At 71.0% G+C, this 115,343-nt stretch carries 92 protein-coding genes, 2 tRNA genes and 3 pseudogenes (1 of these 97 running past the window's edge); 48 read left to right on the top strand and 49 right to left on the bottom strand.

Annotated elements, in window-relative coordinates; genetic code table 11:
- The 3 genes in view from AB0J10_RS01565 to AB0J10_RS01555 are tightly spaced (at most 8 nt apart) and all read right to left on the bottom strand, a layout consistent with a single transcriptional unit that may run on beyond the window.
- Positions 1–227: the 5' end (the start) of an enoyl-CoA hydratase/isomerase family protein gene (locus tag AB0J10_RS01565; protein ID WP_363056603.1), read on the bottom strand. It extends 553 nt beyond the left edge of the window; only the first 227 of its 780 coding nucleotides appear in the window; the start codon lies at positions 225–227; the stop codon falls past the left edge of the window.
- Entirely contained in the window at positions 227–673 is a 447-nt protein-coding gene (locus tag AB0J10_RS01560) for an OB-fold domain-containing protein (protein WP_363056601.1), read from the bottom strand. Before AB0J10_RS01560 ends, AB0J10_RS01565 begins: the two co-directional genes overlap by 1 nt.
- A gap of 8 nt (positions 674–681) precedes the next feature.
- Positions 682–1,830, bottom strand: a complete 1,149-nt coding sequence (locus AB0J10_RS01555) for a lipid-transfer protein (protein WP_363056599.1) — start codon at positions 1,828–1,830, stop codon at positions 682–684.
- 72 nt (positions 1,831–1,902) lie between these two features.
- On the opposite strand from AB0J10_RS01555, the gene AB0J10_RS01550 reads away from it, so the two are divergent.
- Positions 1,903–3,474, top strand: a complete 1,572-nt coding sequence (locus AB0J10_RS01550; protein ID WP_363056597.1) for a FadD3 family acyl-CoA ligase — start codon at positions 1,903–1,905, stop codon at positions 3,472–3,474.
- Between the two features lie 64 nt (positions 3,475–3,538).
- On the opposite strand, the gene AB0J10_RS01545 is transcribed toward AB0J10_RS01550, so the two are convergent.
- Positions 3,539–3,778 carry a hypothetical protein gene (locus AB0J10_RS01545; protein WP_363056595.1) on the bottom strand — a complete coding sequence of 80 codons (240 nt, stop codon included), beginning with the start codon at positions 3,776–3,778 and terminating at the stop codon, positions 3,539–3,541.
- A gap of 199 nt (positions 3,779–3,977) precedes the next feature.
- Positions 3,978–6,938, bottom strand: coding sequence for a BTAD domain-containing putative transcriptional regulator (locus tag AB0J10_RS01540; protein ID WP_363056593.1), 2,961 nt, complete (start codon positions 6,936–6,938; stop codon positions 3,978–3,980).
- Between the two features lie 182 nt (positions 6,939–7,120).
- Here AB0J10_RS01540 and AB0J10_RS01535 point away from each other — a divergent pair, with 182 nt between their 5' ends.
- The 8 genes from AB0J10_RS01535 to AB0J10_RS01500 all read left to right on the top strand — a co-directional run bounded on the left by AB0J10_RS01535 (position 7,121) and on the right by AB0J10_RS01500 (position 17,747).
- A complete protein-coding gene (locus tag AB0J10_RS01535; protein ID WP_363056591.1) occupies positions 7,121–8,341 on the top strand; it encodes an amidohydrolase family protein in 1,221 nt (406 codons plus the stop codon).
- Between the two features lie 76 nt (positions 8,342–8,417).
- Complete coding sequence (locus tag AB0J10_RS01530; protein WP_269729846.1) at positions 8,418–8,831, top strand: PaaI family thioesterase; 414 nt, start codon at positions 8,418–8,420, stop codon at positions 8,829–8,831.
- A gap of 411 nt (positions 8,832–9,242) precedes the next feature.
- Positions 9,243–10,166, top strand: a complete 924-nt coding sequence (locus AB0J10_RS01525) for an LLM class F420-dependent oxidoreductase (protein WP_363056588.1) — start codon at positions 9,243–9,245, stop codon at positions 10,164–10,166.
- 9 nt (positions 10,167–10,175) lie between these two features.
- Entirely contained in the window at positions 10,176–10,928 is a 753-nt protein-coding gene (locus AB0J10_RS01520; protein WP_363056586.1) for an SDR family NAD(P)-dependent oxidoreductase, read from the top strand.
- 116 nt (positions 10,929–11,044) lie between these two features.
- The gene (locus AB0J10_RS01515) at positions 11,045–12,163 is read left to right on the top strand and encodes an LLM class flavin-dependent oxidoreductase (protein ID WP_363056584.1); all 1,119 of its coding nucleotides are present in this window, start codon (positions 11,045–11,047) and stop codon (positions 12,161–12,163) included.
- Between the two features lie 496 nt (positions 12,164–12,659).
- Complete coding sequence (locus AB0J10_RS01510; RefSeq protein ID WP_363056582.1) at positions 12,660–14,399, top strand: D-aminoacylase; 1,740 nt, start codon at positions 12,660–12,662, stop codon at positions 14,397–14,399.
- 98 nt (positions 14,400–14,497) lie between these two features.
- On the top strand, positions 14,498–15,955 hold the full coding sequence (locus AB0J10_RS01505; RefSeq protein WP_363056839.1) for an aldehyde dehydrogenase family protein: 1,458 nt from the start codon (positions 14,498–14,500) through the stop codon (positions 15,953–15,955).
- A 232-nt stretch (positions 15,956–16,187) separates the two neighbouring features.
- A complete protein-coding gene (locus AB0J10_RS01500; RefSeq protein ID WP_363056580.1) occupies positions 16,188–17,747 on the top strand; it encodes an APC family permease in 1,560 nt (519 codons plus the stop codon).
- Positions 17,748–17,914: 167 nt separating this feature from the next.
- Here AB0J10_RS01500 and AB0J10_RS01495 read toward each other — a convergent pair whose 3' ends face one another.
- Both AB0J10_RS01495 and AB0J10_RS01490 read right to left on the bottom strand, forming a co-directional pair.
- The gene (locus AB0J10_RS01495; RefSeq protein ID WP_363056578.1) at positions 17,915–18,931 is read right to left on the bottom strand and encodes an alpha/beta hydrolase; all 1,017 of its coding nucleotides are present in this window, start codon (positions 18,929–18,931) and stop codon (positions 17,915–17,917) included.
- Between the two features lie 240 nt (positions 18,932–19,171).
- Entirely contained in the window at positions 19,172–19,633 is a 462-nt protein-coding gene (locus AB0J10_RS01490) for a MarR family transcriptional regulator (protein WP_363056576.1), read from the bottom strand.
- Between the two features lie 104 nt (positions 19,634–19,737).
- On the opposite strand from AB0J10_RS01490, the gene AB0J10_RS01485 reads away from it, so the two are divergent.
- Entirely contained in the window at positions 19,738–20,601 is an 864-nt protein-coding gene (locus AB0J10_RS01485) for an SDR family NAD(P)-dependent oxidoreductase (RefSeq protein ID WP_363056574.1), read from the top strand.
- Positions 20,602–20,653: 52 nt separating this feature from the next.
- Here AB0J10_RS01485 and AB0J10_RS01480 read toward each other — a convergent pair whose 3' ends face one another.
- The 3 genes and pseudogenes from AB0J10_RS01480 to AB0J10_RS01470 all read right to left on the bottom strand — a co-directional run bounded on the left by AB0J10_RS01480 (position 20,654) and on the right by AB0J10_RS01470 (position 24,474).
- A complete protein-coding gene (locus AB0J10_RS01480) occupies positions 20,654–22,279 on the bottom strand; it encodes an IS200/IS605 family accessory protein TnpB-related protein (RefSeq protein WP_363056572.1) in 1,626 nt (541 codons plus the stop codon).
- A pseudogene (locus AB0J10_RS01475) lies at positions 22,272–22,885 on the bottom strand (IS607 family transposase). The gene AB0J10_RS01480 and the pseudogene AB0J10_RS01475 overlap by 8 nt, the downstream one beginning before the upstream one ends.
- 20 nt (positions 22,886–22,905) lie before the next feature.
- On the bottom strand, positions 22,906–24,474 hold the full coding sequence (locus tag AB0J10_RS01470; protein ID WP_363056570.1) for a CehA/McbA family metallohydrolase: 1,569 nt from the start codon (positions 24,472–24,474) through the stop codon (positions 22,906–22,908).
- A 252-nt stretch (positions 24,475–24,726) separates the two neighbouring features.
- Between AB0J10_RS01470 and AB0J10_RS01465 the strand changes: the two genes are divergently transcribed.
- A complete protein-coding gene (locus tag AB0J10_RS01465) occupies positions 24,727–25,557 on the top strand; it encodes an LLM class F420-dependent oxidoreductase (protein ID WP_363056568.1) in 831 nt (276 codons plus the stop codon).
- 86 nt (positions 25,558–25,643) lie between these two features.
- Here AB0J10_RS01465 and AB0J10_RS01460 read toward each other — a convergent pair whose 3' ends face one another.
- The gene (locus tag AB0J10_RS01460) at positions 25,644–25,886 is read right to left on the bottom strand and encodes a DUF397 domain-containing protein (RefSeq protein WP_363056566.1); all 243 of its coding nucleotides are present in this window, start codon (positions 25,884–25,886) and stop codon (positions 25,644–25,646) included.
- Positions 25,883–26,752: a helix-turn-helix transcriptional regulator gene (locus AB0J10_RS01455; RefSeq protein WP_363056564.1), complete on the bottom strand. Its 870-nt coding sequence runs from the start codon at positions 26,750–26,752 to the stop codon at positions 25,883–25,885. Before AB0J10_RS01455 ends, AB0J10_RS01460 begins: the two co-directional genes overlap by 4 nt.
- 135 nt (positions 26,753–26,887) lie before the next feature.
- Here AB0J10_RS01455 and AB0J10_RS01450 point away from each other — a divergent pair, with 135 nt between their 5' ends.
- Entirely contained in the window at positions 26,888–27,400 is a 513-nt protein-coding gene (locus AB0J10_RS01450) for an ATP-binding protein (protein WP_363056562.1), read from the top strand.
- Here AB0J10_RS01450 and AB0J10_RS01445 read toward each other — a convergent pair.
- Genes AB0J10_RS01445 through AB0J10_RS01430 form a run of 4 tightly spaced genes read right to left on the bottom strand, consistent with a single transcriptional unit; the run spans position 27,347 to position 33,736 of the window.
- Complete coding sequence (locus tag AB0J10_RS01445) at positions 27,347–27,763, bottom strand: contact-dependent growth inhibition system immunity protein (protein ID WP_363056560.1); 417 nt, start codon at positions 27,761–27,763, stop codon at positions 27,347–27,349. The two genes, AB0J10_RS01450 and AB0J10_RS01445, sit on opposite strands and share 54 nt — an antisense overlap.
- A gap of 51 nt (positions 27,764–27,814) precedes the next feature.
- Positions 27,815–32,524: a putative T7SS-secreted protein gene (locus AB0J10_RS01440; RefSeq protein WP_363056558.1), complete on the bottom strand. Its 4,710-nt coding sequence runs from the start codon at positions 32,522–32,524 to the stop codon at positions 27,815–27,817.
- Positions 32,524–33,171: a hypothetical protein gene (locus tag AB0J10_RS01435; protein WP_363056556.1), complete on the bottom strand. Its 648-nt coding sequence runs from the start codon at positions 33,169–33,171 to the stop codon at positions 32,524–32,526. The genes AB0J10_RS01440 and AB0J10_RS01435 overlap by 1 nt, the downstream gene beginning before the upstream one ends.
- Complete coding sequence (locus AB0J10_RS01430; protein WP_363056554.1) at positions 33,152–33,736, bottom strand: SseB family protein; 585 nt, start codon at positions 33,734–33,736, stop codon at positions 33,152–33,154. Before AB0J10_RS01430 ends, AB0J10_RS01435 begins: the two co-directional genes overlap by 20 nt.
- Positions 33,737–34,352: 616 nt before the next feature.
- Here AB0J10_RS01430 and AB0J10_RS01425 point away from each other — a divergent pair.
- Both AB0J10_RS01425 and AB0J10_RS01420 read left to right on the top strand, forming a co-directional pair.
- A complete protein-coding gene (locus AB0J10_RS01425; RefSeq protein ID WP_363056837.1) occupies positions 34,353–36,899 on the top strand; it encodes a bifunctional FO biosynthesis protein CofGH in 2,547 nt (848 codons plus the stop codon).
- A 260-nt stretch (positions 36,900–37,159) separates the two neighbouring features.
- The gene (locus AB0J10_RS01420; RefSeq protein ID WP_363056552.1) at positions 37,160–38,275 is read left to right on the top strand and encodes an ADP-ribosylglycohydrolase family protein; all 1,116 of its coding nucleotides are present in this window, start codon (positions 37,160–37,162) and stop codon (positions 38,273–38,275) included.
- A gap of 248 nt (positions 38,276–38,523) precedes the next feature.
- Here AB0J10_RS01420 and AB0J10_RS01415 read toward each other — a convergent pair whose 3' ends face one another.
- Positions 38,524–39,306, bottom strand: a complete 783-nt coding sequence (locus AB0J10_RS01415) for an SDR family oxidoreductase (protein WP_363056550.1) — start codon at positions 39,304–39,306, stop codon at positions 38,524–38,526.
- A gap of 101 nt (positions 39,307–39,407) precedes the next feature.
- On the opposite strand from AB0J10_RS01415, the gene AB0J10_RS01410 reads away from it, so the two are divergent.
- On the top strand, positions 39,408–40,250 hold the full coding sequence (locus AB0J10_RS01410; RefSeq protein WP_363056548.1) for a hypothetical protein: 843 nt from the start codon (positions 39,408–39,410) through the stop codon (positions 40,248–40,250).
- Between the two features lie 207 nt (positions 40,251–40,457).
- On the opposite strand, the gene AB0J10_RS01405 is transcribed toward AB0J10_RS01410, so the two are convergent.
- The 3 genes from AB0J10_RS01405 to AB0J10_RS01395 form a co-directional block, all read right to left on the bottom strand.
- A complete protein-coding gene (locus AB0J10_RS01405; RefSeq protein ID WP_363056546.1) occupies positions 40,458–40,658 on the bottom strand; it encodes a DUF397 domain-containing protein in 201 nt (66 codons plus the stop codon).
- A 239-nt stretch (positions 40,659–40,897) separates the two neighbouring features.
- A complete protein-coding gene (locus AB0J10_RS01400) occupies positions 40,898–41,755 on the bottom strand; it encodes a helix-turn-helix transcriptional regulator (RefSeq protein ID WP_363056544.1) in 858 nt (285 codons plus the stop codon).
- Between the two features lie 609 nt (positions 41,756–42,364).
- On the bottom strand, positions 42,365–43,084 hold the full coding sequence (locus tag AB0J10_RS01395; RefSeq protein WP_363056542.1) for a GPP34 family phosphoprotein: 720 nt from the start codon (positions 43,082–43,084) through the stop codon (positions 42,365–42,367).
- Between the two features lie 215 nt (positions 43,085–43,299).
- On the opposite strand from AB0J10_RS01395, the gene AB0J10_RS01390 reads away from it, so the two are divergent.
- A complete protein-coding gene (locus AB0J10_RS01390; RefSeq protein ID WP_363056540.1) occupies positions 43,300–46,218 on the top strand; it encodes a hypothetical protein in 2,919 nt (972 codons plus the stop codon).
- 784 nt (positions 46,219–47,002) lie between these two features.
- The gene (locus tag AB0J10_RS01385) at positions 47,003–48,715 is read left to right on the top strand and encodes an MFS transporter (protein ID WP_363056538.1); all 1,713 of its coding nucleotides are present in this window, start codon (positions 47,003–47,005) and stop codon (positions 48,713–48,715) included.
- 519 nt (positions 48,716–49,234) lie between these two features.
- Here the strand turns inward: AB0J10_RS01385 and AB0J10_RS01380 are convergent.
- Positions 49,235–50,071, bottom strand: a complete 837-nt coding sequence (locus AB0J10_RS01380) for a MerR family transcriptional regulator (protein WP_363056536.1) — start codon at positions 50,069–50,071, stop codon at positions 49,235–49,237.
- 486 nt (positions 50,072–50,557) lie between these two features.
- Here AB0J10_RS01380 and AB0J10_RS01375 point away from each other — a divergent pair, with 486 nt between their 5' ends.
- The 8 genes from AB0J10_RS01375 (at position 50,558) to AB0J10_RS01340 (ending at position 59,060) form a co-directional block, all read left to right on the top strand.
- Positions 50,558–51,505: an adhesin gene (locus AB0J10_RS01375; RefSeq protein WP_363056534.1), complete on the top strand. Its 948-nt coding sequence runs from the start codon at positions 50,558–50,560 to the stop codon at positions 51,503–51,505.
- A gap of 256 nt (positions 51,506–51,761) precedes the next feature.
- Positions 51,762–52,568, top strand: a complete 807-nt coding sequence (locus tag AB0J10_RS01370; RefSeq protein ID WP_363056532.1) for an adhesin — start codon at positions 51,762–51,764, stop codon at positions 52,566–52,568.
- 173 nt (positions 52,569–52,741) lie between these two features.
- Positions 52,742–53,356, top strand: coding sequence for a TetR/AcrR family transcriptional regulator (locus AB0J10_RS01365; RefSeq protein ID WP_363056530.1), 615 nt, complete (start codon positions 52,742–52,744; stop codon positions 53,354–53,356).
- On the top strand, positions 53,353–54,891 hold the full coding sequence (locus tag AB0J10_RS01360; RefSeq protein WP_363056528.1) for an MFS transporter: 1,539 nt from the start codon (positions 53,353–53,355) through the stop codon (positions 54,889–54,891). The genes AB0J10_RS01365 and AB0J10_RS01360 overlap by 4 nt, the downstream gene beginning before the upstream one ends.
- Positions 54,892–55,268: 377 nt before the next feature.
- Entirely contained in the window at positions 55,269–56,549 is a 1,281-nt protein-coding gene (locus AB0J10_RS01355) for a hypothetical protein (RefSeq protein WP_363056526.1), read from the top strand.
- 153 nt (positions 56,550–56,702) lie between these two features.
- Entirely contained in the window at positions 56,703–57,335 is a 633-nt protein-coding gene (locus AB0J10_RS01350; RefSeq protein WP_363056524.1) for a MarC family protein, read from the top strand.
- A 981-nt stretch (positions 57,336–58,316) separates the two neighbouring features.
- Positions 58,317–58,586 carry a hypothetical protein gene (locus tag AB0J10_RS01345; RefSeq protein WP_363056522.1) on the top strand — a complete coding sequence of 90 codons (270 nt, stop codon included), beginning with the start codon at positions 58,317–58,319 and terminating at the stop codon, positions 58,584–58,586.
- Between the two features lie 84 nt (positions 58,587–58,670).
- Positions 58,671–59,060, top strand: a complete 390-nt coding sequence (locus AB0J10_RS01340; protein WP_363056520.1) for a hypothetical protein — start codon at positions 58,671–58,673, stop codon at positions 59,058–59,060.
- 28 nt (positions 59,061–59,088) lie between these two features.
- Here the strand turns inward: AB0J10_RS01340 and AB0J10_RS01335 are convergent, their stop codons facing one another.
- Together AB0J10_RS01335 and AB0J10_RS01330 are read right to left on the bottom strand one after the other, a co-directional pair.
- Positions 59,089–59,631: a hypothetical protein gene (locus tag AB0J10_RS01335; RefSeq protein ID WP_363056518.1), complete on the bottom strand. Its 543-nt coding sequence runs from the start codon at positions 59,629–59,631 to the stop codon at positions 59,089–59,091.
- Positions 59,632–59,855: 224 nt separating this feature from the next.
- Positions 59,856–60,299 (bottom strand): annotated as a pseudogene (locus AB0J10_RS01330) (RHS repeat-associated core domain-containing protein); the annotation flags it as partial.
- 56 nt (positions 60,300–60,355) lie between these two features.
- On the opposite strand from AB0J10_RS01330, the pseudogene AB0J10_RS01325 reads away from it, so the two are divergent.
- Positions 60,356–60,595 (top strand): annotated as a pseudogene (locus AB0J10_RS01325) (IS1380 family transposase); the annotation flags it as partial.
- Positions 60,596–60,620: 25 nt separating this feature from the next.
- On the opposite strand, the gene AB0J10_RS01320 reads toward AB0J10_RS01325, so the two are convergent.
- The 4 genes from AB0J10_RS01320 to AB0J10_RS01305 form a co-directional block, all read right to left on the bottom strand.
- A complete protein-coding gene (locus AB0J10_RS01320) occupies positions 60,621–61,295 on the bottom strand; it encodes an SUMF1/EgtB/PvdO family nonheme iron enzyme (RefSeq protein ID WP_363056516.1) in 675 nt (224 codons plus the stop codon).
- Positions 61,296–62,132: 837 nt separating this feature from the next.
- Positions 62,133–63,788 (bottom strand): tyrosine-type recombinase/integrase, encoded by a 1,656-nt coding sequence (locus AB0J10_RS01315; protein WP_363056514.1) that lies wholly within the window; start codon positions 63,786–63,788, stop codon positions 62,133–62,135.
- 87 nt (positions 63,789–63,875) lie between these two features.
- A tRNA-Arg gene (locus AB0J10_RS01310) sits at positions 63,876–63,948 on the bottom strand.
- A gap of 234 nt (positions 63,949–64,182) precedes the next feature.
- Positions 64,183–64,722, bottom strand: coding sequence for an SAM-dependent methyltransferase (locus AB0J10_RS01305; RefSeq protein ID WP_363056512.1), 540 nt, complete (start codon positions 64,720–64,722; stop codon positions 64,183–64,185).
- 79 nt (positions 64,723–64,801) lie between these two features.
- Here AB0J10_RS01305 and AB0J10_RS01300 point away from each other — a divergent pair, with 79 nt between their 5' ends.
- Entirely contained in the window at positions 64,802–66,538 is a 1,737-nt protein-coding gene (locus AB0J10_RS01300) for a class I adenylate-forming enzyme family protein (RefSeq protein WP_363056510.1), read from the top strand.
- A 191-nt stretch (positions 66,539–66,729) separates the two neighbouring features.
- Here AB0J10_RS01300 and AB0J10_RS01295 read toward each other — a convergent pair whose 3' ends face one another.
- Positions 66,730–67,998: a M6 family metalloprotease domain-containing protein gene (locus tag AB0J10_RS01295; RefSeq protein ID WP_363056508.1), complete on the bottom strand. Its 1,269-nt coding sequence runs from the start codon at positions 67,996–67,998 to the stop codon at positions 66,730–66,732.
- A gap of 300 nt (positions 67,999–68,298) precedes the next feature.
- Here AB0J10_RS01295 and AB0J10_RS01290 point away from each other — a divergent pair, with 300 nt between their 5' ends.
- Positions 68,299–68,949 carry a helix-turn-helix domain-containing protein gene (locus AB0J10_RS01290; RefSeq protein WP_363056506.1) on the top strand — a complete coding sequence of 217 codons (651 nt, stop codon included), beginning with the start codon at positions 68,299–68,301 and terminating at the stop codon, positions 68,947–68,949.
- A 170-nt stretch (positions 68,950–69,119) separates the two neighbouring features.
- Positions 69,120–70,670 carry an MFS transporter gene (locus AB0J10_RS01285; protein WP_363056504.1) on the top strand — a complete coding sequence of 517 codons (1,551 nt, stop codon included), beginning with the start codon at positions 69,120–69,122 and terminating at the stop codon, positions 70,668–70,670.
- A 261-nt stretch (positions 70,671–70,931) separates the two neighbouring features.
- Here AB0J10_RS01285 and AB0J10_RS01280 read toward each other — a convergent pair whose 3' ends face one another.
- A complete protein-coding gene (locus AB0J10_RS01280) occupies positions 70,932–71,438 on the bottom strand; it encodes a MarR family transcriptional regulator (RefSeq protein ID WP_363056502.1) in 507 nt (168 codons plus the stop codon).
- Between the two features lie 164 nt (positions 71,439–71,602).
- Between AB0J10_RS01280 and AB0J10_RS01275 the strand changes: the two genes are divergently transcribed.
- Positions 71,603–72,358, top strand: a complete 756-nt coding sequence (locus AB0J10_RS01275; RefSeq protein ID WP_363056835.1) for a class III extradiol ring-cleavage dioxygenase — start codon at positions 71,603–71,605, stop codon at positions 72,356–72,358.
- Positions 72,359–72,985: 627 nt separating this feature from the next.
- On the top strand, positions 72,986–73,987 hold the full coding sequence (locus AB0J10_RS01270; RefSeq protein ID WP_363056500.1) for a sigma-70 family RNA polymerase sigma factor: 1,002 nt from the start codon (positions 72,986–72,988) through the stop codon (positions 73,985–73,987).
- Between the two features lie 381 nt (positions 73,988–74,368).
- On the opposite strand, the gene AB0J10_RS01265 is transcribed toward AB0J10_RS01270, so the two are convergent.
- Positions 74,369–75,331: a transcriptional regulator gene (locus tag AB0J10_RS01265; protein WP_363056498.1), complete on the bottom strand. Its 963-nt coding sequence runs from the start codon at positions 75,329–75,331 to the stop codon at positions 74,369–74,371.
- A 62-nt stretch (positions 75,332–75,393) separates the two neighbouring features.
- Between AB0J10_RS01265 and AB0J10_RS01260 the strand changes: the two genes are divergently transcribed.
- The 4 genes from AB0J10_RS01260 to AB0J10_RS01245 all read left to right on the top strand — a co-directional run bounded on the left by AB0J10_RS01260 (position 75,394) and on the right by AB0J10_RS01245 (position 81,708).
- Complete coding sequence (locus AB0J10_RS01260) at positions 75,394–77,043, top strand: MFS transporter (protein WP_363056496.1); 1,650 nt, start codon at positions 75,394–75,396, stop codon at positions 77,041–77,043.
- A gap of 626 nt (positions 77,044–77,669) precedes the next feature.
- Positions 77,670–78,431: a DeoR/GlpR family DNA-binding transcription regulator gene (locus AB0J10_RS01255; RefSeq protein ID WP_363056494.1), complete on the top strand. Its 762-nt coding sequence runs from the start codon at positions 77,670–77,672 to the stop codon at positions 78,429–78,431.
- Positions 78,428–79,381: a 1-phosphofructokinase gene (pfkB, locus tag AB0J10_RS01250; protein ID WP_363056492.1), complete on the top strand. Its 954-nt coding sequence runs from the start codon at positions 78,428–78,430 to the stop codon at positions 79,379–79,381. Before AB0J10_RS01255 ends, pfkB begins: the two co-directional genes overlap by 4 nt.
- Positions 79,378–81,708 (top strand): fructose-specific PTS transporter subunit EIIC, encoded by a 2,331-nt coding sequence (locus AB0J10_RS01245; RefSeq protein WP_363056491.1) that lies wholly within the window; start codon positions 79,378–79,380, stop codon positions 81,706–81,708. Before pfkB ends, AB0J10_RS01245 begins: the two co-directional genes overlap by 4 nt.
- Positions 81,709–82,000: 292 nt before the next feature.
- On the opposite strand, the gene AB0J10_RS01240 is transcribed toward AB0J10_RS01245, so the two are convergent.
- From AB0J10_RS01240 to AB0J10_RS01230, 3 genes are all read right to left on the bottom strand, one after another.
- Positions 82,001–82,831, bottom strand: a complete 831-nt coding sequence (locus AB0J10_RS01240) for a DUF6227 family protein (protein ID WP_363056489.1) — start codon at positions 82,829–82,831, stop codon at positions 82,001–82,003.
- Between the two features lie 162 nt (positions 82,832–82,993).
- Positions 82,994–84,073 (bottom strand): P1 family peptidase, encoded by a 1,080-nt coding sequence (locus AB0J10_RS01235; RefSeq protein ID WP_363056487.1) that lies wholly within the window; start codon positions 84,071–84,073, stop codon positions 82,994–82,996.
- 158 nt (positions 84,074–84,231) lie between these two features.
- Positions 84,232–85,467 carry a low temperature requirement protein A gene (locus AB0J10_RS01230; RefSeq protein ID WP_363056485.1) on the bottom strand — a complete coding sequence of 412 codons (1,236 nt, stop codon included), beginning with the start codon at positions 85,465–85,467 and terminating at the stop codon, positions 84,232–84,234.
- A gap of 260 nt (positions 85,468–85,727) precedes the next feature.
- Here AB0J10_RS01230 and AB0J10_RS01225 point away from each other — a divergent pair, with 260 nt between their 5' ends.
- Positions 85,728–85,937 (top strand): hypothetical protein, encoded by a 210-nt coding sequence (locus AB0J10_RS01225; protein WP_363056483.1) that lies wholly within the window; start codon positions 85,728–85,730, stop codon positions 85,935–85,937.
- A 52-nt stretch (positions 85,938–85,989) separates the two neighbouring features.
- Here AB0J10_RS01225 and AB0J10_RS01220 read toward each other — a convergent pair whose 3' ends face one another.
- The 5 genes from AB0J10_RS01220 to AB0J10_RS01200 all read right to left on the bottom strand — a co-directional run bounded on the left by AB0J10_RS01220 (position 85,990) and on the right by AB0J10_RS01200 (position 92,117).
- On the bottom strand, positions 85,990–86,304 hold the full coding sequence (locus tag AB0J10_RS01220) for a hypothetical protein (protein ID WP_363056481.1): 315 nt from the start codon (positions 86,302–86,304) through the stop codon (positions 85,990–85,992).
- A 713-nt stretch (positions 86,305–87,017) separates the two neighbouring features.
- Positions 87,018–87,869 (bottom strand): S-methyl-5'-thioadenosine phosphorylase, encoded by an 852-nt coding sequence (locus AB0J10_RS01215; RefSeq protein ID WP_363056479.1) that lies wholly within the window; start codon positions 87,867–87,869, stop codon positions 87,018–87,020.
- 301 nt (positions 87,870–88,170) lie between these two features.
- Complete coding sequence (locus tag AB0J10_RS01210; protein ID WP_363056477.1) at positions 88,171–88,512, bottom strand: FmdB family zinc ribbon protein; 342 nt, start codon at positions 88,510–88,512, stop codon at positions 88,171–88,173.
- Between the two features lie 68 nt (positions 88,513–88,580).
- Positions 88,581–89,807, bottom strand: coding sequence for an MFS transporter (locus AB0J10_RS01205; protein WP_363056833.1), 1,227 nt, complete (start codon positions 89,805–89,807; stop codon positions 88,581–88,583).
- 771 nt (positions 89,808–90,578) lie between these two features.
- Positions 90,579–92,117: a potassium/proton antiporter gene (locus tag AB0J10_RS01200; protein ID WP_363056475.1), complete on the bottom strand. Its 1,539-nt coding sequence runs from the start codon at positions 92,115–92,117 to the stop codon at positions 90,579–90,581.
- Between the two features lie 195 nt (positions 92,118–92,312).
- Between AB0J10_RS01200 and AB0J10_RS01195 the strand changes: the two genes are divergently transcribed.
- Complete coding sequence (locus AB0J10_RS01195) at positions 92,313–95,111, top strand: penicillin acylase family protein (RefSeq protein ID WP_363056473.1); 2,799 nt, start codon at positions 92,313–92,315, stop codon at positions 95,109–95,111.
- On the opposite strand, the gene AB0J10_RS01190 is transcribed toward AB0J10_RS01195, so the two are convergent.
- A complete protein-coding gene (locus AB0J10_RS01190; RefSeq protein WP_363056471.1) occupies positions 95,101–95,694 on the bottom strand; it encodes a 5-formyltetrahydrofolate cyclo-ligase in 594 nt (197 codons plus the stop codon). The two genes, AB0J10_RS01195 and AB0J10_RS01190, sit on opposite strands and share 11 nt — an antisense overlap.
- A gap of 106 nt (positions 95,695–95,800) precedes the next feature.
- Here AB0J10_RS01190 and galU point away from each other — a divergent pair, with 106 nt between their 5' ends.
- The 7 genes from galU to AB0J10_RS01155 all read left to right on the top strand — a co-directional run bounded on the left by galU (position 95,801) and on the right by AB0J10_RS01155 (position 101,232).
- Positions 95,801–96,703, top strand: a complete 903-nt coding sequence (gene galU, locus AB0J10_RS01185) for a UTP--glucose-1-phosphate uridylyltransferase GalU (protein ID WP_363056469.1) — start codon at positions 95,801–95,803, stop codon at positions 96,701–96,703.
- 90 nt (positions 96,704–96,793) lie between these two features.
- Entirely contained in the window at positions 96,794–98,083 is a 1,290-nt protein-coding gene (gene glp / locus AB0J10_RS01180; RefSeq protein ID WP_363056831.1) for a gephyrin-like molybdotransferase Glp, read from the top strand.
- A 55-nt stretch (positions 98,084–98,138) separates the two neighbouring features.
- Positions 98,139–98,630, top strand: coding sequence for a cyclic pyranopterin monophosphate synthase MoaC (gene moaC, locus AB0J10_RS01175; RefSeq protein WP_283298706.1), 492 nt, complete (start codon positions 98,139–98,141; stop codon positions 98,628–98,630).
- A complete protein-coding gene (locus AB0J10_RS01170) occupies positions 98,627–99,229 on the top strand; it encodes a MogA/MoaB family molybdenum cofactor biosynthesis protein (RefSeq protein WP_363056466.1) in 603 nt (200 codons plus the stop codon). The genes moaC and AB0J10_RS01170 overlap by 4 nt, the downstream gene beginning before the upstream one ends.
- Before the next feature lie 17 nt (positions 99,230–99,246).
- The gene (locus tag AB0J10_RS01165; RefSeq protein WP_363056464.1) at positions 99,247–99,852 is read left to right on the top strand and encodes a GNAT family protein; all 606 of its coding nucleotides are present in this window, start codon (positions 99,247–99,249) and stop codon (positions 99,850–99,852) included.
- A gap of 142 nt (positions 99,853–99,994) precedes the next feature.
- Positions 99,995–101,050, top strand: a complete 1,056-nt coding sequence (locus tag AB0J10_RS01160) for a hypothetical protein (protein ID WP_363056462.1) — start codon at positions 99,995–99,997, stop codon at positions 101,048–101,050.
- Positions 101,051–101,158: 108 nt separating this feature from the next.
- Positions 101,159–101,232 (top strand) — tRNA-Ala (locus AB0J10_RS01155).
- Between the two features lie 236 nt (positions 101,233–101,468).
- Here AB0J10_RS01155 and AB0J10_RS01150 read toward each other — a convergent pair.
- Genes AB0J10_RS01150 through AB0J10_RS01140 form a run of 3 tightly spaced genes read right to left on the bottom strand, consistent with a single transcriptional unit; the run spans position 101,469 to position 102,767 of the window.
- Complete coding sequence (locus AB0J10_RS01150; RefSeq protein WP_363056460.1) at positions 101,469–101,984, bottom strand: hypothetical protein; 516 nt, start codon at positions 101,982–101,984, stop codon at positions 101,469–101,471.
- Complete coding sequence (locus tag AB0J10_RS01145; RefSeq protein WP_363056829.1) at positions 101,914–102,330, bottom strand: transposase; 417 nt, start codon at positions 102,328–102,330, stop codon at positions 101,914–101,916. The genes AB0J10_RS01150 and AB0J10_RS01145 overlap by 71 nt, the downstream gene beginning before the upstream one ends.
- A gap of 59 nt (positions 102,331–102,389) precedes the next feature.
- Positions 102,390–102,767, bottom strand: coding sequence for a DUF4265 domain-containing protein (locus AB0J10_RS01140; protein WP_363056458.1), 378 nt, complete (start codon positions 102,765–102,767; stop codon positions 102,390–102,392).
- Positions 102,768–102,982: 215 nt separating this feature from the next.
- Between AB0J10_RS01140 and AB0J10_RS01135 the strand changes: the two genes are divergently transcribed.
- From AB0J10_RS01135 to AB0J10_RS01125, 3 genes are read left to right on the top strand one after another with little or no spacing between them, the layout of a single operon-like run.
- Entirely contained in the window at positions 102,983–103,408 is a 426-nt protein-coding gene (locus AB0J10_RS01135; RefSeq protein ID WP_363056456.1) for a DUF4259 domain-containing protein, read from the top strand.
- Between the two features lie 36 nt (positions 103,409–103,444).
- Entirely contained in the window at positions 103,445–103,849 is a 405-nt protein-coding gene (locus tag AB0J10_RS01130; RefSeq protein WP_363056454.1) for a hypothetical protein, read from the top strand.
- Positions 103,850–103,881: 32 nt separating this feature from the next.
- Complete coding sequence (locus AB0J10_RS01125) at positions 103,882–104,682, top strand: DUF4253 domain-containing protein (protein WP_363056452.1); 801 nt, start codon at positions 103,882–103,884, stop codon at positions 104,680–104,682.
- Between the two features lie 59 nt (positions 104,683–104,741).
- Here the strand turns inward: AB0J10_RS01125 and AB0J10_RS01120 are convergent, their stop codons facing one another.
- The 7 genes from AB0J10_RS01120 to AB0J10_RS01090 all read right to left on the bottom strand — a co-directional run bounded on the left by AB0J10_RS01120 (position 104,742) and on the right by AB0J10_RS01090 (position 110,301).
- A complete protein-coding gene (locus tag AB0J10_RS01120) occupies positions 104,742–105,140 on the bottom strand; it encodes a DUF5958 family protein (RefSeq protein ID WP_363056450.1) in 399 nt (132 codons plus the stop codon).
- Positions 105,137–105,793 (bottom strand): Fic family protein, encoded by a 657-nt coding sequence (locus tag AB0J10_RS01115; protein ID WP_363056448.1) that lies wholly within the window; start codon positions 105,791–105,793, stop codon positions 105,137–105,139. Before AB0J10_RS01115 ends, AB0J10_RS01120 begins: the two co-directional genes overlap by 4 nt.
- Positions 105,790–106,461 (bottom strand): hypothetical protein, encoded by a 672-nt coding sequence (locus AB0J10_RS01110; RefSeq protein ID WP_363056446.1) that lies wholly within the window; start codon positions 106,459–106,461, stop codon positions 105,790–105,792. Before AB0J10_RS01110 ends, AB0J10_RS01115 begins: the two co-directional genes overlap by 4 nt.
- A gap of 69 nt (positions 106,462–106,530) precedes the next feature.
- Complete coding sequence (locus AB0J10_RS01105; protein ID WP_363056444.1) at positions 106,531–107,256, bottom strand: hypothetical protein; 726 nt, start codon at positions 107,254–107,256, stop codon at positions 106,531–106,533.
- A gap of 233 nt (positions 107,257–107,489) precedes the next feature.
- Positions 107,490–109,058 carry a S1 RNA-binding domain-containing protein gene (locus tag AB0J10_RS01100; RefSeq protein WP_363056442.1) on the bottom strand — a complete coding sequence of 523 codons (1,569 nt, stop codon included), beginning with the start codon at positions 109,056–109,058 and terminating at the stop codon, positions 107,490–107,492.
- A gap of 22 nt (positions 109,059–109,080) precedes the next feature.
- Positions 109,081–109,440 (bottom strand): hypothetical protein, encoded by a 360-nt coding sequence (locus AB0J10_RS01095; RefSeq protein ID WP_363056440.1) that lies wholly within the window; start codon positions 109,438–109,440, stop codon positions 109,081–109,083.
- 78 nt (positions 109,441–109,518) lie between these two features.
- A complete protein-coding gene (locus AB0J10_RS01090; protein WP_363056438.1) occupies positions 109,519–110,301 on the bottom strand; it encodes a hypothetical protein in 783 nt (260 codons plus the stop codon).
- Positions 110,302–111,669: 1,368 nt separating this feature from the next.
- Here AB0J10_RS01090 and AB0J10_RS01085 point away from each other — a divergent pair.
- Positions 111,670–115,221 carry a LamG-like jellyroll fold domain-containing protein gene (locus AB0J10_RS01085; protein ID WP_363056827.1) on the top strand — a complete coding sequence of 1,184 codons (3,552 nt, stop codon included), beginning with the start codon at positions 111,670–111,672 and terminating at the stop codon, positions 115,219–115,221.
- Positions 115,222–115,343 lie beyond the last annotated feature (122 nt).

Here is a 115,343-nt window from a genome sequence, read left to right as displayed (position 1 = left end):
TGGGGCACGACGGCGGAGCGGTCCACCCCGCTGCAGAACGCCTTCCCACCGGCGCCGGTGACCACCACCGCGCGCACCGAGTCGTCGAAGCGGAACCCACGCCAGACACAGGACAGCTCCTCCGCCATGGCCAGGTCCACGGCGTTGTGCCGACCCGGCCGGTCCAGGGTGACGACGGCGACCCCGGACTCCTCGTCCCGCTCCACCCGCACACCGGATCCAGGCATCACCGCTCCAGCAGCCAGCGCGGCACGGCCACCCCGCCACCCGCCACCGTGAACGCCACCCGCACCGGGGCCCCGACGCGCAGCCGCGCCGGGTCGACCGAGTTCAGCGGGGCGTCCGCGGCGGCCACGACGTTCCCGACCAGCCGGATGTGGGGAGCGTCCGCGAGCTCGACGACGACCGCGTTGTACGGGGCCTGCTCGGCGTAGCCGGGGAGCAGCGGAGGGTGCGGCAGGACGTACGACCAGATCCGGCCGCGGCCGCTCATGCGCCGCCAGGTGCTGTCGAAGGACTGGCAGCGGGGGCAGCAGGGGCGGGGAGGGAAGCGCAGCTCGCCGCAGGAGGCGCAGGCCTGGACGCGGAGTTGTCCTCGCGCGGCGTAATCCCAGAAGGGAGCGCCGTCCTCGTCGATGACGGGTGTCAGATACCCGGTATCAGAATCTGTCATCTGTCAGCTCAACTCCTCAGAAGCAACGCCGAAGTCGGGACACCCTCGCCCGCCGTCACCAGACACGTCGACGCGTCCGGCACCTGCGCCGTGGAGACACCGCGCAACTGCTTCACGCCCTCGTTGATCAGATTGAAGCCGTGGACGTACGCCTCGCTGAGCCCGCCGCCACCGGTGTTGAGCGGCAGCCGCCCGCCGATCTCCAGGGCGCCTCCCTCGGTGAACGGCCCGCCCTCCCCGCGCCCGCAGAAGCCGTACCCCTCCAGCGACAGCGGGATCAGCGGGGTGAACGCGTCGTAGATCTGGGCGACGTCGACGTCCTGTGGCCCGAGGTCGGCGGTCTTCCACAGCTGCCGGGCCGCGGTCCAGGCGGGTCCGGTCAGCGGGTCGTCGTTCCAGTAGTTGACCATGCCGTGGTGCTGGGCAGGCAGGCCCTGGGCGACGGAGTGGATGTAGACGGGCCGGTGGCGGCAGTCGCGGGCGCGCTCGGCGCTGACGACGACGCAGGCGAGCGCGCCGTCCGTCTCGAGGCAGTTGTCGAAGAGGCACAGGGGATCGCTGATCCAGCGCGCCGTCATGTACATCTCCCGGGTCAGCGGCCGGTCGTACATGACCGCGGCCGGGTTCTGGTTGGCGCGGTTGCGGCAGGCGAGGGCGACGTTGAAGAGGTGGTCGCGGGTGGCGCCGTACTCGTGCATGTAGCGCCGGGTGAGCATGCCGATCTCGTCCGCCGGCCGCAGCAGTCCGAAGGGCCGGGTCCACTGCCCGGGGGTGGGCAGCTGTACGGAGGTGTTCTTCCAGGGGCGGGGTCCGGAGCCGCGCTTCCGGGAGCGCCAGGCGACGCCGACGCCGGCCTGCCCGGTGGCGATGGCCGCGGCGAGATGGGCGACGGTCGCGCAGGAACCGCCGCCGCCGTATCCGGCCTTGCTGAAGAAGGTGACGTCTCCCGCGCCGATCGCCTTGGCGATCTCGACCTCGTCGGTCTCCTCCATGGTGTAGGAGGCGAAGGCGTCGACCTCGGCGGGGCTCACGCCGGCGTCGTCGAGGGCGGCGAGGATGGCCCTGCAGGCCAGGGTCCTCTCGGATTCGGGGAGGTGTCCGGCGAAGGCGGTCTGCCCGATTCCGGCTATCGCGGTCGCGTCCTTGAGGGTCGCCATGCGGGGGAGCGTACAGCTAATCTGACGGATAGTCAGCTAATGGGACGCAGTCGACGGCGGGAGGTTCGGGCTATGCGCGGCGACCTGGAGTGGGGCTCCATACCGAGGCTGGTGCGGAGCGCCGCGGAGCGCCACGGCGACCGGGAGGCGGTGGTCGAGGGCCGTACCCGGGTGAGCTACGCCGAGCTGGGCGAACGCGTGGAACGTGCCGCCGCCGCCTGTCTGGCCGCGGGCGTGGAACCGGGCGACCGGGTGGCCGTCTGGGCGCCGAACACGCTGGAGTGGATCGTCTCCGCGCTGGGTGCGGTGTCGGCCGGCGCGGTGCTCGTGCCGCTCAACACCCGTTTCAAGGGCGCGGAGGCGGCGTACGTACTGGCCCGCTCCAGAGCGAGGCTGCTGTTCGTCACCGGCACGTTCCTCGGCACCTCGTACGTCGCCTCGCTGCGGCGCGCCGAGGTCGAACTACCGCACCTGGAGCAGGTGGTGGTGTTCGCGGACAGTGCGCCGGAGGACTACCGCACCTGGAAGGACTTCCTCGCGGGCGGCGACGCGGTGCCGGTGTCCCGGGTGCGCGCCCGGGCGGACGCGGTCGACCCGTCCGCCCCGTCGGACATCGTCTTCACCTCGGGCACGACGGGGGCGCCCAAGGGCGCCGTGATCACTCATGCGCAGACGCTGCGCTGCTATGCGGTCTGGGCGGAGCTGGCGGGCCTGCGGCGGGAGGACCGCTATCTGATCGTGAACCCGTTCTTCCACACCTTCGGATACAAGGCGGGGATCGTGGCGTGTCTGATGCGGGGTTCGACGATGGTGCCGCAGCCGGTGTTCGGCGTGGACACGGTGCTGGCGAACATCGCGTCCGAGCGGATCTCGGTCCTGCCGGGCCCGCCGACGCTCCACCAGTCCCTGCTGGACCATCCGGCCCGGGAGTCGTACGACCTGTCTGCGCTGCGGCTGGTGGTCACGGGGGCGGCCGTGGTGCCGCTGCGTCTGGTGGAGCGGTTGCGGGAGGAGCTGCGCATCGGCACGGTGCTCACCGCGTACGGGCTGTCGGAGGCGTCGGGCATCGTGACGATGTGCCGGCGCGGGGACGACCCGGCCACGATCGCGTCGACGTCGGGGCGGGCCATTCCGGGCACCGAGGTGCGCGTCGGGGCCGGCCCTGGGGAGCCGGGGGAGATCCTGGTGCGCGGGCACAACGTGATGCAGGGCTACTTCGAGGACCCGGTGGCCACGGCGGAGGCGGTCGACGCGGACGGCTGGCTGCACACGGGCGATGTGGGGGTCCTCGACGCGGCGGGGAACCTGCGGATCACCGACCGGATCAAGGACATGTTCGTCGTGGGCGGCTTCAACGCCTATCCGGCGGAGATCGAGCAACTGCTCGGCGTGCACCCGGACGTGGCGGACGTGGCGGTGATCGGCGTGCCGGACGGGCGGCTGGGCGAGGTGGGGAGGGCTTACGCGGTGCGCCGACCGGGTTCGACGCTGACGGCGGACGATCTGATCGCCTGGGCGCGGCGGGAGATGGCGAACTACAAGGTGCCGCGGTCGGTTGAGTTCGTGGCGGAGCTGCCGAGGAACGCGAGCGGGAAGGTGCTGAAGACGGAACTGCGGGCGCGCGCAGAGGCGCACGCCCGCTGAACGCACCGCGGCCGCGGCGGCTCCCCCTCCGCGCCGCCGCGGCCGCACCCCGTCGTGTGCGGTCTCAGGGCTTGGGGGGCGCCGGCAGATGGTTGTCCATGGTGGTGATGCCGCCGTCATTGGGCGGGGTGGGCAGGTGGTTGTCCAGGGTCGTCACGGTGCCGTTGTCCGGCCTGGCGGGCTTGCCGTCCTTGGGCGGGGTGGGCAGGTGGTTGTCCTGCGTGGTGGCGCCGCCGTCCTTGGGCGGAGCCGGCAGGTGGTTGTCCATCGTGACGATCTCTTCGATCTTCTTCTCGGCGCTCATGGTGCTCAGCTCCCCGTGTGTTCAAACCAGTTGCAACGCCCGTTCGGCGACTCCCCCGTGGGTCGCCGAACGGGCGTTCCGGGACCGCTCACCTTAGTGGTGAGCCTTTCGCGACCCGTCCGTCCCCCGATGCGACGGACCGTGGTTAGAGACTGCCGGACGGCCATAAACAAATGCTGAACGACCCTGTCCGCGCAGTTCAGGCTGCTGCTGGGGTCAGGAGGGCCTTGAGCCGTTCCGCGTCGCGGGCGCCGGTTTGCTCGTAGAAGGCGAGTGCCTCCTGCCAGCAGGCACGTGCGCGGTCGGTCTGCCCGAGAGCGTGGAGGGATTCGCCGAGAGTGGTGAGGATGCTGGCCCGCATGCGATCACCGCCCATGTAGCCGCTGGCGAGGGCTTGTTCGGCGTGCTGTGCGGCGTGGGAGGGGTTGCGGACGTTGAGGTGGGCCTGGGCGATGCGGAAGTGCGTCGTGCCCTCCCAGAGCCGCTGGCGGTCCTTGATGAAGATCTGCAGCGCCGCGGCGAGTTGTTCCAGTGCCTCGGCGGTGCGGTTCGCCTCGGTGAGGGCGACGCCGAGGGCGTAGCGGCCGTTGGCGAGGCGTACGGTGAGGCCGAGTCTGTCGTAGATCGCGACGCCTTGCCGGGCGAGGTCGATGGCCTCGGTGGTGCGTCCGAGGAAGAGGTGCACGCGGGAGAGGTTGCAGAGGGCGCTCGCCGCGCCGGGCAGGTGGCCGTCCGCGCGGGCGCGTTCTGCCGCGTTCACGAGGTGCTGTTCGGCTTCTTCGTAGCGGCCGGTGGCGGCGGCGGCGATGCCTTGGTCGTTGTCGGCCCAGTAGAGGGGGGCCGGGTCCTGGGCGAGGGTGGCCAGCTCTCGTGCGGTGCGCGCCTCTTCGTCGGCCTGTTCGTACCGTCCGGCGACGAGGTGCACGTTGGTCAGGGCGGTGCGTACGCGTCCCGCGGCGTGTGGGTCGTCCGCGGCGAGCGCCGCGTCGCGTGCGGCGAGCGCGGCGGATTCGTACTGTTTGCTGTTGGCGCCGGACTCGGCGAGGTCCTTGGCGGCCCACAGCAGGTCGACGGCGCGTCGCAGCCGGGTGCCGACGAAGGACTGGCGGGCGCAGGCGAGGAGGGAGTTGGCCTCGCGGTAGAGCCAGTCGAGGGCTTCGTGGCGGTCGGTGAAGGCGAGTCCGGCGTAGACCGTGGAGGCGAGGTGGTCGACGAGCCGGTCGCCGGGGCGTTCGAGGGCGAATACGCGGGCCGTGGTGGCGAGGTAGAAGTCCAGCAGCCGGGACAGGGCGGCTTCGCGCTCCGCGGGGGGTTGTTCGTCGCGTTCGGCGCAGGCTCGCGCGTAGAGGCGGACGAGGTCGTGGAAGCGGTAGCGGCCGGGGGCGGCGGATTCGAGGAGTGAGGTGTCGACGAGGGCTTCGAGGAGGTCCTCGGTGTCGTGTTCGGGGAGTCCGAGGGTGGCCGCGGCGGCGGTGAGGGAGATGTCGGGGCCGTCGGCGAGGCCGAGCAGGCGGAAGGCGCGGGCCTGGGCGGGTTCGAGCTGGCCGTAGCCGAGTTCGAAGGTGGCCTTGACGGCGAGGTCGCCGGCCTGGAGTTCGTCGAGTCGGCGGCGTTCGTCGGCGAGTTTGGCGGCGAGGACGGACACGGTCCAGGTGCGGCGGGCGGCGAGGCGGGACGCGGCGATGCGGATGGCGAGGGGGAGGAAGCCGCAGGCGGCGACGACGTCCAGGGCGGCTTCGCGTTCGGTTGTGACGCGTTCCTCGCCGACGATGCGGGTGAAGAGCTGGAGGGCTTCGTCGGGGGACATGACGTCGAGGTCGACGAGGTGGGCTCCGGCGAGGTCGACCATGCGGACGCGGCTGGTGACGAGGGCGGCGCAGCCGGCGGTGCCGGGCAGCAGGGGGCGGATCTGGGCGGCGTCGCGGGCGTTGTCGAGGAGGACGAGGACGCGGCGGCCGTCGAGGAGGGAGCGGAAGAGGGCGGCGCGTTCGTCGAGGGTGTCGGGGATGGCGGTGTCGGCCGTGCCGAGGGCGCGGAGGAAGGCGCCGAGGACGGTGTCGGGTTCGGCGGCGCGGGCGCCGGCGCCCTGGAGGTCGACGTAGAGCTGCCCGTCGGGGAAGTGGGGTTTGGCTTCGTGGGCGACGTGGACGGCGAGGGTGGTCTTGCCGACGCCGCCGATGCCGGCGAGGGCGGAGACGGCCATGACGGAGCCGTCGGCGGAGGCGAGGCGTCGGCCGAGTTCGCGGACGAAGGAGGTGCGGCCGGTGAAGTCGGGGACGGTGGCGGGGAGCTGCGCGGGCCGGGCTGGTTGGGGGTTGGTGGGGGCGGGCTGTTCGGCGGGGCGGGCGAGTTCGGCATCGGCCTGGAGGATGCGCTGCTGGAGGGTGGCGAGTTCGGGTCGGGGGTCGACGCCGAGTTCGTCGGCGAGGAGTCGCCGGGTGTCGGCGTAGACGGCGAGTGCCTCGGCCTGGCGTCCGCTGCGGTAGAGGGCGAGCATGAGGAGTTCGCGCAGGCGTTCGCGCAGCGGGTGTGCGGCGGTGAGGGCGGTGAGTTCGGAGACGGCTTCGGCGTGGCAGCCGACGTCGAGGTCGAGTTCGAGCCGGGTCTCGAGGAGTTGGAGGCGCCATTCCTCGAGCCGGGCGCGCTGGGTCTCGGCGTAGGGGCCGGGGACGGAGGCGAGGGGTTCGCCGTCCCAGAGGCCGAGGGATCTGTTGATGAGGGTGCGGGCGTGGCAGCGGTCGCCGCCGGCGCGTGACTTCTCGGCTTCGGCGACGAGTTCCTGGGCGATGTGGAGGTCGAGGGTGTCGGCGGGGATGCGGACGGCGTATCCGCCGGATTCGCTGACGAGGACGCCGGGGTCGAGGATCTTGCGCAGGCGTGAGGCGTAGGTGCGTACGGCTGCGAGGGCCTGGGAGGGCGGGTCCTCGCCCCAGATGGCGTCGATGAGTTCGGCGGCCGTGGCGGTGCGGCCCTCGCGGAGGAGGAGGGCGGCGAGGAGTGCGCGCTGCTGGGGTGAGCCGGGGGGCAGGGCCTGTCCGGATCGCCAGGCGCGGACGGGGCCGAGCACGCTGAAGCGCAGGTGCCGGTCGTCGTCCGACGGGTCCGGAGTCCGCGGCTCCGGAATGTGTGGCTGTGCGGAGGGCCCGTCCTCGCGGTGCATCGCTACCCCCTGCCGGTACCGCCTTCGTCCCGCTTGTCTCGCTCGTGTCGCGGGTTCGCCTCCGACAGTCTGCCTTGTGGGGGCCTGCCTCGTCAGCAAGGGGTGACGCTCTGCACAGGATCTGCAGCTTCCCGCCGACCAAGGAGCTGACGATCCGTCAGATCAGCGCTACCGTGGGAGCCATGGAGACCTTCCCGAAGATCATCTCGGTGGACGACCACACGGTGGAGCCTCCCGGCGTCTGGCGGGACAGACTCCCGTCGAAGTACCGGGACAGCGGCCCCCGTGTCGTCCGTGCGCCGCTGAAGGAGATGACGTTCCTCGGCGGCAGGTTCGCCCCCGTCATGGGCGCGCCGGGCGACGAGGGACCAGTGGGGGACTGGTGGGTGTACGAGGATCTGCACCGGCCGCTGACCAGGCTCGACACCGCCGTCGGCTACGACCGCGACGAGATCAGGCTCGAGGTCATCACCTACGAGCAGATGCGGCCCGGTTCGTACAGCGTGCCGGACCGGTTGGCAGACATGGACGTCAACCACGTCCAGTCCGCGCTGTGTTTCCCCACTTTCCCGCGCTTCTGCGGGCAGACGTTCACCGAGGCGAAGGACCGTGAGCTGGGACTCCTCGGGGTGCGCGCCTACAACGACTGGATGGTGGAGGAGTGGTGCGGGCCCGAGTCGGGGGGCCGGCTGATCCCGCTCACGCTGATCCCGCTGTGGGACGCGGAGCTCGCCGCCGCGGAGGTGCGGCGCAACGCGGCGCGCGGGGTGCGGGCGGTGGCGTTCTCCGAGATACCCCCCCACCTGGGCCTTCCGTCCGTCCACACCGACGAGTGGGACCCGTTCCTGGCGGCCTGCGACGAAACCGGAACGGTCGTGGCCATGCACATCGGCTCCTCCTCGAGGATGCCGTCGACGTCCGCCGACGCCCCACCCGCCGTCGGCTCCACGATCACCTTCGCCAACTGCTGCTTCTCGATGGTGGACTGGCTGATGAGCGGCAAGTTCGAACGCTTCCCCAATCTGCGGGTCATGTACGCGGAGGGCCAGATCGGCTGGATCCCGTACATCCTGGAGCGAGCGGACGTGGTGTGGGAGGAGAACCGCGGGTGGGGCGGTGTCGCGGACAAGGTGCTGCGTCCGCCGTCGGAGCTCTTCGCCGAGCATGTTCACGGCTGCTTCTTCGACGACGCCTTCGGTCTTCGGAACCTGGACGCGATCGGCGTCGGCAACGTCCTGTACGAGACGGACTACCCGCACTCGGACTCCACCTGGCCCGACTCCCGCGAGGTCGGCGAGGCGCAGATGGGGCATCTGGCGCCCGACGTGGTGGAGCGGATCGTGCGCGGCAACGCGATCGAGCTGCTGGGGCTGACGGAGGACGGGCTCTGGTCCGGTCCGTGATCGGCCGGGGCGGCCGGCGTGCGGCCCCGCGGTCGATGGCGTGGACATCGACCGTGACCGCCGCCACCATCGGGACATGACGCTCACTCCGGCCGAAGCCGACAAGATCCTCGCCGACAACTTCGCCCCCTGGGTGCTCGACCTCGGGCTGACCGTGGTCGGGACGGGCGAGCTGCACGCCGTTCTGCGCCTGCCCTGGACGGACCGGCTGGCCCGGGAGGGCGGCGCCCTGTCCGGCCAGGCGCTGATGGCTGCGGCCGACACCGCCACGGTGATCGCCGTGTCCTCGGCCCGCGGCGCTTTCGTCCCCATGACGACGGTCCAGCAGTCGACGACGTTCCAGCGGGCGGTGGCCGGCGCGGACGTCCTCGTCGACGCCCGGATCTCCAAGCTGGGACGGCGCATGGCGTTCGCCGACATCACGATGACGGCGCACGGCACGGAGGAGCCCGCAGCCCGCGCCTCGACCGTGTACGCGCTGCTCGGCTAGGGCCCGTCGTGCTCGGCTAGGGCCGTCGTGCTCGGGGCAGGGCCATCTGGCTGTGGGGTTCCGGGCCTGCCGGTCCGGCCCGCTGGTGAGGCCCGACGCCGTGGTGCGCGGTTCCACGGGGAGGCGGGCACCACCGGGAGCGGCAAGGCGGCGTTCCGGGCGGCCCGGCCCCGACCGGGCCCCGCCGGGCGCCTCCTGGCCCCGCCCCCTCGCGGCCCCTCCCGCCCCCTCCTCGGCGCCGCCCGTACGCGTACTGCCCCGGTCCGCCCCGTCCGAGCGTGACCCGCAGACCCCTTGCCCGATCAGGCCTCGGGCAAGACCATGGAGAGCCAAGCGACATGACGGGTCGTCAGATAATCCCATCGGGCGACCGCCGGATGACGTCGGATCCAGCGGCGAAGGGGCCGAACCATGGTGGTCTACGGGATGCAGCTCCCGGTTCAGTCGCAGAGCACCCTCTACGCCGAGTCCTGGGAGGCGGCCGCGGGTCCGGACGATCTCGTGGCGATCGCGCGCACCGCCGACCGTGCCGGGTTCGCGTACATCGCGGTCTGCGACCACGTCGCCGTCCCGCTGCGGCTCGCCGGGGCGATGTCCACGGTCTGGTACGACCCCGTCGCCACGCTGTCCTTCCTGGCCGCGGCCACGGAACGGGTGCGACTGCTCAGCCATGTCGCCGTCGTCGGGCTGCGCCATCCGCTGGTCACCGCCAAGCAGTACGCGACGCTCGACCACCTGTCCGGCGGCCGGCTGCTCCTCGGGGTCGGCGCGGGGCACGTGCGCGAGGAGTTCGAGGCGGTCGGCGCCGACTTCGAGGGGCGCGGCGCCCTGCTCGACGAGACGATCGACGCGCTCCGGGCTGCGCTCGGACCGGAGGAGTTCCCCAGCTTCGCGGGGGAGCGGTTCGCCTTCGAGGGGCTCGGCCAGAGGCCACGGCCCGTCCAGGCCCGGGTGCCGCTGTGGGTCGGCGGCTCCTCGCCCGCCGCCGTGCGCCGGGCCGCTCTCAAGGGAGACGGCTGGCTTCCGCAGGGCGATCCGCGCGACCGCCTCCCGCGGCAGATCGCCCGGCTCCGGACGCTGCGCGAGCAGGCCGGTGTCGAGAGCCCGCTCGTGATCGGCGCGATCACCGAGCCCCTGTACGTCGGCGACGCCGGCTGGGACACGGGCCGGCGCACGCTGACCGGCAAGCCCAGTGCGCTCGCCGAGTCGCTGCGCGAGTACGGCGCCATGGGCGTGGACCAGATCCAGGTGCGGTTCCGCAGCCGGAGCCGCGGCGAACTCATCGACCAGATGGCGGCCTTCGCCGCCGACGTGGCTCCGCACCTCGACCGCTAGGAGTACGGCATGGGAAAGCTGGAGGGGCGCGTCGTCGTCGTCACGGGCGCGGCGCGGGGGCAGGGCGAGCAGGAGGCGCGGCTGTTCAGCGCCGAGGGCGCCCGGGTGGTCCTCGCCGACGTCCTCGACGAGCGGGGCGAGGCGCTGGCCGAGGAGCTCGGGGGCCTGTACGTCCATCTCGACGTCGGCGACGAGGCCGGCTGGGCGACCGCGGTCGCCGCCGCCAAGGCCGCCTTCGGCCGTATCGACGGCCTGGTCAACAACGCGGGCATCCTGCGCTTCAACGAGCTGGTCAGCACGCCCCTGGAGGAGTTCCAGCAGATCGTCCAGGTCAACCAGGTCGGCGCGTTCCTGGGGATCAAGACGGTCGCGCCCGAGATCGAGGCGGCGGGCGGCGGCACGATCGTCAACACGGCCTCGTACACGGCGCTCACGGGCATGTCGTACGTCGGGGCGTACGCGGCGACGAAGCACGCGGTCCTCGGCCTGACGCGGGTGGCCGCGATCGAGCTCGCCGCGAAGGGGATCCGGGTCAACGCGGTGTGCCCGGGTGCCGTGGACACCCCGATGAGCAATCCGGACGGCGCGGACCCGGACGCCCTGGACGGGCTGTACCGGCAGCTCGTGCCGCTGGGGAGGGTCGGGCAGCCGGAGGAGGTGGCGCGGCTCGCGCTGTTCCTGTCCTGTGACGACTCCTCCTACATCACCGGGCAGCCGTTCGTCATCGACGGCGGCTGGCTGGCCGGCGTCAGCGTGCTCTGACGAATCGTCAGATGCGCTGCCCTCCCTCTATTGACGCCCCGGACGTGCGATGGAACAGTCGACGGAGTCAAATCTGACGATGCGTCAGAAAAGTAGGGACGGGACGGTGAACCCCCTTGGAATTCGGGCTCTTTGTTCAGGGTTACGTCGGCAGGCGCGCCGAGACCGACCCGCTCGCCGAGCACAAGGCGCTCATGGAGGAGACCGAGTACGTCATCCAGGCGGACGAGTCCGGCTTCAAGTACGCCTGGGCCTCCGAGCACCACTTCCTGGAGGAGTACTCCCACCTCTCCGCGAACGACGTCTTCCTCGGCTACCTGGCCCACGCCACCGAGCGGATCCATCTCGGCTCGGGCATCTTCAACCCGCTCGCCCAGGTCAACCACCCGGTCAAGGTCGCCGAGAAGGTCGCCATGCTCGACCACCTCAGCGAGGGCCGCCACGAGTTCGGCTCCGGACGTGGCGCCGGCTCGCACGAGATCCTCGGCTTCCTCCCGGGCATCACCGACATGAACCACACCAAGGAGATCTGGGAGGAGACCATCGCCGAGTTCCCCAAGATGTGGCTCCAGGAGGAGTACGAGGGCTTCCAGGGGAAGCACTGGTCACTTCCCCCGCGCAAGGTGCTGCCCAAGCCGTACGGGAAGTCCCACCCGCCCATGTGGTACGCGGCCGGGTCCCCGCCCTCCTACGCCATGGCGGCCCGCAAGGGGCTCGGCGTGCTGGGCTTCAGCGTCCAGAAGGTCTCCGACATGGAGTGGGTGCTGGAGCAGTACAAGACCGCGATCCGCGAGGCCGACCCGATCGGCGACTACGTCAACGACAACGTCATGGTGACATCGACCGCCGTCTGCGCCCCGACGCACGAGGAGGCGGTGCGGATAGCGGCGGGCGGCGGACTGCACTACCTCCAGTCGCTGGTGTTCCGCTACCACGACACCTTCCCGCGGCCCGAGGGGTTCCCCGTCTGGCCCGAGACCCTGCCCGAGTTCAACGAGGAACTCGTCGAACTCCTCATCCAGGAGGAGTTGCTGATCTGCGGCGACCCGGACGAGGTACTGGCGCAGTGCAGGCGGTGGGAGCAGGCGGGTGCGGACCAGCTCTCGTTCGGCCTGCCGATCGGGATCTCCAAGGAGGACACCCTCCAGACGATCCGACTGGTCGGCGAGCACGTCATCCCGAAGATCGACACGGACCCGGTCCACCGCACGACCCGATTCCGCGAATCCGCGTGAGCGGGGACCGACTGCCCGGCCCCGACCGGTCCGGACCGACCGCCTCCCGGCGGCCGTAGCGGACCGTCGGCGGGCGCCCGTGGCGCTCCCGACCGACGGGAGGGGCCGCGTCCCGAGCGGGTTCACGGCGCCCGCCCGTGCACCGAGGACCGCGGGCGGTGGCATCCCGGGCCGCCTCCCGCACCCGGCCCGGTCGGAGGGCCACGCGGCCGCGGCCGGCCGCGGCGCCCCCGACCGGGCCACGCCCGTACCCACCACATCCCCGTCCGTCGCGCCCCGTGGACAGCACCACCCGCCCACCGCACCACCCGTCCACCGCACCACCGGCCCACCACATCACCGGCCCACACCGGCCGACAGCGACCCCGAGCACCGCCCCAGCCGAGGCCGATCGGACCGTACCGCCCCAGCCGACCGCACCGGCGCCCGACGCCCACGGCACCGACGCCCCTACCCCGATGCCGGCGCAGCGCCCCCGCACGCGAAAGGGACGACCATGCTCGACCACCTCATCACGCGCGCGACCGTCGTCGACGGCACCGGCGCCCCCGCCTTCTCCGCCGACGTCGGCATCCGCGAGGGCCGCATCGCCGTCATCGCCGAACCCGGCACCGCCACCGAGGAGGCCAGGACCACCGAGGACGCGACCGGGCTCGTCCTCACGCCCGGCTTCGTCGACCCGCACACCCACTACGACGCCCAGCTGTTCTGGGACCCGTACGCCACTCCGTCCCTGAACCACGGTGTGACGACGGTCGCCGGCGGAAACTGCGGGTTCACCCTCGCGCCGCTGAACCCCGACCGCCCGGAGGACGCCGACTACACGCGGCGGATGATGTCCAAGGTCGAGGGCATGTCCCTGGTCGCCCTCGAAGAGGGGGCGCCGTGGAACTGGCACACCTTCGGCGAGTACCTGGACGCGCTCGACGGCCGCGTCGCCGTCAACGCCGGCTTCATGGTGGGCCACTGCGCGCTGCGCCGGCACGTCATGGGCCCGGACGCGATCGGCGGCCGGCCCACCGGGGAGCAGCTCCGGCAGATGCTCACGCTCCTCCACGACGCCATGGACGCCGGTGCCTGGGGGCTGTCCACGACGCAGTCGGCCACCCACTCCGACGGCGACGGCAACCCCGTGGCCTCCCGGTACGCGGAGCCCGCCGAACTCCTCGCGCTCTCCCGTGCCGTCGGCGAGCACGAGGGCACCCAGCTCGAGGCGATCGTCGCGGGCTGCCTCGACCGGTTCGCGGAGGAGGAGATCGACCTGCTCGTCGAGATGAGCGCCGCCGCGGGCCGGCCGCTCAACTGGAACGTGCTCACCGTCGACGCCGCCGTACCCGAACGCGTCCCCCGCCAACTCGTGCCGAGTGAAAGGGCCCGCCGCGCGGGCGGCCGGATCGTCGCCCTCACCATGCCGATCCTCACCCCGATGAACATGTCGCTGGGCACCTTCTGCGCCCTCAACCTCATCCCCGGCTGGGGCGAGATCCTGGGGCTGCCCGTCCCGGAGCGGATCGCGAGGCTCCGTGACCCGGACGTCCGCGCGGAGATGCTGCGCCGCGCCCGCTCCAGGGAGGCGGGCGTCTTCCGCAGGCTCGCCGACTTCGACCGGTACGTCATCGGCGACACCTACTCCGCCGGGAACGAGGGCCTCACCGGGCGGGTCGTGCGCGACATCGCTGCCGAGCGGGGCCAGGACCCCTTCCAGTGCCTGGTGGAGATCTGCGCCGGCGACGGTCTGCGCACGGTCCTGTGGCCGATGCCCACCGACAACGACCCCGCCAGCTGGGCGCTGCGGGCGGAGACCTGGCAGCACGAGGACGTGCTGCTCGGAGGCTCCGACGCGGGCGCGCACCTGGACCGGATGTGCGGTGCGCCGTACACGACCAGGTTCCTCGGCGACTGTCTGCGCGGCCGGAGGCTCGTGGGACTGGAGGCCGCGGTGAAGATGCTCACCGACGACCCGGCGCAGCTCTTCGGGCTGCGCGAACGCGGCCGGATCGTCCAGGGCCACCACGCGGACCTGGTCCTCTTCGACCCGGAGCGGATCGACGCGGGGCCGGCGACCCTCGTCCACGACCTGCCCGGCGACAGCCCGCGGCTGGACTCGCGCGCGCTGGGGGTCGTGTCCGTGCGCGTCAACGGGGTCGAGGCGATCCGCGAGGACCGGGTCACCGGAGCGGTGCCCGGCCGGGTGCTGCGCTCGGGCCGTGACACCAGGACGGTGAGCACCAAGTGACCGGTGAGCACCGAATGACCGGTGGGCGGCAAGTGACCGGTGAGTGGCAAGTGACCGGTGGGCGCCGGGTGGCCGGGCGGTCCGCCGTGCCGCGGACGATTCCCGAGCAGCGGCTCTTCATCGGCGGGGAGTGGGTGGAGCCGGACCTCGGCCACTACGAGGTGATCGACCCGGCCACCGAAGAGGTCGTCGGCCTCGCGCCCGAGGCCGGCCGCGACCAGGTGCACGAGGCTGCCGCTGCCGCCCGGGACGCGTTCGAGGCGTGGTCGCGCACGGCCCCCGAGCAGCGGGCGGCTGTCCTGGACCGGGCGGCGGACGTCATCCAGCGCGAGTTCGACGCGTACGCGGAGCTGGCCCGCGGCGAGACGGGCGCCACCACGGGCACCGCTCGGGGCATGCAGGTCGCGGTCGGTCTGTCCCGCTTCCGCCGGTACGCGCGGGGTGCGCTGGAGCCCGTCGAGCAGGGCCTGCCGCCGCAGGTCAACGAGGCCGGTCCGATGGGCCGGGCGGGTGTCCTCGGCGCGCTCGCCGCGCGCCGCCCGGTCGGCGTGGTCACCTGCATCACCTCGTACAACAACCCGTGGGCGAACGCGGCGGGCAAGGTCGCCCCGGCACTGGCGATGGGCAACACCGTCGTGGTGAAGCCGGCCCCGCAGGACCCGCTGTCGGTCTACCGGATGGCCGAGGCGCTGGCGGAGGCGGGCGCTCCACCGGGGGTGGTCAACGTGGTGAGCGGTTCCCGTGCGGAGGCGGGCGAGGCCGCGGTGGACTCGCCCGATGTCGACATGGTCAGCTTCACCGGTTCCACGGCCGTCGGGCAGCGCATCGGCGAAGTGTGCGGGCGGAGCATGAAGCGGCAGCTGTTGGAGCTGGGCGGCAAGGGCGCCGCGCTCGTCTTCGACGACGCCGACCTCGACTCCGCGGTCCTGGGCATCGGTACGACGTTCGCCTTCTACAGCGGCCAGATCTGCACCGCGCCGACCCGGGTGCTGGCCCAGCGCGGGGTGTACGAGCGGCTGGTCGAGCGGCTCGGTGCCTTCGCCGGCAGGCTGAAGGTCGGCGACCCGGCGGAACGGGACACCGTCGTCGGCCCGGTGATCTCCGCCGCCCACCGCGACCGGGTCGAGTCGTACATCGAGCTGGGCAGGAAGGAGGGCGCGCGCCTGGTCGTCGGCGGGGAGCGCCCCGACCCGGCGCGCGGCTACTACGTCGCCCCGACGCTCTTGGCGGACTGCGGCAACGGCATGCGTGTCGTCCGGGAGGAGATCTTCGGCCCGGTGGTGGTCGTGGTGCCCTTCGGCGACGAGGAGGAGGGCGTGGCGCTGGCCAACGACAGCGACTACGGACTGATCGACTACGTCTGGTCGGGCGACGTCGCCAGGGCGTTCCGGGTGGCGGGGCGGCTGCGGGCCGGCGGGGTCGGCGTGAACACCGTCGGCCGGAACATGGAGGCGCCGTTCGGCGGCTTCAAGAAGAGCGGGGTGGGTCGGGACGTGGGCTCGTACGCGCTCCACGCCTACAGCGAGCTGCAGGCGATCGTGTGGCCCGGTGGGTGAGCCGTGGGCCGGGCGATGAAGCTCACGGGAAATTTTCCAACCGGGGCAAATCGGACGTGGCTGCGGTTTTCGCAATCCGGAACACTTTGCTCGGTGCCTGTGAATGTGGAGGGATTCAGTTTCCAATCCTTTGAATCCGTGGCGTATGTCGCGCGGTGAATAGGTATTCAAGGTCCCGTATCCGAAGCTGACGCCTCCGGATACGGGAACCGCAGCATCTAACGTCCTCTCCATGACTCAGCTGGAGACGCGGCCCCAGGTCGGAGACACGGTAGGGGGACGCTCCGAAGGGGGCGTCCGGGCCAAGGGGCTGGAGAAGAACTCCGTCGGCCTCCTCGGCAGTGCCGTCATCGGTATCTCGACGGTCGCCCCCGTGTACTGCCTGACCTCGACGCTCGGCTCCACCGCCGGCGAGGTCGGGCTGCAGATGCCCGCCGTGTTCCTGGCCGGCTTCCTGCCGATGCTGCTCGTCGCCTTCGCCTACCGCGAGCTGAACCGGGCGATGCCGGACTCCGGCACCTCCTTCACCTGGACGGTGAAGGCCTTCGGCCCGCGCGTCGGCTGGATGTGCGGCTGGGGCCTGGTGATCGCCACCATCATCGTGCTCTCCAACCTCGCCGGCGTCGCGACCTCGTACTTCTGGCTGCTGGCCGGAGAGATCACGGGCAGCGAGTCGGTCGCCGCCCTCGACGGCATCAAGGCCGTCCACATCCTCACCTGCCTCGTCCTCATCGCCGTCGCCACCGCGATCAGCTACCGCGGCATGACCGCCACCAAGCGAGTGCAGTACACCCTGGTCGGACTCCAGCTCGTCGTCCTCGCCGTGTTCGTCGCGATGGCCCTCCAGAAGGCCGGCAGCGGCGCGTTCGACACCGGTGTCGACTTCTCCTGGTCCTGGATGAACCCCTTCGCGGTCCAGTCCTTCGCGGCCTTCACCGCCGGACTGTCGCTGTCGATCTTCATGTACTGGGGCTGGGACGCCTGCCTGTCGACCAACGAGGAGACCACCGGCTCCGACCGGACCCCAGGGCGCGCCGCCCTCATCGCCATGGTCGTCCTCGTCGGCTCCTACCTCGCCACCGGGATCGCCGCCCAGATGGCCGTCGGCTCCGGCGACAAGGGCCTCGGCCTCGCCAACCCGGACACCTCCGACAACGTCTTCGCCGCGCTCGCCGGTCCCGTCATGGGCCCGCTCCTCGGCGTCGCGCTCTTCGTCGCCGTGCTCGCCTCGGCCACGGCCAGCCTCCAGACGACGTTCATCCCGGTCGCCCGCACCGTGCTCGCCATGTCCTCGTACGAGGCCCTGCCCGAGTCCTTCTCCAAGGTCAACCCGCGCTTCAAGGTCCCCGGCCGTGCCACGGTCGTCGCGGGCGTCGCCACCGGCGCGTTCTACACCGTGATGACGCTCGTCAGCGAGCACGTCCTGGTCGACACCATCTACGCGCTCGGCCTCATGATCTGCTTCTACTACGCGCTGACGGCCTTCGCCTGCGTCTGGTACTTCCGCGCGGAGCTCTTCCGCTCCGGCCGCGACTTCGCCTTCAAGGGCCTCTTCCCCGCCCTCGGCGGGGTGCTGCTCTCGGCCGTCTTCGGCAAGACGCTCTTCGACATGTGGGACCCGGCCTACGGATCCGGCTCCGCGGTCTTCGGTGTCGGCTCCGTCTTCGTGATCGGCGTCGGCCTGCTGCTGCTCGGCGGAGTGATCATGCTGGTGATGCAGCGGCGCAGCCCGGCGTTCTTCCGCGGAGAAGTGCTCACCAAGGACACCCCGTCGCTGGTGATCCCGGACTGAGTCGCGGTGCTCCGTGGCCGGGACCCGGACCGGGTCGCCGGTGGTCCTGGGGTCTCCCCGGCCCGGACGGTATGCCCCCGAAGGGCCGGCCCGCGTCCCCGGCGCTCGCCGGGGCCGGGGCCGGGCCCTTCCGGTGCTCGGCGCCCTTCCGGTGCTCGGCGCCCTTCTCAGGGCTGCCCGGGGCCGCCCGGGAGGGATCGCAGCCAGTCCACCAGCAGCGTGCCGACCTCGTCCGCCCGTTCCTGCTGGACCCAGTGACCGCAGCCCTCCAGGATGTGGGAGGACACCAGGCGGGGCAGCGTCGCCGGGTAGGCCTTGATGGCGTCCGCCATCCACAGGGTGGGCCCGTCGTGCTCCCCGCCGATGAACAGGGACGGCTGGGTGATCGGCGCACCGTCCCAGGCCGCGAGATCCACCCAGTCCCGGTCGATGTTGCGATAGCGGTTGAGCGGGCCGGTCATGCCGCCCCGCTCGAACTCGCCCGCGTAGAAGTCCAGATCGTCCTCGGTCAGCCAGGACGGCAGTGGGCCGCTCGGGAACCGGTCGGAGAGCCTTCCCCCCGGCGGGACGGAGAAGCGCGGACCGTCGGTGGAGGGCTTCACCTCGCCCGAGGCGGCGGCGTAGAACCCGGCCAGCCAGGACCTGACGTCCGGCTCGATCTCGGCCTCCGCCCGGCCCGGCGCCTGGAAGTACTGGATGTAGAACTCCTCCGCCCCGCCGAGCAGCGCCAACGCCTCCGTGGGAGGCAGGCCACCGCCCCGCGGTGCGTAGGGCACGCTGAGCAGCGCCACGGCCGTGAAGAGATCAGGTCGCAGCAGGGCGGTGTTCGCCGCGATGGGCGAGCCCCAGTCGTGCCCCACGATCACCGCGGACTCCGCGCCGAGTGCCTTCACCACCGCGACGTTGTCGGCGACATGGGCCAGCATCCCGTACGCCTCCCGGTGGACCGGTTTCGAGGACCGTCCGTAGCCGCGGACGTCGATCGCGACCGCGTGATAGCCCGCGGCGGCGATCACCGGGAGCTGGTGGCGCCACGAGTACCAGGACTCGGGGAATCCGTGGACCATCAGGACCAGGGGTCCCGAGCCCTGTTCCACCAGATGGATGCGCCCGCCCGGGGTGTCCACCAGGCGGTGCCGCGGCGGCCGCCCTGGCGCGGCGGAAGAGCTGACGGGGTGTGACATCCGGCCTCCTGGAATGCCCTCGGGCCCCGGCGAGGAGCCGGACGGCAGCCCGTGCGCAGATATGGGTACGACTCAGGCATACCGCCCGGTGGTGCTCCTCGAACGTGCGGCGGGGCGCGGTGCTCCTCGAACGTGCGGCGGGGTGCGGGGCGCCTCTGTGGGCTTCGGAAGGCGCGGAGAAGGCGCGGAGAGGGGGCCCGGTCCCGGGCGGCGCAGGCCCCGGCCTCCTCGGCCGTGCCGTCAGGCGTCCTTGTGCGCCTTGAGCTTGCGCCAGATCGCGCCCAGGGCCGCCATGTCCTGCTTGTCCAGGACATCGGTGAAGACGGGGGCCAGGCATGCGCGCCGGGTCGCGTCGGCCTCCTCGAACACCCGGCGCCCCTCGGCGGTGAGCGCGACCTCGACGGATCGGGCGTCCCTGGCCGACGGTGTGCGGGAGACCAGCCCGCGGGTCTGCAGTGCGTCGAGGACGCGGGAGACCTGGCTGCGGCTCAGCATGGTGCTGTTGCCGAGTACGGAGGCGGCGACGGGCTCGTCGCTGCTCGCGAGCCAGAGCATCACCTCGAACCAGGAGACCGGCAGGTCGTGGGCCTTGGACAGGGCGCGGTCGACGCGCTCGGTGAGCACGGTCCCGGCCCAGACCAGGCCGTAGAAGGCGTGGTCGGCCTCGGGCATCTCCGCCGGGGTGAGTTTCCTGGTCGCCATGCCTCCGATCATACCGGCTTGCGTGTGTGCACACACAATGCTTAAGGTGTGTGCACACACATGAATCATCGGTGTGCATCCCCTCCACTTCCGAAGGAACCCTCATGTCCTCCTCCGCCACCCCCGCCACCACACCCAAGGTCGTCCTCATCACCGGTACCTCCTCCGGCATCGGCCTGGCCGCCGCGGTCGCAGCGGCCGGTGCCGGCTGGCGCACCGTCGCGACCCTCCGCGACCCGGGCCGCGCCGACGCTCTCCGCAAGGCGGCCGCCGAGGCCGGGGTCGAGCTCGACATCCGGCAGCTCGACGTCGTCGACGAGGCGTCCGTCACCGCCGCTGTCGAAGGGGTGATCGCCGACCACGGCCGGCTCGACGCCGTGATCAACAACGCGGGCGCCGGGCAGCTCGGCACGCTGGAGAACCAGACCGTCGCCGACGTACGCAGGGTCATGGAGGTCAACTTCTTCGGCGTCCTCAACGTCTCCAAGGCCGCCTTCCCCCATCTGCGCGCCACCGGCGGCCGTCTGATCACCGTCACCAGCGTCGGCGGAGTCGTCGGTCAGCCCTTCAACGAGGCCTACTGCGCGGCGAAGTTCGCCGTCGAGGGCTACATGGAGAGCCTGGCGCCGGTCGCCGCGTCCGTCGGCGTGAGCGTGTCCGTCGTCGAACCGGGCGCCGTGGCGACAGAGTTCGTCAACAACGTCGGCCTCGACCTGGAGGCCGAGATCGCGGCGGCCGGCCCCTACGCCCCGGCCCTGGACGCCTACGTCAACCGCACCGTGGCACGGTTCCTGACCGGCGCCCAGACCCAGGACGAGGCCGCCGTGGCCGTACTGGAGGCACTGACGGCCGACCGCCCCGCGTTCCGCCTCCAGACCTCCGACTGGGCACGCGACTTCACCGGCATGAAGCTGAACGACCTGGACGGCTCCGCGGTGCTGGGGACCACGGGCGGCTGGGTGGCATGACGTCCGGCCGGGCGGCCCGCCCGGCTCGGCCCGTGACGCCGGCCTACCGTTCCTATTCAGTGGGCAGGAGTGAGTCTTGGATCCAGACCTGGTCACTGCGGACATCCCGAACGGTCTTGGGTGTCCTGGTCGCCCGCGTTCGCTCCGCGTCCGGTGGCACGCATCGTGTGCGTGGTCCGGGAATGCGGGGGCGGGTTTCCTCACGCCCTCGGTCACGGTGTCCGGCCTGGGCGGTCCGATGTCCACGACGATCGCTCTGGTCGTCGTGGGGCGGTGCCGTCCGTCGCCGGATACGGTGTCCAAGGGCGCGTCGTCCGATCGCGACGCTTGCCGCGTCGTGTCGGCTGGTCCTGCGGTTCTTCGAGGCCAGGGGCTTCTGCCAGTGCTCAGCGCCCCAGCGGGAGGTGTACGCCGGGTCCACGGCGACGAGGGGGATGGCGAGTTCGGCCGCCATGGACACGAGCCGGGCTCGCAGCCTGGCCACGGGCATGCCGGAGATGAGCCTGCGGAACCGCTTACGCCGTCCGTGCTTCTCCCGGGTCTTCTCCGAGCCGAAGTCGAGGTCTTCTACCGCGATCGACAGGCCGTACCGCTTGGCCCAGTGCAACAGGCGGGTGAGGGCGTGCCGGACCTGGGCGTCCCGGTGCCGGGTGTTGCCGGACAGGTCGTAGGAGAAGCGGCGGGGCTCGCCGCACGGGTTGCCGTGGGCGTCGAGCCGCCACGCGGCGAGGTGATCGGCGTTCGTGTCGACGCCGATCAGGCCCCCGGTGCGGGCCTGGGTGAGGGGCACGGTCTGGACTGGCGGGATCGTCCACGACGCGGTCAGGTACCAGCGTCCGCGCTCCACGTCCAGGTGGATGCGGTAGGCGACGGCACGGTTCGCGGCCACGCGGTCAGCCCACTGATCGCCCCGGTGATGGAACTGCACGGTGCCGATGGGGACGTACCGGCCGTGCCTGGCGTTGGCCAGGTGCGCGAGCGGCGTCGGCAGCTTGATGCTGACCTGGCCGTCCGGGGTGACGCGGATCGTTTCGTTGCCGAAGCGTTTGCCCAACTCGCCGTCAGCGGCGAGGAACCAGCGTTCGGCTTCCCAGCGCTGCCGCCACGCATCCTCGGTGAGCCGCGCGGCGTCGAGGTTATGCCGGCCCAGGGCCAGCTTCTTCCCGCCGCGTACGACGCGGACACGCCCCGTTTCACGGTCGGCCTGCTCACGTTCCAGCCGGTCTTCCAGCAGGTGCAGGCGCCGTGTCTTGACGAACCACTCCTGTTTCGTGCGGTAACCGCCCGGCGCCCGTTTCGTGCCCTTCTCCCCGACCGGCAGTGACAGGCGGTGCGCGACCGTGCGGATACCGGCCTCCAGGCCCTGGATGTGCGCCAGCTGGGCCCTGCGGGACAGCGCCCACTGATCGTGCGTGGCCTTCGTGATGCTCCCCGCCCAGCGCGAGGAAGAATCCTCAGTCAGCTCCCGCTTACGGGCCGCCCACGTCTCGGTGGAGTGCTCCAGTCCGTCAGCACACCTGCGCTTGAGATCCTTCGACGCCAGCGAGCCGAGGTGCACGCCCACGGCCCGCAGCACCTTGTCATCGTCGGCAGTCAGGCCCTTGAACCGGGTGCGGATCGCTACGCCGGACGGGCCGAGAGCAACGAATGGCGCGGCGATCGGGCGGAGGTCAGCCATGTTCGGCGGCCTCCAGTGCCTTGCGGGCGCGGTTCTTCGCTGACCTGCGCCCGTACAGGCGGGCGCAGAACGACGTCAGCACCTCCACCATGTCCCGCACCAGGTCGTCTTCGACCTCGCCGTTGTCCAGCACCAGCAGGCGACGGCCCGTCGCGGACAAGGCGGCCTCGACAAGCTCGACGTTCACCCGGCCGAGCCGGTCCTTGTGCTCCACCACCACGCAGGTCACGTCCGGGTCGGCCAGCAGACGCCGGGCCTTGGAACGGCAGCCGTTCATCCCGGAAGCGGTCTCCCCCTCAACACGAACGACTGGGTGACCGGCCTTCGCTGCCCACGCCGACAGCCGAGCGACCTGGCCTTCCAGATCGGTCTTCTGATCGTGCGAGGACACGCGGGCATACAGGCCCAGACCGCCGATGGCCCCGGGCGTGGTGTTCGCCTCGACGTTCACCAGGATCGTGCGTGGCCCGACCCTTCCCCAAGCTCTCAACTTCGTTCGAGCAGGGGAGACCCCATTGCCGGTACCGGCAACGTCCCCTCACGGAACCAGCGATACGCGGTCTGCGGATGCACGCCCTGCGTCTTCGCCCATTCCGTCAGATTCACGCTCTGACAACGACACTCACTCATACATGGTTACGCTCACTTACCCGACTTCGAGGACCAGCAGGTGGAGACCCCTGGCGCCCCAGGAAGACCGGGTTCGTCAACGCGGCCAGCGGGCCGGGGAAGCCCGGGATCGGCACGAGCGCCGGGTGGCGCACCTCCGCGCGGACGTACGCCGCGTACGCCGCCGTCGTACGCCACTCCACCGTGCCCGTGCCCTCCGCCGGGAGCGTCGCCGAGTGCAGCACCCCCTGGTCGGTGACGATCCGGGCGGTTCGCCCCGGGGCGCCGGTGACCTCCAGACGGACCGTGACCGGGTCGTCGGCGCCGACCCGGAGCCGCTCGCCGATGCCCGCACGCCGGCCCCGGCCCCCGTACACGGCGAACGACAGCGACACGGCCGACGACTCGGCGACGTACGAGCGGCCCGCGCGCAGACCGTCCAGGATCGCCTCGCGCGTCAGGTCGTCGGCGAGGACCACGGTCTGCGGGGTGCCCACCGCGTCCGGATCCCGGTGGGCGTCGCTGCTGCCCATCGCCGGGGTCCAGCGGCCGCCCGAGCGTACGGCGGCCACGAGGGTGCTGTCCCAGTCGGCGAGGGACACGTCGTCGTCCGGGGTGTACGGGCCGTTCCACACCTCCACCGCGTCCGCCTCGCCGAAGCCGAACTTCCAGTTGCAGCCGATGCAGGTGGCGTGCGGATGCGCGGGCACGACGAGGCCGCCGGCGCGGCGGATCGCCCGGGCGTAGTGGCCGAAGCGGTTGTCCCTGGCCCGGTAGCGCCAGTCGACGAACGTGCCCGGATCGGTGCCGAGGGCCACGACGTGGCCGTTGCGGGTGGTGACCTCCTCCCCGAGGAGCACCAGCAGGTCGTCCCCGGCGGCGCTCGCCCACGCCCCGTGCCCCGCGTGCGTGTTGTGCTCGCTGCTGTTGACGAAGTCCAGCCCGGCGGCGCGGGCGAGGGCCGCGATCTCGTCGGGGGTGCGGCGGCCGTCCGAGTACCACGAGTGCAGATGGCAGTCGCCCCGGTACCAGGCCCGGCCCCGGCCCTTCGCCCGCTCCGGTGGGTACACGGGCTTCGGCGTCGGCGCCGGCTTCCCGTACGTGAGTGTGACGGTCACGGTGTACGCGAGGCCCTGCGGCGCGATCGTGTACGGGCCGAGCGCGATGTGCCACGTGCCCGCCCGGACCGGCCCCGCGACGTAGCCCGGCGTCGCCTCGTCGCCCCGGATGAAGAACTCGCCGCGCGCCCCGCCCGACCAGCCGCGGAAACCCTCACCGCCGAGCGCGGTGCCACGCTCGTCGAAGATGCCGATGTCGAGGGCGTTGCCCTGCGTCCCCGCCGGGACCTGCGGCCTCTCGTAGGCGTACGACACCCTGATCTCCGCGACCCCGCGCGGCACCTCCACGGGCAGGTACACGAAGTCGGGGGAGCCGGGCGGCAGCGTGCCGCGCACGACCTCGGTGCTCTGTCCGGCCGCGGTGCCCGCTGCCTCGGCGAAGCTCACACCGCCCAAAGTAAGCGCGGTGGCGGCTCCCGTCACGAACAGTCCGCGTCTGCTGAGGTCCGCGTCGTCCTCGATGCCCATGCCGTCGGCTCCCCGGGGGTGGTGAGAGGGGCAGGAGTGGTCACGTGCCTGGTGTCCTCAACCTCGTACCCGGCCGTGAACGCCTCGGCAAGGGGCGGGGAGCGTCCGATGACCGGGACATGGCGTTCCACCCTCCCTCATGCGGGGGCCCCGCGCCGTCCCCCGTCCGGTCCCGGGCCCTCGGAATCTCGCGCCGCAGCGCGTAGCTTGGGCCCCGCCACCACCACAGCCGACGAGGGCGGAGGAGCCGCTGTGCGGATCTCGACCACGATCTTCCTGACGGACGAGACGATCACCCCGCCGCGGCTGGCGCGGGAACTGGAGGAACGCGGCTTCGCCGGTCTGTACGTGCCCGAGCACACCCACATCCCGGTCGAACGGACCTCCCCCTACCCGGCGGGCGGCGACCTGCCGCCCGAGTACGGCCGCACCCTCGACCCCTTCGTCGCCCTCGGTCAGGCCGCGGCGGTCACCACCACCCTCGGCCTCGGCACGGGAATCACGCTCCTCGCCCAGCACGACCCCATCGCCCTCGCCAAGCAGATCGCGACCCTCGACCACCTCAGCGGCGGCCGCTTCACCCTCGGTGTCGGCTTCGGCTGGAACAGGGAGGAAGCGGCCGACCACGGCGTGGAGTGGTCGACGCGGCGTGACCTCAGCCGCGACCGCATGCACCTGATGCGCGCCCTGTGGGCCGCGGAACCGACCGCCTACGAGGGCGACTTCGGATCCGTCCGCGCCTCCTGGGCCTACCCGAAGCCGGCGAGCGGGCCCGCACCCCGCACCCTCGTCGGCGGCGCGGCGGGCCCGAAGCTCTTCTCCCACATCGCCGACTACGCCGACGGCTGGCTCCCCATCGGCGGCCGGGGCCTCACGGAGTCGCTGCCGGTCCTGCGGGAGACCTGGGAACAGGCGGGCCGCGACCCGAAGACCCTCCAGGTCGTCCCGTACGCGGTCCTCCCCTCGGCGGGGAAGCTCGAGCGCTACGCGGAACTCGGCTGCGAGGAGGTCGTACTGCAGTTGCCGCCCGCGGGGGAGGGGGAGGTGCTGCGGGTGCTGGACGAGTACGGGAAGTACGTGTGACACCGACCCTGCCCGCCGAGCCGCGGCCCTCCTCTTCCGCGCCCTCCCCCCTGGGCGGGCGCGCGTACGGGTGGCGCAGTTGTGGGTCAGTCCTGGGTGAACGACACGAACGAGGCCCAGGAGGCGGGGGCGAACGTGAGCACGGGGCCGTCCGTGTTCTTGGAGTCGCGGACGTGGACGGTGGTGGGACAAGCGGCGACCTCGACGCAGGCGCCGCCTTCCCCGCCGCTGTGGCTGGACTTCCGCCAGGCGTAGGCGACTTCGACGCAGGTACCGCCTTCCCCGCCGCTGTGGCTGCTCTTGAACCACTGGAGCTGCTCGGTGTTCATCGAAGTTCCCCCAGCATCTTCTCGATCAGGGACAAGGACTCCAAGGGCGCCAGGGCCCGTGCCCTCATGATCCCATAGCGTTCGGAGAAGACGCGGACCTCTTCCAGGGCAGTGATCAGCCGTGGATATCCCTGGATTTCGGTGTATGCCACTTGATGCCGCCCCTTGGGAGTCAGCAATGTGAACGCGCCGTCCATGCACGGGTGTTCCTCGTGAGCGGTAGGCATTACCTGAAGCTCCACGGTCCGCAGGCGCCCGGCACGCAGCAGTCTACGCAACTGGTGCTCGTGGACAGTGGGTCCGCCGTTCGGCCGTTGGAGTACGGACTCCTCCACCACAAAACTGAACGTCGGCGCCGGCCAGCGCTCGAAGATCTGCTGTCGAGCCAGTCGGTCGGCCACGCGCTTCTCGATCGTCGCTTCGTCCAGGAGTGGTCGTCGCTGGGCGAAGATGGCCCGCGCGTATTCTTCGGTCTGAAGAAGTCCCGGGATGGCCTGATTGCAGTACTCGTGGAGTGCGACAGCATCTGCCTCCGCCTTGGCAAAATCCCGGAACCAGTCCGGATGCCGCGTCCGCGCCCTCGTCAGCGCCTTCTCCACATCCGGGATCGCGGCCTTCAGCACACCCCGCGCCCCCAGCACCTCGTCCGCAAGCAGCAGGAACGCCGGTTGCGGCGTTCGTACCCCGCGCTCCATGGAGGAGACCAGCGCCTCGCCGCAGTGCGTTGCCGCCCCCAGCTCCCGCTGACTGAGTGCGGCTGCCTCGCGCAACACCTTGATCTGCTTGCCGAGCGAGTTGAAGAGCAGCGCGGTCCCGTCCTCCTCCACTGGCCGCTCCGGCCGCTCCTCGTGTCCCGCCTCCGCCATACCCCGTACCGCCCTCGCCTGCCGCACTGGTCACGGTCGACGCCCCGTACAGTGCCCCGGCCGTGCTCGTACGGCTACGCTCCGTCGCATCGTCACTCCTGGTCAGGGTACTCGCGACCGGACACGCTCAGTGACATGAAAGCCGAAACCGCCACCCTCACGGTCGAGTTCACCCAACGCCTCAGCGCCACCCGTCGAGGCGCCCGCCTCGCCCGGCGCTTGGCCGTCCACCGCCTCGACGACTGGGGCATCCCGTACGGCAGCGAACTCTCCGACGTCGCCGCACTGATCGTCGCCGAACTCGCGGCGGACGCGGTCACCCACGGCCGCGTCCCCGGCCGCGACTTCGAACTGCGCCTGCTGCTCACAGGGGCGATCCTCCCCATCGAGGTCTCCGACACCCGCGCCGAACGACTCCCGACCGCACTCGGAGCGCCGTCCCTCAACTCCGAAACGGGGCGTGGCCTGCTCGTCGTGTCCGCGCTCGCCGCAGCCTGGGGCGTGGCAGACCGCTCCGTTGGCAAGACGGGCTGTTCTTCAGTAGATCCGCTGTTGCGACCCTCCCGTGGAGGCGGGATCTCCATCAACTCCGGATCATTCAGACGTCGCCTGCAGGAACACCTGAATGTCCGATTCGATATACGGTGACAGATCGGTGAGGGTTGCCAGAATGGTCTTGAGCTCCTGTGCGAATTGCGGCATGCGCGTCCAAGTGGCTGGTTCCACAGTCAGGACTGCGGATAGCAAGTCATCATCGTAGAATCCGCCGGCTGCTTGTGCTGGTGCGGTATCGCGGAGGATCTCCAAAGCGAGCGGAATTAGATAAGGCAATCCGACGTTTTGTCCGATCAGGCGCCGTAGCTCCTCAACGCTGAGACTTCCGATCGGGCGAGCTCGCAGTGCGTGAACCGCCTTCACCAGGCCCGTGGCGTCAAGTGAAGGCTCCGGCCATCGCCGCCCCTCGAGTTCTTCCAGTGAGCGTTGACGATCAATTGAATTGTTCACGAGCACCTCGCTGCCATTGTCTCTTGGTGTCTTGGGTACGGCAAAGGTAGGCATCCTTCATCGATGCCCGATCGAGTGGAGAAAGCCGTTCAGCTTGTTGAGCATTCTGTTGACTTCGCTGTGCTTGCTTATGAGAACATCCAGCCCGCGATCCGTCAGGGTGTCGGGTAGCTGTTTTATTTCCAGTTCAAGGACTTTTCGAATCTTGTCGAGGCCGTTCCTGGCCTGCTTCAAATCGGCGATGTGGTCGAAGGGAGTTCCATCGGGCTTTCGGGCCACGACTTCGCCGTTCGCTTCGCGTCGCGCTGCGTCGTAATGATTGTGATTGGGTTGGGAATTGATCTCGCCAACGGGGTCTTTCTTGATGTTCTCCAGCTTTTCGAGTGACCTTTGAGCCGCATCACTCAGCCCCAGCTCGCATGGGGCTAGGCCCAGTGGGTCAGCCCAGCCCGTCGGATTGTGAACGTAAGTACTGTAGTTTGGCGCCGGAGCCAAGCCCAAAGGATCCGCCGACAGGTACCGCCCCGTCTCCGGGTCGTAGTGCCGGTGGAAGTTGTAGTGCAGCCCCGTCTCCGGGTCGAAGTACTGCCCCGGAAACCGCAGTGGCGTGTACGCCGTGCTCGACCGCGCCCATGTCGTCGTACCCCACAGCGTGCTCCGGGTGTGCCACGCCAGTTCGCCGGACTCGTCGATGAGTTCGGTCGGCGTCCCCACCAGGTCCGTGACGATGGCGAAGAAGCGCTCGTCGATCGCCTCCTGCGAGGCCAGCGAGGCCTGGGACGCCTGGGGCGCCTGGGGCGCCTGCGAGGCCTGGAAGGAGTCCGACGGGAGGATGCGTTCCGTCTGGGCGAGGGGGTGCAGGCCGTCGTGGTCCCAGGTCAGCGCGACCGGATGGGGCAGGTCCACCGACTCCGTCGTCTGTTCGCACAGCGTCGCGCCGTCCCATGTGAACGACACCCGCTCGACCACCGTGACGCCGTCGTCGCCCAGGCGCTGCTTCGCGATGCGGCGGCCCAGCGCGTCGTAGCGGTAGCGCCACACCGTGCCGTCCGGTGTGGTGACCGATGTGAGCCGGTCCTCGGCGTCCCATGCGTAGCGCCAGGTGTCCGGCTTGCGTGACAGGCGGGTCTTCTGGCGCAGTACGACGCGGCCCTGGGCGTCGTGCTCGTAGCGGACGTTGCCGGCGCGGGTGATGCGGGTGCCCGTGTAGGCGCGGGCGCCCGTCGCCTCCTGGCCGGGGTGCGTGGCGGGCCAGGACGCGTCGGTCTGGTTGCCCGCCGCGTCATAGGCGTAGCGCTCGGTCCAGTTCGCGGCGTGGACGGCGGTGACGCGTCCGTCGGCGTCCAGGTCGAACGTCCTCGTTCCGGAGAGTCGGTCGTCGACGCCGACGAGGTGGCCGTCCGCGCGGTAGGAGTAGCCGCGTCGCTGGAGGCTGCCGCTCGCGCCCATGACGTGCTGGTCCGTGAGCCGGCCCATCGGGTCGAAGGCGTGGTGGAGCGTGACCGTCCCGCCGATGCGGCGGGCCAGTTCCTGGCCGGCCGCGTCACGGTCGAAGCCGATCGTCCGTCCCGAGGTCGTCAGCTCCGCGCGGTGCCCGGCCGCGTCGTACGACCAGGAGCTGGCCGCGCCGCCCGGCGTCGTCCGTCCGGTCCGCCTGCCCAGGGTGTCGTACGCGAACGTCGTCTCGCGGCCCTCCACCGACTCCGACCTCAACCGCCCGTAGCGGTCGCGGAGCCGGGTCAGCGTCGCGTCCGGGCCCGTCGCCACGGCGAGTTCGTCGAAGATGTCGTACTCGTACGTGGTGACGGATCCCTCGGCGTCCTTGCGGACGATCTGGCCGAGCGCGTTGCGTGTGAACCGCACGCGCTGGCCGAGGCCGTTGCTGCGGGACGCGAGGCGGCCGGCGGCGTCGTACTCGTATGCGAGGGTCCGGTCGTCGAAGTCGGTCTCGGACTTCAGCAGGCCGGCGGGGTCGTATTCGTAGTCCCAGGTCAGGCCCTGCGGGTTGGTCACCCGGGTCAGACGCAGATTGGAGTCGTGGGCGAACTCGTACCGCACCCCGTCCGGGCCCGTCCGTGCCACGAGGAGGTCGAAGTCCGTGTACTCGAAGGTGGTGACACCGCCCATGGCGTCGGTGTGGGAGGTGCAGTTGCCCTCGCCGTCGTACGTCCAGGACTGCACGCCGCCGTCCGCCTCGACGCGCCGCGCGAGCCTGCCCTCGACCGTCCACTCCAGTCGTGTCACCGCGCCCAGCGGGTCGGTGATCGCGACCGGCCGTCCGAACCGGTCCCGTTCGCAGCGTGTGGTCGCGCCCAGCGGGTCGGTGATCTCCAGCGGAAGCCCCGCCCTGTCGCAGCGCACCCGCGTGGTGTGTCCCAGGGCGTCCGTGACCGACGTCGGATGACCCGCTCCGTCGTACGTGAAATGTGTCGTCGCGCCCGCGGCGTCCGTCGCGGAGACGCGGTTGCCGCGTTCGTCGTACGTCCGGCGCACCACCGTCCCGTCGGCGCCGCGGACGCGGACCGGCAGCCCCGGACCGTCGTACTCGGCCGACAGTTCCCGCCCGTCCGGGCGGCGCACGGTCACCGGGCGGCCGCCCTCGTCGTATGTGGTGCTCGTGATGTGGCCGAGCGGGTCGGCGGTGGCGAGGAGCCGGTTGAACGGGTCGTACTCGAAGCGGGTGACGGCGCCGTTCGCGTCGATCTCGGCGACGACCTGCTGCCGCTCGTTGATCACATGCCGTCTGGTGTGGCCGAGGCCGTCGGTCGTCGAGGTCATGCGCAGCCCGGTGTCCGGGTCCGTGTCGTCCCAGGTGAAGCGGGACTCGACGTGGCCGTTCGTGCCGGACTGGTACACGCACCGGTCCAGGCCGTCGTAGACGTAGTCGTAGTGGCTGCCGTTGGTGTCGGTCCATGACGTCATGCGGCCGAGGTCGTCGTAGCCGAACCGCACCGGCAGGCCGCTGGAGTTGACGACCTCGGTCAGATGGCCGTCCGTGTAGCCGTAGCGGAGGATCTCCTGGTCCGAGCCGTCGGCGGCCGCCCCGGCGAGGTGCAGGGCGGTGATCCTGCCCTCGTCCGTGGTGAGCTTCAGGTGGTAGCCGCCGTGGTGCACGATCGACGTCGGTGCGCCGGATTCGTCGTGGTCGAAGCTGATCCAGCGGCCGTTGCGGTCGTCGATCCGGTCCAGGAGTGCCAGTTCGTCGGTGTGGTCGGTGAAGTGCCACACCCGGCCGGTGTCGGGGTCGGTGACCGTGTAACCGTCCTCCGTACGGTCCAGGGGCCAGCGCCTTCCGTGCGTGGGCAATACGGGAACGCCCGGCGCGGGGTGCGGATAGGCGAGCAGACTGCCCTCGTCGCAGGCGAGGACGACGCCCTCGGAGTCGATCTCCAGGCGCTGGTCCACGGTGCTGGACCAGGTCGGGCCGAACCAGCGGCCCGCCCGGTACGAGGAGTCGAAGGTGCGCCGGAACACCAGCGGCAGCGAGCCGGGGAGGGCGATGTCGGTCTGCGGCAGCAGGACGCGGCCGCTCGCGGTGTCGACCGGGTCTCCTTCGCACTTGGTCTCACTGCACCGCTTGCCCGTGCTGTCGGGGTCCTTGGTGTGCCCGTCGCGGACCTTCGACGGGCTGTCGGGAACGCCCTTCATCCCGGCCCTGATCCCGCCCCGGACCAGCCCGGCGCCCTTGCTGCCGACGATCTCCGGGATGAGGCGCCCCAGGAACTCCGACGGGTCGCCCTTCGCCGCCTCCCAGGCGTTCTTCAGCGCGCGGTCGGGGTTCGCGGCGGTGGAGACGAGCCCGGCGAGGGTCATGTTGAGACCCTTGTAGTACTCGGCCGGGTGGGTCAGGTTGTACGCATCGAGCGGGTTGACCGAACGGACGAAGTTGACGAGTCCGGCGGCCCCCTTGACGACACCACCGGTCAGATGGGTCATCTCCACGCCCTGGGCCAGACCGTAGTCCGCCAGCTCGAGCTTGACCTTGTCGCGCCCCGTGGGCTCCTTCGGGGCATGGGCCATGGCCGCCGTGACCGCTGTCTTCGCGGTGTCCGCGGCCTCGTTGCGGTGCCGCCGGGCCTCCTTCAGGATCTCCTGTGCCCGCTGCCGCTTGGCTTTTCCCGGGTCGGTGAACGGGCCGGGCCTCGGCGGGGGACTGGCGCTGTCGCGGGCGGCGTTGTAGGCGTCGACCTTCTTGTTGTACGCCTCGGCCGCCGTCCTGGAGTCGGCGTCACCCTCCTTGTGGAGGGCGATTGCCTCGCGCGCCCTGCCCTGGGCGGAGGTGACGGCCTTCGCGTAGGTCTCCAGTGCCTTGGCCGCGGCCTCGAAGGCGTCGGCGGCGTGCAGCCAGTCCGTCGGAAGCGTCTCGAACTTCTTGCGGAAGGTGTCCGCCGCCTCGCCCTTCCAGTGGGTCGAGTCGAGCTTCTTCATCCCGCCGCCGACGAGGTCGAACGCCTGCTGGAAGTCGCGGAGGTTCTTCACCGTGGAGGTGATCGCCTCCGGGTTCCCGTGGATGAGCTCGTTGGCCTCCTCGGTCTGCCCGAGCTGCTGCTCGCCCACGTCGGCGCCGAGCGAGGAGGCGGTCTCGTCGCCCCAGTCCTCGACGCCGTCCGCCCAGTCGTCCGCCCCGACCTTCTCCAGGCCCTCGCCGATCCGGTCGGTCGTCCAGTCGACGCCCTCGCCGACCTTCTCCTTGGCCTTGTCGATGCCGCTGTCGACGACGTCGATGCCCTTGTCGAGGGCCTTCCCCAGGTCGCCCAGATCCACCATCAGCGGCGCTCCCCCCAACGCGGCTCCTCGGCCTGCGCGACCGTCTCCCGCGACGGATCCAGCGTCTCGCGCAGCCGGGCGTCCGTCGCCTCACGCAGCTCGGGGTCGATCAGCCCCTGGCGCTCGAAGGCGTCCATCTGCGCGTCCGCCACGTCGTAACCGGTGTTCTTCCAGGTCTGTTTGACCTCCTGGTGCGCCTCGGAGAAGGACTCGGCGCTCCAGTCCGGGTCGTCGGTGGGGGACTGGGTGCTGATCTCGTCCCAGCTCTTTCCCTTGACCTCGTCCTCGCTGAGGTGGGGGTTGCCGTTCAGCGAGTTCACGCCGATCTTGATGGAGTCCTTGACGTACTGCTCCTGCTCGGCGAACGACCCCGCCGACAGGCCGACGGCCTGCGCGAACCCGTTCCCCTTCAGCGTCAGCGCCCGGACGCCCCACTCCCAGCGGTCGCAGAAGGTCCCGAACTCGTCGGCGAGACCGCCGTGGCCGAGTTCCACTCCCGACAGGGAGAGTTCCGAGAAGCCGCGTCCCGCGGTCGCCTCGCCGATCATGCCGAGGTCCTTGAGCTCGGAGTGGGCGAGGTCGATGCCCTTCACGATGGCCGCGAGCGCCGCCGGCGGCGCCTTGAGATCAGGATTCTGCCCGCTCATCGCTTCCTTCCCCCGTCTTCGTGAGATCCACTGCCACCGCGTCGGGCACGATGCCTCTGACGGGCGGGAACAACATGCCGTCGGCGCTGCCCGCATCCAGGGCCACACCGCCCGGTCCGGGCAGCAGGGGCACCATGGCGTCCAGCAGGCGGGCGCCGAGCACCGTACGGTACTTCCACGCACGGCGCGTATCGCCCCGCGCCTGGGCGAAGCGTGCCAGTGCCTCCTCGTTCGAGAAGGCGCAGATCCAGCGGACGCCGTTCAGATCGGCGGTCCACGGACTGTCGTGCTCGTCGAACGGTACGAGTACGGCGGTGCGCCGGAATTCCCCGAGCAACCGCGCAAACTCCCGGCGTGCGGCTTTCAGTTCGCCGTCCGCCGTCACACCGGCCGTGGCGCCCACCGCAGTCGAATCCGGTATTTCTCCGGATGGTTCGGGCGTGGTGTGGTCGCCAGCGTCGCCGAGCGAAGGTTCGGGTGCCGTCCAACTGGCCAACTCGGCCAGTCTCGAGACCCGGCCGGGCTCTGTGGTGCTGTCTGTGGCGTCGTCCCCGTTCTGACTCACGAGGGAATGCTGTCATGGGCTCGTTCCCGAATGCAACGCGTAATTCCCGCTCAGAGCAGGGCGATTCGGGCGGGTGTTGGGCTTACTCGCGCGGACGGAGGGACGGGAGGGGCCGGCTCCGCCCGGGGACCGGGGTGCCGGAGCTTCGTACGCAACGCGTCACTCGCCCCGCCCCGCCCTCCTCCCGGCCAGGCGATCCTGCGCCGACCGCCCAGCCCGGGCGTCCACGCTCCAGGCGTCCCCCTCCACAGGGCCGGCGGGTGGTCGTCGTTCACCGGGATCGAGGCGTGCGCATCGCCCGGTCGTCACCGACCGAACCAGGAACGTCGCCTCGCCGTACCGACCATCACGACCCCCGCCCCGTACCACCGATCACCGGGACCCGTGTCGTCGGACCCTCGCGCCCCGTACTCCCGTGCCCCCGGATGGTACGTCCGTCCCGTCCGCGGCCCCCCGGCGCCCGGCACCTCCGCCCGACCCTGCCACCGACCCTTTTCGGCGCATACGCCCCCACCCCCGTCCCACTGTCCGTCCGCGCTCGTATGCTCGCTGCATGACGGATCACCAGGCGGGCGACCGGGTCGGAGACCAGGCGGGTCGTCCGACCGCCAACGCGATGCGCCGCGCCCTCAGGCGGGCCCGGGACGGTGTCGCGCTCGACATCGGGGAGGCCGCCGTGCTGCTGCAGGCGCGCGGCACGGACCTGGAGGACCTGTGCGCGTCCGCGGCTCGGGTGCGGGACGCGGGGCTGGAGGCGGCGGGGCGGCCCGGGGTCATCACGTACTCGAAGAGCGTGTTCATCCCGCTCACCAGACTGTGCCGGGACAAGTGCCACTACTGCACCTTCGCCACCGTCCCCGGCAAGCTCCGCCGCGCCGGCGAAGGCATGTTCATGTCGCCGGACGAGGTGCTGGACATCGCACGGCGCGGAGCCGAACTGGGCTGCAAGGAAGCCCTCATCACCCTCGGCGACAAGCCGGAGGACCGCTGGCCCGAGGCGCGCGAGTGGCTGGAGGCGGAGGGGTACGACGACACCATCGCCTACGTACGGGCCATGGCGATCCGCATCCTGGAGGAGACCGGGCTCCTGCCCCACCTGAACCCGGGCGTGATGACCTGGACGGACTTCCAGCGGCTCAAGCCCGTCGCCCCCTCGATGGGCATGATGCTGGAGACCACGGCCACCCGTCTCTGGTCCGAGCCCGGCGGTCCGCACCACGGATCGCCCGACAAGGAGCCGGCGGTGCGGCTGCGGGTGCTGGAGGACGCGGGGCGCAGCTCCGTGCCGTTCACCAGCGGGCTGCTGATCGGGATCGGCGAGACGTACGAGGAGCGCGCGGAGTCGCTGTTCGCGCTGCGCCGGGTATCCCGCGCCTACCACGGCATCCAGGAGCTGATCGTTCAGAACTTCCGCGCCAAGCCCGACACGGCGATGCGCGGCATGCCGGACGCCGAGCTGGACGACCTCGTCGCCACCATCGCCGTCGCCCGGCACATCATGGGCCCCTCCGGCTGCCTCCAGGCGCCTCCGAACCTCGTGGACGAGGAGTACGGACGCCTCATCGGCGCCGGCATCGACGACTGGGGCGGGGTGTCGCCGCTGACGCCCGACCACGTCAACCCCGAGCGGCCGTGGCCCCAGATCGACCTGCTCGCCGAGCGGTCGGCGGCCGCCGGATTCCGGCTGCGCGAACGGCTCGCCGTGTACCCGGAGTTCGTCCGGCGCGGTGAGCCCTGGCTGGACCCCCGGCTGCTCCCGCACGTGCGGGCCCTCGCCGACCCCGGGACCGGTCTCGCCATCGAGGGCGCGCTGCCCGCCGGCCTGCCCTGGCAGGAGCCGGACGAGGGCTTCGTCGCCAGCGGGCGGACCGATCTGCACCGCACCATCGACACCGACGGCCGGACCTCGGACCGCCGGGAGGACTTCGACGAGGTGTACGGGGACTGGGGCGCCCTGCGCGAGGCGGCGGCGCCCGGCATGGTGCCGTCGCGCATCGACACCGACGTACGGCACGCCCTGGCCACGGCGGCGGACGATCCGGCGAAGCTCACCGACGACGAGGCCCTCGCGCTGCTGCACGCCGACGGGCCCGCGCTGGACGCGCTCTGCTCGATCGCCGACGACCTGCGCCGTGACGTCGTCGGCGACGACGTCACGTACATCGTCACCCGCAACATCAACTTCACCAACGTCTGCTACACCGGTTGCCGCTTCTGCGCCTTCGCCCAGCGCCGGACCGACGCCGACGCGTACACCCTGTCTCTGGGCCAGGTCGCCGACCGCGCCCAGCAGGCGTGGGACGTCGGCGCGGTCGAGGTGTGCATGCAGGGCGGCATCCACCCCGACCTGCCCGGCACCGCGTACTTCGACATCGCCCGGGCCGTGAAGCAGCGCGTCCCCGGCATGCACGTGCACGCGTTCTCCCCCATGGAGGTCGTGAACGGCGCGACGCGCACCGGTATGTCGATCCGCGAGTGGCTGACCGCGGCCAAGGAGGCGGGTCTGGACTCCATCCCCGGGACGGCCGCGGAGATCCTCGACGACGAGGTGCGCTGGGTGCTGACGAAGGGCAAGCTGCCCACCGCCACCTGGATCGAGGTCGTCACCACCGCCCACGAACTGGGCATCCGCTCCTCGTCGACGATGATGTACGGGCACGTCGACCAGCCCCGCCACTGGCTGGGCCATTTCCGTACCCTGTCCCGCATCCAGCAGCAGACGGGCGGGTTCACGGAGTTCGTGACCCTGCCCTTCATCCACACCAACGCGCCCGTCTACCTGGCCGGGATCGCCAGGCCCGGGCCCACGACCCGCGACAACCGGGCCGTCACGGCGATGGCCCGGCTGCTGCTCCACCCGCACATCCCGAACATCCAGACCAGCTGGGTGAAGCTCGGCGCGGAAGGCGCCGCGGAGATGCTGCGCTCCGGTGCGAACGACGTCGGCGGCACGCTGATGGAGGAGACCATCTCCAGGATGGCCGGTTCCAGTTACGGCTCGTACCGCTCCGTCCGCGACCTGACGGCCATCGCCGACGCCGCCGGACGCCCGTCGAGGCCCCGTACGACGCTGTACGGCGAGGTCCCAGCGGAGCGGCGACGCGCGGCTGCGGACTCCGACGGCCACCTCCCGGAGCTGCTGCCGGTGCTGGAGCAGGGCTGAGGAGGACGCCCGTCCCGCGCCGGTGACCCCGCCCTCCGCGACGCCCGGCCGACGACACCCACGACCGTGCAGGTCAAGGCGGCCGGCGGCCGGGTGCCGCCGATGTCTCACCCGTACCTGGCAGGCCGCGGGCGGCGATCGGAACCGGCCCGAAGCCGACCGTGGCATTCCGCTTCAGCGGCCGTTCCGGCTGGATCGCGCCCATGAAGCGATCTCTCGCGGTCGATTACAGTGCTCCGCACGAGAAGGTAGGGAGCCGCGTGACCACACCAGCCGCAGCCGTCTGGGGACGTGCCGAGCAGCAGGACTTCCGCGCCCGGGTGCGCGGCTGTCTGCTGGGCGGGGCCATCGGCGACGCACTGGGCGCCGGGGTCGCCGCGCTGTCGCTCGACGAGATACGCGCCGCCCACGGCCCGGACGGCGTCACCGATCTCGTTCCCGCCTACGGCCGCCGCGGCGCGGTCACCGCCGCCACCCAGCTGACCCTCTTCACCGTCGACGGCCTCATACGCGCCCAGGTCCGCCGTGACACCGGCGCCTGGCACCCGCCGACCGACGTCCACCGCGCCCATCTGCGCTGGGCGGCCACCCAGCGGGACTGGGGACCCGACGAGCGTCGCAAGGACAACGGCTGGCTCGCCCGCGAGGAATGGCTCTACACCCGCCGCGACCCCGCCCCCGCCTGCCTCACCGGTCTCGCGGACGAGGTGCTCGGCACCGTCGACAAACCCAAGAACCCCACGGCCCGCGACGCCGGTGCGCTCGTGCGGTCCGCTCCCTTCGGGCTGCTCGTGGGCTGGGAGCCGCAGCTGGTCTGCCAGCTGGCCGTGGAGTGCGCGGCGCAGACCCACGGCCACCCCACCGCGTACCTCTCGGCCGGCGCCTTCGCGGTGATCGTCCACGGGCTTGCCCGGGGCGAGACCGTCGACGGGACCGTCCAGCGGGCGCTGTCCCTGCTCACGCCCAGGCCAGGGCACCAGCCCGTGAGCGATGCGCTCAAGCAGGCCCTGGGCGCCGTGCGCCAGGGCATTCCGAGTGCCACCCGCATCGACGCGCTCGGTGACCCCGAGAACGCCGAGGACGCCCTCGCCGTCGCCGTCTACTGCACCCTCGTCAGCGAGGACGTCCGCCACGGGCTCCGCCTCGCCGTCAATCACGACGGCCCCTCCCACACCACCGGCACTCTCTGCGGCGCCCTGCTCGGCGCGCTGCACGGAGAGACGGCCCTGCCGCCCGCCTGGCTGTCCGAGATCGAGGGCCGCTCCACGGTCCTCGAACTCGCCGACGACTTCGCCATGGAGATGACCCAGGGACCGGCGCTCCACGGGCCCGCCGCCTCCGCCCCCGGCTGGCTCCAGCGCTATCCGCGAGGTTGAGTCCGGCCGGCCGCGACCCGCTCGCGCACGGTCGGGGCCGGTCTGCTTCCGGGCAGTCGGCACGTGCACCGGCCCGGCCGCCGAGCCCCGGAGCGGGGCGGCTCCCGCCAGGAGTGAGCGCCCCGGCACTCCCGGGCGGCCGGGTCAGGTCCGAGGCGGTGTGACCCGGTTCGCGGGGGTGTGACCCGGTCCGCGGGGGTGCCGCCCGGTCCGCGGCGGTGGCTGCCGCGATGGTTCGGCCGTGGCGGTTACCTCATCAGTTCGCCGGCGTTGACCAGGAGGGACTGGCCCGTGATCGAGCGGGCGCGGTCCGAGGCGAGGAAGGCGACGGCCTCGGCGACGTCCCCGTCGGTGGCGAGTTCCGGGAGGGCCATGCGTTCCGTGAGGCGGGACAGCACCTCGGACTCGGGAACTCCTTCGGTGCCCGCGGTGAAGCGGACGTACGCCTGGACCGGCGGGCCCCACATCCAGCCCGGGAGCACCGTGTTGACCCGGATCCGGTGCGGACCGAGCTCCCGGGCCAGGGAGTACATGGCGGAGGTCAGCGCGCCCTTCGATGCCGCGTATGCCGCCTGCCTGACCTGGGAGGGGGCGGCCACCGCGGACTGGGTGCCGATGAAGACGACCGATCCTCCGCGCTGCTTGAGGGCGGGCAGACAGGCGCGTGTCATGCGCAGGGTGCCCAGCAGATTGACGTCGACGATCTGCTGCCAGGTGGCGAAGTCGGCGTCCTCGACGCCGCCGAAGTGGCTGTCCCAGGCGGCGACGTGCACGACGGCGTCGATGCGCCCGAAGCGCTCCAGTGCGAGGGCGGCGAGCGCCTCGCACTGGGCCTCGTCGGTGATGTCGGTGGGGCGGTGGGTGGTGTGGGTGCCGGTGGGGTCGATCTCGCCGGCGGTCTTCACGAGGTTCGCCTCGGTGCGGGCACCGAGGACGGCGTTGCCGCCGTCCCGTACGACGGTCTCGGCGACGCGGTGTCCGAGTCCGGCGCCCACGCCGGAAACGATGACGGTCCTGTCCTGCAGCAGCATCTCGGCGGCTCCCGGCTCTGGCCCTTTGTCTGACGGTGCGTCAGAGTAGGTCGGTCGACCACGGGAGGGAAGGGGAGCGCCGTGCTGGGAAGGGGAGCGTCGTGAGCGAGGACACCCGGTCCGGGCTGTACGCGGAACTGGCGGCCGTCGGCCCCTACGGGGTACGTCCCGGCCATGCGCTGATCACCATGGTCGAGCCGCGTCCCGGCCATGAGTACGCGTACAACCGCTGGTACGAGGACGACCACTACTACGCGGGCGCCATGGCGATGCCCTGGATGTTCGCGGGGCGCCGCTGGGTCGCCACCCGCGAACTGCGGCTGCTGCGCTACCCGGAGAAGTCGGCGGTGGCGCAGCCGGTCACCGCAGGCTGCTACATCTCCACCTACTGGATCACCGAGGGCCGTTACGACGACCACATGCGCTGGACGGTCGGGATCAACAAGCGGCTCAATCGCGACGGCCGTGTCCACCAGGCCCGCACCCATGTGTTCACCGCGTTCCAGGACCATGTGACGACCGTCTACCGGGACGGCGCCGCAGGTCCGCGGGACTATCACGCGCTCGACCATCCGTACGCGGGGCTGGTCGTGGAGGTGATCGACGCGGAGAGTCCGGAGCGCCGGGCGGAGCTGCTGGAGTGGCTGCGGTCGCGGGAACTGCCGAAACGGCTCGCGCCGAAGGGCGGCGCCGCCTCCCCTGCGGCGATGGTGACCGTGTTCCGGCCCACGCCTCTGCCGCTGGACCGGATGACGTACGTGGAACAGGTGGAGGGCGTGGACACCCGACTGACGCTGCTGTGGTTCCTGGAGCAGGACCCGAGGGACGGCTGGGAGGAGCACTTCGCCGGGCTGGACGCGGGAGAGCTGGGGAGGATCGAGCTGGTGGCGCCGTTCATCCCCACGGTCCCCGGCACGGACCGCTATGTGGACGAGCTGCGTTAGTGGAGAGGCGGCCGGGCTCCGCTCCCGAAGATGACGGGCGGTGGACGCAGTGCCGAGCCCCCTCGGCCGGGACGGCGGACCAGTCGAGAGGGCTCTGTTCGTCGAGTCGCGGTGTCCCGACGCTGGCCGGCCCGGCGCCCGTGGGGCGGGCCGACGCCGGAAGCCTCCGGCTCCCGTTCGTCTGCTTCCGGATTCGGGTGCGGAACCCTAGAGGGAGCCCTTGCTCACACCGTGCAGGAACGCGGTCCAGGAGTCGGGGACGAAGGTGATGGACGGGCCCTCGGGGGCCTTGGAGTCGCGGACGGCGATCGCCCGCACAACAGGGGACTTGACCTCGACACATGCGCCGTTTCCGCCGGAGTACGAGGATTTGACCCAAGTGTCCGTGGCGCCCTGGTGAATAGCCATGTCTTTCTCCGGTTCCGTGTTTCGACGGTGCGGCCGACGTGCTCGACGGCGTGATCACGACGCTACTTGGCGCGCTCGACCGCTGAGAACGTCCGTTCACTCGACCGGATGGCATATTCCACTTCGCTCTTACGGGAAACGGCAGCGAAGGTGTACCGTGCGCCCTCGCAACTTCCCGCCCCGCTTCCCAGGGCGCCCTCACGACCGCGAAGGCCGAGCGAACGGCAGTTGAACCGGGCCTACTTCGCGTAGGACTTGGCGATGTCCTCGATGAACTCCCGTGTCTGCTCCACGTTCAACGCCTGCGCCCGCAAATGCTCGTACATCACGGTGTACTTGTGGACGTCGTTGGCCTTCTCCAGGTACAGGTCGCTGGTGACGCCCTCGATGTACACGACGCTGGAGTCCGACGCGTCGGGGAACTCCAGAATGGCGTAGTGACCGGTGATCCCGGGATGGGCGCCCATGCTGAACGGCAGGACCTGGACGGTGACGTGCGGCAGCTGCGACTGCTCGACGAGATGCTCCAGCTGCTCGCGCATCATCTCCCTGTTCCCCACGACCCGGCGCAGCGCGGCCTCGTCGACCACCGCCCACAGCCGGAGCGGAGTCTCGTCGGAGGCGATCCGCTCCTGGCGGCGGACCCGGACCTGGACGCGCTTCTCCACGTCGCTGCTCGGGGTCTCGGGCAGCGCACCGGTGATGAGCGCCTCCGCGTACTCCCTGGTCTGGAGCAGACCCGGCACGATCTGCGGCTCGTAGACCCGGAGGCTGGCCGCGTCAGTCTCCAGGCCGATGTAGACGCTGTACGGGATGTCGCCGAAGGCGTGCCACCAGCCCTGCTGGCGCGAGTCCTTGGCCATCTGCATCAGAGAGTCGACCACGCGGTGGTCCTCGACCTCGTAGACTCCGCAGAGGTCGCGCACATCGCGCTGGCTGATCGAGCGCCGGCCGTTCTCCAGTCGGCTGATCTTCGACTGGGAGACGAGCAGGCGATCCGCCACCTCCTCCGCGGTCATGCCCTTGAGCTCGCGGAGCCGGCGCAACTCCTGGCCCAAACGGCGGCGCCTGACGGTGGGGTTGACGTTGGACGCCACGGGAACTGCACCTCCGGCTGTGGACTGCTGTGCTGTCCTTGTTGCTGTGCGTATCTACGTCTCAGCAGACTGCCACCAAAGGTGCTGCTCGCGCTGGAAAACGACGACACGCGCGCACAATGCGGGGGACAAAACACCGGTTGCGTGCGGCGCGGGGCGGAAGCGCGCACCCGTGAGCGCGCGAACAGAAGCACGGTTGTACGCGTGAAGCCCCCGGCGGGCGCGGTCGCATGCGTGGGGAAGCGACGCCGGCGCTGTCCCCTGCCCGCCCGAGTGCTCTTGTGAAGTGGGCGCAGGGTCGAGGGCACGAGGGCCGGGTGCGCGTCGGGATGTGCGCGTCGGGGTGCGCGCATGCCGAAGAGGGAGCGCGGGGCGGTCGAGCGTACGACTGCCCCGCGCCCCCTGCGGCTCCCGAACCGGTCTCGTGCGACGCCGGTGCGGCGGTTCCTCCCGGCGGGCGGGCGAACGGGTGGTTGACGGCCGCGTCCACGCTCGCACGGGTGCGGCAGGCGCATCCGTGGGACGTGTCCGCGTCCGTGTGCACAGCCCGGCCCGGACGAGCACGGTCCGGTACCCCTGTGCGTATCCGGGCCGGTGACCGTACCGGTACTAGTGAGCGGCGGCGCGGGCCATGCTGCCGCGTCGTGCCGGCATCTGGACGGCCGGCTGCCGACCCGGTGCCGCCGAACCGCGGCGCGGTTGCGCCGACGCGCCGTTCTGAACGTCCATCACGGCGTGCGCCACGAGTCCGCCCATGGGGTCGTGCCTGATCAGGTCCCGGAGCCGGGAGCGGGAGGACCGCCCTTCGTTGCCGGGATAGAGGTGCTTGCCCAGGCCGACCGCGTGCGCCAGTGCGGCGAGTGCGGCCGTCCGGGGGTCCGGCGGTACGCCGGTGCGGATCGCGCTGTCCAGCCGGGCCCTGATCTCCCGGCTGATCGCCGTGTCCGTCGCCTGGTAGCGAGTCGTCGGCAGCACCCCGCACATCTGGCCCGCCACGGCATGGACCATGCCGCACCTCTCCAGATGTGAAAGGTAGGTCTGGCGCAACCCCAGCCGGGGCCCGCCGATCCAGTGGACCGCGCGGACCGGACTGCCGCGCCTGCGCAGCAGTTCCAGTGCGGAGTCCAGTGTCGGATCTCCTGTCGGCCGTGGCATCACCACGGCGATACGATCCCCGTCTGGGGCTATCCGTCCTGCCAGTGCCAGCTCCACTAGCTGTGCTCCGGCCAGGCCGAGGTCGAGCGACTGCGGCTGCGCTGTGGTACCCGTGGCCGGGTCCAGAGCGAGCAGCAGAAGCTCCTCCGGAAGTGTTCTGCGGCTCCTGCCCATCCATGCCTCCCCGCGTGGATGAATGACAGGGTGACGCCTCTCACATTGGTCTGTCGAGAGCGCCTGGGTGCTTCGTGTGGGAACCGGCAGGTATGTCGTTCTCGTCTAGCACGGGGGCCAAGGGGTCCACACAGGACACTGAGAGATGGTTCGGACAGTGGTGCGGGTGGTACCAGCGCCACGGCGGGTTCAGTTTGAGGCACGGAGGAGGCACGGTGGCGGGCGAGTCCCCCGACAAGTCGGAGCAGCAGAAGTCGTCGGGGGAGACGACTCCGGGCGAACGTGATCCGCGGCTTGCCGTGGCCCGTTCGGCGGGGGCGTCCACCGAGGGGCGTGCCGACCGGCCGACGGCGGTGTTCAGGACGCTGCCGTCCGATCCGGAGGAGCGCGCCGAGTCCTCGAAGTCGTCCGAACCGGCGGGCTCGGACGCGTCCGCCGACGCGGGCACTGGCACTGGCACTGGCACTGGCACTGGCACTGACGGGGACGCGTCCGGGTCCGCGGCCGGTTCCGACGACGCGGCCGGGTCCGCCGCACCCGAGGACCGCCTTGCCGACGGCGAGGACCGCCTCCGTGCGGCGGTGGCCGCGTGGGTCTCCGGAAAGGGCGGCACGGCGGACGAGACCGCGGAGGCGGGTACCGCCGCGGACGAGGGTACGGACGAGCAAAGGGGCGGTAGGCCCGCATCCGCTGCCTCACCCGCCGGCGGGCCCTCCGGCGACGACGAGGCGGACGCGGACGTTCCGGAGGCGGTGGCGGGCGACGAGGCCCCCGAACGCGCCCCCAGCGCCCACGAGGCGGCCGGCAAGGCCGGGAAGAGGCCCACGACGTCCCCGCCCCGCAAGTCCGTCGACGCGGAATCACCGGCCGACGCGGACCGGGCCGAGGACGACGAGGACGCCGCCCGCGGGAGCGCGGGCGGTTCGGCCTCGGACGGCTCGAGCCCGGGGGAGGGCTCCCGGACCAGGGCGCCCAGCTGGGCCGCCGCCCGGAGCGCCGACAGGGAAACCGCCGCTGCGGAGGACGGCCCCGGCGAAGGTCCCTCGAGTCGTACCGGCGGCGCCGTCGCGCCGGCGGGTCCCGCCGGGCTCGCGGGTTCCGCCGGGCTCGCGGGTTCCGCCGGGACCGCCGATGAAGGCGATGACGCCGACGCCGACGCCGACGCCGATGACGCCGACGCCGGGGACGCCCGGGGCCGGACGGTCGTCGACCAGCCGACGGCCGTCTTCAAGACCCTGCCCCGGCCCGCCGTGGACCAGCCGACCACCGCGTTGAAGGTCACTTCGCAGCCCGCGGCACCGAAGCGGGCCGCGACGCCCGCCGCTTCGTCCACCACCTCGGCGCAGTCGGATGCGGACGGCGCGGATGCGGACGGCGCGGATGCGGAGCGTCCCGGCACGGAGGGTGCGGAGAAGGAGGCCGAGCGCACCACCGCGCTCAGGGTCACCGAGCCCCCGAGCGAGAGGTCGAAGCCCGAGTCGGGGTCCGGCGCGAAGCCGGCGTCCGACGACGGCCCCGGCGCCAGGGGCGCCACTGGCGAGAGGACGACGTCCGGCCGCAGCGGTGCCTCCGGGTCCGCCCCGGCCGTCCCGGGGTCCGGGCCCGACCCCGACCGGACCTCCGGCGACGCCGCCGAGTCCGCCCCCGAGGCCGCCGCCGCATCCGCCCCCGAGGCCGCCGCCGAGCGGACCAGTACTTTCGTACCGCTGCGGCGCGACGACGTACGGGCCGCCCCGCCCTCCGCGCAGTCGGCTCCTCCGAGCACGAAGCCGGCCGGTCCCGCGACGTCCCCCGCCGCCCCACCCGCCTCGCTCACCGAGCCCGAGCGCACCAAGCAGCAGCCGCTGCCGCCCAAGCCGCCGCTCGATCTGCTCGCCGAGCTGACGAACACTCCGCCGCCCCCGCAGACTCCCGTCCGCACCCTGGTGCGGCGGGTCAGGATCTGGACGCCGCTCGTCGTACTACTCCTGATCGTCTTCGCAGTCGTACAGACCATGCGTCCGCTCCCGGACCCCACCCTCTCGCTGACGGCCGAGCCGACGTACGAGTTCGGGGGAGCGGCCCCGCAGCTGCCCTGGCCCGCCAAGGGCCAGGCGTACATGGCCGCGTCCGGGCTCGGCACGCTCGGCTCCTCCGGGGAGCAGAAGCCCGTGCCGATCGCGAGCGTGACCAAGTCCATGACGGCGTACGTGATCCTCAAGAACCACCCGCTCAAGCCGGGCGAGCCCGGGCCCATGATCGAGATCGATGCCAAGGGCGAGGCGGAGGGCCAGCTCGACAAGACGGACAACGAGTCGACGCTCAACACCGTCAAGAAGGGCGACAAGATCAGCCTGAGGGACGCGCTGGCGGCGATCATGATTCCGTCCGCGAACAACATCGCACGCCAGCTCGCTCGCTGGGACTCGGGCTCGGAGAAGGCGTTCGTCGAGAAGATGAACGCCGCCGCGGACGAGCTCGGGATGAAGAACACCACGTACACGGACCCGTCCGGGCTGGACGCGACGACGGTCAGCACGGCCGAGGACCAGGTCAAGCTGGGGCTGAAGCTGGTCGAGATCAAGGCTCTGATGGACATCACCAAGCTGCCCGAGTGGACGGACCCGTCGGGCAAGACGTGGCGGAACTACAACGAGCTGCCGCCCTACGACGGCGCGCTCGGCATCAAGACCGGCAGCACCACCAAGGCCGGTGGCAATCTGCTGTTCGCCGCCCACAAGATGGTCGGCGACACGGACCAGCTGATCGTCGGTGCCGTGCTCGCGCAGTACGACACCCCGATCCTCGGTACCGCGATCAAGGCGAGCAGGGAGCTGATGCTCGCCACGCAGGACGCCCTGAAGAACGCGACGATCGTCAAGAAGGGCCAGGTCGTCGGAGTGGTCGAGGACGGCCTGGGCGGCTCGGTCCCGCTGGTGGCCACCAAGGACGTCAGGGCCGTCGGCTGGTCCGGGCTCACCGTCAAGCTCGAGTTGACGAACGGCGGCAAGGTCCCGCCGCACGAGGCGGCGGCCGGTACGGTCGTCGGTTCGCTGACCGTCGGCGAGGGCGCCAGCCAGGTCACCGTGCCGGTCGCCCTCCAGGAGGCGCTCGCGGAACCCGGGTTCGGCGCGAGGCTGACCCGCCTGGGCTGACATCGGGCAGCCGGACGGGGGCACGGACCTCCGTGCCCCCGTCCGGCGCATCAACACCGTGCTAGCGTCCCCGAATCGCGGCGTCTCCCGGCCCGGGGCAGGTCGCGAAGCCGGGACGGCGTCCCCGAGCACGGGAAGCGAGACCACGGGAGCCGCAGTGACCACCGTCGAGCCGACACACGCGGACGAGAGCAGCGCCGTGAGAGGTCCACGAGCCGCGAAGGGCCCACGAATAGGGGAGGATTCCGCACCCGGGTCCCCCGAGTCCGTCGCGTGCCCCGTTGCTTCCGGGCGCCCGGCGCCCCACGAGACCGCAGGATCGACCGCACCCGCCGTGGCTGCCGGGTCCGTCGTGCTCACCGGGTCCGTCGCTCCCCCGTCAGCCCCCTCCGCCGTGGCCTCCGTGGCATCCGTGGCATCCGTGGCTCCGGTGTCGCGTGAGACCGCCGCGATCCGGGAGTTGTCGACGTCTCCAGGCATCCCCGCACCTCATGGGCCGGTCGGGACTTCCGAGGCCGCCCCGTCCGGCGAAGCCCCCCCGTCTTCCCGGCTCCCCGCCTCGCGCGCGGCACGGCTCGACGGATCGGAACCCGGCTCAGGGGTCCAAGGCACCGGGCTCGACGGCTCGGGCCTCGAAGGCGCCGGGCTCGACGGCTCGGGCCTCCAAGGCGCCGGGCTCGACGGCTCGGGGCCCGACGGTGCTGCGACCGACGGCTCCTCCGGGTCCACCCGCTCCCGGTTGACCGACGCGCGGCCCAGGCGCCCCCTTTCCACCCGCTCCCGGTTGACCGACGCGCTGTCGCGGCGTCCCGTCCTCGTGGCGACCGGGCTGGCGGCCTTCCTCCACCTCGGGTGGTTCTTCTTCTTCGCCAACAGCGGCGGCGACATCGCCGCTCAGGACGCCTGGGCCGAGTTCGTCGGCCGGCATCCCGACTCGGCGTACAACCTCGCCTGGTACGGCGGGATGCACCCGGTCTCGTACAGCGTGGTGTCCCCGTACCTGATGTCCCTCCTCGGCGTGCGCACGACGATGATGGTCGTCGGGACCCTCTCCGCCGCGCTGACCGCTCTGATCCTGACGCGGGTACGGGCGGTTCGGAACCCGCTGGCCTGCGCGCTGGCCGGGGTGTTCGCGTTCCTCTGCAACGCGCTGTCGGGGCGGGTCACGTTCGGGCTGGGGATGGTGTTCGCCCTCGGGGCGGTCGCGGCGGTGTTCTGCTGGCCTCACCGCTGGCGGCGTAAACGCTGGGCGAAGGCCGCGTTCGCCGCGCCGCTGGCCGGCCTCGCGACCGCATCGAGCCCGGTCGCGGGACTGTTCCTCGGGGTCGTCGCCGCCGCGCTGTTCCTGAACGGGCGCCGTCCGGGCGCCTACGCGCTGGGGATCGCCCCGGTCGTGGTCGTGGCGCTGTCGGCGTGGCTGTTCCCGTTCTCCGGTACGCAGCCGATGTCGCTGGGCTCGACGTCGCTGCCGTTCCTCTTCGGCGTCCTCGTCCTCTTCCTCGTACCGCGTGCGTGGCGCACCGTCCGTACCGCGGCCGGGGTGTACTCCGCCGGCACGCTGCTGACCTTCCTCGTGGACTCGCAGATCGGCTCGAACGTCTCGCGGCTCCCGATGCTGTTCGCGGGGGTCGTGCTGCTGGCGGCGCTGCCGTACGCCGTGCCGCGTTCGCGCAGGTGGTACGCGGTCGTCCTGGCGTTCGCGGGGCTCAACGCGTGGATCGGCTTCAAGAGCGTCGACGACATCGTGCGCACCGCGCCGGCCGCGTCCTGGACGCGGGAACTCGCGCCACTGGTGAACGAACTCCAGGAGGTCGGCGCCGAGAAGGGGCGTGTGGAGGTCGTACCGGCCAGCAGCCACCGCGAGGCGTCGGCGCTCGCGCCGTACGTCAACCTCGCGCGCGGCTGGAACCGGCAGGCGGACATGGAACGCAACCCGCTCTTCTACGACGACACGCTCGACGCCACGAACTACCGGGAGTGGCTGGACCGCTGGGCCGTCCACTACGTGGTGCTGCCGACGGGCAAGCCGGACTCGGGCGCACGGCAGGAGGCGGAACTGGTCGAGCGCGGTCAGCCCTATCTGAAGCCGGTCTGGTCGGACGCGAACTGGCGGCTCTTCGCCGTCCGCGACCCGACGCCGCTGGCGGACCCGCCGGCGACCGTGGACCGGGCGGGCGCCGGTGAGCTGCGGATCCATGTACGCGAGGCGGGCCGGGTGCTGATCCGCGTTCCGTACTCGCCGTGGCTGGGGCTCGTGGACGAGCAGGGCCGGAGTGTGGAGCAGCCACAGGAGACCGCGGCGTCGATGCTCCGGGAGGACGACGAGCCGAAGGAGTTCGTCAATGTCGCCGGCTGTCTGCTGAAGGCGGAGGCGGACACGGAGAGGGACGAATGGACGGAACTCCTCGCCCCGCGCGCGGGTGTCTACCGGCTGGCGGCCCCGTACCAGCTTCCTCGCGGCACGCCGTGTCCGGAGGAGCTGAGCGGAAGGCGCTGAGGGCGAGGAGCTGAGCCGGGGAGCCGGGACGGACGCGCTGAGCCGGGGAGCCGGGCCGGAGGAGCTGCAGGGAGAGCCGGGCCGGAGGCGCTGAGCTGCGGAGGCGCTGAGCGGAGCCGCGCGTACGGCGGACGGACGGACGGGCGGCCGCCCCCGGTCGCAGGGAGCGCCGCCGGGCGACTCGGGCCGAGGGTGGGGGCGATGGGACGCCCCCGGTCGTCCGCCCCCGACTCCCTGCCCCCTGCCCCAGCGCCCTGGTTCTCCCCGAGTCTCCCTTCGCCCCTCGCCCCTCGCGCCTCGCCCCTCGCCCCTCGCCCGGCAGTCCGGCCGTCCGCCGGACCACCTGTGGCTCCGCCTCGTTCGTCGGACCGCCCGGAGGCCCGATCGCCCGATCATCCGACCGACGTGGGGCGAGCTCCGGCGCCCCCGTCGCCGTCACTCGCCCCCGCGGCCGGCCGTCACTCGCGGGGGCGCCGTGGCGCCGCCGCCCTGGCCGCCGTTGAGTGAGAGCCGCGCCTGTCAGGCCACCGGGAACGCGACGTCGCAGACCTCGTCCGTGGCCGACGCCGCGTCCCAGTCCGCGAAGTACACCTCGCGGCACGGGCCGGCGACCGTCAGCCCTTGCTGGGCGGTCCAGCGCTCGACGGCGTCGAAGGCCGACCCGATCTGCGGATACGCCACCTGCGCCTTGGTCACCCTGGTGTAGGCGAGGCGCCCGGCGGGCTCCACACGGAGGACCGCCCCCGTCCGGTGCTCGTCGATCCAGCGCTGTGCGGCGCGGGCGTCGGCGACCGGCACACACGCCTCCGCCGGGCCGTCGCTGTCCGGACCGACCTCGGCGTGGTAGACGACGTACGGCGGCCCCGCGACGCCACCGCACTCCTCGGCCGCCTGCTCCAGGCGGCCGAGGGCCGCCGGGATCCAGCGGGGCAGCTCGTCCGCCAGCAGCCTGCGGCTCTCGGTGAGGACCGCCTGCTCGGCCACGTCCGTCGTCCTGATCTCGTACATCGTCTGTCTCCTGCCTGAGAGCCGGTCACGGAGATGGGCCACGACGGCGCCCTGCACGGCACGGCGTTCCTCGACCTCGGCCCAGTACGCCGCCAGCGCCCCAGCGGCCTGCGGTCCCGGCAGTTCCACCACGTCGGCGATCCGCGCCAGCGGCATGTCGATCTGCCGCAGGAGCGCGACCAGCCGGGCGCGATCGACCTGTTCGGCGCGGTACCAGCGATAGCCGGTCGCCGCGTCGACGTACGCCGGGGTGAGCAGGCCGAGCCGGTCGTAGAGGCGCAGTGCCTTCGGCGAGAGCCGCGCCCGCGCTGCGAAGGCCCCGATGGTGAGCAGGGAGTCGTCATGCACGGGCCCATCCTCCGTCACCGGGCGGGGGGTCCGCCCGGTTGTCGAGGACGATGCGGCCTGCCCCTGGGGCAAGGTCAACGCATGCTGTCCCCCGCGGCGCCCTCGTCCGAACGCATGCCGGGCCCCGCGACGGCTCTTTGTCCGCCCTTTGCCGGGCGCCCCGAGGCGGCCTTCGTCCGTCCCGGTGTCGGATGCCCCGAGGCGGCCCTTCGTCCGTCCCGGTGCCGGGCGCCCCAGCGACGGGCGGGCGAACATCCCATGGGGCAGCCCCTGCGACGGGCACCCGACGTCCGCGCGGTGGGCACCGACGTCCGTGCGCGGGCACCACGTCCGTGCGACGGGCACCGGCAGTCCCCGTTGACGGCCTCTCTCGGCCCCCGCAACGGGCTGCCAGTGCCCACCCGTTGGACGGGCCCCGGATCGATACCGCGTTGATATACCCCTACGTCTACCGGCCGGTATTCCGTCCGCTGCATAGTGACCCGCATGGTCTGCGAGAGATGCGGAGGGACGCACCGGGGCGCGCTGCCGGGGATGGTGCTCGATTCGTGCACCGTCGAGTCCGTGCCGGCGCACCGGACGCCCGGCGAGCCGGTCATCGAGCGAAGGACGATGCTGGCGGGGGCGGTAGCCGTCCTCTCGCTGTGTGTGCTGGCGCTCGGAGTCACGCTCCTCGCAACCGCCGGCGGCGGTGACAGCGAACGCGCCGACGATGCGCGACCGGTCGCGGAAGACATCGCGCTGGGCGGGATGCCTCAGAGGATCGGCCCGACGTTCTTCCCGGAGGACGTGCCGGAACCGAGTGCCACGTCCGCCAATCCGACGCCCCGGCCCACGGCGGGGAAGCCGACACCGCCCGTGTCCGCACCCGCCCCCCGGCCGGTGCCGTCCGTACCGCGGGCCGAACCGCCCGCCGGGGAAGCGGCCTGGTTCAGCGAGTGGGCCGGACCGGGCTGCCCGAACGGCGTTCGTACGCAGGGCCGTTACTCGGACGACCGTGACGGCTGGTACGAGGTCGGCTCCGGCGGCCACCGGGGCAACGGGTGCGACGGCCGTTTCCTCGCAGTGCCGATGTCCGGTGCGCGGGACCAGGACAGCGGCAACACCGTCACCTGGAGCTGGCACCCGGGAAGCGGCTACGCGACGTGCTCGGTCGCGGTACGTGTGCCGTGGAGTCACCGCGAGGAGGACGTCGCCGGTGATCCGACGCGGTACCACGTCCTCGCTGACGTCCGGAACTCCCGATCCGTGCTCGCCGTTTTCGAGATCGGTCAGCGGACGATGCGCGGCGGGATGGTCGTTGTGAACGATCTACCCGTGCGGGAGGGCGAGTTGACGGTGCAACTCGTGGACCGTGGCCAGAGCTGGGGGTACGGCGGGCGCGACGGGGCGCATCACGCGGCCGCGCAGATCCGGGCCGACTGCAGGTCTTGAGCCTCCATGAACGGCTCGGCAGACCGCAGGTCGTGAGCCGGTGCGCGGCGCCCCCCTGCTCCGCGCGGCCGCCGACCGCGGAGCAGGGGAGGAGACTCCCGGTCATGGGCCGACTCCCGGTCATGGGCCGACCGCGGACCGTGAGCCGACCGCGGATCGTGACGGTTCCCGCCCCGTGACCCGCGAGGTTCCTGCATAGTGGGCTGGTATGGCGTGCGAACGATGCGGCAGTGAAAGGCACACGCCTCTGCCCGGTATGAGTTGCCCCGACTGCGGGTACGTGGCCCCGGACGAGCGGCGTCCCGGGCCGTCATGGGTCGTCCGCGAGACGATCGTCGGCCGCATCTCCCTGCTCTCCCGATTCCGCAGGGCTCTGCTGGCGGGCGGAACCGTCGTCGTTCTGGGCTGTTTCGTCGCGGCTGCCGCACTTCTCACCGGTTCCGACGGTGACGGCGACGACGGGGGCGGCGCACAGGCCGCCGAGACCGACCTTCCCGGGCGCGGCATCCCGACTCGTGTGGGTCCGACGGCGCTGCCCGGCGGCGGGCAGTTCGAGGAGTGGGCGGGCCCGGGGTGCACGACGGGCGCGTACCGTGAGGTGGGCCGGTTCGAGAACGGTGACGCCGCCTGGTACTCGGTCCGCAGGGGCGGCCGCAACAACACCGACTGCGACGGCAGCTTCACGGCCGTCCCCATGTCGGGCAGCACGGCCAAGGACACCCGGGCCACGGCGATCTGGAGCTGGAAGCTGGACGACGACTACCGGACGTGCGCGCTCGAGGTGTTCGTCCCCCGGACGAACCGCGCCTCGGAGTCCGCCGGCGACCCCACCTTCTACCGCGTACTCGCCGACCCGGACGACGTACGGTCCGGATACACCGGCTTCGGCGTCCGCCAGACCGCTCACCGCGGCGAGCTCGTGTCCGTCAGGAGTTATCCGGTCAAGGGCGACAAGGTCTTCGCTGTGCAACTCCTCGACCGGGGGCGGGACTGGGGCAGCGCCGGGCGCATCGGGGCGCACCATGCGGCGGCCCAGATGAAGCTGACCTGCGAATCGGCCTAGAGCTGTCGCGGAGCCCTCCCGCGCTTCGGCCTCCGCCCTCGTCGCCCGCGCCCTTCTCCCGCGGTGTTCTCCGTCCCGGCTCCGGGCCCTGACCGGTGTCAGTGCACCGGCCTGTCCGGACTGTTCTACCGACTGGAGTAGACACTGTCTACTCCAGTCGGTAGAACAGTCCCATGAGCGAACAGGAGACAGGGCTGCGCGCCCGGCTGGTCGGAGTCGGGGTCGACCTCGTGACACGGGAAGGGCTGCAGGCACTGACCCTGCGGGAGATCGCCCGCAGGGCTGGTGTCTCGCACGGCGCCCCCCGCCGCTACTTCCCGACCCACCTGTCACTGCTGTCGGCCATCGCTCGCCGTGGATTCGAGGATCTCGCCGCGCGGACGGTCCAGGCCGTCGCCGCCGCCGGCCTGGAGGGTGACCCGCGGGCGCAACTCGAGCTGTTCGGAAGGGTGTACCTCGACTTCGCACGAACCGATCAGGGCATGTACGACCTGATGTTCCGTCATGATCTGTTGGAGAGCGCCGAACTGGGGCTTCGCGAGACCAGCCTGCCGCTGTACCGCACTCTCGTGGACCTAGTGGGCCGGGCACGGGCGGAATCCGGCGCGAGCGGCGGCGACGGTTCCGGCGCCCAGCCGGTGGTCGTCGCGGGGGCGCTCTGGGCGAATCTGCACGGCATCGCGCAGTTGTGGGGTTGGGGCAGCCTGCAGCTCGCCACCGGCGGAGACGACGTCGAACCCCTGCTGAGCGCCGCCCTGGACGCGCACCTCGGTCCGCGTACCCCATGACCGTCACACGGACTCGCACCACCACCGGCCCACGAGGCCGGCGCCGCCTCCAGCGACTGACACTGACCAGCAGCATCACCGGTGCGATGGTCGTCGCCGTGGACGGCTCCGTACTCACCGTCGTCCAGCCGGTGATGCAACGCGAGCTGCGGGCGTCGTTCACCGAGGTCCAGTGGACCAGCACCGGCTATCTGATCGCCGTGGCGAGTCTGCTCGTGTTCGCGGGCCGGCTCGGCGACCGCTTCGGCCACCGCCGTGTCTTCGTCGTCGGGGCGCTGGGCTTCGCCGTCACATCGGCGGCCGTCGGTCTGTCCAGAAGCGCCGGTCTCGTGATCGGGCTTCGCGTGCTCCAAGGCGTCTTCGGCGCGCTGCTGCAGCCGGCCACACTCGGCATGCTCCGCGCAGCTTATCCCTCCGATCGGCTCGCCATGCCCATCGCGCTGCGCACCAGCGCCATCGGGCTGGCGGTCGCCGCCGGGCCGCTCGTCGGCGGCGCGCTCGCCGTACGAATGGGGTGGCGCTCGGTCTTCTTCCTGAGTGTCGCGCCCGCGCTCGCCGTCGGGTTGCTGGTCCTCCTCGTGCGGGCACCGGAGGCGGGGATTCCCGACGCGGACAGTGCACAGGCGAGGGCATTGGAGGCAAGGGATCCTGACCGGGGGAGTGCTGGGACGAGGGCACCGCAGGTGCGGACTGCGCGGCAGGGGCACGCCGATGACGCCCGCGGAGGTCTCGGACTGCCCGGCGCCTGCCTGCTCGCACTCTGCCTCGGGAGCCTGGTGCACGCCCTCGTCGAGCTGCCCGGGGCCGGCTGGAGCGCGGCGGTTGTCCTCGCGGTCCTCGCCGCGGTCGGCGCGGGCGCGGCCTTCGTCGTCCACGAGCGGCGGACCGCGAGTCCTCTCGTACCCACCGGGGTGCTGCGGTCGGTGCCCCTGGTGGCGTCGCTGGCGGTTCTGGTGTCCGCGTCCGCCGCGCTCTTCGGAACCCTCTTCCTCGGCACGTATCTGCTCCAACACGTCCTCGGGCTCGATCCGTTCGCGAGCGCGCTGCGCATGCTGCCGCTGGCCGCGGTGATGGTGCTGGGCGCCCCCGCGACCGCGCTGCTCCAGCGCCGGTTCGGCCACCGGCGGACGGCGGTGCCGGGAATGGCTCTGCTGGCACTCGGCATCCTCCTGACGTCCCGCCTCGACGCGCAGTCGAGCCCGGTGACGACCGGCCTGTCCTTCCTGGTCGTGGGCGCCGGCTTCTGCCCCGTGATGGTCACGGCCACCGCCGTCGTCGTGCGCGAGGCGCCCCTCGGTGCGGAGGGCGTGTCCGGCGGGCTCCAGCAGACCGCGATGAACATCGGCCCGGCGCTGGGTGTGGCCTTGGTGACGATGCTGATGGGCCTGGAGGCGCCGGCCGCGGGGCAGGGACCCGCCGGTGGCCCGGCCTTCACGGCCGCGATGGGCAACGCGCTCGTGGTCCTCGCCGTGTCGGCGGCCCTCGGCGCGCTCGTGGCCATGCGCCTGCCGAGCCGTGAGTACGGCCGGCGGTGATCGGCGGTGCGCTGGAGTGGATGACCGCCCGCACGTATCGGCGCCGGCCCGTAGCCGGGCACCCGTACCGGTCACCGGCCATGTGCGCAGCAGCAAGGGCCCCGGTGTCCGGGGGCGAACGTCTTCCGCCGGTTGGTCGCACCGGATACGAACACCGTCCGTTCGTCGTACCGGTGCGACCTCGGGGCGCGGGCGCAGGGGGCTCGATCGCACCCGGACTCACGACACCTGTGCGCCATTCGATGCGTTCGGTGCCGCCTTCAACGCGTTGAGTGATCGGTGGGGTTACTGTGGCGGCCGCTGTTGTTGTGATCAACGGGCCGCCTCGCCCGCTTCCGGCTCGCGGGGCGGCCCGCCACGACCGGACAGGTGCGCCCATGCGTCTCGCATCCCCCCGCTCCCGCCTCCTCAATGCCGTCGCAGCGGCGTGCGTGCTGTCGGCGCCCCTGGCCCCCGCCGCCGCGGCGGGAACGCCCGCGGACGGCAACGACCGCCACCGTGCAGGTGAGGTCATCACGGTGACGACCACCAGGGTCGGCGCCCCGGGCAATCCCCCGGTGAGCATCGTCCCCTTCACCGATGCCGTCTACGCCGACTGCTCCGCGGCCCCCGAGACAGCGCGCGGCTGTCTCACGGTCGGCGGGGTCGACTACCCGTACGAGATCGGCAAGCTCGAGGTCACCGTCGCGCAGTGGGTGGCGTTCCTGAACACCGCCGACCCCGACGGACGCGATCCCTTCAACCTCTACGACGAGAGCGAGAGCGGCGCGACCTGGCCGAAGTACGGCCAGGTCGAGTTCCGCGAGGGCGCGCGCAGGGGCCGCCACTACGCGGTCGCCCAGCCGGAGTGGGCGGACAAGCCGTACGGCTTCGCGGACTTCCTCGACGCGGCCCGTCTCGTCAACTCCCTCGTCAACGGCCGGGTCCTGGCCAAGGAAACCCGCACCGAGGGGGCGTTCACATACGTCACCTACAAGGTGCGGCTCTCACCGCGGACCGAGCACGGGATGTACGACCTGGACCGCCCGGACACGACACGGACCGAGGACACCGGCTTCGTCGTACCGAGCCAGAACGAGTGGATCAAGGCGGCGTACTACGACCCGAACGGCGGCGGTACGAACTCGTACTGGAAGTACCCCACCAACCCGGGCGTCTTCGGCGACGGCGACGCGACCGCCCCCGGCCCCACCGTCCTCAACCCGACCACCGGCGACGTCACCAACGCCTCGACCCAGCCGCTCGCCTCGTACAACCCCTCGGGCGGCGCGGCCCCCACCTGGTGCCCGGCCCAGGTGCCGCCCTCCGACTGCGACACCGTCAATCCGCTCGGTCTGGATCCCACGACGTACACCGACCTCTACCAGGGCAGCCTCAGCTCGGTCGGCCAGGCCCGCACCACCTCCCCGTGGGGGACCTTCGACCAGGGCGGCAACGCGGTCGAGTGGACCGACACCATCACCCCGCCACCGACCGGCCAGGACTTCGGCCGCGTCTGGCGGCGACTGCACGGCGGGGTGTCGAACTCGGCTCCCTACCAGATGTGGCCCTCCGCGGTGGGACTCCAGCCGCAGGACAACTTCTTCTACCGGCACACCTATCCGTGGCTCGGCATCCGGATCGGAGTGGTCGGGGACGTGGGACCGAAGGGGCCCTGACGCCCCGACCGGGCGGGGGCACTTCGGCGAGCCGGGCGAACGGACGGGACGTCCACCGCCGTCCGGGACGGCTCCCGCGCGGTCGCCGGGCACCGGACGGAGCCGACCGCCGCCGGCACCGAGAGGCCGACACAGGACACGGGAGACGACGGCATGAGCACCCTCGAGCTGACCATTCAGGCGACCATCGCGATGGTCCTGCTGGTCGATCCGTTCATCCGAGGCGTCTTCTTCCGTGTGCTCACCGACAACGAACCGGAGCGGCGGCGGGAGTACGTCGGCCGCATCATGGTGGTCATCGCGATCACCCTGGGCGGCGCGGCCCTTATCGGCAAGCCGGTGCTCGACGGGGTCGGCATCGATCTGTCAGCGTTCGGCTTCGCCGGTGGTCTGGTGCTCCTGCTGATGGGGTTCGAGATGCTCTTCGGCGGCGAGCCGACCCGGGCACAAGGGGGTGCCGCGGCGCACGAGGAGCCGGCGCCGCGATCGGCCGAGGACTCGATCGTGGTGCCCTACGCCATCCCCTTCATGGCCGGCCCCGGGGCCATCACCACGGTCATCGGCATCGCCTCGACGGGGCGGGGCTGGTCGGGCACGGTCGCCGCGCTCATCGCCGTCGCCATCACCGTGGCCCTGATCCCGGTGGGGCACCTGCTCCTGGTCAACAAGTTGAGGATGTCGGCACAGACCATCGCCATCGTCACCCGGTTCGGCGGACTGATCGTCGCCACGATCGGTATCCAGCTCATGCTCAACGGGATCAGGACGTACTTCGGCCTCGGCTGAGCCCCGCGGCCCGCCGACTCGCCCGAGGCAGGCACGACCGGGGCCGCTCCCGCACGGTGTTCGCGCCCGACCCACGGCCGCTGCGGATCACCGCGCACGACACGGGCGGCCGGGTCGGCTTCGACCTCCTTCGACCGGCCCGGGATCCGTACGAAGTGGGGCCCCGGTGGGCGGCCCGTGCCATTGCGGATCGGCTGGGAGCCATGATCCCTGAGGACCGGGTGGCGCGGGGTCGCAGTGGCACGTCCGTGGCACCGCCGCGATCATGCGAAGGGGCCAGTTCGAGGAGATCGCTTCTCTGAACCGGCCCTTCGTGTTGTGCCCCCGGCAGGATTCGAACCTGCGACACCCGCTTCAGGAGTTCGATCTAGGGCCGCTCCGGCTGCTGCTGCCTACTGATGCTGCGGCCGGACGAAGACGTCGTGTGCGCCTGCGTCCGGCTCCTTTGATGCCAGCCGTGGATGTCGGGAGCCCTTTTGATCCGTAGCTCGACAGAGATCAGTCATTAGAGGTCATAGAGGCTGCTGAGAGGGCCGTGAGAGCCGGTGTTGGGCATTGACGGCTGCTGGGGTCGCCGTACTCCGCTGCTGTGGCCGGCATCGAGCAATATCCCCATTGGTAGGCGCGTACATTGGTGTGCGTGACATGGGGGTGCAGATGAGATTGCGGGCAGGCAGGGCGATGCTCGCCGTCGTGCTGTGGATGGCCGTGGTCGGGTGCGGAAGCAGGGGGACTCCTGTCCTCTCATCTGCGGAGCTGCAGAGTCGGTGGTGGTCATGGGCAACCGCCGGACCTGACGAAACCGATCCCATCGCAGACCAGAATGGGAGCTCATGTGCTCGGTACCAACCGGACGACGTGTGGTTCCTTGCCGGCACGTACGGGGGGTCGGCCGAGCGGGCCTGCGCTCTTCCCTTCGGGCGGCCGCTCGCCTTCCCTGTCGTGAACGCGTGGGGTACTTCTCAGGAATGCGCGGACTTCATGGCAAGCGCCAACGGGTGGGCCGTCCTGAACGGCAAGCGGCTGGATCCGGAGATCTATCGGGGAGAGCCAATTCAGATAAGCCCTCTCGCGGGCCGTCACGTCATAGGCGTGGGCGGTAGCCGCAAGACCACCGGGTGCGGATTGTGGATCCAGTTGCCGCCTCTGGAGCCGGGCGCACACGTCCTGATGATTCGTGGTGTGTCTGGCAGCTCCCGGGTCAGTGTCGACTATGAGCTGACCGTCGATGCGGGGCGGAACAGCCTGTGAAGATTCATGTCAGCGAGGGCGGCCCCGGCGCGGCAGGCGTTGGCGGCGGCTTGACCGGTAGGGGCGCGTACCAGGCTGTGGTCGATGACCCGATCAAGGATGCCGCCGGGGCTGCCCTCGCCGACGATGGTGTACCACTCGGTGGAGAGCACCGCTTTCGGGCGGCGGCGGAAGGCGGGTGAGCAGTCGCAGCACGGCCCCTCGCTCAACTTCGGTGTGGTGGGCCAGTACGGCGGCCGTTTCTGTTCCAGCCAGGGGGTGACGTCGAGGTTGGAACGGCGGGTACGCGAGGTGATACTGCGGACCAAGACGGGCCGGGTGGTGACCCGGGCGTGGATGGACCTCGCGACGGCGGCGATGGCACTGCCTGCCGGAGTGATCCTGGACGGCGAGGCCGTCGTCTACCGCCACGGACAACTCGACTTCTCCGCCGTACGCCAGCGGGCCTCCGCGCAGCCCGCACAGCCGCCATGATCCAGTCGGCACCCGCTTCCTCAAAGCATCACACGCCGTCCTCCAGCATCGCCCTGTGGTGCCCCCCGGACGAGCACTCCCACTGCGTGGTGCCGTCCGTCAGTACCGGGTGGTAGCCGAGGTGGTGCGTGGGGCATTCCGGCCAGACTGTCCAGTAGCGCGCCATCACGTAGTCCTGCACCGCCTCGGCGGTGTCGCGGACGATGTCCGCCCGGTGGATGCCCTGGATGCTGATGTTGCCGACCTGGGTCAGACCGGTCGGTTCCAGGTCGTCCGGCGGGGAGGACGACATCGTCTCCTCGATGTCGAGGCCGGTTTCCCGGTGTGCCTGGGCGATGAAGTAGCGCATGTAGTGCTCGGCCAGTTCGATCCTGCGCTGCTGTACCAGGGGCGCGATGAGCTCCGATGGGGCTTCGCCGTTGTCGGCGAAGGTCCGCCACAGGAAGGCCAGGAAGTCGTTGGACGCGTCGATCTCGCCGGGCCCGAGCCACAGGTCCTCGCACAGGCTGCGGGCCCAGGCGAGGAAAGCGGGGGGCAGGGCGTCGGGGCCGTCGGCGGGCGTGGCGGGCATGGGCCGAGCTCCTCGGTGGGGTGTGTACAAGCCCTGGACGGGCTCCTCGATAGGGGTGCTACGGCCCGGGGGCCGGCCGTCCACATGGCGACGGCCGGCCCCCGGGTGGAGCGAGATGGTGCTAGCGGTGGTAGCGGCCACCGCCGGAGAAGGTCTGTCCGGCGCTCCAGGCGTAACTGCGGCCGCCCAGGGTCGCGGCCCCCGCCCAGGTGACGATCACCTTGTCACCCGGGTCCAGGACGCAGTTCCAGATGCTGCACCTGAACCAGCCGCGCCCCTTGTCCTTGTTGTTGCTGTACCAGTATCCGTGGAACTTGTACTTGCCGTTCTCGCCGTGGCTGTACGTCTCCATTCTTGACGTAGAAGCCGTCGACGCTGATGGTCCACACCGCTCCGCGGTGGATGTACGCGTTGCGCCACTGCTTGCGGAAGGTCAGGTAGTGGGACAGCGCGCAGCGGTTCTTGCTGTCGCAGGAGCGGCGGATGCCGATGCACGTGTACTTGGTGCACGCGTGCTGGTCACGGTACTTGAGGCTGGTGCCGCCGAGGTCGACACCGCTGACCGGGTCGCCGCACACGTACTCGTACGCGTTGCAGCTGCCCCCGTACACCGGGTCGGCCGACAGGAAGCGGCCCAGTGACCGGTCGTAGAGGCGGACGCCCATGACGACGTCGCCGGTGACCGCCGCCGTCCCCCTCCTCGGCGTGGACGCCCGCCGTCGAAGGTTGGCCGAAGGGGATGCGGCCGATCGTCCGCAAAGGAACGTCCCCACCCCGGAGTCCGGTTGCGTCTGACCGACGCTGACGGCCTGCGACTGACTTGCTTCGCCACCAACACCACCGGAGTCCCTATCGCCGATCTGGAGCTGAGGCACCGCTCCGGCGGGCTCGCGCTGAGGACCGCATCCGGACGGCCCGCGCCACCGGCCTGCGTAACCTGCCCCTCCACGACAGCGCGCAGAACCACATCGGTTGCACACGCGCGCTGTCTAGGCGCATCCCTGACTGGTTGGCACAGGTGCAACGGGACGGACTGCAGTGAAGTCGTGGATCTCATCGCGAGTGGCGGAAAGCAACAACAGCCATTCATTGCAGCCTTGCCACGGATAGAGGTCGCCGGCACCTCCGCGCACCACGTGCGATCCCTCTCCGGTGCGGGGACGTGCGTCCACCGGCGCATCCGCGAAATGAGGGATCCACACGTCAGCGCAGATCTCGTTCGCCGACCCCATTGCCACCAACCCGAAGGCGTTCTCAGCCGCGGCAGTGCGCTCCTCGTCGGCGAAGTCGTCGAGCACCTGGTCCTCGTCCGGCCTCTCATCACCGCGGAAGGTCAGGGTGGTCGTGCCAGCCCGAGCTGCGTACTCCCACTCGGCCTCGCTGGGCAGTCGGAAGGGCAACGTAGCCAGCAAGTCGTCCAAGTCGTCCTCGAACCGGGCCGTACTCGAAGCAGAGTCAGCGAAGCTGTCTTCATATTCGGGTAGCCAATGCCGCACCTGCGCGACCGTAAGCGGATGCCGAGCGATCATGAATGGCTCGACCCGCACTTCACGCACCGGTCGGGCTTGGACGGCACCAGCGAAGAACGGTTCGAGATCGTCATCGGCACCGTCGGCTCGCTCGATGGCACGGACCGCGTCCAGTTCCGCGTCGGACAAGCCCATCCGGAACGTCCCACCAGGAACGGCACGGAAGACCACTCCGGAGGGGGTGTGCCGCCAAGCTGGTCGGCCGGCCACGATCTCTTGAGCCCACATGGTGCCGGACGCTAGCAGTCGAGCAACACAGGTGAAGGAAGCGGCTCTAGATTCCAACGCGCAGCAGCTACAGATCACGAGGTGCCGTGCCACAACCGTGCCACATCAGACGGTCAGGTACGGTCAACGAAGGCTCGCTACAGTCCACATACCTTGCCGAGTAACGACAGCGGACATGGGCTCAAGACGGCCCGTCCGCCCGAACTTACAAGGCAGGTGCCGACGACGGCCCGCGTGCCAGATCCGTGCCAGATCGAGCGGTCAATCACGGACACTCGGAGCCCGTAGCGGCGCGAACGCCCGTCGGCAGACTCGGCACCGTGGCACGCACGACAAACAGCGAGGACGTATCCACGCGCGGCGCCAGGCTTACAAGGCAGATGTCAGCGGTTCGAAACCGTCCGCGCCCACCAGTGAATACGCACCCGCAGCGAGTCGGTGCGAGGGCGTTGACGGCAGGCTCGTACTTTCCGCACCCCGGCCGACTGGACGTGGCTGGAGGCACCTGGCAGCTCACCTGGGGGTCGTGGCCTCACCCAGACGATCTGGTAGCGGCTCTGACGTATCCCCGTGCGGGCCTGCACGGCCTCACCGCGGCGCCTGTCGGCGCGGAGTGCGAACTCTACTTCGGAACTGTCCTGCTGCGGCGCAACTCATGGCCATCGTCCTGACCTGACACCAGGTAGCCGGGCCACGGCACTTCGCCCGGCCCGGCTACCCCCAACCTGGGCACGAAAAGCCCGCCTACCCTGCCCCGTCGGCCGTCTCCTGGAGTGGGCGGACAACGGCCCGGCGGCCCCGGCTGACCTCGATCAGACCGTGCTTCTTCAGCTGGGTAAAGGCGCGGTGCGCGGTGCCAACCGAGACGCCGTGGGCCTGCGCGATGTCGCCGACGGTGGGGACGTCCTCGCCGGGGAGCATGGTGCCGTCCTCGATGGCGTCCGCGAGGCCCTGGGCGATCGTCTCCCAGGGGGCGAGTTCGCGAGGCGGGGCTGCCTCCATCCTGATGGTGGGGCCGATAGACCCCACCTCCGTGTCCGGACGGGCCACGACTGGAGCCTCGCACTGACCGCACAGGGCCTCGGCTCCGTCCGCGGTGACCACGAGCATCGCCCACAACGACTCGTTGCCACATTCGCAGACCAGGCGCAGCCCATTGATGACGGTCATTACCGGTTGCTCGGCGAGCAGTCCCTCCGGCACAGGCAGCTGCTTGGCGAACGCGGTGACCGCCTGCCGGTCGGAGGTGGCCAAGAAGGCTGCGTAGTACTTCAGCGTGGTCGCGCCTCCACCGCCGTGGCCGACACGGCCGGCGACGGTTCGTACGTCGGCACCCGCGCCCAGGAGCTCAGTCACGTTGTACGCGCGCAGATCCTTCAGGCGGTGGGTATGGATCTTCAGCTTCTCGGCAAGGTGGCGGTATCGCTGGCTGACGGTCGACGGGACGAGCGGGGTGGAGCTGTCGGCTTCCCCGGAGAACACAAAGGCGTCGCGGGCGAGTTCGCCGCCGAGTGCCTTGCAGCGTTCTTCGGCACGCTCACGGTGGGCGGTCAGGACTGATCGCGTAATTACGTCGATGGCTTGCTTGCGGCTCTGGTGTGTCTTGGTTTCCTTGATCCGGCGGCCGTTATTGGAATGCTTGACGGAGAGCTCCAGCCGGTCAAGGTTGATGTGTGACCAGCGCAGTGCGCACATCTCGCCGCGGCGCGAGCCGGTGACCATCGTCATGAACAGGAACGTGCCCCAGTCCAGGTCCCGTTGCCAGGCCGTGTTGAGTACGAGGACCGCCTCTTCCGGCGTGGGCGGGTCGGGGTTCGGCTTGGGTTGGGAGGGTGGCTCGGCGAGGGCCGCGACGTTCGACGTCACGTAACCCCAGCGCAAGCCGCGGTCGAGCGCGGGCCGCAGGATGAAGTGAATCTTACGGACGGAGTTCGCGGAGAGCGGCTGACAGACGTGCTTCTGCTTCGTCGTCGGGTCTGGCTTGCCGATGCGCCGGCCATCGCACTGCTCACGGCACTTCCGCAGCCGTGAATAGAACAGCTCGAGCATCTCGGCGGTCAGCTTGCCGGCCTTCAGGTCGCCGAACGTCGGCGTGAGGTAGTTCCGGATGATGCCCTCCGCCCGCTCATACGAAGTGTCCTCGTCGAGCTCGGCGACGCCGAGCCACCGGTCGAGCAGGAACGACATGGTCACCTGCCTCTTGGGGTGACGCTTCTCGTCGACCTGGTGGAGGAGCCGAGTACGGGCCTTCTCCGCTTCGGGCTCGGTCTCGGCCTGCTCGTGGAGATAGAGGTCCTTCTTCGTGAGCGGGTCACGCCCCGCGTAGACCCGCACCTGGAAGCCGGTCCCATTGGGCCGGATGCTGCCGCGCTGACGTCGCTTGGATGTCTTGGTCGCCATGGTTCTGGAACCTATTCATGGTTAATGCCATGGCTACGACGAACAGCGCGCCTACCTCGGAGAGGTAAACGCGCTGGTCAGACACTGTGCCCCCGGCAGGATTCGAACCTGCGACACCCGCTTTAGGAGAGCGGTGCTCTATCCCCTGAGCTACGAAGGCGGAAGGCGTGGATCTCTGCGAGATCCGGCGTCTAGCCTAGCGGATTCCTGCCAGCACCCGGCAAGATTCATGTTTCGCCTGTTCAGGGTGTGCGCAGGGGCCGGATCGGGGTGGAGTGGGCCCGGGGTGCGGCCCGGTGCATTATTGGTGTGTTTCGGGTGGTATGCGACCTTTTGGTGGAAGGTCGCCGGTGCACGCTGCTCGCACGTCGCCGGCTCGGTCCCGTCCCCCGGGTCAGGCCTTCCGTCCCACCCCGCCGTACATCGCCACCTCGTCCCGCGGTGGCTCCTCGGCGGGGTCCGGGCGCCAGTGGTTGCAGGAGACGACGCCGGGGGCGAGGAGGTCCGAGCCGTCGAAGAAGCGGGTGACGTCGGCCGGGGCGCGCCGGGTGAGTTGCGGGGTGCCCTGCTCGTTCCGGAAGGCGGCCGCCGCGTCGACGTCCGGAACGGCACGGCACGCCGGGGCTGGTGATGGTGACGGTGATGGTGTGGGAGAGCACCAGGCGGCTGCCGGGCGGGAGGGCGTCCATGAGGCGCCGGACGAGGCCGTGGGGTTCTCGTCGTCACCGAAGAAGATGACGACGCCGAGCAGCACGAGCGCGACCGGCCGGCTCGGGTCCAGGGTCCTTCCCGCGTGCGCCGGGATGCCGTCGACGTTTCGCAGCTCCTCGTCGAGGTAGTCCCCGCACTCGGTCGTGGCCTTGTCCGTTACCGCAGGTGGGCGGGTATGCGAGAAGAGACGGTACGAGTCCGGGGGCTGCGGTCGGCCGCCCATGGCCCCGGCCTTGACGGCTCACGGGGCGCGGCATAGCGTCGGCCCGCGAGCTGAGCAAGCGCTTGGAGAGGGACCGTTCATGCCGTTCTCCGGAGATCCTTCGGACCGCCTCACGGCCCCGGGCGCCCCGTTCGCGGTCGAGGGCGGGGTGTACGCGTCGGGCCCGCGCACCCTGCGCGAGTTCGTCGAGGCCACGTGGGTGTTCGGGGACCGGCCGTTCCTGGTCGCGGAGAGCGGGACGTATACGTACGGGGAGTTCTTCGCAGCCGCCTCCGCGTTGGCGAACCGCCTTGTGGAGGTGCACGGACTGCGGCCCGGGGACCGCGCGGTCGTCGGCATGCGCAACCACCCGGAGTGGCAGATCGCCTTCTGGGCCGCGCAGTTGGCGGGGCTGGTGGCTGTGCCGCTGAACGCCTGGTGGACCGAGGAGGAGTTCGCGTACGCGCTCGACGACTGTTCGCCCGGCGTGCTGCTCGTGGACGGTGAGCGGCTGCCGAGGGTGCGGGCGTGGGCGTCGCGCGGACAGGTCCCCGTCGTGCTCTTCCACGACGAGGGACCGGCCGGTTGCGGTGCCGGCGTGCCGGCGGGGCGGGAGGGCATCGAGCGCTACGAGGACCTGCCCGTACCGGACCCTGGCACGGCCCCGCCGGATGTGGACGTACGCCCCGAGGACGACGCCACGATCATCTACACGTCCGGGACCACGGGCCGGCCCAAGGGGGCCGTCGCCACCCAGCTCGCCCAGGCGGGCGCGGCGATGAACCCGCGCTACACGGCCGCCGCCTCGGCTCTCGCCAGGGGAGTCGTTCCCGGACGGGGCCCGGCGCCCGTCACTCTCATGACCTTCCCGTTCTTCCATGTGGCCGCGTTCACCACGGTCTTCTCGGTGATGGCCGTCGGCGGCACGCTCGTCCTCATGCGCAAGTGGGACGCCGAGCGGGCGGTGGCGCTGATCGAGCGGCACGGGGTCACGCACTACTCGGGTGTGCCGACGACCGCACTCCAGCTACTGGACGCCGTCGAGCGGAACGGGAGCGGGCTGCCGAGCCTCACCCACCTCAACACCGGGGGTGCCGCGCCCCCGCCCGGTCTGGTCGCGCGGCTCACCGCGTACTTCGGTGAGCGGGTGGAGCCCCGCAACGGCTACGGCCTGACCGAGACCTGCGGGGGTGTGACGGCCAACTTCGGTGCCTCCTACCGGGAGTTTCCGGACAGCGTGGGCCGGCCGACCCCGGCCACCGAGGTGCGGGTCGCCGGACCGGACGGCCGACCACTGCCGGAGGGGGTGGTCGGCGAGCTGTGGCTTCGCGGCCAGTCCCTGGTCCGGGGCTACTGGCGGGACGAGAACGCCACGGCCGGGGCTTTCACGGCGGACGGCTGGTTCATGACCGGAGACCTCGCGACTCTTCGGGACGGCCGGGTCTCGATCGTCGACCGGCTGAAGGACATGGTCGTCCGCGGCGGTGAGAACGTCTACTGCGTGGAGGTCGAGGCCGCTTTGCACGAGCACCCGGCGGTCGTGGACGCCGCCGTGCTGGGCGTTCCGCATCCCGTCCTGGGCGAGGAGGTGGCGGCCGTCGTCCAGCCGGCGCCCGGGGTTGCCGTCACGGCCGACGAGCTCCGGACGCATGTAGGGCGGACGCTCGCCGCGTTCAAGGTCCCGGCGCACGTCCTCGTACGGGAGGAACCGCTGCCCCGCAACCCCACGGGGAAGATCCTCAAACGGGAGTTGCGCGAGCCGCTGGCGCGGCAGGTCGCCGGCGGGAACCACGGGCGGCGGGCTCACGCCGACGGACGGGGCGCGGCGGGGGGTTGAGGCGCCCGTACCCGTCCGTGCGCGGCGCGGAGGTGGTACGCGTGAGGTGAGGACGGCGTCCGCGCCCTCGTGGGGTTGCCGGGGGTGGTCCCGTCCGCGTGATGCCAACGGTCCCGTGCGGCGCTGTCGCGGGACCGTCGGGGTGCGACCGCCTGCCCGCTGTCGTCGGGTCGCCGAGCGGTCGTGTCCGGTCAGGAGCGGGTGATCCGCACCCGGTAGGTCCCGTTCGCGTTCTCCGAGAGGACCGTGATCCGGAGCCTGTTCCTCTCGTCGGTGAATGTCTCGCCCGGCCGGTACGGGGCGTCCGACAGCTCCGCGTGCACATTGGGCCGACGGGTGCAGCCTCCGCTGTCCGTGTCGCTGTCGGCGACGGTGACGGGCCCCTGGCCCGTGTCGACGTCCGTCTTGACGTGGTAGACGAGGACGCCCGGTTTGCAGACGGCCTCGTCGTTGCCGGCCCGGGTGCGGACCTCCAAGGCGTACCCGGACTCCGAGTCCAGGGGGACGACGACCAGCTTTCGGCCGCCCTTGAGGGCGAGCGGGGTGAGGTCGTACTCGCTGCTGCCGGTGGCGGCGGCGCACTGGATCTGGTCGTTGTCCAGCCAGCCCAGTTTCCACTTGTGCCAGCCGAGGAGATCGTTGTTCGCGCCCCAGTCCTCGGACATGATGTCCCAGTGGCCGACCGCGCCGCCGCCCTCCGCCGTGTAGAGGTCGGGCAGGCCGAAGACATGGCCGTTCTCGTGCGGCAGCACCCGGAATCCCGTATCGGAGTAGCTGCCCGAGCCGTCGTCCTGGCGGCTGTAGACGAAGCTCGTGTTCGCGAGCGGCACCCCGTCCGCGTACGGCGCCTCGTGGTTCCCCGAGAACGTCACCGACAGCACGGTGTCCAGTGCCGACGGCCCCGCGTTGGGCGTGACCAGCACGTTGACGAGGTCGTACGAGCTGAAGTCCACCTTGTGGTCGGTGGCGGTCACGATGTCCTGTACGAGTTGGCGGTAGCCCGGCTCGTACGGCGAACCGCGGTCGATCCCGTACGCGCTGAACGCCATGGGCATCCGCAGCCAGCCGGGCAGCGGCGTCTCCGGGCGGTAGTCGAGCCTTCCGTAGGAGCTGGTGGCGAACCACTGCTCGGTCTGCGGGAAGAACTCCGCGAACCGGTCCAGCGCGGAGCCCGCCCCCTCGGCGTCCGGGAAGTCGATCATCAGGTTCAGGGCGCGGATCTCGCCCGTGGAGCGCACGTAGCCGGACGGGGTCGGGACGCCCTCGGACATCTGGACGCCGGTCGTGGAGGTGAGGCGGCACGGTTCGAGCGCCGATTCCTCCGCCGTGGCGATGGGGCCGGCCGTGGTCCGAGACCCGCCGTGGAGCATCGAGCTCGCCGAGGTGAGGCCGGCGAGTGTGATGACGGCAAGGGCGCCGAGCGTGCCGGGTCTGCGTATCCGTCGGCGGGTCTGCTGCATGCGGTCGTCCGCCTTCGGCTCGGCGGCAGCCGGCCGGGCCCGGGCTGCGCTCGTGCGTTCAGCCTGTTCGGAGGTGTGGCGGGGCGCGCGCCGGGAGGGCCGATCGTGGGACACGCCGGAACGGTGATGTGATTCACGTCACGCCAGTTGGTGTGGCGGCCGGGAAATAACCGGGGATCCCTTCCCCGTTTGCCTTCATGTCCGCAGGAACCGGGGATCTCTTCCCCGGTTGTGCGCGGACGCCGGACGCGGCCGCAGCCAGGAGCCGTGTCACCCAGTCGATCGAGAGGACGTGGAGCCGTGAGCCCCGCCACCGACACCGCGGCGCGGCGCGCCACCCGGCCGCGGGCGGACGCCCTGCGTAACCGGGAGCGGATCGTGACGGCGGCCCGGGAGATGTTCGTCGAGTTCGGCCCCGAGGTGCCCTTCGACGAGATCGCCCGACGCGCCGGGGTCGGCAACGCGACCCTGTACCGGAACTTCCCGGACCGTCCCTCCCTCGTCCACGAGGTCGTCCTGTCCGTCCTCCGCCGCACCGCCGAGCGCGCCGAGGAGGCGGCCGCGGAGGAGGGCGATCCCTTCGCCGGGCTCAGCCGCTTCACCCACGCGGCGGCGGACGAACGGGTGGCGGCCCTCTGCCCGCTGCTCAGCGGCGACTTCGACAGGGACCATCCCGACCTGGTCGCCCAGCGCGACCGGCTCGAAGGGGCCGTCCAGGCGCTCGTGGACCGCGCTCACCAGGCGCGCCGACTGCGCGCCGATGTCGCCGTGGGGGACCTGATGGTCATGCTCTCCCAACTCACCCGGCCGCTCCCCGGCACCGCCTGCCTGGACATCGACCGGTTCACCCACCGCCATCTGCAGCTGTTCCTGGACGGGCTCGAAGCGCCGGCGCGCTCCGAACTGCCGGGTTCCGCCGTGACCCTGGAGGACCTGAGGCGCTCGCGGTGAAACACCTGACCTCGTGACCGTACGGCCGTACGGATACGGCCGGCCGGTCACGCGGCCCTTCGCGGCCCGATCGGCGTCGACTCCCCCCGTCCTTTCCACTCGTCTCCGTTCCTCCTCCTTCTCTGTCCGTCGTTCTTCTCTCCGCTCCGCACACCTAGGTGGCTACCTCCATGTCGAAATCCGCCGACACAGCTCTTTCCGAAGGCTCCGACGGCTCCGCCGGCCTCGATCCGAGCCGCTGGAGAGCGCTCGTCTTCATCGCGCTCGCCCAGCTGATGGTTGTGCTCGACGCGACGATCGTGAACATCGCTCTGCCCTCCGCCCAGCAGGATCTGGGCATCTCCGACGGCAACCGGCAGTGGGTCATCACCGCCTACGCCCTGGCCTTCGGCGGACTGCTGCTCTTCGGCGGCCGCATAGCCGACCTGTGGGGGCGCAAGCGCACCTTCGTCGTCGGCCTGGTGGGCTTCGCCGCAGCGTCCGCGCTCGGTGGCGCGGCGAGCGGTGAGGCCATGCTGCTGGGATCGCGAGCCCTGCAGGGTGCCTTCGGCGCGCTGCTCGCACCCGCGGCCCTGTCGCTGCTCGCCGTGATGTTCACCGACGCCAAGGAGCGGGCCAAGGCGTTCGGTGTCTACGGTGCGATTGCCGGCGGCGGTGGCGCGGTCGGCCTCATCCTCGGCGGCTTCCTCACCGAGTACCTGGACTGGCGCTGGACCTTCTACGTCAACATCCCCTTCGCCGTGGTCGCCGCCGTGGGTGCCTGGCTCGTCATCCGCGAGCCGGCAGGCGGACGCAACCGTTCGCCGCTCGACGTCCCCGGTGTCCTCCTGTCCACCCTCGGCCTGGTGGCCCTGGTCTACGGATTCACCCGCGCCGAGTCGCACGGCTGGACCGACGCGACGACCCTCGGACTGTTCGTCGCCTCCGCCGTGCTGCTCGCGGCCTTCGTCGCGGTCGAGGCCCGGGTGGCGTCACCGCTGCTGCCGCTGCGCGTACTGACCGAGCGCAACCGCGGTGGCGTCTACCTGTCGTTGGGGCTGGCCGTCATCGCGATGTTCGGCCTGTTCCTCTTCCTGACCTACTACCTGCAGATCGTGAAGGGCTACTCGCCGGTGCGGACCGGGTTCGCCTTCCTGCCGATGATCGCCGGCATGATCACTGGCTCCACGCAGATCGGCGCCCGGCTGATGACCCGGGTGCCGCCCAGGCTGCTCATGGGCCCCGGCTTCCTGGTCGCCGCGACGGGCATGCTCCTGCTGACCCAGCTGGAGGTCGGTTCCTCCTACGCCGGCCTCATCCTCCCCGCCCAGCTGCTGCTCGGACTCGGCATGGGTACGGCCTTCATGCCGGCGATGTCGCTGTCGACGTACGGCGTCGAGGCGCGGGACGCCGGTGTCGCCTCCGCGATGGTGAACACCTCGCAGCAGGTCGGCGGAGCGATCGGTACGGCCCTGCTCAACACCGTCGCCGCCTCCGCGACCACCTCGTACCTCGCCGCGCACGCGGCCGGTGCGACGGGGGCCGAGGCGCAGCGACTCCTCCAGCTGGACGGCATGGTGCACGGCTACGCGAGCGCCATCTGGTGGGCGGTCGGCATCCTGGCGGCGTCGGCCGTCATCGCCTTCACGCTGATCAACTCCGGGCGGCCCGGCGCCACGACCGTCACGTCCTCCGCCGCCGCTTCCGAGGACGAGGTGAGGGTCCCGGTCGTCGCGCACTGACGCCGTACGGGACGAGCCGGTGGTGAAAGCAGTGGGCGGCAAGAGCGAGCAGCGACAGGAGAGGAAGCGGTAACAGAGGGTCCTCGTCGGTGCGAACGGCACCGACGAGGACCCGCTCAAGCCAGGGTCGGGTCCAGGCCGCTCGCACCCCGGCCGGTGCGGCCGCACCGGCCCGCCCGGCCCCGGTGACGCGGCGGCCGGTGTCCGGGACGGCGGGGAAGTCGGGAGATCGGGGTGATCAGCGCGGCCGTGCGGTGGCGGTCAGCGCAGCCAGGGCAGGTCGGCGTCGGTGCCGTCAGGCTGGAGGCTCTCCGCCATGATCCGGGTGATCTCGCCCAGTTGGCGCACCTGCTCGGCACTCAGCCGGTCGAAGACCGCCTGCCGTACGGCCGTGACATGGCCAGGTGCGGCCTTCTCCAGCACCTCGAAGCCCTGGTCCGTCAGGCAGGCGTTCTGGCCGCGCCGGTCGTTGGGGCAGTCCTCACGCCGCACCCAGCCGTTCTTCTCCAGCCGGGCGATCGCATGGGAGAGCCGGGATCGGGTGATCTTGGCGTGCTTGGCGAGTTCGGTCATGCGCAGGCGGCGGCGCGGAGCCTCGGCGAGTTGGACGAGCAGGCCGTAGTAGACGTGCGGCATGCCCGCGTCCCGCTGGAGCTGCCGGTCGAGACTGTCCTCGAGGAGCGTGGTGGCGTGCAGGTACGAGCGCCACACGTGCTGCTCCTCGGCAGTCAGCCAGCGGGGTTCGTCCGAGTTCGGTGCCGTGGTCATGCGTCCATCCTACGAATGATTCTTGAAGATTGAACTAGATGGGGGTTATGCTGCTTCCCAGGTAACTTGAAGATTCAAGTTTGTGGCACTCGGGCCTGGGAGGCTCTCGCGTGAACGCTGCTGATGGGCCCCGCATCACCGGCCCCGCGACTCCGGCGGAGCGGATGCCCACCCTCTATCTCTCGCACGGTGCCCCGCCCCTCGCCGACGACCCGGTGTGGCCCGGTGAACTCGCGGCCTGGTCGGCGTCACTGCCCAGGCCCACGGCAATCCTTGTGATCTCCGCCCACTGGGAGGAGGCCCCCCTGGCGATCGGCGCGACGCGCAGCGTGCCGCTCGTGTACGACTTCCGGGGTTTCCCCGAGCGCTACTACCGGGTGCGGTACGAGGCGCCCGGCGCCCCGGGACTCGCCGACTCCGTGCGCCGACTGCTGCGCACCCCCGGGACTCCCGTGCAGGACATCCCGGACCGCGGCCTCGACCACGGGGGGTACGTCCCGCTCGTCGAGATGTTCCCCCGAGCCGACGTGCCCGTGCTCCAGATCTCCATGCCGACGCTCGATCCGCGGCGTCTCCTCGAAGTCGGGCGCCGGCTGTCCCCGCTGCGCGACGAGGGTGTCCTGATCGTCGGCAGCGGGTTCTTCACCCACAATCTCGCGGCGCTGCGGCACAGGGGAGTGCCCGGCTGGTCGGCGGAGTTCGACGACTGGGGGCGGCGGTCGCTGGCCTCCGGGGACGTGGACGCCCTGCTGGACTTCGAGCGCAAGGCGCCGGCGGGGAGGCTCGCCCATCCGCGTACGGAGCACTTCGCGCCGCTGTTCGTGGCGATGGGGGCCTCGGGGGGCGATCCTTCGAGCGGCCGCAGTGTCATCGACGGGTTCTGGAGGGGGCTGGCGAAGCGCTCCATCCAGTTCGGCTGAGCCGAACGGCCGTCGATGCGCGGCGGCCGGGGCGGGGTCCCGGAAGTGGCGGCGACTCGGGCCGTGGACGCGGTCGGGCCGCACGGGGGGACGGCCGAGGGGCCGCCGGCGTAGGTGGAGGGAAGCCTGGCGGTCGTCCGTCCGGAGCGGACGGCGGGTGTCCGGGGTCGCCCGGGGCCGCCCGTGATTTCTGCGAACCGGGCGTCCTCGCGGGGTGGCCTGCCTCGTGGCCGATGGGGTCGGGGCGGTCGCGTCGCGGGACCGATGGGGTCACGGTGGCCGCGTCACGCGGCCGACCGGATCACGCTGTCACGGGCCCGCGCCCGGGGGATCGGCCGAGTGGCGGAATGATCCGTGCCTTCTGGGTATACGGAGCAACCAGGAGTGCGGCCCGCGTCGTCCTGACGGGTGGGGGACGCGATGGCCGGAGGAGCCTCCTGACCTGCGCTTGCAAGACGCGCGTCGCGGGGGCCGGCTGCGCGGATCCGCACCGGGGCGGGGGCAGGGTACTGCAAGATCACAAAAATCTATGCACCCGTGGGAATTCTGTCCGGATTCCAGTCGTTGTTTCCGTCGGATGCAGGGCACCCGGAAGGGTGTCGCGACCTACTCAGCAAGGGAGCACGCATGGCAACCCGTGCCGTCGCCCGTCGTAAGTCCGCCAAGGGGACCGGGGCCGATGGAGCAGACAGCGTTCGTTCCACGAGCGGGGAGATCGCCGACCGCGATCTGGTCGGAATGTACCTCGACGAGATCGCTCGTACGCCGCTGCTGGATGCCGCCAAGGAGGTCGAGCTCTCCCAGACGATCGAGGCGGGCGTCTACGCCCGGCAGATCCTCGAAGGCGAGGTGGAGAGCGACGCGGCCGGTGCCACACGCGAGGAGCTCGAGGCGCTGGTCGCCGCGAGCGAGCACGCGAAGGACGTCTTCATCAAGTCCAACCTCCGCCTGGTGGTGGCCGTCGCGCGGCGCTATCCGCGCAGTGGTCTGCCGCTGCTCGACCTGATCCAGGAGGGCAACGCCGGCCTGGTCCGCGCGGTCGAGAAGTTCGACTACACCAAGGGCTTCAAGTTCTCCACGTACGCCACGTGGTGGATCCGACAGGCCATCACCCGCTCGATCGCCGACCAGTCCCGTACGATCCGGCTTCCCGTCCACCTGGTCGAGGAGCTGGGCCGGATCCGGCGAGTGCAGCGCGAGTTCAACCGGGAGCACGGCCGCGAGCCCGAGCCGGCCGAGGTGGCCAAGGAGCTGGGCTCCACTCCGGAGCGGGTCACGGACGTACTCGACTGGGCCCGCGACCCGGTCTCGCTCAACATGTCCGTGGACGACGAAGGCGAGACCCAGTTCGGCGATCTGCTGGAGGACACCTCCGCGGTCTCCCCGGAGCAGTCCGTGCTGACGCTGCTGCGCAGCGAGGAGCTCGACGATCTCATCGACCGGCTCGACCACCGCACCGCATCGATCATCCGGATGCGGTACGGCATCGAGGACGGCCGTGAGCGCACGCTGACCGAGGTCGGCAAGGAGCACGGCCTCACGCGTGAGCGCATCCGGCAGATCGAGAAGCACGCGCTGCTGGAGCTGAAGCGGATGGCCCGTAGCACGGGCTTCGACGAAGCGGCATGACGCCGACGGGGCCCGCGCCCCAGCCGCGTCCCCTGAACGACCCCGGCACCCTTCCCCCCCGGTGCCGGGGTCTTCCGCTGTCCGGGCCCGGCCGGTGGACCGCGGCCTGCTCGGTGGACGGCACCACCGCCCCGCCGAGCGCGCCCCCGTACCCGGTGAATTCGCGCACCGCGCACCGCGCACCGTGGACGGCGCTTCTGGGCTCCGCGTGCCCCGCGGCTCGGTGTCCTGCGGCTCGGTGCCCCGCTGCTCCGCGACGCCAGGCCCACGCGCGCCGCTACTCCTCGACTCCGGCTCCCGCGCCGTTCGCCGAGCCACGACCGGTCGGCGAGCCGTGCTCGTCCGCCTCAGCTGCCCGTCTGCCTCGGTCGCTCGTCCGCTTCAACCGCCCGCCCGTGTGAGGCGCGCGCCCATCTCTCTCAGGTGCTCGGAGAGAGCCGGCGGCCCGTGGACGGTGAACTCGCAGTCGACGAGGGCGAGCCGCAGCGCGATCCACTCCAGTGAGTCCTGGGAGCGGCTGCGCAGTCGGCAGGTCTCCGGCCCCGTCGGCTCCGGTGTGCCCAGATAGCCGGGCAGCCGGGAGGAGACGCGTTCCGCCGGTGCCGCGAAACTGACGTCCAGCGACACTTCCGGCTGGTTCCGGGCCATGGAGGCGGAGAAGAACTCGGCGGCGTCGCCTCCCGTCGGCAGCTCGCGCGGGGTGAAGCGGGCGCCGGTCGGGAAAGGGTCGCGGACCCGGTCGACCCGGAACGTCCGCCAGTCCTCGCGCCCGAGGTCGTAGGCCACCAGATACCACCGCCGGCCGGTCGAGACCAGTCGGTACGGCTCGACCAGGCGTCTCGACTCCGCGCCGTCGCCGGAACGGTAGCCGAAGCGCAGCCGCTCCCGCCCGGTCACGGCCGCCGCGAGGGCGGTGAGGGTGTGCGGGTCGACCGTGGCGCCGTCGCCGCGGGTGAGCGGGATCGTCGCGTTCTGGAGGGTGGACACCCGTCGGCGCAGCCGCGCGGGCAACACCTGCTCCAACTTGGCCAGGGCCCGCACGGAAGCCTCCTCCACCCCTTCGATGGCATGGCCGGCCCCCGCCCGCAGCCCGACGGCGATCGCCACGGCCTCCTCGTCGTCGAGGACCAACGGAGGCATCGCCGTGCCCGCGACGAGCCGGTACCCGCCCACCGCGCCCTTCGTCGCCTCGACGGGATAGCCGAGTTCGCGCAGCCGGTCGATGTCCCGGCGGATGGTGCGCGGGCTGACCTGGAGTCGTTCGGCGAGTTCGCTGCCCGGCCACTCCCGCGGCGTCTGGAGCAGAGACAGCAGATTCAGCAGTCGTGCCGGCGTGTCCGTCATGAAGGCAGACTGCCAGGGATCTAGGACATGATCTGTCCTAGATCCGTCCTAGCTTCTTCCGCATGAGCTCCCACGCCGCCGTACCGGATACGGCTCCCGATCGCACCGCCGCCCCCGACCGGCGGCGCTGGACCGCCCTCGCCATCGTCATGACCGCGGCCTTCATGGACCTGGTGGACGTGACCATCGTCAACATCGCCATCCCGTCCATCGAGCACGACCTCGGTGCTTCGTTCGGCGCGATCCAGTGGATCACCGCCGGCTACGCGCTGGCATTCGCCGCCGGTCTGATCACGGGTGGCCGGCTCGGTGACATCTACGGCCGCAGGCGGCTCTTCCTGATCGGCATCAGCGGATTCACGGTCGCCTCAGCGCTCTGCGGGCTGGCCGTCGGACCCGAGATGCTGGTCGCCTCGCGGCTCCTGCAGGGCGCGATGGCCGCGATGATGGTGCCCCAGGTCCTCGCGATCGTCCACGTGACCTTCCCCGCACACGAGCGGGGCAAGGTCTTCGGGATGTTCGGCGCCGTCGTCGGTCTCGGGGCCGTCTCCGGTCCGCTGCTCGGCGCCCTGCTGACCCAGTGGAACCTGTTCGGTCTGGAGTGGCGGCCGATCTTCCTGATCAACCTGCCCGTCGGGATCGCGGGTCTCGTGCTCGGCCGGAGGTTCATCACCGAGTCGCGTGCGGAGAGGGCGCTCCGGCTCGACCTCGTCGGTGTCGCGCTCGTGACCACCGGACTGCTGATGCTGATCTACCCCCTCACCCGCGGACGCGAGCTGGACTGGCCCCTGTGGGGGCACCTGTGCATGGCGGCGAGCCCGCTCGTGTTCGCCGCGTTCCTGGCCTACGAGCGCCACAAGACGCGCAAGGACGGGTCGCCGCTCGTGGAGCTGTCGCTGTTCCGCGTGAAGAGCTTCGCCGCCGGGATCGCCGTCCAGCTCACCTTCGGCGTGGTCCTGGGCATCTTCTTCCTGGTCTGGACGCTGTACATGCAGATCGGTCTGGGCTGGAGCCCGCTCAAGGCCGGTCTGACCGGTGTGCCCTTCTCCGTGGCGGTCTCGCTCGCCGCGGGTGTCTCCGTGCAGCGGCTGGTGCCGCGCTTCGGACGGCAGGTGCTGCAGGCGGGGGCGCTGATGATGGCGTCGGGGCTGCTGCTCTACATCTGGGAGTCCGACCGGTACGGCACGGGCATCGAGCCGTGGCAGATGACGGCGCCGCTGGTGATCATGGGGCTCGGAATGGGGCTGATCGTGGCGCCGCTGACCGACGCGGTGCTGTCGGAGGTGCCGCGCGAGCATGCGGGCTCGGCGTCCGGGCTGATCAACACCACCGGGCAGATGGGCAACGCGCTGGGCCTTGGGCTGGTGTCGGTCGTGTTCTTCTCGGTGGTCGACGAGACGCCCCTGACCTCGCAGGGCGCGGTGGGCCGGGCGTTCGCGGATGCCTTCCGGGGCTCGCTGTGGTGGGTCGTGGCCGTGCTCGGCGTGATCTTCCTGATGATGTTCGCCCTGCCCGCACGTCCCAGGCGGCATCTCGAAGGAGGCGCGGGCGGCGCCGATGCCGCGGGCGCGGCCGGCGGGGCGGGCGGGACCCGCGACGAGGCGGACGGAGCGGGGCCGGACCACGCTGTTCCGTCGCAGGAGAGCCGGGACGCGGTCGAGCACCCGGACTCGGGGGCGGAGGGAGAGCGGCAGCCGGTGCTGTCGCACTGAGCCGGGCGGAGGCACGGCACGGAGGCGGGGCCTCGAACCCGGTCTGCGGTCTGCGGTCTGTGGCCTGCGGTCACGGCCCGCGGACGTGACCACAGGCCGTGGACCGCGGGGGCTGCGATTCGGCGATTCCGCGATTCCGCGATTCCGCGATTCCGCGATTCCGCGATTCCGCGGAGCCGCTGGACCGCGGTCGCCGGGTCCGGTCAGGTCCGGTCGGGTCCGGTCGGGTCGGGTCGGGTCGGGTCGCCGAACGAATGTGTACGGGCCCGGTGCGGCAGGCGAACCGTTGGTCACCGGTCCGCCCCTGGCGCCCGTGCCGCACCGTCCGCTCGACGTACTCGGTCGCTCGAAGCGTCTGCCCCCGAGGCCCGGCACCGGAGAACTCCGGGCCGGGTCTTCGCCGTTACGGCCCCGCACACGACGGGTGTCTGTCCGGGTCCGCCGCGGACCGGGCATGCGTGGGGTGTGTGCCGCACTGCTGCCGCACTGCTGCCGCACAGTGCAATGGTCCTTCGGCCGGGTCCGGTCGTGCCTGCTTGATGCCCGAGTTTGTTTACTTTGCCGGCATCGAGGCGTAGCCTGGTGGTGAAACCACAGGTTCGGGCATGAAATGGAAGTAAACCCACATGTACGCACCGGAGCGCCAGCAGGAGATCCTCCGTCTCGCACGTGAAGGCGGACGGGTCGAGGTGCTCTCGCTCGCCGACGAGTTCCAGGTCACCGCCGAGACCATCCGGCGCGACCTGAAGGCGCTCGACCGGGCCGGACTGGTGCGCAGGGTGCACGGTGGTGCCATCCCGGCCGGCCGGCTCGACTTCGAGCCGGACCTCGCCGAGCGCGAGTCAACCGCAGCCGACGAGAAGGACCGCATAGCCCGGGCGGCGCTCTCCGAGCTTCCCGAGGACGGCAGCGTCATCCTCGACGCCGGCTCCACGGTGGCGCGACTGGCCGCCGCGTTCCCGCTGGAGTGCTCGCTGACCGTCGTCACCCACGCCCTGCCCGCCGCCGCCCGGCTCGCCGACCACCCCGGCATCGACCTGCACCTCGTCGGCGGCCGCGTCCGGCACCGCACCCGTGCCGCCGTCGACGCCTGGGCGCTGCGGGCGTACGGGGAGATCCGCGCCGACGTGGTCTTCCTCGGAACGAACGGCTTCTCCGCGGCCTGCGGACTCACCACGCCCGACCTCGCCGAGGCCGCGGTCAAGCGGGCCCTCGTCGCGGCGGCGCGCCGCGTCGTGCTTCTCGCGGACTCCGCGAAGTACGGCGAGGAACACTTCGCCCGCTTCGCCGACCTCGCCGACGTCGACCTGCTCATCACGGACAGCGGGCTCAGCCCCGAGGAAGCCGCGGCCGTCGGGGCCGCGGGCACGGAAGTGGTACGTACATGATTCTCACCGTCACCCCGAACCCCTCGCTGGACCGGACGTACGAGATCCCCGGACTGGAGCGCGGCAGCGTGCTGCGGGCCACCGGTGAACGCATGGACCCCGGCGGCAAGGGCGTCAACGTGTCCCGGGCGGTCGCGGCGGCCGGAAACCGCACCGTCGCCGTCCTGCCGCTCGGCGGGGCCCCCGGAGCGCTCGTCGCGCAACTGCTGGCCGGGCAGGGCATCGAGACCGCGCCCGTCCCCATCGCCGGGGTGACCCGCTCGAACATCGCGCTCGCCGAGTCCGACGGCACTCTGACGAAGATCAACGCTCCCGGCCCCGAGCTCAGCCCGGACGAGTCGCGGGAACTGCTCGCGGCGGTCGCCGCGCAGTCCCGCACCGCCGACTGGATCGCCTGCTGCGGCAGCCTGCCGCGGGGACTGACACCCTCCTGGTACGCCGAACTCGTCACTGGTGCGCATGAGTCGGGGGCTCGTGTCGCACTGGACACGTCCGGGCCCTCTCTGACGGCTGCCCTCTCCGCGCGGCCCGACGTCGTCAAGCCGAACGCCGCAGAGCTCGCCGAGGCCGTCGGCCGTCCCCTGGCCACCGTCGGCGACGCCGTGAAGGCGGCGGAGGAGCTGCGCGCCCTGGGTGCGGGCGTGGTGCTGGCCAGTCTCGGAGCGGACGGGCAACTGCTCGTCTCCGACGCCGGAACCTTCTACGGAGCCGCATCCGTTGCCGCCGTCCGCAGCGACGTAGGGGCCGGCGACGCGTCCCTGGCCGGATTCCTGGCCGCGGGCGGCGACGGCGTGGGCGCCCTCACCGCCGCCGTCGCCCACGGCGCGGCGGCGGTCCAGCTTCCGGGCAGCGTCATGCCCACGCCGTCCGATCTCGATCCCACCGCGGTCCTGGTGACCGCGGACGTCCCCCTGGACCGCGCACTCACCCAGCAAGGGAGCCCGCGATGAGCGACATGATCACCGCGGACCTGGTCGACCTCGACCTGGCCGCCGCCTCCAAGGAAGAGGCGGCCCGCTCGCTAGCCCAGCGCATGGTCGCGCTCGGGCGCGTCACCGACCTCGACGGCTTCCTGGCCGATGTGGCCGCACGCGAGGCCCAGATGCCCACGGGGCTGGACGGCGGCATCGGCATACCGCACTGCCGCAGCACACATGTCACCGAGCCCACCCTGGCCTTCGGGCGGGCTTCCGAGGGCATCGACTTCGGCGCGCCGGACGGGCCCGCGGACCTCGTCTTCCTCATAGCCGCCCCGGCGGGCGCCGACGACGCGCACCTGACCATTCTCTCGGCCCTCGCCCGGCGGCTGATGGACACCGGGTTCACCACCGCCCTGCGCGGGACCGTTTCGGCGACGACCGCGGCGGCGCTGGTCCGCGGGGACGTCGAGCCGTCCGCGATCGGGACGGCCGCAGGCCCGGACGCGTCTGCGGGCGCGGCCGCGACTGCGGCGGGCGCTGCGGAGACGGTGGCCGAGGAGCAGATGCCGTCACCGGGCGGTGAACCGGCGTCGACCGCGGCCGTGGCGACTCCCGCGGGTGCGGGGGCGGCACTGTCGGCGGAGCACGAGCCCGCCGAGCGTGCGCCCGAGGGGTCCGTGTCTGCCGGTGCCGGAGACGCCGCGTCCGTCTCGGACGCGGCCGGAACCGACGGGCCGGCGCAGACCGGGCCCGTGCGGACCGGTGCGGTGGGAACCGGGCCCGTGACCGGTGCGGTGGGGACCGAGGCTGTGGGGACCGGGCCGGCGCAGACCGAGGCTGTGGAGGCCGGGGCCGGGCAGGCCGGTGGAGAGCCCATGGCCCCGCCCTTCCGGATCGTCGCCGTCACCTCCTGCCCGACCGGCATCGCGCACACCTACATGGCCGCGGAGGCCATCGAACGGGCCGGCCGGGAGGCGGGGGCCGAGGTCTCCGTCGAGACCCAGGGCTCCGCCGGGTTCGCCAGGCTGGACCCCGACGTCGTCGCCGCGGCCGATGCCGTGATCTTCGCGCACGACGTGCCCGTGCGGGACAAGGAGCGCTTCGACGGCAAGCCCGTCGTGGACGTCGGGGTGAAGGCCGGTATCAACCGCGCCGCCGAACTCGTCGCCGAGGCCCGGGACAAGGCCGCCCGCGGCGAGGTGACGACCGGGGCCCGGCCGACGCCCGTCGAGGGAGCCGGGGAGCCGGGCGAGGGCTACGGAACCAAGCTCCGCAAGTGGCTGATGTCCGGCGTCAGTTACATGATCCCGTTCGTTGCCGCCGGCGGTCTTCTGATCGCGCTCGGCTTCGCCATCGGCGGCTACGAGATCGCCGGCGCCAAGTCCGTCGCCGACTCCTTCGTCTGGAACGACCAGTCCAGCTGGGCCGCGCTCCTCTTCCAGATCGGCGGACTGGCGTTCAGCTTCCTGATCCCCGTCCTCGCCGGATACATCGCCTACGGTATGGCCGACCGACCCGGACTCGTCCCGGGCTTCGTCGGCGGCGCGATCGCCATCACCATCAAGGCGGGCTTCCTCGGCGGTCTGGTGGCGGGACTCCTGGCCGGTGCCGTGGTACTCGCGATCCAGAAGGTCAGAGTGCCTGCGGTGCTGCGCGGCATCATGCCCGTGGTCGTGATCCCGCTGCTCTCCTCGGCGATCGTCGGCTTCCTGATGTTCCTGGTGGTCGGCAAGCCGCTCGCCTCGCTCCAGAAGGCCCTCACCGACTGGTTGAACGGCCTCAGCGGCGCGAACGCCGTCATCCTCGGCGCGATCCTCGGCCTGATGATGTGCTTCGACCTGGGCGGACCGCTCAACAAGGTCGCGTACACCTTCGCGGTCGGCGGCCTGGCCAGCCCGACCGAGGGCTCGCTGAAGGTCATGGCGGCCGTGATGGCGGCGGGCATGGTGCCCCCGCTCGCGATGGCGCTGGCCACGACGGTCCGCGGCCGGCTCTTCACCAAGGCCGAGCGCGAGAACGGCAAGGCGGCCTGGGTGCTGGGCGCTTCGTTCATCACGGAGGGCGCGATCCCGTTCGCCGCGGCCGATCCGCTACGGGTGATTCCGTCGGCCATGGTGGGCGGCGCCGTCACCGGAGCCCTGTCGATGGCCTTCGAGTGCACGCTACGGGCCCCGCACGGCGGAATCTTCGTCGTACCGCTGATCGGCAACGCGGCCCTCTACCTGCTGGCCATCCTCGCCGGCACGGTGATCAGCGCGGCCCTGGTCATCCTGCTGAAGGGGTTGCGGAAGACCTCCGATGCGTCGGTCCGGCCGACGGCCGCGCTCGACGAACCCCAGGTCGTCGCGGCGGTCTGAGCACCGCGCCGTGGTCTCCCGACCTTCGGTCCCGGAGCCGCGGTCCAAGACGCCGGTCCAAGATGTCCGGCCCAAGACGTCCGGCCTACGACGTCGGGCTCACGACGTCAGGCCCGCGGTCCAGGGTTCCATCAGCCGCGCCCCTTCTCGCAGGGTGCTGTGGTGGCCCTGGTGCCGCGGGACCGGCTCGTGGTCCAGCGGTCGGCCTGCGGGTCCCGCGGCGGCACGACCGGCCATAGGGGGCCGTGAGGCGTCGTCCGCTGATCCGGGGTGACCCGTACGGGGGGACCGGTCAGCGCACCCGGGCGCGGAACTCCATGGCCTCGCGTGCGGTGCGCTCGTCCGCGTAGACCTCGCACATGTGGCGACCGTCGGGCGTGGCTGTGTGCTCCACCTCCCACAGGCTCAGTTCCGTGCCGTCGAGCAGCAGGAAGGCGTGCTCGTAGAGCGTGAAGACGGCGTCCCGCACATCGGCCGAGCACTGCCGGCCGAACGCCTGCCCGATGTGGTGCGCGAAAGCGGCACGCAGCAGGCCGGCCGTCTCCTCGCCGGGCCGGTCCGGGTTCTCGGCCCGGCGCAGCAGCCGCCGGGCATGGTCCGCGGAGTCGTCGGGCACGTAGGTGCGTGCCGGGGGCATCGGCGGGGTGGCCAGCAGGCGGCCCAGCAGCTCCAGATCGGCGTCGAGACGGTGGACCGGCTTCCCGTCCGTGCCGTCCTGGTCGGCGCCCTCGGGCGCCGCGCCGAATATCGCGGCGAGTTCATCGGTCTCTCCGCCGTCCGCACCGCCCGCGCCGGGCCGCCGTCCGCGGTCAGGACGCAGCCGGGAGGCCGCGAGTCGGGCCTCTCCCTCCTCCGCGTACAGCTCGTGCCGCCGGGCGCCGTCACGGCCGGTGCTGTGCACCAGCTCCCACAACGTGAGGGAGGAGCCGTCGGCCAGGAGGTAGGCGTGCCGGTAGGTCGAACGGTCCAGGGCCGCGCTGTGGTGCGAGGAGTGCAGCGAACTGTCATGGGCCAGAGCCGAGTCGAGCCGCTCCACCACGCTGTCGGGAAGGTCGAAGGAATTGAGAGCCCGACCCAGGAGTCGCTCGAGGTGCGTCTCGGTTGTCTCGTACGGATCGTTCAAGGTGGATCTCCCGGATCTCCAGGCCGTCGCCACACGTCACTTGATGACTGCTTAACGTAGTCCCTGGGTCTGACATCGCGTCCCGGGTTCGGGAAAACGAACGGCGCACCCACCGAAGTTCCGCCGCATCCGCGCGCCCCCTCAACTCCCGTGCGCCGCGCGTCAGTCCGTGCTCCCGGGGCTGGGAACAGCGCCGCCCTCCCGGCCCGCGTGCCGCCCCCCGTACAGCTCGGTGTACGAGGGGAAGTCCCCTCCCGGTCCGTGCACGCTCTCGGCAGCCAGCACCGCCCGGACGACCGCACGCGTCACGACGTCCGCGCCGGCGGCGAGCACCGCGTTGAGGGCGAGCGGATGGCCTTCGAGCGGGCGTGTACCGGTGGCGAGGGCGAAGACGGTGTCCCCGTCGTTGAGGAGATGGACGGGCCGCACGGCGCGCGCGATGCCGTCGTGCGCGGTGCCGGCGAGCTTGTGCGCCTGGGCACGGGTGAGGTCGGCGTCGGTGGCGACGACGGCGAGGGTCGTGTTCAGCGGAGGCGCCCCGTTGTGCTCGGACGCCCGGGCCAGCCGGTGCAGCGCCGCCGCGTGGACCTCCGGTGCGGGTGGCACCGGCCTCGCGCCGAAGAAGTGGCGCCCGTAGAGCACGCCGGTGTCCGGGTCGAGTGCGGAGCCCGCCGCGTTGGCCACCACCAGCGCGGCGACCGTCGTACCGTCACCCAGCACCGTGCCAGCGGTGCCCACACCTCCCTTGATCCGGCCCACCACCGCGCCGGTGCCCGCACCGACAGAGCCCTCCTGAACGGGCGCACCGGACTCCGTGCGCGCCGCGGCCTCCACCGCGGCGCGCCCCGTCGACGCGTCCGGCCTCGCCCGCCAGTCGCCGCCGCGTCCGAGGTCGAAGACGCACGCCGCGGGAACGACCGGCACGACCTGCCCGGGTTCCCGGCCTGCCGGCACCCCGCGGCCCCGCTCCTCCAGCCACGCCATCACGCCTGATGCCGAGTCCAGGCCGAAGGCGCTGCCTCCGGTCAGCACGATCGCCTCGATGCGCTGGACGAGATTGCGGGGGTCGAGGGCGTCGGTCTCCCGGGTGCCGGGGCCCCCGCCTCGGACGTCCACCGCGGCCACGGCGCCGCCCTCGGGCGCGAGGACGACCGTGGTGCCGCTGAGCGCGCCCTCACCGCCGAGCCGGGCATGGCCGACCCTGATGCCGCTCACATCGGTCAATGCGTCATTGAGTCCCATGACTTCTGCGTACCACGCGGCCGCCGGCGGTAAGACGGCCTCGGCGCTGCCGTGGCCTCGCTCAGGCCGTGGCGTCACTGCCCGGGCACCATCGCCGCGGCGTGAGGGCAGCGGGCCGCGGGCAGCGGTTTCACCGGGCTCCGGTCGGCGGGGAGTCGTCACACCCCCGACGGGGGAGTGCCGGAGGACCGCTTCGCCTCGGGGGTGCGGTTCGCCAGGGCGACGCCCGTCGCGACCGTGGCCGCGGCCACCAGTCCCGCCGCGAGGACGGCCCAGTGGCCGGCGAGAGTGCAGAGGAGGACCGCGGGGACGGCGACCGGGAGGACCAGTTGCTGGGCCAGTGTCTCCTTGAAGTGCCGGGCGTGCAGGAACCACACCGTCAACAGGTAGACCGCCGTCGGCACGGTCACGGCGGCCGAGGCGGTCGGCGTCGGGATGTGCGCCTTGCCGATGGACTGCTCGACGGCGACCTCCAGGCCCGCCCCGATCGCGGCGGCCGAGGCGAAGATCAGGAAATGGCCGTAACCCCATGGAATGGATTCCCGGTTGCTCTTGAGGCGTTCGTGGGCGGGCACCGCGAAGTAGATCCACCAGGCCGAGAAGATGATCAGGACGCCGCCCCCCGCGATGGGCGCCAGCTCGGAGAACTCCTTGACGTCCCCCAGTGCCGACTGGACCGCCACCGTGGTCGCGAACATCGTCTCGCCGAGCACGATGATCGTGAACAGGCCGTAGCGCTCGGCGATGTGGTGCGGGTGCCAGGGCGTCTGGTGGCGACTCTCGGCCACGACCGGCACCAGCAACTCGGCCGCCGCGAGGATGAGGAAGAGCCAGCGTCTCCAGTCCGCGGGTGCGATGAGCAGGGTGATCCAGCCGAGCTGGCACAGGGCCACACCGCAGGCGTAGATGAGCGCGGTTCTGCGCGCGGGCCCCCGGTCCTCGGACGCGGCGGCGCGGAGCCACTGCGCGGTCAGCGCGACCCGCATCACCACGTACCCGATGACGGTGATCGTCCAGTCGTTGTCGGCGAACGCCCTCGGTACTCCGGCCGCGTAGATCAGTACCCCGCAGATCGCGATCATCGTCGCGATCCGGTACGGCACGTCGTCGCAGTCGTAGGCGGAGGCGAACCAGGTGAAGTTCATCCAGGCCCACCAGATGCCGAAGAAGACGTACAGATAGCCGACGACTCCGTCGGCGACGTGGTTCTCCGCGATCGCGTGCACCAGCTGCAGCCCGGCCTGCCCCACCGCGACGACGAAGCAGAGGTCGAAGAAGAGCTCCAGCGGAGTCGCCGTGCGATGCACCTCGTCCCGGCGCCGGGCGTGCATGCGGCGCATCGCCCCGAAGCCGACGTGCCCGCGGGAAGCGGAAGGAGGGGTCGAGGAGGTCATGGAACCAGCACAGCAGAAGGCACCGGATCCGCATCCCGCACGACACCGTCGGCCGGTCCCGTTGTTCCGCGGCCCCGGTCCGCTCCTCGGGCCGGGTCGGCCACGCCCGGCTCGGCGGTGAGGGCGCGCCCAGCGGCACCACGGTCGTCGTCGCGCCCGGGGGCGGCGCCGTGTCCGCCGGCCGGGCCCGCCCCTTCGCCGGCCGGGCGGCGCGGTCAGGGGCAGCGAGGTGCCGGCCGGCGCCCGCGTACGCTTGTTCCATGAGCACCGCCCCCGCCACCGGACCGCGCGACGCGGAGGAGTCCCGGCCGCAGCCCCTTCCCAAGCCGGGTCTGATCTTCGACGACCCGCTGGACCAGCAGTCCTCGGACGACACGGACCGCGGGTGGGGCGAGCGGTCTCCGGCGAGCGGTGACAGCGCCGCGGACCTCGCTCGCTTCCTCGACGAGAAGCCCCCGCACCACCTCTGACGGAGGGACCCTGCCGGCGGGCGAACGGACGTCCCGTGCTCACGGGCGGGGCTCAGCACAGTGTCACCGCCAGCCGTGAGGTGGCGCCCGCGCCGGCCAGCGCCGTGGCGACGGGTCGCGGCACCGCCAGGACGATCAGCGCACCGCCGTCCCGGACGCCTGCCGCCGCCTGTGGCACCTCCGCCACCCGGGCGCCCGTCACGATGACGCGTGCGTCGGGGCCGGTGCGCGACGCGCCGCCGACGCCCGTCCCTCGGCCCGGCGCCGTGCCCGCCGGCGCCACGGGTGTCGCGATCACGTCCACGCGGTCGCCCGGTTCCAGCAGTCGGACGGTCTCCGCGTCCGCGATGCGCACCGGAGCGGACACGATCTCCGCCGACCGAGCCGAAGCGCCTTGCGACGGGCCCACCGGAGTCGAGGGTGGTGGCGGTCCCTGGGAGTGCCGGGCGTGCCGCGGTAACGCGGCCGGCTCGCGCGGCGTGTCCGGACCGGGCTGCGCCCGCGGCAGCCAGGCCGCCAGCGCGGCGGCGGTGACGGCCAGACCGGCGGCCACTGCCCGTCGCCTTCGTCGCAGCACCCTTCTCAACCGCGTCCGTTGCCACGGCCGTCCGTCCGGCACCCTCAAGGGGGCGAAGGAGGGCACCCCGCAGGGTTCCGGCGCGGGGGCCGGGGGCAGCCCCGGCCCCCGCGCCGCCGAGGGGCCACCGGCTCCTGTGGAGCGTGATGGCCGCCAGGAGCCCGGAAGGCCCCAGGAGTCCGGAAAGCCCGGGGAGTCAGAGTGGCCGGAGGGCGCGGCAGGGCCGGTAGGTACGTGGCTGTGGGGGGAGGGCGCGGAGAGCAGCGTCATGGTGGTGACCGCCTGTCGTGTGCGAGGACAGTGACGCGGGCGAGGTACGCCCGACGCCCCTCACGATCCCCCTTCACGCTGCGGCCCGCTCCGGCCTGTGGACGACTTGAGGAGTGTGGAAAACGCCCTCACCCCCGCAGGTGACGGTGACTCGGGCACCACCCCGAACCCGCCAGCACTCCGTGGCGTCCGTCCCGCACTTCGGCAGCGAGCGCGCATGACGGCAGCGCGCACTACGGCAGAGTTATGCCCGTCTTCAGGCCGTTCAGCGCGCTCTTGCAGAGGCAGTCGCGCTCCCCGAGCGCCGGCAGTCCGGCCACCGCGTCGAACAGGACGTCCCTCAGCCGGTCGACGTTCGCGGCGAAGACCTCCAGGACTTCCTCGTGCGAGACGCCCTCGCCGCTCTCGGCCCCGGCGTCGAGGTCCGTCACCAGGTTCATGGACGTGTAGCAGAGCTCCAGCTCACGGGCGAGCGCCGCCTCGGGGTGCCCGGTCATGCCGACCACCGACCAGCCCATGGCCGCGTGCCAGCGGGACTCGGCGCGGGTGCCGAAGCGCGGCCCCTCGACCACGACGAGCGTTCCGCCGTCGACCGGTTCCCAGTCGCGGCCGCGCGCCGCGGACAGCGCGGCTGCCCGGCCCGCAGGGCAGTAGGGGTCGGCGAGTGACACATGGACGACGTTGGGCACCTCGCCGTTCGTCAGCGGCTCGCCGTCGAAGTACGTGTCGGCCCGGGACTTGGTCCGGTCCACCAACTGGTCGGGGACCAGCAGGGTCCCGGGGCCGTACTCCGGCCGCAGGCCGCCGACGGCGCACGGCCCCAGGACCTGGCGAACGCCCACGGAACGCAGGGCCCACAGGTTGGCGCGGTAGTTGATGCGGTGCGGTGGGAGGCGGTGGCTGCGGCCGTGCCGGGGCAGGAAGGCGACCTTCCTGCCCGCGATCTCGCCGAAGAACAGGGAATCACTCGGGCTGCCGTACGGCGTCGCGATCTCCGCCTCGGTCACGTTCTCCAGGAACGAGTAGAAACCCGAGCCGCCGATGACGCCGATCTCCGCGCGCTGTGCGCTCTCTGCGTTGGCCATGGCCGTCACAGTAGCCGCGCTCGAACACGGGCCGGTATCCGCCCACCGGCCACCCCTCGCCACCCGGTGAACCCTCCCACCGGCCTCCGCCGCGGCCCGGTCAACCCGTCGACCGGCCATCCGTGGCGGCCCGGCGAACCCGTCGACCGAGCCACCCCGCCCGCCACCACCCGGTGAGCGCGCCCGCGCAACGACTCCCACGACGCCCCCGCCCGCCGAACCCACCGAGCACCACGCCCGCCGCACATGCGAAGGGTCCCCACCGCCCGAAGGCGGTGGGGACCCTGCGAGATCTCTGGGGTCAGGCGGCCGTCGTGCTGCCGGACGAAGCCGACGATCCGGAGGGGCTGGCGGAGCCCGCGGACGCCTTGGAGTCCGACGACGACGAGGAACCCGAGGGGGACGAGGACGCCGAGGACGACGCGGACTTCGCCGACGAGGACGACGGCGTGCTGCCCGACGAGGAGCCGCGGCTGTCGTTGCGGTAGAAGCCGGAGCCCTTGAAGACGATGCCGACGGCCGAGAACACCTTCTTGAGGCGTCCCTGGCAGCCGGGGCACACGGTCAGGGCGTCGTCGGTGAACTTCTGCACCGCCTCGAGGCCCTCGCCGCACTCGGTGCACTGGTACTGGTACGTCGGCACTTGTCTTCCTCCTGGCACTCTCACTCAATGAGTGCTAACGACGGTCCATAGTGACGCATTCCCTCGTCTCAGTCCACCGTCACGGGCACTCGGTGACCGACACCACGTGCGACCGTACGGCTGTGCGGGCGCGGCGCGAGGCGCGACCGCAGCGCCACCAGGGTGGCCAGGGCCAAAACCGTGCCCACCAGCGGCACGAGGAATCCGGCGGTCGCGCCGTGGGCGTCGGCGAGTCGGCCGGCGACCGTCACCGCGGCCGCCTGGCCGAGCGCCACCGACCCGGTCAGCCAGGTGAATGCCTCCGTCCGGGCCGACGCCGGGACCAGCGGTTCGACGAGTGTGAATCCGCTGATCAGCGCGGGTGCGATGAACACTCCGACGACCAGTCCCAGCCCGCCCAGCAGCACGGCGGAGTGGGCCGTCCAGAGCAGCGACGCGGCGAGCGCCAGACCCGCGTAGCCCACGACCATGCGGCGACGTGGACCGGACTTCCAGGCGATCGCGCCGACGGCGATGCCCGCGAGCATGTTCCCCGCGGCGAAGAGTCCGTAGAGCAGACCGTTCATACCGGGCTGCCCGATCTCCTCGGTGAACGCGGTGAGCGAGACCTGCATGCCGCCGAACACCGAACCGATGCCGAGGAAGGCGATCGCCAGGACCCGTACGCCGGGCACCGACAGGGCCGACGTCCGGACGGCCGGCCCACCGGTCACGGAGGTGCCGAAGGGCGGCTGCGTACGGCGCTGGGCGGCGAACAGCAGACCTCCGGCCAGGGTCAGTCCGGCCTCGGCGACGAGACCGGCCGCCGGGTGGACGCCGGTGCACAGGGCGGTGGCCAGTACCGGTCCGACGACGAAGGTGAACTCATCGGTGACGGACTCGAACGCCGCGGCCGTGGGCATCAGCCGCGCCCCGCCCAGCTTCGCCGCCCAGCGGGCCCGCACCATCGGTCCGACCTGCGGAACCGAGGCGCCGGTCGGCACAGCGGCGGCGAAGAGCGCCCACAGGGGGGCGCCCGCGAGCGCCAGCGCGGTCAGCGTGCCGCCGGCCGCGGTGTGCACCAGCACACCCGGGACCAGGACTGCCCGCTGGCCGAAGCGGTCGGCGAGCTTGCCGCTCTGCGGGGCGAAGAGCGCCATGGAGACACCGGTGACGGCGGCGACGGCGCCCGCGGTGCCGTACGAACCGGTGGTGTGCTGGACGAGGAGGACGATGCTGATCGTCAGCATCGCGAACGGCTGCCGGGCGGCGAACCCGGGCAGCAGGAACGTCCACGCACCGGGAGTGCGGAGCAGCTGTCCGTAGCCGGGGCGCCGGCCGCCGGACGGCGCGTCGGAGGGCGGCTGCCTGCGCGAGGACGGGGAGGCAGCCGCGGGCGAAGCCGTGTCCGACGTGACCGGGTTCGTGGACGAAGCCGTGCCGGAAGACGGTGCGGGGGGAGTGCTCGAAGGCGTGCCGGTGGACGTGCCAGAAGTGACCGTGGACTCCACGGCCCTTGCCTTTCTGCCGCCTGGTAGCGCTCTCCCGGGGTGCCGGGGATCGCCGAGAGCTGTCCTCTTGCGCGGAACTGCGGTAGATACCGGGCCCCAGTGCAGGGAGTCGCTCGGCCGCCATACGGTCGCGCCAGCTCTGCGTCAGGCAGAGTTGGTCGATCAGTGTGCCTTCATGCTACAGGGGCCGGAGGTGTCCTGGCCTCGGAATGCGCCGACGCAAGGGATCGCCACCTGGGATTGGTCGGCAGGACACCTCCACGTGTGTGCCGGGATCTCCGTCAGGTGCCGGCATGAAAGGGTGACCACCCCCGTGCAGCCGTTCCTGCCCCGCCCCCGCCTGCGCCCGGGGCTCGTGCCGGTGCCGTCCCGCCTGCGCCCGGGGCTCGTGCCCGTGCCGCTGCCGTGCGCCCGCTGCCCGCCTCGCCCCCGACCCCCGCCCGCCGGCCCGCGCCCATCAACCGCGCGTCCGGGGCACCGGTCGGGCGCCGCGCCCGTCGGACGCGTGCCGCGCCCGCCGCCCGCCCCGCCTCCCGAGCGCCGCACCGGGCCTCCAGGGGCGGAACCCCCGGCCGGCTAGCCGCCCGTCCCCAGCCAGCCGGCCAGTTTTCCGCCCTGGCCCACGGCCCGCAGGCGTGCCTCCGCCGCGTCCCGCACCGGATCGGTGGCCACCACCAGTAGTTCGTCGCCGCGCCGCAACACCGTCGTGGGGCTCGGCACGAAGCTCCTGCTCTCGCGGACCACGAGCGTGACGGCGGCGCCGGCGGGCAGCCGTAGTTCGCCGACCTCGACGCCGTGCATCCGGGACTTCTCCGGGATCGCGACCGACAGCAGATGGCCGCGCAGCCGCTCCAGCGGCGCCGACTCGATTCCCAGGTCCGCGGCCTCCGCGCCGTTGCCGAGATTCAGCGACTTCGCCACCCAGGGCAGCGTCGGGCCCTGGACCAGGGTGTAGACGACGACAAGCACAAAGACGATGTTGAAGATCCGCTTGCTGCCCTCGATCCCGGACACCAGCGGGATGGTCGCCAGGATGATGGGCACGGCGCCGCGCAGACCGGCCCATGACATCAGGGCCCTCTCCCGCCACGGGATGCGGAACGGCAGCAGGCTGACGACGACCGACAGCGGCCGTGCCGCCATCGTCAGCACCAGTCCGATGACCACCGCGGGCCAGAAGTCGCGCACGAGCTCGTGCGGGGTGACGAGCAGTCCGAGGAGGACGAACATACCGATCTGGGCGATCCAGCCGAGCCCGTCGGCGAATCCGCGGGTGGCCGGCCAGTGGGGGAGCTTGGAGTTCCCGAGCACCATCGCCGCGAGGTAGACGGCCAGGAAGCCGCTGCCGTGGACGAGGGCGCCGATGGCGTACGCCGTCACCGCGATGGCCATGACGGCGATCGGGTACAGGCCGGAGGCGGGCAGGGCGACGTGGCGCAGCCCGTACGCGCCGAGCCAGCCGACCGCGAGGCCGATGGCGGCGCCGATCGCCAGTTCCAGCAGGATCGTTCCGACGAGGATGTACCACTCCTCGACAGGTTCCGTGGTGGAGAGCGCGATGACGAGGATGACGACGGGGGCGTCGTTGAAGCCGGACTCGGCCTCCAGGACGCCGGTGATGCGGGAGGGGAGGGGAACCCTGCGCAGCACGGAGAAGACGGCGGCGGCGTCCGTCGAGGAGACGACCGCTCCGATGATGACGGCCTGCTGCCATTCCAGTCCGACCAGGTAGTGCGCTCCGGCCGCGGTGACTCCCACGCTCACGGCGATGCCGACGGTCGACAGCATGGCCGCCGCGGGCAGGGCCGGTTTGATCTCCTTCCACTTGGTGCCCAGGCCGCCCTCGGCCAGGATCACCACGAGTGCGGCATAGCCGATCACCTGCGTAAGTCCGGCGTTGTCGAACTTGACGTTGAAGATGCCGTCCTGTCCTATCGCGACCCCGATGCCCAGATACAGCAGCAGGCTGGGGAGCCCGCTCCGGGAGGAGATACGCACCGCCGCGACGGCGATGAGCAGAACGAGCGAGCAGATGAGCAGGAGTGCATTGAGCTGGTGGACAGTCAGCGGCCGATCCTTCCCTTCGCGCTTGTCGCCGGATCGTTCCCCCGGCAAGCGACACTTCGTTACCTTACCTAATCTTTAACGAGTTCTTGACGCTCTCATGACGGCTTCCCTCCGGTAATCGCCAGTGAGTTCGAATGACTGCCGGTCGGCGTCGCGTTACTGATACCGCGTCCGGGCCCGTCGATCGCTGCGCCTATGGTTGCTCCAGCACTCCCAGGACCACACTGCCCTCGAAGGACAGCGATGCCCTCCAACACAACCGCCTCCTCCGCCGAGAAGCCAGCCAGGAGGAGGGGCCGTCGCGGCCGTCTCATCGTGCTCGCCCTGGCCCTGGCGCTGGTCGCGGGTGTCGTCGGCGGTGCGTACTGGGGCGTCAGCACCGTGCGTGCCTCCTTCCCGCAGACCACCGGGACGATCAAGCTCAAGGGCCTGACCGCCCCGGTCGACGTCAAGCGGGACGCGAACGGCATCCCGCAGCTCTACGCGAGCACCGACGAGGACCTGTTCCGCGCGCAGGGGTACGTGCACGCGCAGGACCGCTTCTGGGAGATGGACGTACGCCGCCACGTCACCGCGGGCCGGCTGTCCGAGATGTTCGGCGCGGGGCAGGTCGAGACCGACGCCTTCCTGCGCACCCTCGGCTGGCACCGGGTGGCGCAGCAGGAGTTCGACGAGAAGCTCTCGCCCGCGACCAAGAAGTACCTCCAGGCGTACGCCGACGGCGTAAACGCCTATCTGGCGGACCGTGACAACGGCGACCTCTCCCTCGAGTACGTCGCCCTGGGGCTCACCAACGACTACAAGCCGGAGAAGTGGACGCCGGTCGACTCGGTGGCCTGGCTGAAGGCGATGGCCTGGGACCTGCGCGGCAACATGCAGGACGAGATCGACCGCTCACTGATGACCAGCCGGCTGAGCGAGCAGCAGATCGAGCAGCTGTACCCGGAGTACCCGTACGACCTGCACCAGCCCGTCGTCACGGCGGGTGCCGTGGACGACGACGCCAAGAAGTGGGACCCGAAGGGTGAGCCCTCGACGGACTCGGCGGGCTCCTCGGGCTCGTCGGGTTCCGCCGGCTCGCCCTCGACGGGCGGCGGAACCGCCGGCAGCGGCCCGGGTGCCGGCTCCGGCGCGGGGCAGGGCGCGCAGACGCAGCTCTCCGGCCTCTCCGACGTGCTCGACCGGGTCCCGGCGCTGCTCGGTCCGAACGGCAATGGCATCGGATCCAACTCCTGGGTCGTCTCGGGGAAGTACACGACGACCGACAAGCCGCTGCTCGCCAACGACCCGCACCTCGCGCCGCAGCTGCCGTCCCTTTGGGCGCAGATGGGCCTGCACTGCCGTGCCGTCTCGGAGAAGTGCTCCTTCGACGTCGCCGGGTACACCTTCTCCGGCATGCCGGGGGTGGTCATCGGCCACAACCAGGACATCGCCTGGGGCTTCACCAACCTCGGGGCGGACGTCACCGACCTCTACCTGGAGAAGGTCTCCCAGACGGGCTGGACGTCCGGCAGCCGGATCAAGCCGTTCAAGGTCCGTGAGGAGACCATCAGGGTCGCCGGCGGCGGCAGCAAGAAGATCACCGTCCGGGAGACCGACCACGGTCCGCTGATCTCCGACCGCAGCGCCGAGCTGGCACGCGTGGGCGAGCGGGCGCCGGTCAGGACCCCCGCGCCCGACCGCGGCAACGGCTTCGGGGTGGCGCTGCGCTGGACCGCGCTGGACCCGGGCAATTCCATGGACGCCGTCTTCAAGCTGAACCGGGCGAAGGACTTCCAGGGCTTCCGCGCCGCGGCGAAGGACTTCGACGTCCCCTCCCAGAACCTGATCTACGCGGACACCAAGGGCAACATCGGCTACCAGGCGCCGGGGCGCATCCCGGTCCGCCCGGAGGGCTTCGACGGCTCCATGCCGGCCCCGGGCTGGAACCCGACCTCCGGCTGGGAGGGGTACATCCCCTTCGACGAGCTCCCGTACGAGTACAACCCGAAGCGCGGCTACATCGTCACCGCCAACCAGGCCGTCGTGGACGCGGAGAAGTACCCGTACCTGATCACCAAGGACTACGGCTACGGCTCCCGCAGCCAGCGGATCAACGACCTGATCGAGTTGAAGATCAAGGACGGCGGGAAGATCTCGACCGACGACATGCGCACGATGCAGACGGACAACCAGAGCGAGATCGCCAAGCTGCTGACGCCCCATCTGCTCAAGATCGACGTCTCGGACCCGTATGTGCGCGAGGCGCAGAAGCTGCTGGAGGGCTGGGACTACACCCAGGAGCCGGACTCGGGGGCCGCGGCCTACTTCAACGCCGTCTGGCGCCATGTGCTCAAGCTGGCCTTCGGTAACAAGCTCCCCAAGGAGCTGCGGATGCGGGGGGAGTGCCTCAACGTCCGTCCGGCCGACAGCACCGGACCGGTCGACGACCTGAACGCCCTGGTGCGCGAGTGCGGCCAGCGCGACGCCGACTCGGCCCAGCCGGACGGCGGCGACCGCTGGTACGAGGTGGTCCGCGGGCTGATCGACGACGAGGACAGCGAGTGGTGGCAGGCGCCGAAGACCCGCAAGGACGATGCGACGACCACCCGTGACGAACTGCTCGCCCGGGCCATGAAGGACGCCCGCTGGGAGCTGACGGCCAAGCTCGGCAAGGACGTCGGCAGCTGGAGCTGGGGCAGGCTGCACCAGCTGACGCTGAAGAACCAGACGCTCGGCACCGAGGGCCCCGGCATACTGCAGCGGATGCTCAACCGCGGCCCGTGGAACCTGGGCGGCGGCGAGGCGGCGGTCAACGCGACCGGCTGGAACGCGGCCGGCGGCTACGACGTGATCTGGGTCCCGTCGATGCGGATGGTCGTCAACGTGGGCGACTGGGACAAGTCCCGCTGGATCAATCTGACGGGTGCCTCTGGCCACGCCTACAGCGCGCACTACACCGACCAGACCGACAAGTGGGCCAAGGGCGAACTGCTCGACTGGGCCTACAGCGACAGGGCGGTCGAAGCGGCGACGGAGGACACGCTGGCGCTCAGGCCGTAGGCCGGGCCGCGAAGCGGCGGACGCCCTCCGGGGTCACCACGGCGTGGACGGGGTGGTCGTGCGGTTCCTCCGGGACCCGCGCGACCACCTCGTTCGCGTACAGGAGCACGACGAGGGCCGGCCGGGCCGCGGCGGCCTCCAGTCGGGCGAGGACCCGGTCGTACGAGCCTCCGCCGCGGCCGAGCCGCATGCCCCGCTCGTCCACCGCGAGTCCCGGCAGCAGGACGGTGTCCGCCTTCAGTACGGCCTTGTGACCCAGTAGTGGACCGTCCGGTTCCATCAGTCCGCGACGGGCCGGCACCAGCCGGTCGGGCCCTTCGTACACGGCCCACTCGAGATCGTTGTCGTCCAGCAGCACCGGCAGGAGCACCCGCACGCCCCGCGTGCGCAGCGCGTCGAGCAGCGCGCGGGTGCCAGGTTCGCGCCCCACGGAGACATAGGCGGCCACGGTGCGGGCGGTGGCCAGCTCCGGGAGCTCCAGCGCGTGCCGGGCGAGAACCAGTGAGGCCTCGCGGACGTCTTCAGGGGACAGCAGGCGTCGTGCGTCGAGCAGTTCACTCCGAACCGTGCCCTTTCGGGACATCTCGGGGTCCACGGCAACCTCGCAATCCACTGTCAATATGCCTGTATGAGGAGAAAGTTAACCGGAGGCTAATCTTCCGCCCATAGGTACCGGATATGGTGCCCGCATGAGCGAGTCGCACCCCCGGATCAGCAAGGCTGTCATCCCCGCCGCAGGTCTCGGCACCCGGTTCCTGCCGGCCACGAAGGCCACTCCCAAGGAGATGCTGCCTGTCGTCGACAAGCCGGCGATCCAGTACGTGGTCGAGGAGGCGGTCGGCGCCGGCCTCTCGGATGTTCTCATGGTCACCGGGCGCAACAAGCGCCCCCTGGAGGACCACTTCGACCGCAACTACGAGCTGGAGGAGGCGCTGAGCCGCAAGGGCGACGCGGAGCGCCTCGCCAAGGTCCAGGAGTCCAGCGACCTCGCCACCATGCACTACGTGCGCCAGGGCGACCCCAAGGGCCTCGGCCATGCCGTCCTGTGCGCCGCCCCGCACGTCGGCGAGCAGCCCTTCGCGGTGCTCCTCGGTGACGACCTGATCGACCCGCGCGACCCGCTGCTGTCCCGAATGGTCGACATTCAGGAGCGCGAGGGCGGCAGCGTGATCGCCCTGATGGAGGTCGAGCCCTCCCAGATCCACCTGTACGGCTGCGCGGCCGTGGAGGCCACCGGCGAGGACGGCGTCGTCCGGGTCACGGGACTGGTCGAGAAGCCCGACCCGGCCGAGGCGCCCAGCAACTACGCGATCATCGGCCGCTACGTCCTGGACCCGGCCGTCTTCGAGATACTCCGCAAGACCGAGCCGGGCCGGGGTGGCGAGATCCAGCTCACCGACGCCCTGCAGATACTCGCCGCCGACGAGAAGATCGGCGGGCCCGTGCACGGCGTCGTCTTCAAGGGCCGCCGCTACGACACCGGCGACCGAGGCGACTACCTGCGTGCCATTGTCAGACTCGCGTGCGAACGTGAAGACCTGGGCCCGGATTTCCGAGCCTGGCTTCGCCGTTACGTCACCGAGGAGATGTAGCACGTGAGCAGCACGGCAGCACCCGGCTCAGGCCCCGCCACCCCGGCCGCCGACGGCCCGGCCGGTGACGGCCCCGGCGGCGGACGGGCCCTGTGGTCGGTGGACGGCCATCTGGAGGACATCCTCGGTGCCCTGCACCCGCTGGACCCGATCGACCTCCCGTTGGCCGACGCTCAGGGCTGCGTGCTCGTCGAGGACGTCACCGTCCCCGTGGCGCTGCCCCCGTTCGACAACAGCTCGATGGACGGGTACGCGGTCCGCGTCGCCGACGTCGCGGGTGCGAGCGAGGACTTCCCCGCCGTGCTGACAGTCATCGGGGACGTGGCCGCGGGCAGTGACGAGGCGCGTACCGTCGGCCCCGGGCAGGCCGCCCGGATCATGACCGGGGCCCCGCTCCCGCCCGGCGCCGAGGCCGTCGTCCCCGTCGAGTGGACCGACGGCGGCACGGGCGGCGGGGCCGCCACGGCCATGCGGCCGGCCGGCGCCGCCCCCGAGGGCGCGACCGGCGAGGTGCGGGTCCACCGGCCGGTGGAGCCACGCGCCCATGTGCGCGAGCGCGGAAGTGACGTCCGAGCGGGGGACCTCGCCCTGACCGAGGGCACGGTCCTCGGACCTCCCCAGATCGGTCTGCTGGCCGCGATCGGCCGCGGCGCCGTCCGGGTGCGCCCCCGCCCGCGTGTCGTCGTCCTGTCCACCGGCAGCGAACTCGTCCAGCCCGGTGAGGAGTTGGGCGAGGGCAGGATCTACGACTCGAACAGCTTCGCGCTCACCGCCGCCGCCCGTGACGCCGGGGCGATCGCCTACCGCGTGGGCGCGGTCACCGACGACGCCGACGAACTGCGCGCCACCATCGAGGACCAGCTCATCCGCGCCGATCTGATCGTCACCACCGGCGGGGTCAGCGTCGGCGCGTACGACGTGGTCAAGGAGGCGCTCTCCTCCGTGGGCGACGAGGACGAGCCCGGCGGCGGGGTCGACTTCCGCAAGCTGGCCATGCAGCCGGGCAAGCCCCAGGGCTTCGGCTCCATCGGCCCCGATCACACGCCGCTGCTCGCCCTGCCGGGCAATCCCGTCTCCTCCTACGTGTCGTTCGAGCTGTTCGTCCGTCCAGCGATCCGCACCCTGATGGGTCTGCAGGACGTGCGGCGGCCCCAGGTGCGCGCGGAGCTCCGCACGGACAAGGCGTTGACGTCGCCGGAGGGGAAGCGGCAGTTCCTGCGAGGTGCCTACGATGCGGAGAAGGGCACCGTCACCCCCGTCGGAGGCAGCGGGTCGCATCTGATCGCGGCCCTCGCCCAGGCGAACGCGCTCATCGTCGTCCCCGAGGACACGACCTCCGTCGAGCCGGGCACGGAGACGGAGGTGGTCCTGCTCGGATGAGCGCGCGGCCGTGGCGGTAGCGTGTCTCACCACACAGTGACCGGGAGCCACAGCCATGAGCGCGCAGCAAGGACTCACACACATCGACGAGGCCGGCGCGGCCCGTATGGTCGACGTCTCGGAGAAGGACGTCACCGCGCGCACCGCCCGTGCGAGCGGCCGGGTCCTCGTCTCACCGCGTGTCGTGGAGTTGCTGCGTGGCGAGGGGGTACCGAAGGGCGACGCCCTCGCAACCGCCCGGATCGCGGGAATCATGGGCGCGAAGCGCACACCGGACCTGATCCCGCTCTGCCATCCGCTCGCGGTGTCGGGGGTGAAGCTGGATCTCTCCGTGGCCGACGACGCCGTCGAGATCCTCGCCACCGTGCGGACGACCGACCGCACGGGCGTGGAGATGGAGGCCCTGACCGCCGTGTCCGTGGCCGCGCTGACCGTCGTCGACATGGTCAAGGCGGTCGACAAGGCGGCGGTGATCACCGACGTCCGGGTCGAGGAGAAGACCGGCGGGAAGTCCGGCGACTGGGTCCGTGAGGAGGCCCGGCGATGACCCCGCGCGCCGGTGAGGTCCACAGTCACGCCCACGCCGGGCACCCGGGGCCCGGGGGAGCCGTACCAGGGCACCGTCCGCGCCGCGCGCTCGTTGTGACCGCCTCCAACCGGGCCGCCGCTGGGGTCTACGAGGACAAGGGCGGCCCGCTCCTCGCCGAAGGACTCGCCGGGATGGGTTTCCAGGTCGACGGCCCCCGGGTCGTTCCGGACGGGGACCCGGTCGAAGCGGCCTTGCGCGACGGCGTGGCCTCGGCGTACGACGTCATCCTCACCACCGGTGGCACCGGGATCTCGCCCACCGACCGCACCCCCGACGCCACGGCCCGGGTCCTCGACTACGAGATCCCCGGCATCCCAGAGGCGATCCGCGCGCACGGTCTCGCGAAGGTGCCCACCGCGGCGCTGTCCCGGGGCCTCGCCGGGGTCGCGGACCGCACCCTGATCGTCAATCTCCCCGGGTCCGCGGGCGGTGTGCGCGACGGGCTCGCCGTGCTGTCGCGAGTGCTGTCGCACGCCGTGGACCAGCTTCACGGCGGCGACCACCCGCGGCCGGCCGACGCCGCGGGCCCCTCGGGTTCCCCAGGGAGTCCCCGCTGAACGCTCACTCGTGGCCCGTGGTCCTGGCGGACGGTGATGTCACCCTCCGCCCGATAAAGCTGCGTGACCAGCGGGCGTGGCGGGAAGTGAACCGGCGAAACCGCGATTGGCTGCGCCCCTGGGAGGCGACGATGCCGCCGCCGGCCCCGGGTGGCCCGGTCGCGCAGCGCCCCACGTACCGCCAGATGGTGCGCCATCTGCGTGCCGAGGCCCACGCCGGGCGGATGCTGCCGTTCGTGGTCGAGTTCCGGGGCGTGCTGGTCGGCCAGCTCACCGTCGCCGGCATCACCTGGGGCTCGATGTGCTCGGGTCATGTCGGCTACTGGGTCGACCGAGAGGTCGCGGGCCGAGGGGTGATGCCCACGGCCGTGGCGCTGGCGGTCGACCACTGCTTCGGAAGCGTCGGGCTGCACCGCATCGAGGTCTGCATTCGCCCCGAGAACGGGCCGAGCCGCAGGGTGGTGGAGAAACTCGGATTCCGCGAGGAGGGGCTCCGCCCGCGCTATCTCCACATCGACGGCGCCTGGCGGGACCATCTGGTGTTCGCGCTCACGGCGGAGGAGGTGCCCGGGGGGCTGCTGCGCCGCTGGCACCAGGCACGACCCGCGCGACACGAGAAATAAAATAACTGTTCGAATTCTATCCCCGCTCGATCGCTCGGCGATCTGAAGAATCACAAAAAAAGTCAGTGGTATCAGCCAGATCGTGCGACACACCGGGCCAATTGGCCGATGCCCTCGTGCGAATCCCTCTACGGTGTGATGCGTGAGCAGCAGCGGCCTCATCTACGCAGTCATCGTCGGGGCCTGGGCCGCCTACTTGGTGCCGATGTGGCTCCGCAGGCAGGACGAGCTCAACGAAGCCCGTCCGACGGAACGCTTCAGCACCGCCATCCGGCTGCTGTCCGGACGGGCGGGAATGGAGCGCCGGTACGCCAAGGAGCTGCGTGAACGCACCACCGAGGACGACCCCGCCACCGACGCCGACCCGGAATCCGAGACGGACCGACTGAGTTCCGTCGACGTACGGGCCTTCGCCGCGCCCCCGGCCAGGACCGAGGCGCGGCTGGACGTGCCGCCCGCCCCGGCCGGGGCGCGCAGGGAACGTGCGCCCAAGCCGAGCGGCACCGCCGCCTCGGAACGCGCACGGCGCACCAAGGTCCTGGCCCGGCGCCGGCGCACCACCGTTCTCCTCTTCCTGGCCTTCACCGTCGGCGCGATCGTCGCGGCCGTCGGCGGACTGGGCCTCCTGTGGGCGCCGGCGGTTCCGGCCGTCCTCCTCAGCACCTACATCGCCTACCTGCGCGCCCAGGAGCGGCGCCGCTTCGTGTACGTGATGGACAGGCGCCGTGCGGAGGTCGCTGCGCAGCGGCTGCGCGAGACCCATGTGCGGCGCCGGCCGGCCGTCGCCGAGGAGCCGGACGAGGCTGCCCCGGCACGGCCCGGGCCCGAGCCGACGCCCGCGGTCTCGCCGCAGGAGGCGGGCCGCCGGGCCCTGGTCGAGCAGACCGACCACGCGGAGTGGGTGGACCAGCAGCGCGACCCGGGCCCCGGGCGCGGTGACAGCTGGGACCCGGTCCCGGTGCCGCTTCCCACGTACGTCACCGCGCCGGTCGCCCCGCGCGCCACGAGCGGCATCGATGTCACGGACCCGGAGACCTGGAGTTCGGCCCGCTCCTCCACGGCCGATCCGGCCACTCCCGCCGCCCCGCAACCGCCGCGGCAGCGCACCACCCCGCCGCGCCGCACCCGCGAGCACGGCCGCACCCCGCTCTTCGACCAGTACGAGGACGAGGACCGGCCCCGCGCCGCCAACGAGTGATACCGGGCCGGGCAGGCGCCCGGACCTTCGGAACGCCGCCCCGCCCGACCAGCGAGGAACGGATTTCCAAGCACCCCGATCGGGATGCTAAGGTTTCACTCGTTGCAAGGGCCTGTGGCGCAGACTGGTAGCGCACCTCGTTCGCATCGAGGGGGTCAGGGGTTCAAATCCCCTCAGGTCCACAACACGACTGTTCTTGAGTAGCTCTCAAGGACGTTGACGAGATCCCGTCCGATCGAAAGATCGGGCGGGATCTTCGTCGTTTCGGGGGTCGTTCGAAGCCTGTTCGGGGTGGTGGATGGCGGCGTATCGGGTCTGGCGGGTTGCTGGGCAGACGCCTGGCCGTTGCCGAGGCATGCGGACCGGCCCCGGTCACCCGGGGCTGGCGATCGTGATGTGTGGCTGTGACGCTGCTCGATCAGAGATCGGCCGGCGGATGCCGCCCCATGTCGAGTGGGGTGGGCATGCACGCCAGGTCATGATCTGGGGCAGCTGGAACGGATTCGAAGTCGGCGTCGGAGAGTCGGCTGCCAGTGCGCTCGTAGAGCCAGGTTTCCAGGATGTCCAAGTTTCCGATTGTCACCATGATCGCGATGAGGATCGTCTGGGCCACCTGGCCGGGCGCTCGGCGGTGCATGGGGTTCCCGATGTTCATGTCGGCGCTCTTGAGACGACCGTTGAGCCCCTCGTTGTGGGAGCGGATCGGCTTGTAGATCCGGTCCCAGGCGGGGCTGAGGTAGTGACTGTCCTGTCGGAACTTTGCGATCTTCAGGTCTCCGGCCGCGTCGGCGGGGACGCTGATCGCGGAGGCCCTGCAGACGGCGGGCAGCGCCTCCTTGCCGGGAGGGTCCGTCCACTCTCTGTCAGGGAGCTGGATGGTCGGGCGAGCCGAGGCGTGGCTGGCGCGGGAGCGGAGATCCGCCAGTTTGATCACGGTCTGAGGCGGGCCCGAGGCGGTCGGTCGAGTAGGGCGGAGGCGTTCTCGGCGTGGACAGTTCACCGAAGGGGACGGTCCGGCCGCCGGGCATTGCAGGCGCACGGTTCCACGGGCGTCGGCGTTCTGCTTGAGCTTGAGGAAGTATGGCCAGGTCCAGATCCCCGGCCTGCGTGGTCAGCAGTTTCGCCCGGTGTCCGTTGCGCATCGTCGTGCGAGTCTCGGTGTGCTCACCGGGTTCCGCACCGATGTGGGCGGTGGCCTCGGCCTCGATGAGTTCCTGCAGGATCCGCTGGGCCAGGACCCTGATCAACTCGATTCCGTCCGCCGTACGCAGTGACTCCATCAGCCGGAGTAAGTCATGTTGGGACAAGGCCATCGCGTCACCTCTCTCAACGAGCTTCGCTACTCGGAGAGTTGCGCGATGGCCGCCCCATGACCAGGGGCTATGCGGAGATCGCTGTTACACCACTCGGTGGGACACCATCCGCTCTGCCGGGCTGCGGCTGATCCGTCGTCCTTGAGCACGATCAGCCGGATCGTGCAGTTCTCCGAAGCTCGGACCGTCTCTCCAGCCCAGCGGATGCCCTCATCGTCGATCTCAACCCGGATGATGTCGTCGCCGGCGACGCCACGGACGAACCACGGGGTGTTGTCCAGCCGCACGGTGCCGTCGCCGAGGTCCACGGCCCACAGGCTCTCGACGCTCGCCGGCGGCCAGCCGTCTTCGTCCATGTCCATCCGGAAGTGGACCTTCACATGGTCGTCACTGATGTTCGTCACGGCGCCATCATCCCCGCCACCTCCACATGATCGGACGTGGGAGTGCGGACGGAGGAGGCCACCGGATCCGGGCGGTGGCGCAGGTGAATGTCGTGTCCTGGAGCAGCGCCAGGTGACGGCGATGCCAGTCAGCTCATCCGCATCCCCAGACTGCGCAGGTGCTGTCAGCGGCCTCTGTCAGGATGCCCCGGTCAACATCGTGATCGGGAGAGAGTATGGGTACTTGGGACGTCGGCCCCTTCGACAACGACACCGCAGCGGACTTCTGCGGCGAACTCGATGTGGCAGCCGCAGGCGAGCGCACGGACCTGATTCGCAGCATCCTCACCCATGTGATCGATACCGCAGGCTATCTGGAAGCACCCGAGTCTGAGCAAGCCGTGGCTGGGGCTGCCCTCGTTGCCGCGCAATGCCCTGGGGGCGAGCCGGCCGATCCGGCCTATGGGCCGGAAGAGCCCCTTCCTGATCTCACCGGTCTACGCGACCTCGCCCTGCACGCCCTCGACCGGGTCATGAGCGAGCCGTCCGAGCTGATGGACCTATGGGCGCAATCGGACGGCGGACCCTGGCGTGCGAACGTTCGCCGCCTGCAGAACGTGCTCCTGCCCAAGCCGCCCGAAGACCAGCTCAGCCTGCACTGACCCACCGCAACCGCTACTCGAACCCGGAAGGCCGCCATGAGCTGGGACGTGATCCTCCTACGCCTGCCCGACGACGTCACCTCGGTGCAGGAGATCCCCGCCGACTACACCCCGGACCCACTCGGCCGGCGAGACGATGTACTCGCGGCCGTCACCCAGGCCGTTCCCGATGTCGATCTCTCGGACCCCGAGTGGGGTGAACTTACCGGCCCCACATGGTCCATCGAGCTCAACATCGGCTCAGAGGACCCGGTCGACTCCGTCATGCTCCACATCCGGGGCTCCGGCGACGACGTGCTGACGCCCGTCCTCCGTCTTGCCGAGGCTCTGCGGTGCAAGGCGCTCGACTGCGCCGAAGGGGACCTGATCACGCCGGGCCAGACGACGGGCTGGCACGCCTTCCAGCAGTTCCGCGATCGAGTGATGGGACCCTCACAGTGATACCTCCCGGTCACAGCGCCAGCATCCGCCCCATGCACCGCGAGACCCGATGGGGCCTTCCGCCCGGCCGGATGGTCACGTCCGATGAAGGCGACGGAGACATCCAGGCCCTGTGGCTCAGTGACGGGCCGGCCACGGCCGAGCTGTGGACACGGATGCATGCCGAACACACACGCTCCGGCCTGTGGCCGCTGCTGCTCGACTCGCTGGATTCGAGCGACAGCGAATTCCGCCCATGGGGATCCGGGGAGGTCTTCCCCGAGCAGATGTCCTCCCCGGCAAGCCACGACCCTGCCAGCCTCCTCGCCCGGTGGTGGGCGGCCTACACAGCCGTCGACGAAGACGACGACATGCTCGACACCGACAGGCGCTTTGCCGTCACGGCTCCCTTCGGACAGACCTGTCCCGGCCCCGCGCCCAGCCGGGAGACGGCGACGAACCCCGATCAACTGGCCGCCGAGTTCGCGCAGGCGTTCCTCGCCGACCGCCCGCAGACACGTCTGGGGCTGGCTGCTGCAGCGTCCGGTGCGGAGGCGTTGACGGCTGTGGGCTGGGCCGGACCCTGCAACTACGACAACGACACCGCGAAGTTCTCCGCGGTCCTCCGTGACTGGGAACACCGGTTCGGTGCTCGTGTCGTCGCGGTCGGGTTCTCCACGCTGCACCTCAGCGTCGCCGCGCCACCGGTGGACGAGCACGAGGCTCTCCTGGTCGCGGCCGAGCACTTCGCCTTCTGCCCGGACAACATCTGGCAGGGCAGCAGGCCGTACACGCTGGCCGCATACGCCGAGCGGATCACCAGTGCCCATCACTGGGACTTCTGGTGGGACTGATCCGGTCCGACGAAAACGCTCAACTGGGAACTGGCCTTCAGAGGTGCGGTGCTGGGTTTTCAGGCGACGGCGGACAGCCTGTGCCACCAGTGACTGCAGCCGCCAGAGCAGAAGCGCTCGCGGCGCCGCGCGTCGGCGATCGAGAGCACTGCGATCAGCAGCCGGAACGCCTTGCGGCGTTCGTCGAGAGGCGCGAGACCGGCGATCTTTCCCAGTTGCTCGTCGATCCGGCCTCGTGAGATCAGCACGGCGGGCGTATGCGTCGGGATCAGCCCGGCACGGCGGATGCTCTCCGGTGCATCCTCAGCGACGGCGCGCGCCTGGACGCAGTGATGGCGCAGGAACAGCAGCACCTCGGACTGCTCTTCCAGGCCGAGGCCGTCGAACCATTCGATGCCGTGGGACATCGGGCGCAGCCCCTGCGCGAGCTCGTTGATCAGGACGTCGCGTTCGTTCATGCTTGCCTCCCGTGGGACAGACGCCGCTCCGCCGCGGAGATCAGGATTCCGAGCAGCTCCGCCAGATCGGCCGCACCTTCGGCGTCATCGGCGCAGCGGATGGTCTGCAGTGGGTGCACCTGGTCGAGGAGGACGCCTTCCCGTGCCAAGACGAAGGCCAACGCCAGCATCGCCGCGCGCGCGTTGCCGTCCTCGAACGGATGGAAGAAGAGGATGTCGAGGTAGGTCCGGGCAGCGCGTGAGGGGACGGGCAGATCCGGTTGAGCGCTCTCGGACAGACAGCGCTCGAATCGCTTCTGCGTATCGGGTGCCAGGCCATAGCGCTCCCGTCCGCCCTTCGCGAAGGCCGGCACCGCGCGGAAACCGACGATGCCGTGGCCCAGCACGATCCGCTGCCACTTTGCCATGAGGGCGAAAGTCAGCGGCTGGCCCTGCTCCGCGTCGGCGAAGGCCCGGTCGAGGGCGGTCAGGGCCCGCGCGGTTCCCTCGCTGTCACGTCCGCCTCGCGTTGCCCTGAAGAAGCTCCGGAAACCGTCAGGGGCCGGTGCCCCGGAGACGGGGCGCGCACCACGCCAGGATGGCCAGGAGATTTCCGGCCGGATGCGCAGCCAGTCGGCAAGGCTGTCCTTCGGCTGGCCGGGCCCGGAAGTCATCTGATTTCGCCCACGCCTCTGGCGAACCGCGAGCTCACCGCGTCGACCACCGGAACGTCAGGTGCGATCCAACTGCCGAACCGGCCGCCGACCGCGTTCTTGACGATCTCCTGGGCCTGGCCCTCGTCGACGCCGCTGTAGGCGAGGAACCAGCCGAGGACCTGCATGCAGTGCCCGTACCAGCCGCTCTCGGCCTGGGTACGGTCAGCCACGACGGTGACCAGGCGCGCGCACGCTCGCTCCCAGTGCCAGAGGTCCGCCGAAGACACCGGGGTGTTCCCCGGCGGAGTCAGGGCCGCAAACCGCTCCGCCAGTTCCTCCAGCCAGCCACGCCATTCCAGAAGGGCCTCAACAACCAGCCGGGCAGTCGCATCCGGGGTCGTCACAGAGTCGGACGAACAGCACCACACCTTAACGACGCCTCCGTCGACGTCACCCTCGCCAACCGACCAGTTCCATCCGCAGGCCCACCGGCCGTACCTGCCCGTCAGGAACTCGGTGACGGGACCCAGCGAACGCCAGCGATCCTCGCGAGCGACTTCAGCGTTGGGCAGCAAGGGCATGACAAGGCCCGCCAACTCCTCCGCCACATCGGCGTCCATCTCGAACGAATGCCGAGCCGGATCCACATCTGCCCACGTCAGGGCATGCGCCCACAGTTCACTCACCGTCCCACTCTGCCTTGCGCAGCCACCCTGACTCCACTCCATATCGGCCCTGCTTTCCTGAGGCTGTCTCTATGGTCTAGCTGCGGCTGACGATCGATCCCATTGCCCGCCATGGTCGGCGGTCATGTGGTCGTCGAAGCGTCGTCGTTCGCCTCGGGGACGTAGCCGCAAAGTTGCGGCGCATTCGGCCTTGTGGTCTCGGTCCCAAAGGGAAGTGTCTCGCTCGATGGAGCGGACGCGGTGGACGAGTCGCAACTGGGCTTTGCGGGGCAGAGTCGAGGGCAACGCTGTGAAGGTCTCCGGGCGTACGGCGACCAGGCCGCTGACCTGCTCTCCGTTGTACATCTGCAGCAGCGTGGTGCACTGCCACCAGTCGATCTTGCCGCCTCGACCGTCTGGAGTGCCGGGCCAGTAGTAGTGGGCCGGGTCCGGGAGCAGATAGTGGATGGCGTCGGGGGCCAGGTGGGCCCGGAGCCATGCTGCGCTTCCACTCAGGCCGAGCCGGAGCCGTCGGGCCTCGTCGTGCAGGGCGCAGATCGCTTCGGTGTCGAGGACCTTGAGAACGTTCGCCACCGGAGGCAGTGGCTGGCGCCCGGCTGGGGCCTTGACAGGCCAGCGCCTGAGCAGAAAGCTGGCCCATTGCTGCGGCGTCCTCGGGGACGGGTCCTTGCGGGATTCAGGCAGTGGCGGGGGTGGCGTCCAGGTTCGTCCTGCCTGTTCGATGTGACGCAGCATCCATGCCCGCGCCTCCGGGCCGGCGGTGTTCCAGACCCAGCTCATCGGTCGTTCGGCCATCGCCTGATCGAAGCTCCCGGGGGACTTGCCCCGACGGGACGGCTTCCTGGGGGTTGGCCGTGCGACGCCCGGAAGATTGTGGCTCAAGTTGGCCAGGAATCTGATGCGTTCCAGAGCCTCGTCAGGGGAGTTGTCCTGCGCCGCGTGCTGCGCGCCTCCGGCCAGATGGCGGATCTCGGTGAACGCCCTGGCCGTGAGAAGCGCGGCTCCCGGTCGATCTCGGCCTCCTGTCCTCATGCCGATCCGTCCTTACTGTCGCCCTCAGAGCGGCTGGTGCGGGTCTGGGTATGCGACAAGGCAATGCGACGGCGTACGATATCGACGTCGATGATCTTCACAGTGAGGGCGTCACCGACCTCGATGTCGTTCCCGGACGATTCATCCAGCTCGCTGGTGTGTACCAGCCCCCAGAAGCCGTCCTCTCGGTCTTCGATGCGGACGAAGAGGCCGAACGGGACGATCTTGGTGACCGGTCCCGTGACCACCTGCCCGATTCGCTGTGCGACCTGCCGCCACGGGTCTTCCTGCACTGCTCGGAGTGACAGCGGCACCCGCTCCCGGACCATGTCGACGTCGAGAACCTCGGCCGTGATCTTTTGGCCGACGCTCACGACGTCGGACGGCTGGTTGAAGGGACGCCAGGACAGCTCCGGAATATTGATCATCGCGGTGAAGCCGCCGATGTCCACGAAGGTGACGCCGAAGCTGGCGATGGTCGTCACCGTGCCGGTGACGACCTGGCCGCGCCGCAGGGTCTTCAGGAAGGCCCAGTCCCGGTCGCTGGGCGTTGGTTCGGTCTGCCAGCGTGCGCGGAGAACGCCGTCCCTGTCGGGCAGTACAGCGGTGAACAGCGGGAGACCTTCACCGGCATACATGGATACGACGCCGGCAGCATGCGCGCTGGCCAGATGGGAGATCACTGCCTCGAACCGGGTCTCGTCCACGACCGTGCTGGTGATCTGCTCGTCCTGGTTCTCCCAGACGATCTCCACCAAGCCTTCGTCGGGTAGAGCGGCAATGGCCACGTCGACGTCGGTGAGCAGGTCCGGCCAGACCGCCAGTTGGGCGCGAGGGGCCAGTTGGGAGCGCACTGCCTCGATGTTGTCGCGAGTGAGACGGTGCCAGCGGGAGGCGTTCGCGGCGTGGGTCTCCTCCAGGAACGTGGCGCGGTGGGCGCTGACCGTCCAGTGCAGACGGGCCCAGAAGTCGGCGTCGGCCGGGCGCTGTACGTGCTCTGGGTCATCGGGGGCGAAGTCGTACGGCGATGCGTGCAGGCGTTCCGGGAAGAGTCCGAGCGAGCGGGTGCGGGCCAGCGCCGCTTCGCAGGGGCGGCTGCTGCCGATATAGAGGTACTGGTCCCAGCCGACGTGCACGGTGAATGCTCCCTCAGCCTCCAGACGGCACCAGGCGCAGTTGTCGCGGAGCATGGCCCGGACGAGTTCCAGCCCGGTGGCCATCGGTACCAGGGCACCGTCGTGGAACCCGGTGGGGCCGGCTGGGAAGAGGTCGGCCAGGCCGTAGCCGTCGACCGGTGGCTCCAAGCCGAAGTGGGCGAAACCGCCGATCTGCGGCTCGCGGATGGTCAACTGGTCGACACCGGCTTCTTCGGCGAAGGCGGCGACGGCCTGCAGGTATGCGGTTTCGACCGATCCGTGGTCACTGGTCGCAGGCTCGACGCCGACGTAGTGGCCGTGCTGATCGCGGTCGGCAGGGTCGTACTTGGTGACCTGATAGACGTATGGCAGCACGTCACTGCCCGCCGGAGGTCGAAGGCGCTGCGGCTGGGGCCTGGTGGCGTTCAAGGACGCGGTACATCGTGCCGGGTCAGACGTCGAGGCGGTGAAGGACATGCGTGAACTCGTCGGACTCGATCAGACCGGTGAGTACCTGGGTCATGTTGCTGATGCCGGGATCGCGGACGATCAGACCGTCCGAGCACCAGAAGTAGCGGCCTCCCAGGGCTTCCCCGCTTTCGGCCGACCTCGCCATGATGGCCTCGACTTGTCCGAGGGTGATGATGGTCGCGCTCCAGCGGGATCCGTCCTTCAGGTCCACGAAGACGTCGATATTGTCCACGGATTCCAGATCCTCGCCGGAGTTCGGCAGGAAAGCGGCTTCGAAGTGCTCAGTGCGAACCCGGTACCAGGGCCCGTCCCAGCGGCCCGGCTGTGTGCTGTGGCTCATCGGGCGAGTGTGCCGGGCTGAACTGTCCGGCTCAACTGGGTTCTCCGGGCACCCTTCACGGCGGGGGTGGTTCACAGGTCAGGGTCGTACGGCGGGATGGTCCAGCGCAGTACTGTTTCGCCTGCGCGCGCTTCGAGGGTGGCGGGGTAGGCCTGTCCGTGGGCCCGTTCTCCGTGGTGGCGTATGGAGTGGTCCCCCGGGATCCCAGCCGAGACCGAGAATCGGGCATCCGTCGAGGTCGATGGCACCCGCCAGCAGCGGGTGGCTCCAGCTGGTTCGGTTGAATCGGTGGAAGTCGGTGTGGGCGTCGACGGAGACCATCAGCCCGTTGCCGGGGCCTTCTCGGGTCCAGGTTCGGAGCTGTTCGGCGACCGCTTCGGCCTCGACCAGGGGGAGGTCGAGCCACCCGCGCGGCCCGTGTCCGCTGGGGTGCTGCGGGATGCGGTCACCGCCGAACTGCGCATGGACGGCTTCTTCGTACTTGCCCCAGTAGGTAACGTCCGCCAGGCCGTCGGTGGACTGTCCGTCCAGGCCGGTGGAGCCGGCCCAGGGCCGGCCGAGGTCGACCTCCAGGACGGCGATCGTCGGTTCCCCGTCGAAGGGCGAGGCCGATGTCTGGGCCCGAACCTGCAGGGGCCGGTCCGCGGCGGCTGCTACAGCGATCGCCTCGCACATCCAAGCAGATGGCTCACTGTCCTCGGGGCCGTGCAAGTGCCCGCCGCCGGTGGCTACTACGATCCGGGCCCGCTCGGACAGCGGTCGGCCCACGTGCGGCCAGTAGTCGATCCAGCCCGCCATCCCCAGCACGAGCATCCCGGAGGGCGCGGTGACGGTGCCAAGGTCGACAGCCGTCTCAGTCATCTGCAGATTGAACAGGCACGGGACTGAAGGGATCAAGGTGCGGTCGCGTCCCCGGTCCGCGTGGAGTGGTCCTGCGGGGTGCGCTGCTGCGGCAGGAGCGGGCCGAGGTGCAGGTGGCGGTCCCTGCGGCGGGGCACGAGTGGCTGCCCCCGGCAGCGGGGAACGATCTTCGGGTAACTGGGAAGCGATCTACAACCGCTTCTGTCCCGCCTGGTCAGAGGCACTGGTGAACACCCCACAACACGACTGTTCTTGAGTTCACTCAGGAGCGGTTGACGAGACCCCGCCGATCTTCATGATCGGTCGGGATCTTTGTCGTTTCCGGGGCCTGTTCGAGGCTGTTCTGGGTGGTGGATGGCGGCGGACGCGGAGCGTGGCCGTGATGATGTCCCGCTTTTCAGTGGTGCGCGCACCACTGGCAGCCACGGGGGTGCCGGGGCTGCCAGTGGTCGTGTTCGGTTCTTGCGGTTCAGCGGTCTGCGGTGGGTGGCGATGATCATCCGGTCTGCGCGGGGTGTTCCGTCTGCCGTGGTGCTGGTGGCTGGGGCGCGGTGCCTGGCGAGGATCTCGTCGAGGGCGTCAGAGAGCTGAACGTGAGCCGTCCGCGCCTTCAACAACTCTGCTTGGACAGAAGCGAGTTCGGCTCCCAGTTCACGCTGACAGCGTTGGAGGCGGTCGGCCTTGCGAGCGTAGAAGTCAACGGCCGTGCGCACCCCGGAGGCCGCTGCAGTCTCGACCGTGCCGGCGAAGTCCGTCCGCCCTCCCCAACCCGGCAACACCACAGGCGCGACGTCAGACATCGTAGGCAACGCCAGACGTCCCAGACCCCAAACGGCAAGCTTGTGTCTGGCAGTTGAAAGAAGCGAACTGCGACTGGCGCCCTGCGGCCCACCTGACGGCGCGGCGGGGGCCGGGCTCACGACGGCCCTGTCGGTACCCCTGCCGACCACCAGTGGGGCATCGCCTTGTGGAGCGCGGATCGAGGCGATCACGCGGCTCCAAGAGCGGGAGGTCCTGGCCTGGGTGCGCTGTCGGCTCGAAGCGCATGTTCGGCGATCTGTTAGGGAGCGGCTTGATGTGACACGTGACACCATTGACCGGCGCACTCTCCTTACACATGATCTTCACAGTTGTTTGTAGGGGAAATTTAAGAACGGGGTGGGCGTGTTCACGCGACAACGGCGGCACGGCTGGCGTCAGGTGGTGCGGAGCGGGGTGACAGTCGTCGCGCTCCTGGGGGGTCTGATTCCGGCGGCCGGCGCCGTGGCGGCGACGCAGGCGCTCACCGCCGGCGGGCCGGCCGCGCCAGCGGCCGACAGCACTCCCGAGTCGGAGGCCAGCGCTCTCGCGGCGAAGACCGGTCAGCGTGTGGCCGTGGACGCCGTCACCACCGAGTCGTCCCAAGTCTTCGCCAACCCGGACGGCACCTTCACCCAGGAGATGAATGCCGCCCCGGCCCGTGCCCTCAAGGACGGCGGCACCTGGGCGCCCATCGACACCACCCTCGCGCGTGAGGCCGACGGTTCCATACGGGCGAAGAACACAACTGCCGACGTCACCTTCTCGGGTGGAGGCAGCGGCGACGGGCTCGTCACGCTGGAGGATGGAGGGCACGAGCTGCGGCTCGGCTGGCCGACCACGCTCCCCGAGCCCCGGCTCGACGGCGCCACCGCCACGTACCCCGAAGTCCTGCCCGATGTCGACCTGCGGCTGACCGCGCTGAGCTCCGGATACACCTCGGTGCTCGTGGTCAAGACCGCTCAGGCGGCGAAGAACCCGGCGCTTGAGACGATCAGAATGACGGTCTCCGGCGACCTTGACATCGCCGCGACGGCCGACGGCGGCTTCGTCGCCCGTGAAGGCGACGGCACCCCAGTCTTCGAGAGCCCGGCGGGCCGCATGTGGGACTCCGCTGGTGACACCCCGGAGCCGGCGGGCGCCGCCACCCAGCACGCCCGCACCGCCCCGGTGACGGCGAGTACCATGGCCGCGAGCGGAGTAACGCCCGTCCCGTCGGCGACGACCACGACCCCGCTGCCCGCCGCCCAGGGCGAACCAGCCCCCGCGGAGGGTCCCGGCAGCGGTGACGCGGAAGCCGAACTCCCGCTCAAGGTCACCGGCACCGCGCTGGAGATCACGCCCGACCCGGACCTGCTGCACGGCGAGGACACCGTCTTCCCGTTGTACATCGACCCGCCCACCAAGGGCGTCACGCTGGGCGACTGGACCGCCCTCTCCTCCGACGGCGACAAGTTCTGGGAGTTCAGCGGGGACAAGGGCGTGGGGCGCTGCTCCAACTACGCCGGTTACCTCTGCTCCAGCAGCCCCTACACCCAGCGCATGTACTTCGAGTACCCACTATCCTCGATCCACGGTAAGAAGATCCTCGACGCCACGTTCGAGGTGTACATGGTGTGGTCGTTCACCTGCGATCCGCAGTGGTACGACCTCAGTCACGTCACCAAGGGCATTTCATCCAGCACCACCTGGTCGACCCGGCCCACCGCGGACGACCTGATGGGAGACCGGCATGTGTCCTACGGCCGCGGCGGTCTGTGCAGCCCGTCGCAGCCGGCCAATTGGGTGCGCTTCAGCGACAACGTCGGTGAGGAGACCAACGAGAACCTCACGCCGACCCTCGCTTCCCACGCCGCGAACAAGGCCGCGCAGATCACCTTCTCCCTCACCGCGCACGACGAGTCCAACGCTGCCTCCTGGGCGCGGTTCCGCAATGACGCGAAGCTGTCGGTGACGTACGTCTCCTACCCGGACAAGCCGACTTCGTACGGCGTCCAGCAGGGCACCACCGGCCGGGCCTGCAACGCCTCCACCCTGCCCTTCGCCACCAGCGACACCACGCCGAAGATGCTGGGTACGGTCCAGTCGGTCGACGGCAGTCAGGCCCAGCTGCGCGCCATGTTCGAGGTGTGGAAGGCCGACGGCTCCAGCCGAGTCTGGTACGCGGCTTCGCCAGGCAGCGCGTGGGTTGCCGACAACGCCGTCCGCGACGTGTCCACCAGCACGCTGGCGGCACAGACGGACTACCGGATGCGGGTCAAGACGCAGGCCTACTACAAGACGGACCGGGGTGCCACCGGTGTCCTGGACTCGGCCTGGTCGTCCTGGTGCTACTTCCGGGTCGACACCGATTCGCCGCCGCCACCGTTGGTCACCAGCGCGGACGGCGTCTACCAGCCGGCTGAGACCGATCCGGCCGCGGGCGGGGTGGGCACGCCGGGCCAGTTCACCTTCACCCCTGCGGACACCAACCCCACCACGGCCGGCATCCAGTCGGACGTCGTCAGCTACAAGTGGAGGCTGAACAGCGGCGCGGTGTCCCCTCCGATCCCCGTCGCCCAGGGCGCGGCCACGACCCGGACGATCACCCCGGACCAGGCGGGTGAGAACACGATCCAGGTTTGGGGCTACGACGCTGCCGGACACAGCTCGCTCACCGGCTACTACAGCTTCCTGGTGAAGGGCGCCGAGCATCCCTCGGGGATCTGGCACCTGGACAACAACCTCACGGACGCCACCACCGCCACCCAGCACCCGCTGACCTCCTCCGGGGCGACCTGGGACACCCTGGCCCGCAGCGGCTCCGGCGCAGCGAAGTTCAACGGTACGACCGCCTACCTGTCCACCTCCGGCGCGGTCCTGGACACCACCAGGTCCTTCACCGTCTCGTCCTGGGCACGTCTGGTGAAGAAGGACGTCAACTACACCGTCCTGTCGCAGGCGGGGACCAACGCCTCCGGTTTTCAGCTGTACTACTCAACCGCCTACAACGCCTGGGTCTTCAACCGCCACCAAACGGATGTCTCAGGCCCCGCGATCACCCGCTCGATCGGCACCAAGCCGCCGGTCCTGAACGTTTGGACCCACCTGGCGGGCGTCTACGACGCGGCAGCGCAGACCCTCCAGCTCTACGTCAACGGCGTCCCCCAGGGTGACCGGGTTCCCTTCACGGCCACCCCGTGGAAGGCGTCCGGAGGCGTGCAGGTCGGGCGACTGTGGGCGTCGGCGACCGGCAAGGAGAACTTCGCCGGAACCATCGACGAGGTGAAGGTCTGGTCCCGCGCGCTCGCGGACACCGAAATCGCCCACGACGCCTGGCTGGAGGACGAGGACATCAGCGATGGCACCGCCGGCGACCCCGTCCCGGCGCTCGTCGCCAAGTGGGACGCGACGGACATGGCCAACGCGACCGGCACCACGGTGAAGGACACCAGCGGCTTCGCCCGGAACCTCACCCTTAGCGGGGCCGCACTCACCCAGGCCACCACTGGGGATCCGGAGATCGGCGAAGAGGTCACGACCACGCAGTCGATGACCCTGAACGGCACCAGTGCGTATGCCACTGCCGCCGGTCCGGTCGTCGACGACTCCGGTTCGTTCACCGCGACCGCCTGGGTGACGCTGGACCCTGCCAAGCTGGCCGACACCAGCAAGTCGTACGCGGTGCAGGTGTTCGGACAGTCGGGGACGAGCCAGTCCTCTTGGGGTGTCTGGTACGAGCAGCCGACCGGCAGCACCCAGGGACGGTGGACGTTCGGCCGTCCTGACAAGGACGGTACCGGAGCGGTCTGGACCGAGAGCGAATCCACCGCGTTCACCACGGGCCAGTTGGGTGTCCCGGTCATGCTGACGGTCGTTTACGACGCCCAGGCGGCAGCTGACCCCGACGACACCTCCAAGCTCGGCGTGCTCAAGCTCTACGTCGACAGCGCCCTGATGGGCGACGAGGGCGGGGTGCCGTACTCGGCACCGTGGCAGGGCAGCGGAGCCTTCGAGATCGGCCGGGCGAAGATCAACGGCGCTGCCTCGCGCTACTTCCCCGGGACGATCGACAGCGTCCGCGTCTGGGCCGGAGCCACCTCCACCGACACGATCGCCAACCGGCGTAACACAGAGCAGTAATAAGAGCGGGGCGGGGGGGGGGGGGGGGGGCCGGCCGCCCCCCCCCCCCCCCCCCCCCCCCGCAGGGAGCCAACAAAACGCCGCGGCGGACGACCCCACCCCCCAGCGACGCGGAGAGGCGG

Origin of the sequence: Streptomyces sp. NPDC049887, from assembly GCF_040656535.1 — a bacterium.
Lineage (GTDB): Bacteria > Actinomycetota > Actinomycetes > Streptomycetales > Streptomycetaceae > Streptomyces.
This window is presented reverse-complemented; position numbering and strand designations above follow the sequence as displayed.

Bases quoted from the DNA above. Each gene is read 5' to 3' on its own strand.
- AB0J10_RS01540 (WP_363056593.1), bottom strand. From the start codon at position 6,938: ATGCACCGCGAGGACGGGCCCTCCGCACAGCCACACATTCCGGAGCCG.
- AB0J10_RS01235 (WP_363056487.1), bottom strand. From the start codon at position 84,073: ATGGGACTCAATGACGCATTGACCGATGTGAGCGGCATCAGGGTCGGC.
- AB0J10_RS01355 (WP_363056526.1), top strand. From the start codon at position 55,269: ATGCGTCTCGCATCCCCCCGCTCCCGCCTCCTCAATGCCGTCGCAGCG.
- AB0J10_RS01120 (WP_363056450.1), bottom strand. From the start codon at position 105,140: ATGAACGAACGCGACGTCCTGATCAACGAGCTCGCGCAGGGGCTGCGC.
- AB0J10_RS01320 (WP_363056516.1), bottom strand. From the start codon at position 61,295: ATGGGCTTGTCCGACGCGGAACTGGACGCGGTCCGTGCCATCGAGCGA.
- AB0J10_RS01405 (WP_363056546.1), bottom strand. From the start codon at position 40,658: ATGGCTATTCACCAGGGCGCCACGGACACTTGGGTCAAATCCTCGTAC.
- AB0J10_RS01315 (WP_363056514.1), bottom strand. From the start codon at position 63,788: ATGGCGACCAAGACATCCAAGCGACGTCAGCGCGGCAGCATCCGGCCC.
- AB0J10_RS01170 (WP_363056466.1), top strand. From the start codon at position 98,627: ATGACCCCGCGCGCCGGTGAGGTCCACAGTCACGCCCACGCCGGGCAC.
- AB0J10_RS01245 (WP_363056491.1), top strand. From the start codon at position 79,378: ATGAGCGACATGATCACCGCGGACCTGGTCGACCTCGACCTGGCCGCC.
- AB0J10_RS01135 (WP_363056456.1), top strand. From the start codon at position 102,983: ATGGGTACTTGGGACGTCGGCCCCTTCGACAACGACACCGCAGCGGAC.
- AB0J10_RS01490 (WP_363056576.1), bottom strand. From the start codon at position 19,633: ATGGCGACCAGGAAACTCACCCCGGCGGAGATGCCCGAGGCCGACCAC.
- AB0J10_RS01190 (WP_363056471.1), bottom strand. From the start codon at position 95,694: ATGTCCCGAAAGGGCACGGTTCGGAGTGAACTGCTCGACGCACGACGC.
- AB0J10_RS01125 (WP_363056452.1), top strand. From the start codon at position 103,882: ATGCACCGCGAGACCCGATGGGGCCTTCCGCCCGGCCGGATGGTCACG.
- AB0J10_RS01520 (WP_363056586.1), top strand. From the start codon at position 10,176: ATGGGAAAGCTGGAGGGGCGCGTCGTCGTCGTCACGGGCGCGGCGCGG.
- AB0J10_RS01510 (WP_363056582.1), top strand. From the start codon at position 12,660: ATGCTCGACCACCTCATCACGCGCGCGACCGTCGTCGACGGCACCGGC.
- AB0J10_RS01485 (WP_363056574.1), top strand. From the start codon at position 19,738: ATGTCCTCCTCCGCCACCCCCGCCACCACACCCAAGGTCGTCCTCATC.
- AB0J10_RS01095 (WP_363056440.1), bottom strand. From the start codon at position 109,440: ATGAGCCACAGCACACAGCCGGGCCGCTGGGACGGGCCCTGGTACCGG.
- AB0J10_RS01560 (WP_363056601.1), bottom strand. From the start codon at position 673: ATGACAGATTCTGATACCGGGTATCTGACACCCGTCATCGACGAGGAC.
- AB0J10_RS01255 (WP_363056494.1), top strand. From the start codon at position 77,670: ATGTACGCACCGGAGCGCCAGCAGGAGATCCTCCGTCTCGCACGTGAA.
- pfkB (WP_363056492.1), top strand. From the start codon at position 78,428: ATGATTCTCACCGTCACCCCGAACCCCTCGCTGGACCGGACGTACGAG.
- AB0J10_RS01450 (WP_363056562.1), top strand. From the start codon at position 26,888: ATGAAAGCCGAAACCGCCACCCTCACGGTCGAGTTCACCCAACGCCTC.
- AB0J10_RS01305 (WP_363056512.1), bottom strand. From the start codon at position 64,722: ATGGGCGGCCGACCGCAGCCCCCGGACTCGTACCGTCTCTTCTCGCAT.
- AB0J10_RS01260 (WP_363056496.1), top strand. From the start codon at position 75,394: ATGAGCTCCCACGCCGCCGTACCGGATACGGCTCCCGATCGCACCGCC.
- AB0J10_RS01415 (WP_363056550.1), bottom strand. From the start codon at position 39,306: ATGCTGCTGCAGGACAGGACCGTCATCGTTTCCGGCGTGGGCGCCGGA.
- AB0J10_RS01530 (WP_269729846.1), top strand. From the start codon at position 8,418: ATGACGCTCACTCCGGCCGAAGCCGACAAGATCCTCGCCGACAACTTC.
- AB0J10_RS01375 (WP_363056534.1), top strand. From the start codon at position 50,558: ATGGTCTGCGAGAGATGCGGAGGGACGCACCGGGGCGCGCTGCCGGGG.
- AB0J10_RS01270 (WP_363056500.1), top strand. From the start codon at position 72,986: ATGGCAACCCGTGCCGTCGCCCGTCGTAAGTCCGCCAAGGGGACCGGG.
- AB0J10_RS01105 (WP_363056444.1), bottom strand. From the start codon at position 107,256: ATGGCCGAACGACCGATGAGCTGGGTCTGGAACACCGCCGGCCCGGAG.
- AB0J10_RS01275 (WP_363056835.1), top strand. From the start codon at position 71,603: ATGCCCACCCTCTATCTCTCGCACGGTGCCCCGCCCCTCGCCGACGAC.
- AB0J10_RS01535 (WP_363056591.1), top strand. From the start codon at position 7,121: ATGGAGACCTTCCCGAAGATCATCTCGGTGGACGACCACACGGTGGAG.
- AB0J10_RS01470 (WP_363056570.1), bottom strand. From the start codon at position 24,474: ATGGGCATCGAGGACGACGCGGACCTCAGCAGACGCGGACTGTTCGTG.
- AB0J10_RS01500 (WP_363056580.1), top strand. From the start codon at position 16,188: ATGACTCAGCTGGAGACGCGGCCCCAGGTCGGAGACACGGTAGGGGGA.
- AB0J10_RS01280 (WP_363056502.1), bottom strand. From the start codon at position 71,438: ATGACCACGGCACCGAACTCGGACGAACCCCGCTGGCTGACTGCCGAG.
- AB0J10_RS01460 (WP_363056566.1), bottom strand. From the start codon at position 25,886: ATGAACACCGAGCAGCTCCAGTGGTTCAAGAGCAGCCACAGCGGCGGG.
- AB0J10_RS01285 (WP_363056504.1), top strand. From the start codon at position 69,120: ATGTCGAAATCCGCCGACACAGCTCTTTCCGAAGGCTCCGACGGCTCC.
- AB0J10_RS01395 (WP_363056542.1), bottom strand. From the start codon at position 43,084: ATGGGCAGGAGCCGCAGAACACTTCCGGAGGAGCTTCTGCTGCTCGCT.
- AB0J10_RS01090 (WP_363056438.1), bottom strand. From the start codon at position 110,301: ATGACTGAGACGGCTGTCGACCTTGGCACCGTCACCGCGCCCTCCGGG.
- AB0J10_RS01350 (WP_363056524.1), top strand. From the start codon at position 56,703: ATGAGCACCCTCGAGCTGACCATTCAGGCGACCATCGCGATGGTCCTG.
- AB0J10_RS01130 (WP_363056454.1), top strand. From the start codon at position 103,445: ATGAGCTGGGACGTGATCCTCCTACGCCTGCCCGACGACGTCACCTCG.
- AB0J10_RS01495 (WP_363056578.1), bottom strand. From the start codon at position 18,931: ATGTCACACCCCGTCAGCTCTTCCGCCGCGCCAGGGCGGCCGCCGCGG.
- AB0J10_RS01300 (WP_363056510.1), top strand. From the start codon at position 64,802: ATGCCGTTCTCCGGAGATCCTTCGGACCGCCTCACGGCCCCGGGCGCC.
- AB0J10_RS01425 (WP_363056837.1), top strand. From the start codon at position 34,353: ATGCGCCGCGCCCTCAGGCGGGCCCGGGACGGTGTCGCGCTCGACATC.
- AB0J10_RS01230 (WP_363056485.1), bottom strand. From the start codon at position 85,467: ATGACCTCCTCGACCCCTCCTTCCGCTTCCCGCGGGCACGTCGGCTTC.
- AB0J10_RS01145 (WP_363056829.1), bottom strand. From the start codon at position 102,330: ATGGAGTCACTGCGTACGGCGGACGGAATCGAGTTGATCAGGGTCCTG.
- galU (WP_363056469.1), top strand. From the start codon at position 95,801: ATGAGCGAGTCGCACCCCCGGATCAGCAAGGCTGTCATCCCCGCCGCA.
- AB0J10_RS01295 (WP_363056508.1), bottom strand. From the start codon at position 67,998: ATGCAGCAGACCCGCCGACGGATACGCAGACCCGGCACGCTCGGCGCC.
- AB0J10_RS01340 (WP_363056520.1), top strand. From the start codon at position 58,671: ATGACCCGATCAAGGATGCCGCCGGGGCTGCCCTCGCCGACGATGGTG.
- AB0J10_RS01555 (WP_363056599.1), bottom strand. From the start codon at position 1,830: ATGGCGACCCTCAAGGACGCGACCGCGATAGCCGGAATCGGGCAGACC.
- AB0J10_RS01225 (WP_363056483.1), top strand. From the start codon at position 85,728: ATGAGCACCGCCCCCGCCACCGGACCGCGCGACGCGGAGGAGTCCCGG.
- AB0J10_RS01550 (WP_363056597.1), top strand. From the start codon at position 1,903: ATGCGCGGCGACCTGGAGTGGGGCTCCATACCGAGGCTGGTGCGGAGC.
- AB0J10_RS01345 (WP_363056522.1), top strand. From the start codon at position 58,317: ATGGCAAGCGCCAACGGGTGGGCCGTCCTGAACGGCAAGCGGCTGGAT.
- AB0J10_RS01480 (WP_363056572.1), bottom strand. From the start codon at position 22,279: ATGGCTGACCTCCGCCCGATCGCCGCGCCATTCGTTGCTCTCGGCCCG.
- AB0J10_RS01195 (WP_363056473.1), top strand. From the start codon at position 92,313: ATGCCCTCCAACACAACCGCCTCCTCCGCCGAGAAGCCAGCCAGGAGG.
- AB0J10_RS01545 (WP_363056595.1), bottom strand. From the start codon at position 3,778: ATGAGCGCCGAGAAGAAGATCGAAGAGATCGTCACGATGGACAACCAC.
- AB0J10_RS01370 (WP_363056532.1), top strand. From the start codon at position 51,762: ATGAGTTGCCCCGACTGCGGGTACGTGGCCCCGGACGAGCGGCGTCCC.
- AB0J10_RS01265 (WP_363056498.1), bottom strand. From the start codon at position 75,331: ATGACGGACACGCCGGCACGACTGCTGAATCTGCTGTCTCTGCTCCAG.
- AB0J10_RS01525 (WP_363056588.1), top strand. From the start codon at position 9,243: ATGGTGGTCTACGGGATGCAGCTCCCGGTTCAGTCGCAGAGCACCCTC.
- AB0J10_RS01435 (WP_363056556.1), bottom strand. From the start codon at position 33,171: ATGAGCGGGCAGAATCCTGATCTCAAGGCGCCGCCGGCGGCGCTCGCG.
- AB0J10_RS01440 (WP_363056558.1), bottom strand. From the start codon at position 32,524: ATGGTGGATCTGGGCGACCTGGGGAAGGCCCTCGACAAGGGCATCGAC.
- AB0J10_RS01455 (WP_363056564.1), bottom strand. From the start codon at position 26,752: ATGGCGGAGGCGGGACACGAGGAGCGGCCGGAGCGGCCAGTGGAGGAG.
- moaC (WP_283298706.1), top strand. From the start codon at position 98,139: ATGAGCGCGCAGCAAGGACTCACACACATCGACGAGGCCGGCGCGGCC.
- AB0J10_RS01335 (WP_363056518.1), bottom strand. From the start codon at position 59,631: ATGCCCGCCACGCCCGCCGACGGCCCCGACGCCCTGCCCCCCGCTTTC.
- AB0J10_RS01115 (WP_363056448.1), bottom strand. From the start codon at position 105,793: ATGACTTCCGGGCCCGGCCAGCCGAAGGACAGCCTTGCCGACTGGCTG.
- AB0J10_RS01215 (WP_363056479.1), bottom strand. From the start codon at position 87,869: ATGGCCAACGCAGAGAGCGCACAGCGCGCGGAGATCGGCGTCATCGGC.
- AB0J10_RS01360 (WP_363056528.1), top strand. From the start codon at position 53,353: ATGACCGTCACACGGACTCGCACCACCACCGGCCCACGAGGCCGGCGC.
- AB0J10_RS01365 (WP_363056530.1), top strand. From the start codon at position 52,742: ATGAGCGAACAGGAGACAGGGCTGCGCGCCCGGCTGGTCGGAGTCGGG.